Genomic DNA, 113,054 nt, shown 5'->3' with positions numbered 1-113,054 from the left:
GGCATGGCGATGCTGCGCTGCAGTTCATGAACCGGTTCCTGCCTCAGGGCTGGCAGAGCGCGGCGGGCTATATCGGCCTGATGCTGCTGGCGACCCTGATCCTGCGTTGCTCCGCCCTGGTGTTCAACGTGGTCCAGGCGCGGCTGTTCGCTGGTCTGGCCAAGGACATCGTCTACCGCATCCGCGTGCGCCTGATCGAGCGGCTCAAGCGTATTTCCCTGGGGGAATACGAAAGCCTGGGCGGCGGCACGGTCACCACCCACCTGGTCACCGACTTGGACACCGTGGACAAGTTCGTCGGGGAGACCCTGAGCCGTTTCCTGGTGGCCATGCTGACCCTGGTGGGCACGGCCGGCATCCTGATGTGGATGCACTGGAAGCTGGCGCTGCTGATACTGCTGTTCAACCCGCTGGTGATCTTTGCCACGGTGCAGTTGGGCAAGCGGGTCAAGCACCTGAAGAAGCTGGAAAACGACAGCACCTCGCGCTTCACCCAGGCTCTGACCGAGACGCTGGAGGCGATTCAGGAAATTCGAGCCGGCAACCGACAGGGCTACTTTCTCGGCCGCTTGGGGCGGCGTGCCGAAGAGGTGCGCGATTATGCCGTGGCCTCGCAGTGGAAGAGCGATGCGTCTGGCCGGGCCAGCGGTCTGCTGTTTCAGTTCGGCATCGATATCTTCCGCGCCGCAGCGATGCTCACGGTGCTGTTCTCCGACCTGTCCATCGGCCAGATGCTGGCGGTGTTCAGCTACCTGTGGTTCATGATCGGCCCGGTGGAGCAACTGCTGAACCTGCAATACGCCTATTACGCCGCCGGTGGCGCCCTGACCCGGATCAACGAGTTGTTGGCGCGGGCCGACGAGCCGCAGTACAGCGGTGGTGCGGATCCGTTCCTGGGCTGCGAAACCGTTGGCATCGAGGTCCGCGGCCTGAGCTTTGGCTACGGCGACGAACGGGTGCTGGACAACCTGAACTTGTCCATTGCGCCTGGCGAAAAGGTGGCCATTGTCGGCGCCAGTGGCGGTGGCAAGAGCACCCTGGTGCAGCTGTTGCTGGGGTTGTACACGCCGCAGACCGGAGTGATCCGTTTTGGTGGTGCGACCCAGCAGGACATCGGCCTGGAAACGGTGCGCGATAACGTTGCCGTGGTGTTGCAGCATCCTGCGCTGTTCAACGACACCATTCGCGCCAACCTGACCATGGGCCGCGAGCGCAATGACAACGCCTGCTGGCAGGCGCTGGAAATCGCCCAGTTGGACAGCACCGTCAGGGCCTTGCCGCAGGGACTGGACAGCGTGGTCGGGCGTTCCGGCGTGCGCTTGTCCGGTGGCCAGCGTCAGCGCCTGGCCATTGCGCGGATGGTCCTGGCCGAGCCCAAGGTGGTGATCCTCGACGAAGCCACCTCTGCCCTGGATGCCGCCACCGAGTACAACCTGCATCAAGCCTTGACGCGTTTTCTGCGTGGGCGGACTACGCTGATCATTGCTCATCGCCTGTCGGCGGTAAAACAGGCCGACCGGGTTTTAGTGTTCGATGGCGGGCAGATTGCCGAAGATGGCGACCATCAGCAGCTTATTGCCGATGGTGGCCTTTATGCCAAGCTTTACGGGCATCTGCAGCAGGTTCGATAGTCTTGAGTTTTATCCGGCTTTCTGTGCTTAGTGCTTGAATTTCCTGGTGGAATAACCGTTTCAGCCTGAGGCAGCGGCCGTTTCCTCCTGCTGGGCAGATCCGTTCGCCTTGCGTCGGGTCTGAGGAAATTAGCCTAATCTGTGCAGGCTGGGACGAGACTACTGGGTGTTCATTTGGCAGTGCGCGAGCAAGGACCCTCATGAAGCAAAAGCGGACTTTCGCAACGCCGCGGTTGTTGGGCATCGTCTGGCCCTTTATCGCCGTGGTGTTATTCCAAGCCTTGTTGGGCGGCCTCAGCCTCTATGTCCTGTCGGCAGTGCGTGGTTATGTGGCCGGCGAAAGCCTGTGGTCCAAAGGCCAGAAGGACGCCATCTACTACCTCAATCTGTACGCCGACAGCCGCGACGAAGGCACCTTTCTCAAATACCAGAACGCCATAGCCGTGCCTCAGGGCGGGCATGAGCTGCGGGTGGCTCTGGATCGCCAGCCGCCGGATCTCGAGGCAGCGCGGCTGGGGATTCTCAAGGGCGGCAATCACCCGGATGACGTCCCCAGTCTGATCTGGCTGTACCTCAACTTCCGCCATTTCAGTTACCTGGAAAAGGCCATCGATTTGTGGACCGTGGGCGACGGCTACCTGCTGCAGCTCGATACGGTGGCCCGCGAGATGCACCGGGGGATCGGCAGCAACAACGCCAGCGAAGCCGATGTGCAACGTTGGAAGAGTCAGATCTTTGCCATCAACGATGGGGTCACACCGGCGGCCAAGGCCTTCAGCGACGCTCTGGGAGAGGGCTCGCGGGTGATTCTGCGCCTGTTGCTGGTGACCAACCTGGCCACGGCGCTGGTCCTGATTGCCCTGGCGCTGCTGCGCACCCACATGCTGTTGGCCCAGCGCCATGCCTTTGCCGACGCCTTGCAGCTGGAGAAAGAGCGCGCGCAGATTACCTTGCAGTCCATTGGCGACGGGGTGATCACCACGGATGTCGAGGGTGCCATTGCCTATATGAACCCGGCCGCGGAAGAGTTGACCCGCTGGAAGGCTGAGCAGGCGGTGGGGTTGCCCCTGGCTGCCCTGTTCAATCTGCTGGACGAGAATGCCCAGACCGATGGGTTCACCCTGATCGAGCACATTCTCAGTGGCCAGCTCAGTGGTGGCAGCGAACATTCCAAGCTGATCCAGCGCCTGGATGGCAGCACGGTTTCGGTGACCCTGGTGGGCGCGCCAATCCGTAATGCCGGCAAGGTCAGTGGCACGGTGCTGGTGCTGCATGACATGACTCAGGAGCGGCAGTACATCGCCAATCTGTCCTGGCAGGCGACCCACGACGCGCTGACCGGGCTGGCCAATCGCCGCGAGTTCGAGTTCCGTCTGGAGCAGGCCCTGCACAACCTGATCCGCCAGCCGGCCCGGCACGCATTGATGTTCCTGGACCTGGATCAGTTCAAGCTGGTCAACGACACCTGTGGGCATGCCGCCGGAGACGAGTTGCTGCGGCATATTTGTGCGCTGTTGCAGTCGGGTCTGCGGGAAGGTGACACCCTGGCGCGGTTGGGGGGCGACGAGTTCGGGATTCTCCTGGAAAACTGCTCGCCGGAGGCCGCGGAAAAGATTGCCGAGGGGCTGCGTCAGACCGTGCAGAACCTGCACTTTGTCTGGAAGGGCCGGCCGTTCGTCACCACGGTGAGTATCGGCCTGGTGCATATCGCCCAGACCCCGACCACCCTGGAGGCGTCATTGCGGGCGGCGGACATGGCTTGCTACATGGCCAAGGAAAAAGGGCGCAACCGGGTTCAGGTCTACCACGCCGACGATTCCGAGCTTTCCCTGCGATTCGGCGAAATGGCCTGGGTCCAGCGCCTGCATATGGCTCTTGAGGAGAATCGCTTCTGTCTCTATTCCCAGGAGATCACGGCCCTGGGTCATACCGAGCGTGAAGGTGGCCATGTCGAGATTCTCCTGCGCCTGCACGACGAGGCCGGCCGGATGATCCTGCCGGACAGCTTTATCCCGGCGGCGGAGCGCTACGGCCTGATGACCTCTCTGGATCGCTGGGTGGTGCAGAACGTATTCAAGGTCATTGCCCAGTGCATCGCCGAGGGGCGTGAAGGGCCCATGGCCATGTGCGCGATCAACCTGTCGGGGATCACCATTGGCGACGACGAGTTTCTCGACTTCCTGAGGGAGCAGTTCATCGTCTATGGCGTACCGCCGCAGATGATCTGCTTTGAAATAACCGAAACCAGTGCGATTGCCAATTTGGGCAGCGCGATCCGTTTTATAAATGAACTCAAGGGCTTGGGCTGTCATTTTTCGCTGGACGACTTTTGTGCGGGAATGTCGTCGTTCGCTTATCTCAAACATTTGCCTGTAGACTTCCTCAAGATCGATGGAAGTTTCGTAAAGGATATGCTGGACGACCCGATTAACCGCGCCATGGTCGAAGTGATCAACCACATCGGTCATGTCATGGGTAAGCGCACGATTGCCGAGTTTGTCGAAACGCCGCAGATAGAGCAGGCCTTGCTTGAGATCGGCGTGGATTATGCTCAAGGCTACATTGTTGAACGCCCGCAATTGTTTACCTGTGACAGCCTGCAGTGTCGGCCCGTGCGACCACAGCCCCTGTTGTTCAAGGCGCCCGGCACCTTCCGTTGAAACCTCTTTTGGGTCCGCACATCACAATCAAAAGGAGTCCGACAGTGATCGATACATTCAACCGAACCGGCCCGCTCATGGAAGCTGCCAGCTACCCCGCCTGGACCCAGCAATTGATCCAGGACTGCAGCGAGAGTAAGCGCCGTGTGGTGGAGCATGAGCTGTACCAGCGCATGCGCGACAACAAGCTCAGCGCCAAAATCATGCGCCAGTACCTGATCGGCGGCTGGCCGGTGGTTGAGCAGTTTGCCCTGTACATGGCGCAGAACCTGACCAAGACCCGTTTTGCCCGCCACCCCGGCGAGGACATGGCGCGCCGCTGGCTGATGCGCAACATTCGTGTCGAACTCAACCATGCCGATTACTGGGTGCACTGGAGTCGGGCCCACGGGGTGACCCTGGAGGACTTGCAGGCCCAGCAAGTGCCACCTGAGCTGCACGCCCTGAGTCACTGGTGCTGGCACACCAGCTCGGCGGATTCGCTGATCGTGGCTATCGCGGCCACCAACTACGCCATCGAAGGCGCGACGGGCGAATGGTCGGCCCTGGTTTGCTCCAGCGGTGTCTATGCTGCCGCGTTCCCTGAAGAGGAGCGCAAGCGCGCCATGAAGTGGTTGAAGATGCATGCCCAGTACGATGATGCTCATCCCTGGGAAGCGTTGGAGATCATTGTCACCCTGGCGGGCCTGAATCCGAGCAAGGCTCTGCAAGCCGAGCTGCGGCAGGCAATCTGCAAGAGCTATGACTACATGTTCCTGTTTCTGGAACGTTGCATGCAGCAGGAAAAGGCCACGGTAACCCGCGAGCGTCTCGCGCTGGTTGAAGGGTAAGGCAAGGGCGCGCGGGCAGGTCGATGGTCGCAGGCGTTGGGCGCTTGTGACGATGGCGTTGCCCGCAACTGCCCGTAAGGTGTGGCCTGGCGTCTAGCCGGCCATCGCCAGGCGATTGCGACCTTCGCGCTTGGCCACGTACAGCGCGCTGTCAGCGCGACGCAACAGGCTCTCGGCGGACTCTCCCGGCAGCAGAGTCGAGCATCCCAGACTCACCGTCAGTTCGATTGAACGCTCATCGGCCCGATACTCCTGCGCTTGCGCGGCATGTCGCAGCCGTTCCCCCACCATGGCCGCGGCCTCGCGCCCGGTGTTGGAAAGCAGGATCAGGAACTCCTCCCCGCCAAAGCGAAACACCATGTCCACATTGCGCAACTGCGCCTTGATCGAGGCCGCCACGGCTTTGAGCACTTCGTCGCCGGTGCTGTGGCCGTAGCTGTCGTTGATCCGCTTGAAGTGATCGATATCCAGCATCAGTAATGACAGTGGTAGCTGGTGGCGACGAGCCATTTCGATTTCCCGTTGCAGGGTCTGGTCCATGGCGATGCGGTTGCCGGTGTCGGTCAGCGGATCGCGCAGTGCACTGCGGGTTGCGGCGCGATACAGCAGGGCGTTGCGCATGGGGTATAGCAGGGTCGAAAGCAACGACTCCAGGCTGCCCTGTTCGCTATCGCTGAAGCGCTGGTTGCGCCGGAACACCAGCTCGCCCATGGGTTCGCCTTCATGACTCAGGCTGTAGCTGATGGAGTGGTGCCCGCGCTGGCCGAACTCCAGGCGCAGATCGCTGGGGGCGTGCTCATAGCGCAGGGCGTCAAGGGGGACCAGTCGTTGCGCTTCGCGAAAGAACAGGCCGAGGATGCGTTGCGGCTCAAGGCTGGTCTGCAGTTGCAGGCTCAGTTGCTGGCGCAATTGTCCGAGGCTGATGGGGTGCTTGACCGGCGGCGTCTGTTGGCCAAAGCCCAGGCGTTGCAATTTGGCGCTATCGAAGTCAATTGCGTTGGTCTGGGTAGGTGTTTTCATCTGAGCTTGAGCCCCCTGAGCACTGTGTACGCTGTTACTGCCTGGGTGAGAGCGGCTCGGAGCTGCGCGTCATACTGTTCCTTCAGTCCCGTAGGACAATGCGCGCATTTTATGCCGCTCGCCATTGGCCATAAAGCCCTTGGCGCAAGCCGGTCGCCACAGTGTTGATGCACTGTGTGTTGAGTGTTCTTAGAGCGAAACTCGTGCCATTCGGTTCATCTGAATAAAAACCTTTTCAATTCAAATGGTTGGCGATTCGTTGAGGCGGTATGTCGCCTCAAGTGACACTTGTTTGGCTTCAGATTCCCCGAGAACCGGGAGGGGTGGAGGCATCGCGCCAGTATTCTGGCGCGACGAACGGAGGGGGTTACTGCGCGTCGAAAGCCTGGCCGTTGATCCCGGCGCTGTCCGGGCCCATCAGGTACAGGTAGACCGGCATGATCTCTTCCGGGGTCGGGTTGTTGCTCGGGTTTTCCCCAGGATAGGCCTGGGCCCGCATGCTGGTGCGGGTGGCGCCGGGGTTGATGCTGTTGGCGCGAACCGGGGCCACGGTATCCAGCTCATCGGCCAGGGTTTGCATCAGGCCCTCGGTGGCGAACTTGGACACGCCGTAAGCGCCCCAATAGGCCCGTCCCTTGCGCCCGACACTGCTGGAGGTGAAGACCACCGAGGCATCCTGGGACAGCTTGAGCAGGGGCAGCAGGGTGCTGGTCAGCATGAACATGGCGTTGACGTTGACTTGCATCACCCGCATGAAGTTTTCCCCCGACAGCTGTTCCAGCGGCGTGCGCGGGCCAATGATCGAGGCGTTGTGCAGCAGGCCGTCGAGATGGCCGAACTCGGTCTCGATCATCGCCGCCAGCTCGTCGTACTGGTGTGGCAGGGCGGTTTCCAGGTTGAACGGGATCACCGCGGGCTGAGGATGGCCAGCGGCTTCGATGGCGTCGTAGACCTCGGTCAGGTTGGCTTCGGTCTTGCCCAGCAGCAGTACCGTGGCGCCATGGGCGGAAAAGGTCTTGGCGGCGGCGGCGCCGATGCCGCGACCGGCGCCGGTGACCAGGATGACCCGGTCCTTGAGCAGTTCGGGGCGAGCGGAGTAATCAAACATAAAGGGCCTCAACAGAAAGTGGTACGTTCCCGGTCTTGGTCGGGAATGCCGCTGCTCAGCAGCTGCACAATGCGTTATCCAGAACCTGGCGCAGTTCCAGCGGGTGACTGATCACCACGTCGGCGCCCCAATGGCGGGGGTTGTCGTCCGGATGGATGTAGCCATAGGTCACCGCGGCAGTCTTGGTGCCGGCATCGCGGCCGGACTCGATGTCCCGCAGGTCATCGCCGACGAAGAGCACGGTGGACGGGTCCAGGTCGAGCATCTTGCACGCCAGGATCAGCGGCTCCGGATCGGGTTTGCTGTTCTTGACGTGATCGGGGCAGATCAGTAGCGCCGAGCGCTCGGCCAGCCCCAGTTGCTGCATGATCGGTTCGGCGAAGCGCAGCGGTTTGTTGGTGACCACGCCCCAGATCAGATTGGCTTTTTCGATATCGGCCAGCAGCTCGGCCATGCCGTCGAAGAGCTGGCTGTGCACGGCGCAATGCGCGAGGTAGCGCTCCAGGAACTCCAGGCGCAACTCTTCGAAGCCCGGGGACTCCGGATCCATGGAGAAGGTCACGGCCACCATGGCCTTGGCGCCGCCGGAGACTTCGTCGCGAATGTGCTGATCGTTGATCGGTGGCAAGCCGCGATCACGACGCATGCCCTGGCAGACCGCAATGAAGTCCGGCGCAGTATCGAGCAAGGTGCCATCCATATCGAAAAGAACGGCTCTGATAGCCATGTCTCACTCCTCTCGCAGGGTCTGGATCATGTAGTTGACGTCAACGTCCGCGGCCAGTTTGTAGTGCTTGGTCAGCGGGTTGTAGGTCAGGCCAATGATGTCCTTGACGGTCAGGCCGGCGGAGCGGCTCCAGGCGCCCAGCTCCGAGGGACGGATGAATTTCTTGAAGTCATGAGTGCCGCGAGGCAGCAGCTTCATGATGTATTCCGCGCCGATGATGGCGAACAGGTAGGCCTTGGGGTTGCGGTTGATGGTGGAGAAGAACACCTGGCCACCGGGCTTGACCATACGGAAGCAGGCACGGATTACCGATGAAGGGTCGGGAACGTGTTCAAGCATCTCCAGGCAGGTGACCACGTCGAACTGCTCGGGCATTTCCTCGGCCAGGGCTTCGGCGGTGATCTGCCGGTACTCGACGTTGACGCCGGATTCCAGCTGGTGCAGCTGCGCCACGGCAAGGGGGGCCTCGCCCATGTCGATGCCGGTCACGGTGGCGCCGCGCTGGGCCATGGCTTCGCTGAGGATGCCGCCGCCGCAGCCGACGTCGAGGACGTTCTTGCCCGCCAGGCCGACCCGTTCATCGATCCAGTTGACCCGCAGCGGGTTGATGTCGTGCAGGGGCTTGAATTCGCTTTCGCGGTCCCACCAGCGATGGGCCAGGGCTTCGAATTTGGCGATTTCAGCGTGGTCGACGTTGCTCATGGGTGGTGCTCCAAAGCTAATGAATGCTGTGTGGGGCCTCGAGCATCCGCTCAAGGCCCGGGTTATTGGGCGTGGCCGCTGATGCGCTGGCCCCAGCTGCGGGCGGTGGCTCCCAGCTGTTGTTCGTCGAGGCGGGTCAGGCGCCGGTCCTCCAGCAGTGGCTTGCCGGCGACCCACAGGTGTTTCACGCAGTCCCGGCCGGTGGCGTAGATCAGTTGCGACACCGGGTCGTAAATCGGTTGCTGGGCCAGTCCGGACAGGTCGAAGGCCACCAGGTCCGCGGCCTTGCCGATTTCCAGGGAGCCTACTTCGCCTTCCAGGCCCATGGCCCTGGCGCCGTTGAGGGTGGCCATGCGCAAGGCGCGATGGGCATCCAGGGCGGTTGCCGATCCGGCCACGGCCTTGGCCAGCAGGGCCGCCGTGCGAGTCTCCCCCAGCAGATCAAGATCGTTGTTGCTGGCCGCGCCATCGGTGCCCACGGCAACGTTGACCCCGGCCTGCCACAGGCGCTCCACCGGGCAGAAGCCGCTGGCCAGTTTCAGGTTGGACTCCGGGCAATGAATGACGCTGGTGTTGGTTTCTACCAGTAAAGCCAGGTCCTCATCGCTGATTTGGGTCATGTGAACGGCCTGGAAGCGCGGTCCCAGTAGTCCGAGGCGAGCCAGGCGTGCCAGTGGTCGTTCACCGCGCTGCTCCAGGGATTGCTGCACCTCGAATGCGGTTTCATGCACGTGCATGTGGATTGAGGCGTCGAGTTCTTCGGCAATCACCCGAATCTTTTCCAGGTTTTCGTCGCCCACGGTGTAGGGGGCGTGAGGGCCGAAGGTGATCTTGATCCGTGGGTGATGCTTGAGGTCGCCAAACAGTTCCACCCCCTGGCGAATGGCTTCGTCGGCGTCATGGGCGCCGGGGATGGGGAAGTCCAGGATCGGCATGGCGATCTGTGCGCGAATGCCACTGTTGTGTACCCGTTCGCTGGCAACCTTTGGAAAGAAATACATGTCAGAGAAACAGGTGATACCGCCTTTGATCTGCTCGGCGATGGCCAGGTCTGTGCCGTCACGGACGAAGGCTTCATCCACCCACTTGGCTTCGGCGGGCCAGATGTGCTTCTCCAGCCAGGTCATCAGTGGCAGGTCGTCGGCCAGGCCGCGAAACAGGGTCATGGCCGCGTGCCCATGGGCGTTGATCAAGCCGGGGCTGAGCAGCATGCCGGGCAGTTCGCGGACTTCGCTGGCGCGGCACTTCAAGGCTTCGCTGCGTGGTCCGATGAAGTGGATGCGGCCGTCGCGGATGCCCAGTCCGTGCTCCTTGAGGACGACCCCGGCCGGCTCCACCGGTACCAACCAGGTCGGCAACAGCAGCAGGTCGAGCGCAACGTCACGGTTTGGCATCGAATATCGGTCCAGGGCTTCATATAAAGGATGGCGAAGTATACCCGAGCGTCCTGGCGGGGTGATCGCTATAATCGGCCGCTTTTGTTCATGAGTGCGGGGTGAGGGATGCGCGATCGTCTGTTGGCTGCGGAGAAGGTCAAGGCCATTGAATGGCGAGATAGCACTCTGTATCTGCTCGATCAGCGGAAACTGCCTCGCGAGCAAGTCTGGGTTGCTTGCGACAGTGTGGCCGGGGTGGCTGAGGCGATTCGCTCGATGGTGGTGCGCGGTGCTCCGGCCATTGGCATCTGCGCGGCCTATGGCGTGGTCCTGGCAGCGGGCGCGCGCCTTGCCGCGGGCGGTGACTGGCTGGCAGCCCTGGAAGAGGATTTCAACCTGCTGGCGGACTCGCGTCCTACCGGTGGCCATCTGCTCTGGGCCTTGAATCGCATGCGCGAGCGTCTGGATCGGGTCAAGGATCAGGCCAGTCCACTGGCGGCCCTGGAAGCCGAGGTGCTGGCGATCCACGAAAGTGATCGGGAGGCCAATCTGACCATGGCCCAATTGGGCGTGGAGCTGATTCGCCGGCATCAGGGCAATCCCCAGGCCCTGTTGACTCACTGCAATACCGGCGCCTTGGCCTCCGGTGGATTCGGTACTGCGCTGGGGGTGATCCGTGCGGCCTGGCTGGAAGGCATGGTGGAACGGGTCTATGTCGACGAAACACGGCCCTGGCTGCAAGGCTCGCGCCTGACGGCCTGGGAGCTGGCCCAGGAGGGGATTGCGTGCACCGTCAATGCCGATTCAGCCGCCGCGCACATCATGAAGACCAAGGGGGTGACCTGGGTGATCATCGGTGCTGACCGGATCTGCGCCAATGGTGATGTGGTGAGCAAGATCGGCACTTATCAGCTGGCGGTCAATGCCATGCACCATGGTGTGCGCTTCATGGTGGTGGCCTCCAGTTCGAGCATTGATATGAGCCTGGTCAGTGGCGAGGATGTTGTCCTGGAGGAGCGCGAAGGTGCCGAGCTGCTGGATGTGGTCGGGCAGTCGCTGGGCGCCTTGGTGGAGGTCTTCAACCCGGTTTTCGATGTGACCCCGGCGGACCTGATCGATGCCATCGTCACCGAGAAGGGCATTGTCGAGCGCCCGGACGCCGCCAAGTTGGCGCAATTGATGTGTCGCAAGCGCTTGCATTGACCTTGCATTGATCGTGGTGCGCGGAAGTCGTCGGTGGCGACTTCCCGGGGCGGCTGTCCAGTCAGCAAAAACCGGTCAAATGTGTGCGAATTTGTCCTCTGAGGCTCTCTCGTCTCTTATCAGGCTGTCACCGGTCAACTAACTATGCTCCATGCGCGTCTGGGGGATAGGTGCGTGGCGGCGATTGTGATAACATCCGGCGGTTTCCAAGGTGGTCCGATGCGACTGCCTTCACTGCGCAAATCCATGGCATAACTTGTTGATTTGTCGTAAGTCGGTGCATGGCACTAGGCCTGCAGCGGCGAGCTTCGTTCGTCCCATATGGATGTGACGAAGTTTCACCAGAAAAAGGAATCAGGCTTCTCATGGGCGAACTGGCCAAAGAAATCCTCCCGGTCAATATCGAAGACGAGCTGAAACAGTCCTACCTCGACTACGCGATGAGCGTAATCGTCGGGCGGGCACTGCCTGATGCGCGCGATGGCTTGAAGCCCGTGCACCGGCGTGTGCTGTACGCGATGAGCGAGCTCGGTAACGACTGGAACAAGCCGTACAAGAAATCTGCCCGTGTTGTCGGTGACGTGATCGGTAAGTATCACCCGCATGGTGATACCGCGGTGTACGACACCATCGTTCGTATGGCCCAGCCATTCTCCCTGCGCTACCTGCTGGTAGACGGCCAGGGTAACTTCGGTTCGGTCGACGGCGACAACGCGGCGGCCATGCGATACACCGAAGTGCGCATGACCAAGCTGGCGCACGAGCTGCTGGCCGACCTGCACAAGGAAACCGTGGACTGGGTGCCGAACTACGACGGGACCGAGATGATCCCGGCGGTCATGCCGACCAAGATCCCCAACCTGCTGGTCAACGGTTCCAGCGGTATCGCCGTGGGCATGGCGACCAACATTCCGCCGCACAACCTCGGTGAAGTCATCGACGGTTGCCTGGCACTGATCGACAACCCCGAGCTGAGCGTTGACGACCTGATGCAATACATCCCCGGTCCGGACTTTCCGACCGCGGCGATCATCAACGGTCGTGAAGGCATCATCGAGGCTTATCGCACCGGCCGTGGCCGCATCTACATGCGTGCCCGCTCGATCATCGAAGACATCGACAAGGTCGGTGGCCGCCAGCAGATCGTCATCACCGAGCTGCCTTACCAGCTGAACAAGGCCCGTCTGATCGAGAAGATCGCCGAGCTGGTGAAAGAGAAGAAACTCGAAGGCATCACCGAACTGCGCGATGAGTCCGACAAGGACGGCATGCGCGTCGTGATCGAGCTGCGTCGCGGCGAAGTGCCGGAGGTGATCCTCAACAACCTCTACGCCCAGACCCAGCTGCAGGCGGTGTTCGGCATCAACATCGTGGCGCTGATCGACGGTCGTCCGCGGATCCTCAACCTCAAGGACCTGCTGGAAGCCTTCGTTCGTCACCGTCGCGAAGTGGTGACCCGCCGCACCGTATTCGAGCTGCGCAAGGCCCGTGAGCGTGGCCATATCCTTGAAGGCCAGGCCGTTGCCCTGTCCAACATCGATCCGGTCATTGCCCTGATCAAGGCCTCGCCAACGCCATCGGAAGCCAAGGAAGCACTGATCAGCACGCCATGGGAATCCAGCGCGGTGATGACCATGGTCGAGCGCGCCGGTGCCGATTCCTGCCGTCCGGAAAACCTCGATCCGCAGTACGGTCTGCGCGATGGCAAGTACTTCCTGTCCCCTGAACAGGCGCAAGCCATTCTGGAATTGCGTCTGCACCGCCTGACCGGCCTCGAGCACGAGAAGCTGCTGGCCGAGTATCAGGAGATCCTCAACCAGATCGGCGAGCTGATCCGCATCCTCAACAGCGCCACGCGCTTGATGGAAGTGATCCGCGAAGAGCTGGAAGTGATCCGCGCCGAATACGGCGATGCCCGCCGCACCGAGATCCTTGATGCTCGCCTCGATCTGACCCTGGGCGACATGATTCCGGAAGAAGAGCGCGTGGTGACCATTTCCCACGGCGGCTATGCCAAGACCCAGCCGCTGGCTGCGTACCAGGCTCAGCGTCGTGGCGGTAAAGGCAAATCGGCTACCGGCGTCAAGGATGAGGACTACATCGCTCACCTGTTGGTAGCCAACAGCCACACCACGCTGCTGCTGTTCTCCAGCAAGGGCAAGGTGTACTGGCTCAAGACTTACGAGATTCCCGAAGCATCCCGCGCCGCGCGCGGCCGTCCGCTGGTGAACCTGCTGCCGCTGGACGATGGCGAATACATCACCACCATGCTGCCGGTAGAGGAATACACCGAAGGTCACTACATCTTCATGGCCACCGCCAACGGCACCGTGAAGAAGACCCCGCTGGAATCCTTCAGTCGTCAGCGCAGCGTTGGTCTGATCGCCCTGGAGCTGGACGAGGGTGATGTGCTGATCAGCGCCGCGATCACTGATGGCGAGCGCGAAGTCATGCTGTTCTCCGACGGTGGCAAGGTGACTCGCTTCAAGGAGTCCGACGTACGCGCCATGGGCCGTACCGCCCGCGGCGTGCGCGGCATGCGTCTGGCCGAAGGCCAGAAGCTGATCTCCATGCTGATCCCGGAAGAAGGCAGCCAGATTCTCACCGCCTCCGAGCGTGGTTTTGGCAAGCGCACGGCCATCAGCGAGTTCCCTGAGTACAAGCGTGGCGGTCAGGGCGTTATCGCCATGGTCAGCAACGAGCGTAACGGTCGTCTGGTAGGGGCGGTGCAGGTGCTGGACGGTGAGGAAATCATGCTGATTTCCGATCAGGGCACCCTGGTTCGTACCCGTGTCGACGAAGTGTCGAGCCTGGGCCGTAACACTCAGGGCGTGACCCTGATCAAGCTGGCCAACGATGAAACCCTGGTGGGCCTGGAGCGTGTGCAGGAGCCATCGGAGATCGAGGGCGAAGAGTACGAAGGTGAAGAGGGCGCTGAAATCGAGGGCACCGTGCTGGATGCGGTAGCCGAACCGGATGATGCAACCGATAGCCAACAGGCAGACGCCGCAGGCGAAGAAGAGTCGCAAGACTAAATAAATCGTAGCAGGGCAGAGTGTTTGCTCTGTCCGCTACCGTGAATGCATAGCGAGAGTGGATGTGAGCAAACGAGCCTATAACTTCTGCGCAGGTCCCGCTGCGCTACCTGAAGCTGTCCTGTTGCGTGCCCAGGCCGAATTGCTGGATTGGCATGGCAAGGGTCTGTCGGTCATGGAGATGAGTCATCGCAGCGATGAGTTCGTCTCCATTGCCACCAAGGCCGAGCAGGATCTGCGTGATCTGCTGAATATCCCCTCGAACTATAAAGTGCTGTTTCTGCAAGGCGGCGCCAGCCAGCAATTTGCCCAGATTCCACTGAACCTGTTGCCTGAAGGTGGCAAGGCCGACTACATCGATACCGGTATCTGGTCGCAGAAAGCCATCGAAGAGGCTTCCCGCTACGGTCAGGTCAATGTTGCGGCCACCGCCAAGCCTTACGACTACTTTGCGATTCCCGGCCAGAACGAATGGCAGCTGTCGAAAGACGCCGCCTACGTGCACTACGCGCCGAACGAAACCATCGGTGGCCTGGAGTTCAACTGGATTCCGCAAACCGGTGATGTCCCCCTGGTGGCCGACATGTCGTCCGACATTCTCTCGCGCCCTGTGGATATCTCCCGTTTCGGCATGATCTACGCCGGTGCGCAGAAGAACATCGGCCCTAGCGGCATCCTGGTGAACATCATTCGCGAGGATCTGCTGGGGCGTGCCCGTTCCCTGTGCCCGACCATGCTCGACTACAAGGTCGCCGCGGATAACGGCTCGATGTACAACACGCCGCCGACCCTGGCCTGGTACCTGTCCGGCCTGGTGTTCGAATGGCTCAAGGAGCAGGGTGGGGTGGAAGCCATCGCCAAGCTCAACGAAGTCAAGCAGCGCACCCTGTATGACTTCATCGATGCCAGCGGCCTGTACAGCAACCCGATCAACAAGTCCGACCGCTCGTGGATGAACGTGCCGTTCCGTCTGGCCGACGACCGCCTGGACAAGCCGTTCCTGGCTGGCGCCGAGGCTCGCGGCCTGCTCAACCTCAAGGGGCACCGCTCGGTGGGCGGCATGCGCGCCTCCATCTACAACGCCGTGGACATCAACGCCGTTAATGCGCTGGTGGCTTACATGGCAGAGTTCGAGAAGGAACACGGCTGATGTCTGAGCAAGAACTCAAGGCCCTGCGCCTGCGCATTGATGCTCTGGACGAGAAGGTCCTGGAGTTGATCAGTGAGCGTGCGCGGTGCGCCCAGGAAGTTGCCCGGGTGAAGATGGCTTCCCTGGCTGAAGGCGAAGTGCCGGTGTTCTACCGTCCCGAGCGTGAAGCTCAGGTGCTCAAGCGGGTGATGGAGCGCAACCAGGGGCCGCTGGGCAATGAAGAGATGGCGCGTTTGTTCCGCGAAATCATGTCTTCGTGTCTGGCGCTGGAGCAGCCGCTGAAGGTGGCTTATCTCGGTCCGGAAGGCACCTTCACCCAGGCTGCGGCCATGAAGCACTTCGGTCATGCGGTGATCAGCAAGCCGATGGCGGCGATCGACGAAGTGTTCCGCGAAGTGGCGGCCGGTGCGGTCAATTTCGGCGTAGTGCCGGTGGAAAACTCCACCGAGGGCGCGGTCAACCATACCCTCGACAGCTTCCTCGAACACGACATGGTGATCTGCGGCGAAGTCGAGCTGCGTATCCACCACCATCTGCTGGTGGGCGAGAACACCAAGACCGACAGCATCAGCCGTATCTATTCCCATGCCCAGTCCCTGGCCCAGTGCCGCAAGTGGCTGGACGCCCATTATCCGAATGTCGAGCGCGTGGCGGTGTCCAGCAACGCCGAGGCCGCCAAGCGGGTCAAGGGCGAATGGAACTCGGCGGCCATTGCCGGTGATATGGCTGCGGGCCTGTATGGTCTGACGCGCCTGGCCGAGAAGATCGAGGATCGTCCGGACAATTCCACGCGCTTCTTGATGATCGGCAACCAGGAAGTGCCGCCGACCGGCGACGACAAGACCTCGATCATTGTCTCCATGAGCAACAAGCCCGGTGCCTTGCACGAGCTGCTGGTGCCGTTCCATGACAATGGCATCGACCTGACGCGTATCGAGACTCGACCCTCGCGCAGCGGCAAGTGGACCTATGTGTTCTTCATCGACTTCGTTGGCCACCACCGTGATCCGTTGATCAAGGATGTGCTGGAGAAAATCAGTCAGGAAGCAGTGGCACTCAAGGTGCTGGGTTCCTACCCGAAAGCGGTTCTCTGAGGCTTTAACAATGAGTGGCGACTTCCTCGCACTGGCACAACCAGGCGTGCAACAACTTTCGCCTTACGTTCCGGGCAAGCCCGTGGACGAACTGGCCCGTGAGCTGGACATCGATCCGGCCACCATCGTCAAGCTGGCGAGTAACGAAAACCCGCTGGGCGCCAGCCCCAAGGCGCTGGCGGCGATTCGTGACGAACTGGCGCAACTGACCCGTTATCCCGATGGCAACGGTTTTGCCCTCAAATCCCTGCTGGCCGAACGCTGCGGCGTGGACATCCAGCAGGTCACTCTGGGCAACGGCTCCAACGACATCCTCGAGCTGGTGGCGCGTGCCTATCTGGCGCCTGGGCTGAATGCGGTGTTCAGTGAGCACGCCTTTGCCGTCTATCCCATCGTCACCCAGGCGGTGGGAGCTGCGGCTCGTGTGGTTCCGGCCAGGCATTGGGGGCATGACTTGCCGGCCATGCTCAAGGCCATCGATGAGCAGACCCGTGTGGTGTTCATTGCCAACCCGAACAACCCGACCGGTACCTGGTTCAGTGCCGAGGAGTTGGACGAGTTTCTTCAGGACGTCCCGGCCCATGTGCTGGTGGTGCTGGACGAAGCCTACATCGAGTACGCCGAAGGCAGCGACCTGCCGGACGGCCTGGACTTCCTGGCGGCCTATCCGAACCTGCTGGTATCGCGGACCTTCTCCAAGGCCTACGGCCTGGCGGCCCTGCGGGTCGGCTATGGGCTCTCGACCCCGGTGGTGGCGGATGTGCTGAACCGGGTTCGCCAGCCATTCAATGTCAACAGCCTGGCCCTGGCGGCGGCTTGTGCCGCGCTGCAGGATACGGACTACCTGGCTGAGAGCCGCCGTTTGAATGAGGCGGGCATGCAGCAGCTGGAGGCGGGTTTGCGTGATCTGGGCTTGAGCTGGATTGCGTCCAAGGGCAACTTCATTGCTGTGGATGTGGGGCGCGAGGCTGCACCCGTGTTTCAGGGCTTGTTGCGCGAAGGGGTGATTGTGCGTCCGGTGGCTAACTACGGGATGCCTAACCATTTGCGCGTCACCATCGGCTTGCCGGCGGAAAACACGCGTTTCCTTGAGGCTTTGGCCAAGGTCCTGGCTCGTGGTTGATGTCATTCCAACGCAATCTGCCGTGCCTATGATCGGTCGCCTGGTGGTGATCGGTCTGGGATTGATTGGTGGCTCCTTCGCTAAGGGGTTGCGCGAAAGCGGCGTGTGCCGCGAAGTGGTCGGTGTTGATCTGGATCCGCAGTCCCGCCAGTTGGCGGTCGAGCTGGGGGTTGTGGATCGCTGCGAGGAGGATCTGGCCCTGGCTTGCCAGGGGGCCGACGTGATTCAACTGGCCGTGCCGATCCTGGCCATGGAAAAGCTTCTGGCGTTGCTGGCCAGGATGGATCTGGGACAGGCGGTGCTGACCGATGTCGGCAGTGCCAAGGGGAATGTGGTGCGCGCGGCACAAGAGGCGTTTGCCGGCATGCCAGCGCGCTTCGTCCCCGGGCATCCGATTGCCGGCTCCGAACAGAGCGGTGTCGAAGCCTCCAATGCCCAGCTGTTCCGTCGCCACAAAGTGATCCTGACGCCTCTGGAGCAAACCGATCCGGATGCACTGGATCTGATCGACAGGCTTTGGCGTGAACTGGGGGCGGATGTTGAGCACATGCAGGTCGAGCGCCATGACGAGGTCCTGGCGGCCACCAGTCACTTGCCGCACTTGCTGGCATTCGGTCTGGTCGATTCGCTGGCCAAGCGCAGTGAAAATCTCGACATCTTCCGTTACGCTGCGGGCGGGTTCCGCGATTTCACGAGAATCGCCGGCAGCGACCCGGTCATGTGGCACGACATCTTCCTCGCCAATCGCGAAGCGGTTCTGCGCACACTCGATACATTTCGCAACGACCTCGACGCCCTGCGCGATGCGGTCGATGCAGGGGACGGGCATCAGTTGTTGGGCGTATTCACTCGCGCCCGGGTTGCCCGCGAGCATTTCGGTAAAATCCTGGCCCGCCGGGCCTATGTGGACGCTATGAACTCCAACGATCTGATTTTTCTGGCAAATCCTGGTGGCCGCCTGTCTGGGCGGATTCGTGTACCGGGCGACAAGTCGATTTCCCACCGCTCGATCATGCTCGGCTCCCTGGCTGAAGGCACCACTGAAGTCGAGGGTTTCCTCGAGGGTGAAGATGCCTTGGCCACGCTGCAGGCATTTCGCGACATGGGAGTGGTCATCGAGGGGCCGCACCATGGGCGTGTGACCATCCACGGTGTAGGTCTGCACGGCTTGAAGCCGGCGCCGGGCCCGATCTACCTGGGCAACTCCGGTACGTCGATGCGCCTGCTCTCCGGTTTGCTGGCCGCACAGAGCTTCGACAGCACTCTGACGGGGGATCCCTCGCTGTCCAAGCGCCCAATGAACCGCGTGGCCAATCCGCTGCGGGAAATGGGCGCGGTCATCGAGACGGCGGCCGAAGGGCGTCCGCCGATGGTGATTCGCGGCGGTCACAAGCTCAAGGGCTTGACCTATACCTTGCCGATGGCCAGTGCCCAGGTTAAGTCGTGCCTGCTGTTGGCCGGTTTGTACGCCGATGGGAAGACCACCGTCACCGAGCCTGCGCCGACTCGCGATCATACCGAGCGCATGCTGCGCGGCTTCGGCTACTCGGTGAATGTCGACGGTGCCACCGCTTCGGTTGAATCCGGCGGTAAGCTCAAGGCGACCCATATTGAAGTGCCGGCAGATATCTCCTCCGCGGCGTTCTTCTTGGTTGCCGCGTCGATCGCCGAAGGTTCGGAACTGGTGCTTGAACACGTAGGGATCAACCCGACCCGTACGGGTGTAATCGATATCCTGCGGTTGATGGGGGCTGATATTCGTCTGGAGAACCAGCGCGAAGTTGGCGGTGAGCCCGTTGCAGATCTGCATGTGCGCGCTGCCAAACTCAAGGGGATCGAGATTCCCGAGGAGTTGGTGCCGCTGGCAATCGATGAATTCCCTGTGTTGTTCGTGGCTGCGGCCTGCGCTGAAGGGCGCACTGTGCTGCGTGGCGCGGAAGAGCTGCGGGTCAAAGAGTCGGACCGTATCCAGGTCATGGCTGACGGCTTGTTGACCTTGGGGGTCAAGTGCGAACCGACTCCGGACGGCATCATCATTGATGGTGGACAGATCGGGGGGGGTGAAGTGCATGGTCACGGCGATCACCGTATTGCCATGGCATTCAGTGTGGCCTCGTTGCGGGCCAATGCGCCGATTCGTATTCATGACTGCGCGAACGTCGCGACTTCGTTCCCGAATTTTCTTGCGCTTTGCGCGCAGGTGGGGATTCGGGTTGCACAAGAGGCTCAGTCGTGAATATCAAGGCCCCTGTGATCACCATCGATGGGCCCAGTGGTTCTGGTAAAGGCACCATTGCTGGCAAGTTGGCCAAGCATCTTGGCTGGTGCCTGCTGGATTCCGGGGCTCTCTACCGGCTGCTGGCGTTTGCTGCGCGCAATCATGGTGTCGATCTGACCAATGAGGAGTCGCTGAAGTTGTTGGCGGCGCATTTGGATGTGCAGTTCCTGGGCGCCACTGAAAATCATCCTCAGCGGATCATTCTCGAAGGCGATGATGTGACCGACGACTTGCGCAATGAGCAGGTTGGCGCCTGGGCTTCTCAGGTTGCGGCACTGCCTGCGGTGCGTGATGCCTTGTTGCAGCGCCAGCGCGCATTCCAGGAGCCGCCGGGGCTGGTTGCCGATGGTCGCGACATGGGCACCGTGGTGTTTCCCGATGCGCCGTTGAAAATTTTCCTCACGGCCAGCGCCGAGGAACGTGCTCGTCGACGTTACTTGCAGTTGAAGGGAAAAGTCGATGGTGTTAGTCTGTCGAGTCTGCTAGATGAGATACGTGCGCGCGACGAGCGCGATACCCAGCGAGCGGTGGCCCCACTCAAGCCGGCGGCCGACGCTATACAGCTGGATTCTACAGAGTTGTCCATCGATCAGGTGTTGCAACGCATTCTGAGCGAGATCGCCATTCGCGATATTGCCGGGTGAACAAGGAAGATCGCGGGGGACCAGTCATAGTCCTGCGATCTTACTTTTATATGAACGTAACCCACATTGTCTGGGATGTGGCAGATGGGCGTATTCTTCGCCCTTATCAACAGGAATTAAAATGAGCGAAAGCTTTGCGGAACTCTTTGAAGAAAGCCTAAAAACCCTGAACCTTCAGGCAGGCTCCATCATCACCGGTGTTATCGTCGACATCGACTACCAAGCGCGTTGGGTAACCGTTCACGCTGGTCTGAAGTCTGAAGCACTGATCCCGCTTGAGCAGTTCTACAACGATGCTGGCGAACTGTCCATCAATGTTGGTGATGAAGTTCACGTTGCTCTGGATTCGGTTGAAGACGGTTTCGGTGAAACCAAGCTCTCCCGTGAAAAAGCCAAGCGCGCTGAATGCTGGATCGTTCTGGAAGCAGCCTTCGCAGCCGAAGAAGTGGTCAAGGGCGTTATCAACGGTAAGGTTAAAGGCGGCTTCACTGTCGACGTTAACGGCATCCGTGCGTTCCTGCCAGGTTCTCTGGTTGACGTCCGTCCAGTGCGCGATACCACGCACCTGGAAGGCAAAGAGCTCGAGTTTAAAGTCATCAAACTCGATCAGAAGCGCAACAACGTTGTCGTTTCCCGTCGTAGCGTCCTCGAAGCCGAGAACTCCGCTGAGCGTGAAGCTCTGCTGGAATCCCTGCAGGAAGGCCAGCAAGTCAAAGGTATCGTCAAGAACCTCACTGACTACGGCGCATTCGTTGATCTGGGCGGCGTCGATGGCCTGCTGCACATCACCGACATGGCTTGGAAGCGCATCAAGCATCCTTCCGAAATCGTCAATGTTGGCGACGAGATCGATGTAAAGGTTCTGAAATACGATCGCGAGCGCAATCGTGTTTCCCTGGGTCTGAAGCAACTGGGTGAAGATCCATGGGTTGCTATCAAGGCTCGTTACCCAGAAAGCACCCGCGTTACCGCTCGTGTAACCAACCTGACCGACTACGGCTGCTTTGCTGAGCTGGAAGAAGGCGTTGAAGGTCTGGTACACGTTTCGGAAATGGACTGGACCAACAAGAACATCCACCCTTCGAAAGTCGTACAAGTCGGCGACGAAGTGGAAGTTATGGTTCTGGACATCGACGAAGAGCGTCGTCGTATCTCCCTCGGCATCAAACAGTGCAAGTCCAACCCATGGGAAGACTTCTCTGGCCAGTTCAACAAGGGCGATAAGATCTCCGGCACCATCAAGTCGATCACCGATTTCGGTATCTTCATTGGTCTGGACGGCGGCATCGACGGTCTGGTTCACCTGTCCGACATCTCCTGGAACGAAGTGGGCGAAGAAGCCGTACGCCGCTTCAAGAAGGGCGACGAGCTGGACACCGTTATACTGTCTGTTGACCCAGAGCGTGAGCGTATCTCCCTGGGTATCAAGCAACTGGAAAGCGATCCGTTCTCCGAGTACGTACAAGAGAACGACAAAGGCGCAATCGTTAAGGGTGTTGTAAAAGAAGTTGACGCCAAAGGCGCCATCATCACCCTGGCCAACGATATCGAAGCTACTCTGAAAGCCTCCGAAATCAGCCGTGACCGCATCGAAGATGCACGTAACGTTCTGAAAGAAGGCGAAGAAGTTGAAGCCAAGATCATCAGCGTTGACCGTAAGAGCCGTGTAATCCAGCTCTCGATCAAGTCGAAAGACGTTGAAGATGAGAAAGAAGCTATCCAGAGCCTGCGCGACAAGCCAGCTGCTTCCGATATCGCTGCTGGTCCTACCACTCTGGGCGACCTGCTGCGTGCACAGATGGAAAAACAGAACTAAGTTCTGTTTGACCATAAAAAGGGCGACTTCGGTCGCCCTTTTTTGTGGGTGAAGTTTGAGGTGAAAAGAGCGGGGAAACCAATGTTGGCAATTGGGTGTCTCTTTCTTAGTGTCTGACTCCTTTAGGTTTAAGGCTTTTAGTCTATTGGTGTGTTGTCCGGGTAGCACTGGCTGCCCTAAGGAAGAGCATGATCAGGCTAAGTATTGTTGTTTTGTTTCTTCTCCTGGCTGGGTGTGTGACTAATGTAAAGACCCATGCAGTTCGTGGGGGCAGCGGTATAGAGATTGACTGTTCAGGATTGGGGGTGGGCTGGGACAAGTGTTACGAGCGTGCTGAGCTTGAGTGTAGGGCTGGTGGATACCAGGTCATCACCAAGTCCAGCGACGCCAGGGATGAGGAGGGGGATTACCCCTTTGGTTGGAATCCGGCGGGTTATCTGACTCGAACGATGTTGGTCGTGTGTCGATAGGGAGAGTTGGTATTTTGGTTGCTACTTCTTTTGCAGGGGCCTGAGTTTGTATCTGCGTTGCCCATGGGCTGTTCAAAACCTTCAGGGCGTGCTAAAACCTTTTGAGCACTGACCTAGCTGCTTGAAAAAGAAGGGAAAAATATGACGAAGTCGGAGTTGATCGAACGAATTGTCACCCATCAAGGGCTGCTGTCATCCAAGGATGTCGAGTTGGCCATCAAGACGATGCTTGAGCAAATGTCGCAGTGTTTGGCTACAGGTGATCGGATTGAAATTAGAGGGTTTGGTAGTTTTTCGCTTCACTATCGGGCTCCTCGGGTAGGTCGGAATCCAAAAACGGGTCAATCAGTTAGCTTGGATGGAAAATTTGTTCCACATTTCAAGCCTGGTAAAGAGCTTCGAGATCGTGTGAATGAAGAGGATGAGGGGTGATTCGGCAGGTATTTAATTTGCATTTACGATTTTTTCTTATTTGAATTTTTAATGAGTTTTATGTTTTATTGTTCTTTGCATTTTATTAAGTACCTATTTTATGCGAATGTGCAATGAATCTCTCGAGGATGTATTATTCCTAAGTGTTAGATCAAGTAGGCTGCTCTTGATAGTCAATAGAATTTTTTTGCTGGAGTAACTGATTTTTCAGGAAATACCGTTACCAAAGCTTAGCTGGCGTCTAGGCTAATTAATTAAGTGTTGCTGTATGTGAGCCGCTCTTGTGTAGGACGGTGCAGCTAAGATCTATTAGATAGATTGTGCTGCGGATTGTATTTTGGTTCGGCCTGATCATGATGTTGTTATGCATGAATTGTTTTAATTTTTGTGAATGCAGAGAGTTCTATGTTGATTGTATTGCTGGATTTTTAAGTGGTATGGGCGAAAGATGAAAGCTGCATAGCAAGTATGGTTTTCAGATTTTTATGCTTAATTATATATTGTTTTTTCTTAAAGTTCCGAATTAAGTATTCTGGTTGGTGATGGGTTTTAACCATTAATGAGTATATTGGTGGTAAGTTTTTAGCGAGTATGTTTTTTTTGTTGCGTTGGTAGAGGTAGCGGTTTTTCTTATTTTGAGTTTTTCAAAAAAATTATTTATAGAGTTTTTTTGGTTTTGGGTTTGCGGCTTTGTCCTGATGCTGAATGGCGTTATTGGAAGTTGGTCGAGTTTTATGTCTGTATAACGTGTCGGTTATATGATCTTGCTCAAAGGGGGGCGGTTTTACCAAATGTTAAGTTCTCATTCGGTTTTGGGGTTTAAATATAAATGGTAATTTGGTGGTCGATGCCGGCGGTACTTGGTATTTCGCTTTTTTTGACATGGGGTTTGCGGCGCTATGCATTAACTCGCAGCTTGATGGATATTCCCAATCATCGTAGTTCCCATTCTGTTCCTACTCCAAGAGGAGGAGGTGTAGCAATTGTCTTGAGTTTTCTTGTGGCAGCCCCTTTCCTGTCATTTTTTGCTGAGTTGTCTTGGTCATTTATCTGGACTCTATGGGGCGCAGGTGGACTCATAGCTGTGGCCGGTTTTCTGGATGATCATGGGCATATAGCTGCACGTTGGCGGCTAGTTGCGCATTTCTCTGCCGCTATTTGGGCAATGTTCTGGATGCGTGGTTTGCCACCTGTTCAGTTATTGGGAGTCGATTTCGATCTGTCTTGGTTTGGTCATCTTTTAGCTGTTTTCTATCTGGTCTGGATGCTTAATTTATATAATTTCATGGATGGTATTGATGGAATAGCCAGTGTTCAGGCAGTAACTGCATGCCTTGGCGCATGTCTTATCTATTGGCTGGTCGGCGATACATCTTTGATCTGGTCACCGCTATTATTGGCTATGGCCGTTTTGGGATTTTTGTATTGGAATTTTCCTCCTGCGCGTATCTTCATGGGGGATGCGGGTAGTGGTTTTCTTGGTCTAGTTCTAGGTATTTTGTCAATACAGGCTGCTTGGGTTTCGTCGCGCTTCCTCTGGGTGTGGGTGATTCTTCTCGGCGTATTCATCGTTGATGCGACCTTTACACTGATGCGTAGATTATTACGTGGAGATAAAGTTTATGAAGCGCATCGTAGTCATGCTTATCAGTTCGCGTCGCGTCAGTTTGGTAGGCATTTACCTGTGACCTTAGCGGTCATGGCAATCAATATTTTTTGGTTGTTGCCGATAGCGATTTGCGTGGGGCTCCTCGATCTGGATGGTTTTATGGGTACGGTGTTGGCTTACGCGCCGTTGGTTTTCCTTGCTGCTAGGTTTAATGCTGGCGGACTAGAAAGATCCGCCTGACAGTGGTCAATATAATGGGCTGCCAAAGAGAGCTCCCCATTAGTGCTAAAACTTATATCGAGGAAAGGGGCTGGGGCTCGAAGAAGCGATTATGGATAAAATACGAACACGTCTCTTGAGGCTCCCGCGCCGACAAAAACGAGTCCTGCAAGTGATCACCGATATCTTTTTGGTATGGGCGGCATTGTGGATGGCGTTCGTCGTGAGGCTGGGTTTTGATGATCTCAGTAACCCCTTTCTTGTGCATTTCTGGCTTTTTGCCAGCGCACCTGTCGTTGCTATTCCTTTTTTCATAAAGTTTGGAATGTACCGTGCGGTCATGCGTTACTTCGGGAACGATGCCCTCATTGCAATAGTCAAGGCGGTAACCTTGTCTGCCTTGGTTCTTGCTCTGGTTGTTTATCTGTACAGCAATCATCAAACCGTAGTGCCACGCTCAATCGTATTCAACTATTGGTGGTTGAGTATGGTTATGATTGGTGGCCTCAGACTGGTTATGCGTCAGTACTTTCTCGGAGATTGGTTCACGGCTGCTCAGCACGTACCGTTCACCAATCGTGATGATGGTTTGCCCAAAGTGGCTATCTATGGCGCAGGCGCTGCAGGTAATCAGTTAGTTGCAGCGTTACGATTAGGGCGTCTAATGCGCCCAGTCGCGTTTATCGATGATGACAGCAGTATTGCTGACAGAATGATTGCTGGGTTGCAGGTATATAAACCCAAGCATTTACAGCAAATGATCGACGATACCGGAGCAGAAGAGATACTTCTGGCCATTCCTTCATCAACCCGTAGTCGTCGTAGAGAAATCCTTGGTTTCCTTGAGGGCTTCCCTCTTCATGTCCGTAGTGTTCCTGGTTTCATGGATCTTGCCAGTGGTCGAGTGAAGGTAGATGACATTCAAGAAGTAGACATTGCCGACTTGCTCGGTCGAGACTCTGTTCCCGCTCAAAGGGATTTGCTAGCGCATTGCATCCAGGGACAAGCCGTCCTTGTGACAGGTGCCGGCGGATCTATTGGTTCTGAGTTGTGTCGCCAGATTCTGAGTCTGAACCCTACTACCTTAATATTGTTCGAACATAGCGAGTTCAATCTTTACAGTATCTTGTCCGAGCTTGAACAGAGGCGAACGCGTGAGGCGCTGACTGTAAAGTTGCTTCCGATTTTAGGCTCGGTGCGTAACTTTGATAAGTTGTTGTCGGTTATGAAGACCTGGAGTGTCGCTACGGTCTATCATGCAGCGGCTTATAAACACGTGCCTATGGTTGAGCATAATATCGCGGAGGGTGTGCTCAACAATGTGATAGGTACGCTCAATACCGCACAAGCCGCCTTGCAGTCTGGTGTTGCTAACTTTGTACTGATTTCAACCGACAAGGCTGTTCGCCCAACCAATGTAATGGGTAGCACCAAACGTTTGGCAGAACTCACTCTGCAGGCGTTAAGCAAGGAACTGGCTCCAGTCTTATTCAACGACCCATCGAATATTTCAAGGGTCAATAAAACTCGTTTCACCATGGTGCGTTTCGGTAACGTATTGGGCTCCTCGGGATCGGTCATTCCGCTATTCCACAAGCAAATCAAAGCTGGCGGCCCATTGACGGTCACCCATCCGAAAATTACTCGTTACTTTATGACCATTCCGGAAGCGGCGCAGTTGGTTATTCAGGCGGGGTCGATGGGGCAGGGGGGGGATGTTTTTGTGTTGGACATGGGCGAGCCGGTCAAAATTGTCGAGCTGGCAGAAAAGATGATTCATCTCTCCGGGCTGAGCATACGCTCGGAAAAAAATCCCCACGGCGATATCGCGATTGAGTTTACCGGTCTACGTCCTGGTGAAAAGCTTTACGAAGAGTTGCTGATTGGTGACAACGTAGTGGCTACGCAGCATCCGATGATCATGAGCGCCAATGAAGACCATCTGCCTTGGGATTCACTGAAGGCCAAGCTCAGTGAGCTCCTTGCTGCGTTGGACGCAGATGATTATGCAAGGGTTCGCCAACTGCTCCGTGAGACGGTGAGTGGCTATACACCGGATGGCGAAATTGTCGACTGGGTTTATCAGCAGCAACGCCTCAAGCCCTGAATCTACATACGCCGTAACTTTCCCGCCTTTGACTTGCTCCACGCATCACCTAGGTTTGGAAGGCAGCTTCGGAAAAGCTGCTTTCCTTACTCGATGTCATGGAGCGTCATTATGCAAAACTCGTATTTCCTCTCTCTGATCTTTGCCTTCCTGGCCAGTCTTTCGCTTACCACTCAAGCGGCTCCTCTGGTCAAAGCGCCGGTCAGCTCTGCGGAAACCGTGGAGCTGGCAACCGCGCAGAGTGGCAAGATCAACATCAATACCGCTGACCAGGCCGCACTGCAGCGCGAGCTCTTCGGTATTGGCGAGGCCAAGGCCAAGGCGATTGTTGCCTATCGTGAAGAGAACGGTCCCTTTGCTTCAGTGGATGAGTTGTTGGAGGTCAAGGGGATTGGCAAGACTATCCTGGAGCGCAATCGGGACAAGCTCGAGGTTAATTGATCTGATTTTGTAATCACCAGAGGCCGGACTTCGACCGGTCTCTGGCATGTCAGGGAGCTTCTGCTCTGGAAGTGGGTCAGCGGCGAAATCACGGATGTTTCAGCGCCTCAGGGATTTCAGGCGGCAAGCGTTCATAATCTTCGTGCATTGCCTGGAGTTCGGCTACGACGTTGGATCGCCCTCCGATTTCTTGAAAAACCGTGTCGCGGCTTGCTACGGGCAATGGCCAACCCGGAGCGCGCGGTGTTACTTGTGCTCCTGCTCCTTCAGTCCATTAGCCACAACATCCAGTATCCGCTCGCCCAATTCAGCGTTTTCCACGCTGCGCGAGAGCATCAGCGCACCCACCAGGGTCGACATGATCATCAGGCTGCGCTGCGCTTTGTTATCGCCTTCCAGGGTGCCTTCCAGTTGCGCGAGCCTGGCATTAAGCACGGTATCGGTGATGGGGCTGGGTTGGCCACGTTGGCCGAGCTCCGCGCTCATGGTCGGTAGCGGGCAGCCCAGATGGGGGGACGTCCGGTGCCATTCGGACAGGTAGTTGTCGATAAACGCCTCTAGCGGCTGCGTTTGTGCGAACAAGGTGGCGCAATGGGCATCCAGGTCTTGGGCCGCTGAGCTGAGTGCTTCTTCTACCAGCTCATCCTTGGATGTGAAGTGGGAGTAGAAACCGCCATGGGTCAAGCCCAGGGCCTTCATCAGGGGTTGTAACCCCGTTGCGCCTATTCCATCACGGCGAAAGCGTTCCGAAGCTTCTTTGATAATGCGTTGGTGAGTCTGGGCTTTATGGTCTGCTGAATAACGCATTTGAGAAACCTCCACATCTAGAGCGCCATTTTAACCAAGGATGGTCAGATCACGCCGCTCCTTCTTCTAGGCTTTCTTGGTAGGTACAGGGTTCTGACAGGTTTTGGTGCTCGGAATTTCAGGGAGGTTTGGCACGATATTTGTTGGCTGATTGATCAAAAGTTGTTGAACAATCCAGAGGCGCCTCCATGAGCAACGGTTTATCCCTGGCGGACCAGATCACCGTGGAACTGCGGGCGGACATCATCGGTGGTCGCTTGCTGCCTGGCATGCCGCTGGTGGAAAGCGAGCTGGTCAACAGTTACAACGCCTCTCGCAACACGATCCGTGAAGCACTGCACCGTTTGGGTCAGGAGGGCCTGGCCCTTTATGTCCGGCATAAGGGCGTGGTGGTCCGCCGTCTTGGTCATGACGATGTTCGGGACCTGTTCCGGGTCCGACGCACGCTCGAGTTGCAGGCGATCGCCAACGCCCGCCCCCTGCGTGAGCAGCAGTCCGATCTCATGCTCGATGCCATCGAAGCGGCTGAACTGGCCCGGGAACGTGAAGACTGGCGCGCCGTCGGTACCCATGGTTTGCGCTTCCATCAGCATGTGGTGGGGCTGCTGGATTCACCGCTGTTCGATGAGTTCTTCACCAATGTGGTCGCACAGTTGCGCCTGGTGTTTTGCAACGCGCCGGACGAAGCGCAGTTTCAGGCGCCCTGGCTGATGCGTGACCGGAGCATTTACCAGTGCTTGGCCGAGGGGGACAGAGCCTCCGCCGGCGAGGCCATGGAGACGTATCTGGACGACTCCGAGCGTTTGTTGTTGAGCATGTTCAGCCAATCCTTACGTCACTGAGCGAGGGCGATACCCATGTACAAAGACTATCCAGCGGCTTACCAGGTCAGTAAAGGTTCGGCGCTGCAGGTGGACACGGCATTCTATGAACGCATTCGCGACAGTCGTGAGCAGCGCACGCTGGTCGAGCAGTTTGAGGTGCCGATTCGCACCGGGCGTGCCTGGAAGGTTCCCGCCGGGCATGTGTTTCGCGTCACCACGCCGGCAGGTCCGCAGGTGGGTGATTTCAACGTCTGGAATGCCAACGACCCGCGGGAAAGGTTATGGGCGGCGCGGACCCGGCAATTGCAAGGGGCTCACGTCAGTACCCACGATCGACTCTGGTCGAACCTGCCTTTTCTTCGGCCCCTGGTCACCATTACCGATGACAGCCTGGCGAATTACGGCATCGATGAACACGGCGGTCGCCTTCACGACTTGTTGGGCACTCGTTGTGATCCCTATGTGAACCGCATGCTCACCGGCGAGGACTTTCACCACCACTGCCATTCCAACCTGACCCGGGCGGTTCTGCCCCACGGGCTGACCGAGTTTGATGTGCACGATGTCTTGAACATCTTTCAGTGCACCGGCCTGAATCATGACGACATGTACTTCATGAAGGCCTGTCCGGCACAGAAGGGCGATTATCTGGAGTTCTTTGCCGAGATCGACTTGCTGTGTGCGTTATCGACCTGCCCGGGCGGTGACCTGTCGCTACCGATGTGGGGCCCGGATGCCCAGGATCCCTTGAGCGTATGCCGGCCACTGGGCGTCGAGATATATCGCCTCGACGAGAGCTTGCTCGAAGGCTGGAGTCAGCCGCAGCGCGCGGCCTACAAAGGATTGCACGGCTTGCATATCGCCAAGGCCGAATGGGAACAGTAGGGCGCCAAAAAGCCCCTTCATTCTTGGGTGAAGGGGCTCGGGCTTAACGATCTCGCGCTTCCTTGGCATCCATTTCCGCGTTGCGTTCCGCCACGCGTTTACGCTGCTCATCGGTCAACTCCACCTTGTTGGCGGTGTCGCGCAGCATCATCAAGCCGCCGACGATCGAACCGATAGCAACCACCAGAATCAACCAGGCATACCAGGGCATAGGGCTCTCCTTGAACGGCAGTTCCCGAGGACGAAGGTTCGTCCCCGGCACAGCCTGTAGTGCTTTGAGTCAAAGCACTTCGCACGGGTTCCATTGTATGCCCGATTGTTCCGGTCAGTGGCGGCCGATGCTTAGCGCCCGGTGAGCATGGCGTCCGCGGGGGCATCGGCCCGCAGTTGCGCGGTGAGTTGGAAGTAGATGAAGCCCAGCACCATGAACGCAAGGAAGATCAGGCCGATCAGGGCGTTGAACCAGGCCATGGCGACCAGGCACACCAGGGCCAGGACCAGGGCGATGCCGGGCACCAGCGGATAGCCTGGCGCACGGAAGCTGCGTGGCAGGTTCGGTTCGGCCCGGCGCAGTTTGAACAGGCTGAGCATGCTCATGATGTACATCACGATGGCGCCGAACACGGCCATGGTGATCATCGCCGCCGTGAGGGTCATGCCGCCCAGGTTGATCAGGCCGTCGCTGTAGATCGCGGCGATACCGATCAGGCCACCGGCGATGATCGCTCGGTGCGGCGTTTGAAAACGCGACAGCCTGGCCAGGGAGGCTGGCAGGTAACCGGCCCGGGCCAGGGCGAAGAACTGCCGCGAATAGCCGAGGATGATCCCGTGAAAACTGGCAACCAGGCCGAACAGACCGATCCACACCAGCATGTGCAGCCAGCCGGAACTGTCGCCGACCACCGCCTTCATTGCCTGGGGCAAAGGATCGTTGATGTTCGACAGGGTGCGCCAGTCGCCCACGCCGCCGGCGAAGAACATGACGCCCATGGCCAGCAGCACCAGGGTCAGAATGCCGCTGATGTAGGCCTTGGGAATGGTGCGCTTGGGATCCTTGGCTTCCTCGGCGGCCATGGCGGCGCCCTCGATGGCCAGGAAGAACCAGATGGCGAAGGGAATCGCGGCGAACATCCCGGCGATCGCCGGAGCTCCAAAGGTGTCGGCGCCGGCCCAGCCATTGAGGGCGAAGTTGCTGAAGCTGAAGGCCGGGGCCACCACCCCCATGAAGACCAGGAGTTCCGCCACCGCCAGCACACAGACCACCAGTTCGAAAGTGGCCGCCAGTTTCACCCCGAGAATGTTCAGGCCCATGAAGACGATGTAGGCACCCACTGCGGCATGCTTGGGGTCCAGCGCCGGAAACTGCACATTCAGATAGGCACCAATCGCCAGGGCAATGGCCGGTGGGGCGAAGACGAATTCGATCAGGGTGGCCAGCCCGGCAATCAAGCCGCCTTTCTCGCCGAAGGCGCGACGGCTGTAGGCAAACGGGCCTCCTGCATGGGGAATGGCGGTGGTCAGCTCGGTGAAACTGAATATAAAGCAGGTATACATGGTCGCGACCAGCAATGAGGTCAGCAAAAAGCCCAGGGTCCCGGCTACGCCCCAGCCATAGCTCCAGCCGAAATACTCCCCGGAAATCACCAGTCCAACCGCGATTCCCCATAGATGCAGCGTGCCCAAGGTGGGTTTGAGTTGTGTGTTCATCGGTGGCTCCCTGAACGGTTGAAAGTGCTCGGCACAGGCCGCTGCAGCCGTCATGCCAGTCCAGCAACCCGCGTCGTAAACCCGGGAAAGCCGTCGTATCGAGGATATTTCCCGATTTTTCGCCGCTGATTTCCTTCCCTCCGCGCTGTCCTTGCGCTTCTTTTTGGGGCGCGGCCGCTGTTCGCCTCTCAGGCCTGTCCTGCCAGCGTGCGCGCCCACCCAGTCTTTACGCTTTCTTTATGGGCTGCCCACCCCGTCGCTCTCGTTCCTTTACAGGGACCCTGCGGACAATGACGGCATTCGCGGCAATCGCCGTACCTCGGAGACATTCCATGAACATTCTGGACGCGGTATCGCTGCTGCTGGCAGTGGGCCTGTTCGTTTATCTACTGGTTGCGCTGTTGCGCGCGGACCGGAACTAGGAGCTGCGGTTATGCACAGTTATGACTATTGGCTGATCCTGGCCTTTTTCGCCCTGGTGCTGTTGCCAGCGCCCTGGCTGGGACGTTTCTACTACCGGGTGATGGAAGGCCAGCGTACCTGGCTGACGCCGCTTCTGGGGCCGGTGGAGCGTGTCTGTTACCGGGTTTCCGGGGTCGATCCGCAGGTCGAGCAGAGCTGGCAGAAATACGCCCTGGCCCTGCTGGCGTTCAACTTTGCCGGCTTTGTCCTGCTGTTCGCCATCCTGCTGTTCCAGGATCACTTGCCGCTCAACCCGCAGAATCTTCCGGGGCAGGAGTGGACCCTGGCGTTCAATACGGCGGTCAGTTTCATGACCAACACCAACTGGCAGTCCTACAGCGGTGAGGCCTCCCTGAGCTACCTCAGTCAGATGGTGGGCCTGACCGTGCAGAACTTCGTCAGCGCGGCCACCGGGCTGGCGGTGCTGGTTGCCCTGTGCCGCGGCATCGGCCGGCGTTCGGTTCGCACCCTGGGCAATTTCTGGGTCGACATGACCCGCGCGACCCTCTATGGCCTGCTGCCCTTGTGCCTGCTGCTGGCCCTGTTCCTGGTCTGGCAGGGCGTGCCTCAGACCTTTGCCCATTACGTGGACGCCCTGACCCTGCAAGGCAACGATCAGGTGATCCCCCTGGGCCCGGCAGCCAGTCAGATCGCCATCAAGCAACTGGGCACCAACGGCGGCGGTTTCTTCGGCGTCAATTCGGCGCATCCGTTCGAGAACCCCAGCGCCTGGAGCAACCTGCTGGAGCTGGTGTCGATCATCCTGATTCCGGTGGCCCTGGTGTTTACCTTCGGCCATTACGTCAAGGACCTGCGCCAGAGCCGGGCCATCATCGCCTGCATGCTCGCCCTGTTCCTGATCGGCGGCGCCACCTCGCTGTGGGCCGAGTACCAGCCCAACCCGGCGCTGCAGAACGCTGCGGTCGAACAGACGGCCCCTCTGGAAGGCAAGGAAGCACGCTTCGGCACCACCGCCACGGTGCTGTGGTCGGTGACCACCACTGCCGCCTCCAATGGCTCGGTGAACGGCATGCATGACAGCCTCAACCCGCTCAGTGGCATGGTGGCGCTGATCAACATGATGGTCGGCGAAGTGATCTTCGGCGGCGTCGGTGCCGGTCTCTACGGCATGCTGCTGAACGTGCTGATCGCGGTGTTCCTGGCCGGATTGATGATCGGTCGCACCCCGGAATACCTGGGCAAGAAGCTCCAGGCCAAGGAAGTGCAACTGCTGGTGGTGACCCTGATGGTGATGCCGATTGGCGTGCTGGTCCTGGGCGCCCTGGCTGCCAGCCTGCCGGGCCCGGCCGCTGCCATCAGCAACCCGGGGCCCCACGGCTTCAGCCAGTTGCTGTACGCCTACACCTCGGCCAGCGCCAACAACGGTTCGGCCTTTGGCGGCTTCAGCGCCAACACCCCGTTCCACAACCTGATGCTGGGCTTGGGCATGCTGATCGGGCGTTTCGGCTACATCCTGCCGGTGCTGGCCCTGGCCGGCAGCCTGGGCCTGAAGAAAACCGCGCCCATCGGCCTGAACAGTTTCCCCACCCATGGCCCGTTGTTCGTGGCCTTGCTGACCGTGACCATTTTGCTGGTGGGGGGCCTGACCTTCCTGCCGACCCTGGCGCTGGGCCCTATCGCCGAACACCTGAGCCTGGGCTTCTGAGGACCTGATGATGAATATGCATGTTCCTGCCTCGAACAAGGCTGCCGATACGCTCGCCAAGAGCAAGCCGGCCAAGGCCGAAGCGTCGAGTACCGCGATCTCGGCGCTGTGGCGTCCGGCGCTGATCCAGGCCTTCGTCAAGCTCGATCCGCGCCAGTTGCAGCGCTCGCCGGTGATGCTGGTGGTAGAGCTGACGGCGATCTTGACCACCGTGCTGTGTTTCGTGCCGGACACGGCGGTGCCGACCTTCGTCGCCGCCCAGATCGCCCTCTGGCTGTGGTTCACGGTGCTGTTTGCCAACTTCGCCGAAGCCCTGGCCGAAGGTCGGGGCAAGGCTCGCGCCGACAGCCTCAAGGCCGGCAGCGAGGGCTTGAGCGCCCGTCGCCGCAGCGCCGATGGCGGCTATCAGCTGGTGCCGGCGACCCAGTTGCGCAAAGGCGATGTGGTTCGCGTCGAAGCCGGGGAAATGATCCCGGGGGACGGTGAAGTGATCGAGGGCATCGCCGCGGTCAACGAGGCGGCGATTACCGGTGAGTCGGCGCCGGTGATCCGCGAATCCGGCGGTGATCGTTCGGCGGTGACCGGCAATACCCGGTTGGTCTCCGACTGGCTGCTGGTGCGCATCACCAGCAACCCCGGCGAGTCGACCCTGGATCGCATGATCGCCCTGGTGGAAGGCGCCAAGCGGCAGAAGACGCCGAATGAAGTGGCCCTGGACATTCTGCTGATCGGCCTGACCCTGATCTTCCTATTGGTAGTGGTGACCCTGCAGCCCTTTGCCCACTTCGCCAATGGCAGCCTGCCGCTGGTGTTCCTGGTGGCGTTGTTGGTGACCCTGATTCCCACCACCATTGGCGGCCTGCTGTCGGCGATCGGGATCGCCGGGATGGACCGTCTGGTGCGCCTGAACGTGATCGCCAAATCCGGTCGCGCGGTGGAAGCGGCAGGGGACGTGCACGTGCTGTTGCTGGACAAGACCGGCACCATCACTTTCGGCAACCGTCGTTGCAGCGCCATCCATCCGGCGCCCGGGGTCAACGCCCGGGAACTGGCGGAGGCGGCCTTGCTGGCGTCCCTGGCGGACGACACCGCCGAAGGCAAATCCATCGTCGAGTACCTGCGTGAACTTTATCCACAGCCCGAGCCGGCCAGCGATGTGTTGACCGCCGTACCCTTCAGTGCGGAAACCCGCCTCTCCGGGGTCGACTACCAGGGGCGGATCTATCGCAAGGGCGCGGTGGATTCGGTACTGAGCTTCGTCGGCCTGGAGCGCCGCGACCTGGCCCCGGCGCTGTCCCGGGAGATCGACAAGATCGCCCAGAGCGGTGGCACGCCGCTGCTGGTCTGTGGCGAAGGGCGGATGCTCGGCGCCATTCACCTCAAGGATGTGGTCAAGCCCGGCATCCGCGAGCGTTTCGCCGAGTTGCGCAAGCTGGGAATCCGCACCGTCATGGTCACTGGCGACAACCCGCTGACCGCCGCCGCCATCGCGGCGGAGGCCGGGGTCGATGATGTGCTGGCCGAGGCCACGCCGGAAAAGAAACTGGCGCGCATCCGTCATGAGCAGAACGACGGGCGTCTGGTGGCGATGTGCGGCGACGGCGCCAACGATGCCCCGGCACTGGCCCAGGCCGATGTCGGCATGGCGATGAACGACGGCACCCAGGCGGCCCGCGAGGCGGCCAACATGGTCGACCTGGACAGCGATCCGACCAAGCTGCTGGACGTGGTGCAGATCGGCAAGGAGTTGCTGGTGACCCGTGGCGCCCTGACCACCTTCTCCATCGCCAATGACGTGGCCAAGTACTTCGCCATCCTGCCGGCGCTGTTCGCGGCGATTTATCCACAGCTGGGCGTGCTCAACATCATGCAACTGACCAGCCCGCAGAGCGCGATCCTCTCGGCGATCGTGTTCAACGCCCTGATCATCGTGGTGTTGATCCCCCTGGCGCTGCGTGGCGTGCGGGTCCAGGCGGCCAGCGCCGCCCACCTGCTGCGGCGCAACCTGCTGATCTACGGCGTGGGCGGGATCGTGGTGCCCTTTGTCGGGATCAAGCTGATCGACATGCTGCTGACCGCGCTGCACTTGGTGTAGCCCGTCGCTGGCCGGCGCAGGACGCAGCAAGGTTTGCGGCCTGATCGCCGGCCAGCCGGCTCCTACATGCGACCGAATGAATCGAGGAATGAGAAATGACTAGCGTATTGCGTCCGGCCTTGAGCCTGATGGTGTTGATGACTCTGATCACCGGTGTGGCTTATCCGCTGGTGGTCACTGGAGTGGCCCAGGTGGCCTTCCCGGACCAGGCCAACGGCAGCCTGGTGCGTGATGCCGAGGGCAAGGTGCGGGGCTCGGCCCTGATCGCCCAGGATTTTGTCGGCGATGCCTGGTTCCATCCGCGCCCTTCGGCGGGGGCCTTTGCCACGGTATCCAGCTCTGCCAGCAACCTGGCGCCGAGCAACCCGGCCCTGGCCACCCGGGTGATCGACGATGCCCACAAGCTCCAGGTTCCGGGTCAGGGTCCAGTGCCTCTGGCCCTGCTCACCACCTCGGGCAGCGGCCTTGATCCGCACTTGCCACCCGAGGCAATTGACTATCAACTGGCGCGGGTCGCGGCGGCGCGCAATCTGCCGGCGGACAAGCTGCGGGCCCTGGTGGCGGCACATACCCAGCGGCCCCTGGTGGGGCCGCCGGTGGTCAACGTGCTGACCCTGAATCAAGCCCTGGACCAGTTGTAAGCGCGGCCCCCGTGGCAGCGGCTAGAGTGCCTGGTGAATTGAATGTTTCGTTGCAGAGAGATACCCCATGAGTGATTCCGGTCGCGCCGATGCGTTGCTCGCTGAACTGCCCCGGGACGGCCGTGGCCGGCTCAAGGTCTTTCTCGGCGCCGCTCCCGGCGTCGGCAAGACCTACGCCATGCTCCAGGCCGCCCACGCGCAACTGCGCCAAGGGGTCAAGGTGCTCGCCGGGGTGGTGGAAACCCACGGTCGCGCCGAAACCGAGGCGCTGCTGGCCGGCTTGCCGCAGCAGCCTCTGGTGCGTTCGGAATACCGCGGGGTGATGCTCGAGGAAATGGACCTGGACGGCCTGCTCAAGGCCAAGCCCAAGCTGGTGCTGGTGGATGAGCTGGCCCACAGCAATGCCCCGGGCAGCCGCCACGCCAAGCGCTGGCAGGATATTCAGGAGCTGCTGGCGGCCGGCATCGATGTGTTCACCACGGTCAATGTCCAGCACCTGGAAAGCCTGAATGATCAGGTCCGCGGCATCACCGGGGTCCAGGTGCGCGAGACCCTGCCCGACTGGGTGCTGCAGGAAGCCTACGAACTGCTGCTGGTGGACCTGCCGCCGCGGGAACTGCTGGAGCGCCTGCGCGACGGCAAGGTCTATGTGCCGGAACAGGCGCGGGCGGCCATCGATGCGTTTTTTACCCAGACCAATCTCACCGCCCTGCGCGAGTTGGCGATGCAGACAGCCGCGGCCCAGGTGGATAACGACCTGGCCCTGGGCTATCGCCAGCTCGGCCAGGCGGCGCCGGCGGTGCGCGGGCGCTTGCTGGTGGGCATTGATGGCGACGCCCAGGCCGAGCGCCTGGTGCGCCATGCCAGTCGCGTGGCCCAGCGCCGGCACCTGCCCTGGAGCCTGGTGCATGTGGACAATGGCCGGCTGCAGGACGAGCAATCGCGGCTGCGGTTGCAGGCGGCGCAGCAACTGGCTGAGCGCCTGGGCGGGGAGGTGGTCCTGCTGCGGGCCGGCGAGGTGGCCAAGACTCTGATCCAGCACGCCGCCGAACGGCGTGCCAGCCTGCTGCTGGTGGGGCAGTCCAGCCGTCGCTGGCGTCGGCGCTGGTTTGGCGGCGGTCTGGCGGCGCGCCTGTTGCGCAACGCCGAGGGCCTGGAGATCAATGTGCTGGACACCGATCCCCTGCCGCATCAGCCGGGATTGCGAAGCCAGCATTCCCTGCAGTGGTTCGACTACGGCCTGGCGCTGTTGGCCACCGTGCTGGCCAGCGCCATGGCCTGGGGCGTGGCCAGTATCCTGCCGCTGCCGAACATCTCGCTGGTGTTTCTCGCCGCGGTCTTGCTGGTGGCGGTGCGCAGCAGCCTGGGGCCGGCCCTGGCCTGCGCCGCGCTGTCGTTTTTGGCTTATGACTTCCTGTTTATCCCGCCCAGTTTCTCGTTTGCCATCCAGCGTGAAGAGGATGTGCTGACCCTGTTGTTCTTCCTGCTGATGGCCGCGCTCACCGGCAATCTGGCGGCGCGCCAGCGGCGGCAGTTGCAGGCGCTGCGCGAAACCCAGGAAGAAACCGGCGAATTGCTCGACCTGTCGCGCAAGCTCACGGCCGCTACCGATCGGCAGGCGGTGATCAGCGCCGCTGCCCAGCACCTGCACGGTCGCGATGAACTGCGCATCTGCCTGCTCAATCGCGACGGACAGGGCGGCTGGAAAGTCGAGACCGGCGGTTCGCTGCAGTTTTCCGAGGCGGAGCGGGCCGCGGCGGACTGGGCCTGGCAGCATGATCAACCGGCGGGCCTGGGCACCGGGACCCTGCCATTCGGGCGTTGGTGGTGGTGGCCGCTTTCGGTGGACGACGGCCCCCTGGGGCTGCTGGGAGTCTGCCCCAGGGAGGGCGAGGAATTCAGTGGACAGCGCCGGCGCCTGCTCACGGCCCTCAGCCAGCCGCTGGCCCAGGCCCTGGCCCGGGCGCGCCTGGCGGAGGATCTGGAGGCGGCGCGCCTGCACGGTGAAACCGAACAGTTGCGCAGTGCCTTGCTGGCCTCGGTGTCCCACGACCTGCGCACGCCGCTGACGTCGATGCGCGGCAGTATCGACAGCCTGCTGGCGCTGGGGGAGGCGATTCCCCTGGAAGACCGGCGTGAATTGCTCGAAGGCACGCGCGATGAAGCCGAGCGCCTGGATCGCTACATCCAGAACCTGCTGGACATGACCCGGCTTGGACATGGTGCGTTGAAGCTGGCCCGGGACTGGGTGGCGCCGGGGGACATTGTCGGCAGTGCCCTGAACCGCCTGCGGGTGGTGCTGGCGCCGTTGCGGGTGAGCACCGAGTTGCCACCGGACCTGCCGCTGCTCTATGTCCATGCGGCCCTGATCGAGCAGGCGCTGGTCAACGTCCTGGAAAACTCCGCGCGCTTTTCGCCGCCCCAGGGGCGTTTGCAACTGCGGGTCAGTGCCAGTGAGGGTGAGTTGAGCTTTGCCGTCAGCGACGAAGGGCCGGGGATTCCCGAGGAGGAGCGGGCGAAGATCTTCGACATGTTCTACACCGCCGCCCGCGGCGACCGCGGCGGACAGGGCACGGGCCTGGGACTGGCGATCTGCCAGGGCATGGTTGGTGCCCATGGCGGGCATATCAGCGTCGCCGAAGGCATCGACGGCCAGGGTACTTGCATCACCTTGCACCTGCCGTTGCAGACCCAGCCCGAGCTGGAGAACGATGTGTGACACGCTGTGGTCCGCAATGCTGCCAGCGTGCACGAATGCCATTTGGATGTGGCAGGGCGTGCGCTACTCTTTTGCCTCTTATTTGTCTTGAATCGAACCCATGAGCCAGACCGCGACCATCCTGGTCATCGACGACGAGCCGCAGATCCGCAAGTTCTTGCGCATCAGCCTGGCGTCACAAGGATACAAAGTGATTGAAGCCGGAACCGGTGCCGAAGGCCTGGCCCAGGCGGCGCTGAACAAACCGGACCTGCTGGTGCTCGATCTGGGGCTGCCGGACATCGATGGCCAGCAGGTCCTGCGTGAATTTCGCGAGTGGTCGACGGTGCCGGTGCTGGTGCTTTCGGTACGCGCCAGCGAAGTGCAGAAGGTTGAAGCCCTGGACGGTGGCGCCAATGACTACGTGACCAAACCCTTCGGCATCCAGGAGTTCCTGGCGCGCATCCGTGCCCTGTTGCGTCAGGCGCCCGCCGGCGAGGTGCAGGAAGCGGCCTTGCAGGTGGGGCCGCTGACGGTGGACCTGGCCTATCGCCGGGTGCTTCTGGACGGTCTTGAAGTGGCCTTGACCCGCAAGGAATACGCCGTGCTGGCGCAGCTGGCACGGCATCCCGGGCGGGTGATCACCCAGCAGCAGTTGCTCAAGGACATCTGGGGGCCGACCCACACCGACGACAGCCACTACCTGCGGATCGTGGTCGGCCATCTGCGGCAGAAACTGGCGGACGACCCGACCCGGCCACGCTTCATCGTGACCGAGGCGGGAGTGGGCTACCGGCTCTTGGGCGGTGATTCCTGAGCCGTCAGGCTCAGGTCTTGCAGGTTCAGTGCTGTTCCTGTTCGTAGCGGTCCAGGGTGTCGCTGGCGATTTGTCGACCCAGGGCGATCAGTTCCGGCGCCTTGTAGAACTCGAAGAAGCGGCACACGCGCTTGGGCACGTTGATCAGGATGTCCGGCGGGTAGCCGGCAATCTTGTATTGCGCCAGGGAGGTCTGCATCACCTCGAAGCTCTGGTTCACCAGGTCCAGCAGCGACGCCGGGCCGACGTTGTCGATGATGAACGAACCACTGGCGGACTTGGGGGCGCCTTCGGTTTCCGGGGCGGCGGCCGGTTGCTGGGCCTCCGGCTCGGCGCCTTCGACCCAGGGATTGATGTCGGCCGCTTCGCTCTTGAAGGCTTCCTGTTCGAGCAGCAACAGTTGCTCGGCCTGCTTGCGGCGAAATGGCAGGTGCGAGCCCAGGGAGTTGATCAGGCTGTCGAAGCGGCTCTTGAACGCCGGCGGGCGCTGGATCACCGGCAACTGATAGTGGCGCTGGTTGGTGGAGTTGAGGTTGACCGCGATGATCAGGTCGCAGTGACTGGACACCACCGGTACGATCGGCAGCGGGTTGAGCAGGCCGCCGTCCACCAGCATGCGGTTGCCCTGCATCACTGGGGTGAACAGGCTGGGAATGGCCGCCGAGGCGCGCATGGCCTGATGCAGGCAGCCCTCCTGGAACCAGATCTCCTGCTGGTTGGTGAGGTCGGTGGCCACGGCGGTGTAGGGAATGCGCAGTTCTTCGATGTTGATGTCACCGACGATCTTGCGGATCTGGCCGAAGACCTTTTCGCCGCGAATCGCCCCCAGGCGGAAGCTCACGTCCACCAGGCGCAGCACATCGAGGTAGTCCAGGCTTTCGATCCATTCCCGGTACTCGGCGAGTTTGCCCGCCGCGTAGATGCCGCCCACTACGGCGCCCATCGAGCAGCCGGCGATGCAGGCTATGTCATACCCGCGTCTTTCGATCTCCTCGATGACCCCGATATGGGCATACCCGCGCGCGCCTCCTGAGCCGAGGACCAATGCCACACGTTTGTTCATGATTCGTCCCTTCGCCAAACAGGCTGCAACAATGCACCCATAGCGCCCCAGGGTTCAATTACTGATGCGCCGGCAGGTTGCATCAGTGTTTTTTCCTAGGGGCCGGCAGGCGCTGACGCTATGCTCCTGCGGCTATATTTTCCAAAGGTCGAGTCAGGCACTTTTTGCCGCTGCCATCGTCTTAACCTGTACGACTGTTTCTTATTCCTGAGGTGTCATTGATGAAAGCCTGGATCTGTTTGCCCCTGATTGCATTGGTTCTGACCGGCTGCGCGGGCAAGACCGCCTACCGCGACAGTTGCGGCACTCAGCTGGACGCCGCTTGGCATGAGCTGGACCTGGCCAAGGCCGAAGGGTTCGCGGGCACCGTGAGCTATTCCAAGGCCCTGTCCCTGCTGACCGGCGCCAAGACCCAGCAGCAATTCGAAGCCTTTGAAGGCTGCACCAAGAAAGCCGAGAAGGCGCGCTTCTACATTCGTGAGTCGCGTGCCGGGCGCTGATCTGCACCAGGCGCTACGCTGAAGCTGCAACCTCATCGTGGGCCCATGACCGGGCGCAATGCCGGTCACGGGCCCACGTTTCATTCTTGAGCTGGATAAGCCGAATTCAGGCTTGCACGTCGTATTGGGGAACCCGTGATGTCTGCCTTGGTTGATCGATTGGTGGCTCAGATCCTGAGCCTGGAAGTGAGCTTGCTGGCTTGTCAGGCGCGCATGGCGGCTGCCACCGATGCCGAGGCGCTGCACGACTTGCGCATCACCGTGCGGCGCTTGCGCAGCCTGTTGCGTCCGCTGCGCGGCTTGCCCGGTGTCGAGCAGTTGGAGGCCGCGGCCAGCGCGGTCGGGCAACTGACAACGCCGATGCGTGATCGTGAAGTGCTGGCGGCTCATCTGCACCAGCATGGCCATCACCTTGCCGCCGAGCGGCGCACCGCCCAGGTGCGCAGGGAGTATTCGGCAGTGGCGGGCGGGCCGCAGTTGGCCCAGCTGTTCCTGGTACTGGATGCGTTTCCGCGATTTCTGCGGGCTTGCCAGCGCCAGGGCTTGCTCCGGGGGTTGCGGGTGCGGATTGAAAAGCGCCTGGCCAAGCAGTGGAAAGCCCTGGGCGAGGCGCTGCAGGACCCCGCTCACGATCGCCATCGTTTGCGGCTGTTGATCAAGCGTGTGCGCTACGCGGCCGATGCCTATCCGCAGCTTGATCGCCTGCCGGCGCTGGCGATCAAGCGTCTCAAGGCGGCCCAGGGCGCCTTGGGGGATTGGCATGACTGCTGGCAATGGCTGGCTCAGGCCGAGCAGCAACCGGACCTGCTGCCCTGTGTCGCCGGCTGGCGTCGCACCATGCTCAAGGCCGAAACCACGGCTGATCGGGTGCTGGAGCAGTTGTACGGCGATTGCTTTGGTAACTGATCATCGTGGTGCGGCTTATCTGTCCGCTGCTTTGGCCGGAATAGTGGCTGTACGGCTCTACGACGCTGGTTAAGATCGCCGAGTATTTTTATTGCCCCGAGGTTTTCATGCGTTTCTATGATTTGCTCGAAGCCGTTCGCGGCCAGCCCCAGGCGCTGACCATTCCGGCAGAGTGGGCTCAAGGTCGCGCCAGTTTCGGTGGCCTGGTGGTCGCCCTGCAGTACGAAGCGATGCGCGCCAAGGTTCCGGCGGAGCGCCCGGTGCGTTCGTTGGCGGTGACTTTTGTCGGGCCCATGGCGCCGGACGTACCGGTCAGTTTTGAAGTGGATGTCCTGCGTGAAGGCAAGGCGGTCAGCCAGGTATTGGGGCGGGTGATGCAGGAAGGCCAGGTGGTGACCCTGGTGCAGGGCAGCTTTGGCGCTTCACGCGAGTCCTCGGTGACGGTTGACGCCGCACCGGCGCCCGAGATGAAGCACTGGGATGACTGTCAGGAGCTGCCCTACATCAAGGGCATGACGCCGGAGTTCATGCGCCATCTGGCGATGCGCTGGAGTATTGGCGGCCTGCCTTTTACCGGCAACCGTTCCCGGGAGATGGGGGGCTGGGTGCGTTTGCGCGGTGAGGTCAAGGAAGAACCCGTGACCGAGGCGCACATTCTGGCGCTGGTGGATGCCTGGCCGCCGGCCTTGTTGCCGCATCTGAGCAAGCCGGCCGCCGGCAGCACCCTGACCTGGACCATCGAGTTCGTGCAACCGCTGCTGTCGGTGAGCACCCTGGACTGGTGCAAGTACCGGGTGGAAACCGAACATGCCCGCGACGGTTACGGCCACGCTGCGGCGGCACTCTGGAGTGCCGAGGGGCAACTGATCGCCCTGAGCCGGCAGACGGTGACCGTCTTCGCCTGAGGCCTCAGTGCCGGTGGCGTTGCAACCAAGCCCGCCACCAGGCACCGCTCAGGACAAAGCGCGGAAAGGTCAGAAATTGCTCCACCAGCAGGCGTTGCACGGCGTCTTGTCGATCCGTGAACGGCTCGACGGTTTGTGCTTCCAGGCTATGCCCATGGCGTTGCAGGCCCAGGGCGGCCAGTACGCCGACCACGCCGATGGCCAGGCTCAGAAAGCTCAGGGAAAACACCCCCGAGACGATCAGCAGAAAACCGACGATGAACAGCGGTACGGCAATCAGGTGCAACACCAGATTGGTCGGGTGCTGATGGCTCTGTGGGTAGACGCGCCATTGCCAGGCCGGAAGGTTGGGGTGACGTTTGCCCATGGTGATCATCCTCGGTTCTTGAAAACTCGTGAGCCAAGAATAGGGGCGAGGTCGGGGGAGGGCGAATCAAGGCTGGCTATCGCTCCGATAGCCAGCAGGCAATGGGCAGGGGATCAGAGCTTCAGTTGGCCGATGGCCTTGCTCAGCTCGCCGGCCAGGGTTGCCAGTTCGCTGCTGGTGGTGGCCGACGCCACGGTCTGTTGCACGGTGTTTTCGGTGACATCGCGGATGCTCACCACTGCCCGGTTCATTTCTTCGGCCACCTGGCTCTGTTGTTCCGCAGCCACGGCGATCTGTGTGTTGCTTTCCCGCATTTGCGCCACGGCGCCGGTGATCTCCGCCAGAGCCGCCCCCGCTTCCTGGGCCTGCTGCACGCAGTCGTCGGCCTTGAACGAGCTTTCCTGCATGAAGTCCACGGCATCCCGGGTGCCTGCCTGCAAGGCGGCGACCATGCCGGTGATTTCGTCGGTGGAAGACTGCACCCGTTTGGCCAGATTGCGCACCTCGTCGGCCACCACGGCAAAGCCGCGACCCATTTCCCCGGCTCTGGCCGCTTCGATGGCGGCGTTGAGTGCCAGCAGGTTGGTCTGTTCGGCGATGCTGTGGATCACGTTGACCACGCCGTTGATCTTCTGGCTGTCCTCCGCGAGCTTTTGAATCATCTCGGCGGTTTGCTGCACGCCGTTGGAGAGTCCGGCAATTGATTTCTGCACCCGGCCGACCACCTCATGGCCGGTGCCGGCCAGGGTGTCGGCGGTCTGCGACAGGTCCCGGGTGGCGCCGGCGTGCTGGGCGATGTGGAAGACGGTCGCGGACATTTCATTGATGGCAGTGGCGGCCTGATCGGTTTCGCTTTGCTGACCGAGCATGCCGTGACGTACATCGTTCATGCTCGAGGCCAGGCGCGCGGCACCCTGATCCAGCTGGCGAGCGGTGTTGGCCACGGTGTTCACCACCCGTTGGTAACCGGCCTGCATGGCATTGAAGGCGCTGGCCATCTGGCCGACCTCGTCCTTGCAGGACAGCGGCACCCGGGCCGAGAGGTCGCCGGTTTTCTCCACATGCAGCATCACATCCTTGAGGGTGTTGAGCTGGCTGAGGAGAAAACGGATCAGCAACTGCGAGGCGCAAAGCATGGCGAACATCAGGATGAAGACGGCGACGGCGTAGTTGGTGAAGCGATCGCTGAACACCTGAGCCAGGCTCGGGGCGTGGGCCAGCACGGCAACCTGCTGGCCGTTGGCGCGGCTGATGACCTCGGCGCCCAGCAGCGGGTTGTCGCCGAAGAGCGGCAGGTGATTGATTTCGACCCAGCCATTGGCGCCGTTCAGTTCAGGCAAGGCCTGCCCGTTGAGGCTGGGAGTCTGGCCCTGGGAGAAGGACAGCAGGTGCTCGTCAGTGGGCAAGGGCTGTCCGGCAGGCCAGGCATTGAGCAGATGGGCCTGGCTGCGGGCTGCGGCCTGGGCGGCCTGACTGCGGGCCTGCTGCTCCAGTTGCACCGCGTACAGCACCAATAACAGGGTGGTGACGAAGGCGACCGCATTGACCGCCCAGAATTTGTATTTCAGCGAGATATTGCTAAGCCAGGCACCCATAGAAGGTCTTCTCTGATTGAGCGAAACAGTATTGGCAAGGTGCCAGTATTGTGCCGCCATGATCTCGGAAAAATCTTGATATGGGTCAAGCAATTTCTGGCAGGTTGAAAAAGGCTCTGGAGCAGGCCGTGCTGTGGCTGGCCAGGTCTTGCGGCGTTTCGTCCCGGTGCAGGGCCACTTCCCGCAGGACTTCGGTCAGGTAGGCGGGTTCGTTACGGCCATTTTTCGGCTTCGGCCGCAGGCTGCGCGGCAGCAGGTAAGGGGCGTCGCTTTCCAGCATCAGGCGTCCCCGGGGGATATTGCGCACCAGCGGATGCAGATGGGTGCCCCGGCGTTCGTCGCAGATCCAGCCGGTGATGCCGATATGCAGGTCCAGGTCGAGGTAGCTGAACAGCGCGCGTTGCTCGCCAGTAAAGCAATGCACCACGGCCGCGGGCAAACGGTCACGAAAGTCTCGCAGAATGTCCAGCAGCCGCTGGTTGGCGTCGCGCTCGTGGAGGAAGACCGGCAGTTGCAGTTCGACCGCCAGGGCCAGGTGTTCTTCCAGGACCTTTTCCTGCTGCGGGCGAGGGGAGAAGTCGCGATTGAAGTCCAGTCCGCATTCGCCCACCGCTCGGATCCGTGGCTCGCTGAGCAGGGCGCGCAAGCGCCGCGGACTGTCGGCATTCCAGTCGCTGGCGCAGTGGGGGTGCAGGCCCGCGGTGGCGAACAGTCTGTGCCCGTCGGCATCCAATTGCTGGCACAGTTCCAGGGCCTGTTCACTGCCCTCGACGCTGGTGCCGGTGAGGATCAATTGGCAGACCCCGGCCTCATAGGCGCGATTGAGAACGGCTTGGTGTTTTTCGGCAAAACAGGGATTGGTCAGGTTGACGCCGATATCGATGAGTTGCATGGTGCTATCTCCGCCTGCGGCCGGAAAGCATATCAGAGCTGTAGATTTATAAGAAAAGCCAAGAACTACAACGAGTTAATGCTGTCTTTTGCTGCCAGAAGCAGGTCGCGGCCAGGCCTTTTGCCGCCGTTCCGCTGCTTTTTCGCACCTTGCCAGCGCTCAAGGCGCTCTGTTTTTGTCGATCAAGCCTTCAAGAAGCGACGAAGGGTTGAACAGCATTCCCTGCGGAGAACGGATGACCCGACCCTCGATCTTGCTCGCGCTGTGCCTGTCGTTGCTGCTGCCCTTGCCGGCCCTGGCGCGCCTGGCCGGACCGCCGGAAGCCCTGGCATCCGGCAAGGTCCGGGATCTGGCGGAGATCCGCAGCAGTCGCGTGCTGCGGGTGCTGGTCAATCAGAGCCGCAACAGTTCCGGTGAGGTCCAAGGGCAGGCGATTGGCGTCGAATACCACCGCCTGCGCGCGTTCGAGCAATACCTCAATGGTCATGCCCGTGATGGTCAGGAGATCAGCCTCAAGATCATTCCCAAGGCCAAGGATCAACTGCTGGGTGCTTTGCAACGTGGCGAGGGCGATCTGGTGGCGCCCGGGGAGTTGCTGGAAGCTCTGCCGGGCCATGCGGTCAGCTCCAGCGATCCCATCGTCAGCAATGTTCCGCTGCTGTTGGTAGGCATCAAGGGCAAGCGTCGTTACACGCGGATCGAACAGCTGTCCGGCAAGACGCTGGCCCTGACCACCGGCAGTGCCGCCGGCGAGGCGGTGAATCAGATCAATCAGCGCCTGGCGTTGCACAAGCTGGCGCCGATCAAGGTCGAGTGGGTGGACCCGAGTCTGGCGGTGGAGGACGTGCTGGAAATGGTTCAGGGGGGCATCTTTCACCTGACTATCGTCGAGCAGCCGATTGCCGAGCGCTGGAGCAAGATCCTGCCCAAGCTGCGTTTCGACCGGCAGTTGAAGATCAGCGAGCCGGGGGAGGAGCACTGGTTTGTGCGGCGCGATGCATCGATGCTGCGGGCCAGCATCGATCGTTTTCTCAAGAGCTATAAGACCCCGGCGGATCAGGATGTGGCGTTCCTGCGCATCTATCGGCGGCAGTATCAGGTGCATTACCCCCTGGCCCAAGCCGATCGCCAGCGCCTGGAAAAACTGCGTCCGGTGTTGCAGAAGCATGCTGGGGAACAAGGCATGGACTGGCTGAATCTGGCGGCTCTGGCTTTCAAGGAGTCGGCGCTGCAACCCAGCGCCAGGAGCGGTAGCGGCCCGACCGGCCTGATGCAGATCACGCCTTCGGCGGCGCAACGGGTCGGGGTCAACAATATCCAGTCCCTTGATAGCAATGTGCAGGCCGGGGCCAAGTACCTGGCGATGATTCGCCGCAAGTTCTTTGCCAGTCCCAAGCTCAACGAACGTGAGCGAATGGCGTTTGTCCTGGCCGCCTACAACATGGGGCCGGAACGGGTGCAGGGCATGCGCAGCGAAGCCCAGCGTCGTGGGCTCAATCCCAATCAGTGGTTTTTCCAGGTCGAGCGGATCGCCATGGAGCAGGTGGGTATGGGAGCGGTCAGCTATGTTAATAGCGTCAACAAATACTATCTGGCCTTTGACCGTGAACGGGACTCTCTGGAGCCTCGGGAGCGAAAAGTTGCGTCTCGCAAATAATCGAAAATACTGATTGTTATCTTGGAATTATTCCGCTTTTAACATGATAAAAACTGATTAGTATGGCGACCAACTTCCCCGTCTTACACAGGACTACAGAGCATGAGCACACTGATCAAAAACGTACTGAGCACTCGCGCCGGTTATGGCTTGACCGTTTTGCGGATTTTCGTCGGCATCATCTTTGCGGCCCACGGCTCGCAGAAGCTCTTTGGCTGGTTCGGTGGTGGTGGCCTGGCGGGAACGGCTCAGTGGATGGAGAGCATCGGCCTGGCGCCGGGGTATCTGATGGCGTTGCTGGCCGGTGGTACCGAGTTCTTCGCCGGTCTGGCGTTGATCATCGGCCTGTTGGCGCGTCCTGCTGCCTTGGGCCTGTCGTTCACCTTGCTGGTGGCAATCTTCTCGGTGCATATCAGCAACGGTTTGTTCATGGCCAACAACGGTTATGAATTCGCCCTGGCGCTGTTGGGCGGTACCCTTGCGGTGCTGTTTGAAGGTGCCGGCAAACTGTCGCTGGATGCAACGATCGCCAAGTGATCCGAGGGCTTTATCCATCCGTCGCTGGTGGCGTTTGGACGCTCTGGATCAACCCTTAGGAAAGTTTCCAAGGCCTGCCGATGCAGGCCTTTTTCGTTGCTGCAAAATCTTGACACTGACCGGCCAGCTTCTCTAGGATGCTGCTCATGCGCCGATTTAAACAGCTACTTGCGGGGCGCCAGGTGAGTCGCAAGACCGCCGATAGAAGCTGCAGGCAGGCTTCGAAATACCGCTAAAGCGCTGGTTCGGTGTTGCCTCTCACCTGCCCGGCAGAAACCAGAGGCAGAGACACAATACGATGAATGCACCACGCCCCCTTGTACGTCTTGCGCCGCTCACGGCGAGCCTTTCCCAGCGCAACCCGAAAATCCTGCTTGGCGGCAAGCACCAACCCACCCTGTTGCGTTATCTCGATGGCTGGCCACGGCGTTCCGTGGGCCCGGCGGCCTTTCTGATTCAGTTTGTCGAAGAGGGCGAGTCCCTGGCTCGTTTTGCCAGTGACAGCTTTGATCTGGCGGTCATTCCGGCGCCCAGTGCCGAGCATGCCGCTGAAGTCATCAAGCAATTGACCCGCGTCGCTCGCCAAGGGCTGATCATTCGTCGCTAGTGGCGGCTCCGACGGCGCTGTGCAGCTTGCTGCTGAACTGCGCCGTATTCAGATGATGATTGCATCGAGCAGAGAATGGCTGGCGTATTTCCAGCTGCGGGGTTGCCCCTTGCTCATGAAGTGATCGGGGCTCGCAATTCAAACAACCGCATTGCGTTTTGCCAGTTCAGCCAGGGCCACCAGGTTGGAAATGTTGAAGCGCTTGAGCAAACGCACTTTGTAGGTACTGACGGTCTTGTGGCTGATCAGCAGGGCGTCGGCAATCTGCTGATTGTTCAGGCCGGTGGCCAGCAGTTTCAGGACGGTGATCTCGCGATCGGTCAGGCGGGAGATCAGTACGCTTTCCTGGCTGGCAGCATTGGTGTTCTGCTGCAGGATATTGATGGTGTCCTCCGGGAAGTAGCTGTACCCGGACAGAATCGCTTTCACTGCATTGGCCAGTTCGTGAAGATTCTCGGTCTTGCACAGAAAGCCCGCGGCTCCGGCCTGCAGGCAGCGCAACGCGAAGTTCTTCGAATCGCTGGAAGTCAAAACCAGGGTCTTCACATGCAGGTCTGCGGACTTGATATGGGCGATGACCGAGAACCCGTCCAGGTTGGGAATCCCCAGGTCGAGGATCAACAGGTCCGGCATGTGTTTACGCACCAGTTGCACGGCGTCCGCACCGTTGTCGGCCTCAGCGACGATGGTGTGGTGATGGGGTTCCAGCACCGACCTGATGGCCAGTCGGATCAGTGGGTGGTCATCGACGATAATGATGTTGCCCATTTAGTGCATTCCCTTTGTCTTTTTAGAGGTTTGGTCGCTGGTGGCGGGTTCTTTGCGGAGGTTGGTTGCAAGTGGTCAGGCGTGCCGAGTACAAACGCTGTTGCTTAAAATGTGTCTGAGGCCGCAAGCCTCGGCGGTTTGGCTCTATGATTGGCCGACCTCTCTGAAATCTAAATCGGACAAATCTGATAGTGCTGCGTCAATGATTCGCGGGGAGGGCAGCCGCCCGAGATCGGCCGGGTTCATCGGTCAATTCGAATAACAGAACAGCCGCTACAAGGCTGGAAGGTGACAAGCCAATTGAGTACCAAGCTCATCACGCAGGATGGTTACGACGCACTGAAGCAGGAGCTGGATTACCTGTGGAGAGAGAAACGTCCGGATATCACCCAGAAAGTTACCTGGGCCGCGTCCCTGGGCGATCGCAGCGAGAATGCTGACTATCAGTACAACAAGAAGCTGCTGCGGGAGATTGATCGTCGGGTGCGCTACATCCGCAAGCGCCTGGAGGACATGAAAGTGGTGTCCTATGCCCCGGAGCAGGAAGGCCGGGTATTTTTCGGTGCCTGGGTCGAGGTGGAAAACGAAGCTGGCGAGATCAAGCGCTTTCGTATCGTCGGTTATGACGAAATCTATCTGCGCAAGGACTACATCTCCATCGACTCGCCGATGGCCAGGGCCCTGCTGAAGAAGGAAGTGGGCGACGAAGCCATTGTTCATACCCCGGCAGGCGAGACCTGCTGGTGGATCAACCAGATCGAGTATGTGAAGTAGGCTCGGCAGCCGGCGCTGGCGAGCCATGAGTCTTCAGCCTTCGCGCAAGACACTCAAGGGGCTGGCGTTCAACGCCCGGCGAGTGCCGAAAATGCCGGCCCCGCCAACCAGCAGCGCGCCAACCAGCGGCAGCAGCAAGAGCCAGGGGTGGGGATGCCAGGGCAAGTCGAAGGCAAACCGGTAGAGCACCAGGCTGATCAGTTCGCTGCCCAGGGCCGCCAGCAAGCCGCTGACCGCACCAAGCAGGCCGAATTCGATTCGCCGGGCCTTGACCAGCAACCTGCGTTCGGCACCGAGGGCGCGTAGCAGCGCACCTTGGCGAATACGTTCGTCCAAGGTGGCTTGCAGGCCGGAAAACAGCACGGCCATTCCCGCCGCCAGGACAAACAGCAGCACATATTCCACCGCCAGAGTGACCTGGGCCAGGATGCTGCGCAGTTGCTCCAGTAGGGCCTCCACTTGAAGGATGGTGACCGCCGGAAAAGCCCTGGACAGTTCGACAATCTGCTGGTCGTGCCCCGGACTCAGGTAAAAGCTGGTGAGGTAGGTGGCGGGCAGGTCCTTCAAGGTGCCTGGCTGGAAGATCATGAAGAAGTTCGGTTGGAAGTTGTCCCAGTTGATGCTGCGCAGGCTGGTGACCTGGGCCTCCCGATCGACTCCCGCGACGCTGAAGATCAGGCGGTCACCCAGCTTCAACTTCAGGCTTTGTGCCACCTTGGCCTCCACGGACACGCCAGGCACCGGGTCATTGGTCGGGGGCGACCACCATTGGCCTGCGGTGATGCTGTTGCCGGCAGGCAGATCAGCGGCCCAGGTCAGGCTCAGATCACGCTGAACGGCCCGGTCACCACTGGAGTCCTTGCTGACAATCTCCCTCACAGGTTCGCCATTGATGCTCACCAGGCGTCCGGGAACCACTGGATACAGTGGCGCCGAGGGCGCCGAGAGTTGTACCAGGCGGTCACTGAAGGCCTGCTTTTCGGCCGGCAGGATATTCAGGGCAAAGTAGTTCGGGGCATTTTTGGGCAACTGGTTCTGCCAGGTGTCCAGCAATTCGCCCCGCAGCAGGGCGATCAAGGCCATGGACAGCAGAATCAGGCCGAAGGCCAGGGATTGTCCGGCCGCTGCCAGCGGGTGACGCAGCAACTGGCCCAGGCCCAGGCGCCAGGGCAGGGAGGACCGGGCCAGCAGGCGGCGCAGGCTTTGCAGCAGCAACAGCAGCAATCCGCCCAGGAGCAATGCGGCTATCAAGCCGCCGCCGAGCAGGGCGAAGGTCAGCAGTAGATCCAGACTCAAGCGCCACATGATCAAGCCCAGGGCAAATAGCGCGGCGCCGTAGATCATCCAGGTGCTGGAGGGAATCGGTAGCAGGTCGCGCCGCAGGACCCGCAAAGGCGGGACCCGGCCCAGCGCGGCCAGGGGCGGCAAGGCGAATCCCGCCAGGGCGACCAGCCCGGTGCCAATCCCGGCGATGGCTGGCAGCAGTCCTCCAGGCGGCACGTCGTTGGGCAAAAGATCATGCAGCAGATAGAACAGGCCAAGCTGGGCCAGCCAGCCCAGCAAGGCGCCGCTGAGGCTGGCCAGCAGTCCCAGCACTGCCAATTGTACGCTGAACAGCAGCATGGTTTCCCGGCGTGACAATCCCAGGCAGCGCAGCAGGGCGCTGGCATCGAAGCGGCGGGCGGCAAAGCGATTGGCCGACAAGGCCACGGCGACACCCGAGAGCAGCACTGCCACCAGGCTGGCCATGTTCAGGTAGCGTTCGGCCTTGCCCAGGGCGCCACCAATCTGCTGGTTGCCATCTCGGGCATCCTGCAGTCGCTGGTTGGCCGCCAGTCCCGGTTTGATCAATTGGCGGTAGTGTTCGAGGGCCACGGCAGGGCCGCGCCAGAGCTCCTTGTAGCTGACCCGGCTGCCAGGCTGGACGACACCGGTGGCTTGCAGGTCGTCCAGGCTGATCAGCACCCGGGGCGTCAGGCTGTAGAAGTTGCCGGCTCGGTCGGGCTCATAGGTCAGGACCCGCGCCAGGCGCAGGGGCTGCAGGCCGACATCGATGCTGTCTCCGATCTTCAGGTTCAGGGCGGTCAACAGTCGCGACTCGACCCAGGCCTCGCCCGCCTTCGGCCCCCCACCCGATTCCTCTGTGGCGTAGGGAGCTGCCGCGCTCTTGAGCTGGCCGCGAAGCGGGTAGGCGGAGTCCACGGCCTTGATGCTCGACAGCTGGATGCCGTTGTCCGTGGCGATGACGCTGGAGAACTCGACAATGCGCGCATGCTGAAGCCCAAGTTCGCGCCCGCTGTCGATTTGTTCCGGGCGGGCCGGCGAGCTGCCTTCCAACAGCAGGTCAGCGCCGAGAAACTCGGTGGCCCGCAGCAACATGGCGCCATTGAGACGGGCGCCGAAGTAGCCGATGGCGGTACTTGCCGCTACGGCGACCAGCAATGCAAAGAACAATACGCGCAACTCGCCGGCGCGGGCGTCGCGCAGCAATTGGCGGAGGGCGAGGCTGAACAGGCGCAACAGCGGCATGCGTGCCATCAAGGCTCCAGAGGGGCGACCAGCAAGCCCGCTTCAAGACGGATCAGGCGCCGGCAGCGATGGGCCAGGCGTTCATCGTGGGTCACCAGCACCAGGGTGGTGCCGCTTTCCTTGTTGAGTTCGAACAACAGGTCACTGATGCGTTCGCCGGTGTGACTGTCGAGGTTGCCGGTGGGTTCATCGGCAAACAGCACGTCGGGTTCGGCGGCAAAGGCCCGGGCGATGGCTACTCGTTGCTGCTCGCCGCCGGACAGCTGGCGCGGCGAGTGGCTCAGGCGCTGGCCGAGGCCGACTCGCTGCAGCAACTCGGTGGCCCGTTCTCGAGCGTCACGGCGGCCATCCAGTTCCAGGGGCAGCATGACGTTTTCCAGAGCGTTGAGGCTGTCGAGCAGTTGAAAGGATTGGAAGACGAATCCCACATGTTCGGCCCTGATCCGCGCCCGCTGGTCCTCATCCAGGCGGCTCAGGGCCTGACCGGCGAGGGTCACTTCACCGCTGCTGGGCAGGTCGAGTCCGGCAAGCAGGCCAAGCAGGGTGGATTTACCGGAGCCGGAGGCGCCGACGATGGCCAGGCTGTCGCCCTGATTCAGCTCCAGGTCGAGTTCGTGCAGGATGGTCAGTTCACCTTCCGCGCTGGGAACCACTTTGCTAAGGTTCCGCGCAGTGAGAATGCTTGCGCCCATGGAGAATCCGATGCGTGTATGGTTTTTGAGTGCCGGCCTGGCCTTGATGTGCATGGCCCAGAACGCAGCGGCGGGTACGGTCCTGATCGTGGGCGATAGTATCAGTGCGGCTTTCGGCCTGGATACCCGCGAAGGTTGGGTGGCCCTGCTGGAGAAGCGGCTCAAGGACCAGGGTTTTAGCGACAAGGTGGTCAACGCCTCGGTCAGCGGCGACACCAGCGCAGGGGGGCAGGCGCGGCTGCCGGCGCTGCTTGCAGCGCATAAGCCGCAGGTGGTGATCCTTGAATTGGGTGGCAACGACGGCTTGCGCGGCCAGCCGCCGCAGCAATTGCAACAAAATCTTGCCTCGATGATCGACAGTGCCCAGGCCGATGGGGCCAAGGTCCTGCTGTTGGGCATGCAGTTGCCGCCCAATTACGGTGTGCGCTATACCCAGGCGTTCGCCCAGGTCTATAGCCAGCTGGCCAGCGACAAGAAGGTGGCCCTGGTGCCGTTTTTTCTCGAAGGGGTCGGCGGTCATCCCGAGCTGATGCAGGCGGACGGTTTGCACCCTGCAGCAGCGGCCCAGGGCAAGTTGCTGGAAAATGTCTGGCCGACGCTAAAACCGCTGCTTTGACGCTTTTCTAGCGGCAGTGTTTCGGCTAATGTGGCGCCCCCGATTTGGAGCCCCCGATGCCGCGTCCCGCCTGGTCCCTGTTTGCCTATCAACTGATCGAGCCTGATGAGCAGCTTGACCTGTTCGCCTGTCAGGAAGTTCGGGTGCATCTGGTGACTCGGCAGTTGGAATTGGGTGGTTCGGCCGACCGGACCCTGTGCGGCACGTTGCTGCCTGCGCAGCCGCGCTGGTCGGGCGTGGATCGGACGATTTTCCAGGACCAGCGACTCTGCCCTCTGTGCCGGGCGATTCTGGAGTCACAAAAGCGCGGGACGCCACCGATCTGGCCTGAGCTGCGCTTCGAGCTGTAGGCGGTCGATCGCCGACCGTTGCGACAGGGATTTCATGTGTCTGTGCTTGTCTCCCCGCTCGGCTCTCGTAGCCTGGGGGTGGGGGTGTACAATCGCGTTTCTATCACTCGTTGTTCATGCGAAGGATTATCCGGATGTTGCCGCGCCTCCCTGCCGTCACCCGCTGCCTGACACTTGCCGCATTGTGTGTGGCAGGTCCCGTTGCAGCATTGGAATTGCCTCTACCGCCGCCCGGTGAAGATATCGTCGGCCAGGTGCAGGTGATCAAGGCCAAGTACGAAGACACCTTTGCCGATCTGGGTACCGCTTACGACCTGGGCTACCTGGAAATGGTGGCGGCCAACCCGGGGGTCGATCCCTGGTTGCCGGGAGCCGGCACCGAGGTGGTCCTGCCGACTCGCTTTGTCCTGCCTCCCGGGCCGCGTGAAGGCATCGTGATCAATCTGGCGGAATATCGCCTGTACTACTTTCCCAAGGGCCGGAGTGTGGTTTACACCTTCCCGCTGGGCATTGGGCGTGAGGGCTGGGGGTCGCCGATCGCCCATACCAGCATCACCGCGAAGACTCCGAATCCGACCTGGACGCCACCGGCGTCGATTCGCGCAGAGCACGCTGCCGATGGTGATCCGTTGCCAAGCGTCGTACCTGCTGGGCCGGACAACCCCTTGGGGCCATTCAAGTTCACCTTGGGCACCCCCGGTTACCTGATCCACGGTTCCAACAAGAAATTCGGTATTGGCATGCGCACCAGCCATGGCTGTTTCCGCATGCTCAACAACAACGTGCTGGAGATGGCTGGCATGGTTCCGGTCGGAACTTCGGTGCGGATCATCAACGAGCCGTACAAGTTCGGTATCAGTGGCGGAAAAGTCTATCTGGAAGCGCACACGCCATTGGATGACAAAGGCAATCCTTCGGTGGTCGACAAACATACTGCCGTGATCAATGCCTTGCTCAAGCGCGAAGATCTGGCCAATAACCTGCGCATGAACTGGGATGTGGTGCGTGATGTCGTCGCCGCCGAAGAAGGTTTGCCGGTGGAGATCGCGGTGCCGACGACCGCCGCGCCTGCGGCATCGATGTCCAACCTGACCTACGATCTGCAGCAGTAAGCGCTGTAACAGGCAACCCGCCGATGCCGACTGGCAGCGGCGGGTTTTTTATTGCCGGTGGAAAACTGCGGGCAATAAAAAAGCCGATCCAAAAAATGGATCGGCTTGATAACAATCCCGAGGGACTATTACTTGCGGCTAGCTTTTTCCAGCATACGCAGAGCGCGCTCGTTAGCTTCGTCAGCAGTCTGTTGTGCTTTTTGAGCAGCAGCCAGAGCTTCATCAGCTTTACGGTAGGCTTCGTCTGCACGAGCCTGTGCACGAGCGGCTGCATCTTCAGTAGCAGTCAGACGAGCTTCGGTTTCTTTGGATACGCTGCTGCAACCGGTAGCCAGAACTGCGGCCAGAGCCAGAGCAGAGAATTTCAGAACGTTGTTCATCGTGTTCCCCTTCAAGGACTTTCTATTAGTAGCTATCCCCCCAGAGTGGGGAAATAACCGGCGTACATACTACCCATTACTTGTAGTAAGTAAACTGACGTAGCGCAAGAAGCAAAAAAAATTCTAGGCGGTGATTCTTTTTCGAGCAACTTTTTGGGCGGTTGTATAAAAAACATTCAATCGCAAGGCTCTGCCAGAGGGTGCTGCACGTTTGCCAGCATTGCTCTCGGACTTTTCCGATCGCTGTTTCGGAGTCTAGGCTAAAGTCGTTCTATATTGAGTCACCGACACTTTTCTTCAGATTCCGCGCAGCCTTGGCCTATCTTTATCCATCACGCCGGTGACTTTAAGAAGCGCTGTTCGTCTTAAGTTCCAGCATCCGGCGATGTATAGCCTCAACCCACTTCATGCGCTGAACCGGGCTGTGGTTCCCGCAAGGTCCGATTGGGGTATTTGCGCTGATCTGTGACGAGTGTGGCTTGAGCATTTGCGCCAAGGGCGCCTACTATTTTGTAACGTGCTCGCGATGCAAGAGCGGCAGTTTCTACTCGGCGTCCGACTGGCACGAGGTGGCGTAAGTTGTTCCTTCGCCGGAAAAACATCGGTAAGGTAGGGGTCAGCATTCCAGACCCGCAAGGAGTAGTGATGAGCGAGGCGTTGTCCATCCACCATGACCAGGCTGGTCATCAGTTCGAGACCAATGTGGACGGTCATCGTGCCTACCTGACCTATATGGACCTGGGTAAGCAAACCCTGGATATCTACCGCACCTTCGTGCCCAATGCGTTGCGTGGACGCGGTATTGCCGCGGCGCTGACCGAGCAGGCACTGGAGTACGCCGAACGTATGGGCTACACAGTGATTCCTTCCTGCTCCTATGTCGAACGCTACATGGAACGCCATCAGCGTCACGCCGCGAAGCTCTGATCGGGGCAACCATGAAAAACGCCGGGCTTGGCCCGGCGTTTTTGTGTCTGGCGAATGGGATCAGCTGCGATCGCGTTTCGGCAGTACATCCTTGAGCTTGGCGTGCATGCTGCGCAGGGTTTTCTCGGTGCTTTCCCAATCGATGCAGGCATCGGTAATCGATACCCCGTACTGCAGGTCCGACAAGTCCTTCGGAATGGCCTGACAACCCCAGTTCAGATGGCTCTCCACCATCAGACCGATGATCGACTGATTGCCTTCGAGGATCTGGTTGGCAACGTTCTCCATGACCAACGGTTGCAGCGCCGGATCCTTGTTGGAGTTGGCGTGGCTGCAATCGATCATGATGTTCGGCTTGATCTTGGCCTTGCTCAGGGCCTGTTCGCAGACCGCGACGCTGACCGAGTCATAATTGGGCTTGCCATTGCCGCCGCGCAGTACCACGTGGCCGTAGGCGTTGCCTTTGGTGGTGACGATCGACACGCCGCCCTGTGGGTTGATCCCCAGGAAGCGGTGGGGACTGGAAACCGATTGCAGGGCGTTGATCGCTACAGTCAGGCCGCCGTCGGTGCCGTTCTTGAAGCCCACGGCAGAGGACAGGCCGGAAGCCATCTCGCGGTGGGTCTGGGATTCCGTGGTACGGGCGCCGATGGCCGACCAACTGATCAGGTCCTGCAAGTATTGCGGGGAGATGGGGTCCAGCGCTTCAGTGGCGGTAGGCAGACCCATTTCCGCGAGGTCCAGCAGCAACTGGCGTCCAATATGCAGGCCATCCTGAATCTTGAACGAGTCGTCCAAGTACGGGTCGTTGATCAGGCCTTTCCAGCCAACGGTGGTCCGCGGTTTCTCGAAGTAAACGCGCATCACCAGATACAGGGTGTCGGAAACTTCCGCCGCCAGGGCCTTGAGTCGCTCGGCGTACTCGTGGGCTGCCTTGATGTCGTGGATCGAGCAGGGCCCGATGACGATGAACAACCGATGGTCAGTGCCGTCGAGGATGTTGCGGATCACTTCGCGACCCTTGGTCACGGTGCGCAAGGCGGTGTCGCTCAGCGGGATGTCTCGTTTGAGTTGATCAGGGGTGATCAGGGTCTCGTTGGAGGCGACGTTTAGGTCGTTGATCGGTAAATCAGCCATCGTGTTACTCGTCAGGTCACGGGTGCCGGCCGCCAGCGATCCCCGCGCGGCGGAGCACAGCGGATTTGAGCGCGTCGGGGAGCGGAACCTTAGCGCGTTAGCCGGTGACTCTACAATGGGCAAGAGGCGGTTTTATTGGGTTACGGCTGCACGAAAGCCTGGTGTACGCAGTCTTCGGAATAGTCTTTTGCGTGCCGTTCGACCCAGTCCAGAGCCAGGGCTTCGATGCATCGCTGTTCGCTTAGAGGTTCATGCAGGCGGCAGTAGCGGGCGATCTGGCACACCTGCTCACCCATGCGAGCGCTGAACAGGGTTTGTTCATCGACGAAGGCGATACCCACCAGGTAGCCGCGCTTGCGTTTCAGGCACCAGGCAACATAGCCGTTGTACCGTGCATTCTCCCCCAGTGAGGGCATGTGCACTTCCAGCGCAGTGCCGTGGCGCCAGGCACGGTGGTAATTGCACGCCATGCCACCGAGGCTGATAGTGTGCAACCGCTGGCGCGAAATGCAGGCGTACTTGCGCAGGGTCAGTTCAACCGGAACATCATCAGGATGAGGCAGAAAACGTCCCATGACCGCAGACTCCGAGTGTCGTCCATTTGACATTATTTCCCCCAGTATAGTGATCGAATTGGAACTGACCGATTTCGACATCGACCAGCAATTACTGAGCCTGGATGGTGTTTCCCTGGTGGTTTTCACTTCTCCCGGTTGCTCCGGTTGTCGCTGGGCACGAACCCAGTTGCCCGGGTTGGGACTGCCGGTCGCGCGCCTGTGCTGGGTCGATGCGGGCTACAACGGTGGAGCAGTGGAGCGCTATCAGGTGTTTCACCTGCCGGCGCTGTTTGTGGTGCGTGACGGTGAGTTTTATGGATCCTTGCAATCGCGGCTGACGCCCCATGCGCTCAATGAGAGCCTGCGTCAGGCGCTCAATCGAATACCAGAGGAGTTGCCTTGATGGGTGCAGACCGTAAACCGCGTGTAGGCATTATCGGAACCGGAGCGATCGGAGGTTTTTACGGGGTGATGCTGGCGCGGGCCGGTTTCGACGTGCACTTTCTGTTGCGCAGCGAGTTCTCCGCAGTGGTGGAACAGGGGCTGCAGGTCAATAGCGCCCAGCATGGGGTGTTGAGCCTGAAGCCGGTGCAGGCATACGCCAGTGCCGAAGAAATGCCACCTTGTGACTGGCTGCTGGTGGGCGCCAAGACCACTCACAATGTCCAGCTGGCGCCGGCGATCATCCAGGCGGCGGCGCCCGGCGCCAAGGTCCTGTTGCTGCAAAACGGGCTGGATGTGGAGGACGCCTTGCGTGCCGAGCTCCCCGACACGCTGCATCTATTAGGCGGCTTGTGCTTTATCTGCGTGCATCGCGCGGGCCCCGGACAGATCGAACACCAGGCTCTGGGGGCGATCAACCTGGGTTACCACAGTGGTCCAGCCAGTGCCGATCCGGCCCTGAGCCAGGCGCTGGTCGAGGAAGGGGCGGGATTGTTTCGTGCCGCCGGGCTCGATTCCCAGGCCATGAACAATCTGCATCAGGCACGCTGGCAGAAGCTGGTGTGGAATGTGCCGTATAACGGTCTGTCGGTGCTGCTCAAGGCCAGCACCACGCCGCTCATGGCCGACCCGGCCAGTCGCGAGCTGATTCAGGACCTGATGCAGGAAGTGCTGCAGGGGGCTGCGGCCTGCGGTCATGTGATCCCTGAGGCTTATGCGCAGCAGCTGTTCAGGTCCACCGAACACATGCCGGATTACTGGCCAAGCATGTACCACGATTTTCTGCATCAGCGCCCTCTGGAATTGGCGGCTATTTATGCTGCGCCTTTGGCCGCGGCCCGGGCCGCTGGTTGCGAGTTGCCGAAAATCCGCGCGTTGTACCAGAGCCTGTGTTTTATCGATCGGCACCACATTTGAGCGAACGACCTGAAGGGGGCGCGGTATGGCAAAGGGACTGGATGGCAAGCTGGTGGTGGCAATCTCTTCACGCGCGCTGTTCGACCTGAGTGAAAGCCATAAGGTCTATCTGGCCCAGGGCGTCAAAGCCTATCGGCAATATCAGATCGAGCACGAGGACGAGATCCTCGAGCCGGGCGATGCGTTTCCATTGGTGAAGAAGCTCCTGAGCCTGAATGCCAGCCTGGGGCGGGCGCGGGTCGAGGTGGTGCTGGTGTCGCGCAACAGTGCCGACACCGGCCTGCGGGTGTTCAACTCGATTGAACATTACGCCCTGGGTATCTCCCGTGCGGCATTTGTGGGGGGACGCAGTCCCTATCCCTACCTGGCGGCCTTCGGCAGCGATCTGTTTCTTTCCACCCACGCCGACGATGTCCGCAGTGCGCTGGAGGCCGGATTCGCTGCAGCGACCATCCTCTCCGGCGGTGCCCGACGCGCGGCCAATGGCGAACTACGCATCGCCTTCGACGGTGATGCGGTGCTGTTTTCCGACGACTCGGAACGGGTCTACCAGGCCGGCGGCCTGGAAGCGTTTCAAGCCAGTGAGCGGCAGTCGGCCCGGGAGCCTCTGCCCGGCGGACCTTTCAAGGGATTTCTCGCGGCGCTGAATCTGCTGCAGGGCGAGTTTCCCGACGATGCCTGCCCGGTCCGCACGGCCCTAGTCACCGCCCGCTCGGCGCCGGCCCATGAGCGGGTCATCCGCACCTTGCGCGAGTGGAATATCCGTCTCGACGAGTCCCTGTTCCTGGGCGGCCTGGAGAAGGCGGCCTTTCTCGAAGCTTTCGCCGCCGATGTTTTTTTCGACGACCAGGCCGGCCATTGCGAGTCCGCTCGCGAGGTGGTCGCCACCGGTCATGTGCCTCATGGCATCAGCAACGAAGCCAGGAACTAAGTCCGAAACGGGGTGGTTTTGCCTCCAGCCTCCCACAGTTCCCGGCACTGCTAAGCTGAATCCATCTCCGCCATCTTGGCAGTTGAGGAGGTCATATGATTCGTTCGATGCTGTATGCCACCGACCTAGGTCTGTACGCTCCCTTTGTCATGCAGCATGCCCTGGAGCTGGCTCGAACGTTCAATGCCGACTTACATGTAGTGCACGCTGTGGAGCCTATGGGGTTGTTCGCCGAATCGGTGTTGCAGAGCTATCTGGATGAGCAGTCGCTGAACGAGTTTCATCGCCAGGGCCTGAGCACCGTGATGGCCAATATCGAGCAGCGGGTGCTGGACAGTTTTCGCGAGGAACTGGGCGAGGGCCTGCACGACCTGAGCTTGATCCAGTCGGTGCGGGTGCTTCAGGGCGACCCGTCCCAGGTGATTCTGGAGCAGGCGGCGAAACTCTCGGTGGATTTGCTGATCGTAGGAAGTCACAGCCACGGAGTTGGTGCGCAAACCCCTCTGGGGCGCACGGCATCACGGGTTTTGCAGCTGTCCAAAGTCCCGGTTTACCTGGTGCCTCTGGTCCAGCGTCGACGGCAGGGGGATGCCTGAGGGCGGAATGGAAAATTCTGAATAAAAGTTCTAGATTTATTCTCCTGACCATTAATATAGTTATATACCGTCGCTGATACCCGTGGCGCCTACCTGCTTTGAGGGATTGATATGAAGCTTCAACAATTGCGCTACATCTGGGAAGTGGCGCACCACGACCTCAACGTCTCAGCTACCGCGCAAAGCCTTTACACCTCGCAACCGGGTATCAGCAAGCAGATCCGTCTGCTCGAGGACGAGCTCGGGGTCGAGGTTTTCGCCCGCAGCGGCAAGCATCTGACCCGGGTGACCCCAGCCGGTGAGCGGATCATCACGACTGCCGGCGAGATCTTGCGCAAGGTCGAAAGCATCAAGCAGATCGCCCAGGAGTTCTCCAACGAGAAGAAAGGCACCTTGTCGATTGCCACCACTCACACCCAGGCGCGTTACGCCCTGCCTCCGGTGATCAGCAGCTTTATCAAGCAATACCCGGATGTGGCCCTGCACATGCACCAGGGCTCGCCGATGCAAATCGCCGAAATGGCCGCTGACGGCACCGTGGATTTCGCCATCGCCACCGAGGCCCTGGAGTTGTTTGGCGATCTGGTGATGATGCCGTGCTACCGCTGGAACCGTTGCGTGGTGGTGCCACAGGGCCACCCGCTGACCAAACTGCCGAAGCTGACCCTGGAAACCCTGGCCGAGTACCCGATCGTCACCTACGTATTCGGTTTCACCGGCCGCTCCAAGCTCGACGAGGCCTTCAGCCATCGCGGCCTGACGCCAAAGGTGGTGTTCACCGCCGCCGACGCCGACGTGATCAAGACCTATGTACGCCTGGGGCTGGGCGTGGGCATCGTGGCCAAGATGGCCGTCGACACCAAGCTCGACAGCGACCTGGTGGTTCTGGATGCCAGTGAACTGTTCGAGTCGAGCATCACCAAGATCGGTTTCCGTCGCGGCACCTTCCTGCGCGGCTTCATGTGCGATTTCATCGAAAAGTTCGCCCCGCACCTGACCCGCGAAGTCATGGCCAAGGCCATTGCCTGCCACAACAAGCAGGAACTGGAAGAGCTGTTCGACGGCGTCGAACTGCCGGTTCACTGATCCTAGCGGACCTCGGTGACAGTGAACTGTTGCCGAGTACCTGCCACCACGATTTCCACCTCATCCTCCTCGAACTTGCCCAACAGGCTTTGGCCCAGCGGGGAGCGTGGGGTGATGACGGTCACCAACTGGCCCACCACATGAACCTTCAGGCCCGCGCCATCCGGGCCGAGAAACAGCCATTGTTCGTGGCCATTTTCATCCTCGAGTCCCAACAGCGCACCGACCTGGATCCCTGACCGCGCGTCATAGGGACGCAGGCCAAGGTTTTGCCAGAGGCTCAATGCCTGACGGATCTCCTCGACCCGGCGAGCCTGCCCGGCTGCCAGGTAGGACGCTTCAAGTCCCAGTGTGTCGTACTTGTTCTCGGCGATGTTCTCTTCGTGGGTGGCGGTTTCGTAGGCGGTTTGTGCGGCCCGTACCGCGACCTCCAGGTCGTCCCGGAGCTGTTGCAGAATCAGTTGGCAGACAGACTGTTTATTCATGATCAATTGCAGAATTGCAGGACATTGGCCCGGCTCTTTTCACTGGGCGCGGTCTGGTCCTGTTGCAACCAGAACTGGCATTTGGGGTTGGACAGGTTGCGCGGGTTGCTGCGAGCGTTATCCAGGGCTTGCAGTTCTTCGTTCTTGCGCAGGTTTTCCTGATATTGCTCGAACATCCGATTGGGCGGCTCCGGCGCAACCACCGGCGGCTTCGCCAATTGCTGCACGGCTTGCGCCACAGGAGCCAGTTGCTGACTGAAGAGAAAGTGCGAGCCTAGCCAGCAAGTCAGGACAATCGCCAGAAACCCCAGCCACAGGCCCAGGGCAATGCTGCCGCTGAGCGCCAGGGCATTGAAGCTGATGCGCAAGGGGCGACGGGCGGGCGGGCGATAAGACATGGTTGCCTCCTGGCGGGTGGTAGTGGGCGAGGGCTGATTGTCGCACGAAGATTAATCGAGGTTGGCTCTTCTGCGCAGGAGCATTTATGCGGACAATCGGCGCCTTTGCCAATCGAGGACTGGAATGAAAGCCTCCTGGGACATTTTTTGCAGCGTCGTCGACAACTACGGCGACATCGGCGTGACCTGGCGTCTGGCCCGGCAGTTGGTGGCCGAGCATCCGTGCGCGGTGCGTTTGTGGGTCGATGATCTGCGGGCCTTCGAAAAGATTTGCCCGCAGATTGATACCCAGCGGCAGAGCCAGGATCAGGACGGGGTCGAGGTGCGCCACTGGCCGGCCCAATGGCCGGCTGAAGCGCCAGCGGATGTGGTGATTGCCGCATTCGCCTGCCAGTTGCCCCATGCCTATATGGAGGCCATGGCCGACCGCGAACGGGCGCCGCTGTGGCTGAACCTGGACTATCTGAGTGCGGAAGACTGGGTCAGTGGCTGCCACGGCCTGCCGTCAGTGAAGTTTCGCGGCGTACAGAAGTACTTTTTCTTCCCAGGATTCCAGGCTGGCACGGGCGGCTTGCTGCGCGAAGCCGGATTGCTCGAACGCCGTCGGCATTTTCAGGCCGATCGCCAGGCCCAGCGGGATTTTCTGCAGGGCCTGGGCGTGACGCCCGCCGCCGATAGCCGCTTGATGTCGTTGTTCGCCTATGAAAACGCCGGTCTTGGCGGTTGGCTGGAGGCCTTGGCCACCGATGCACAACCGACTCATTTGCTGGTGCCCGAAGGCCGCATTCTCGGTGACGTGCAGCGCTGGCTGGGGGTGGAGTCACTGACGGTCGGCAGCCTGCAGGTGCGTCAGTCGCTGACGGTTCAGGTCTTGCCCTTTGTTCGCCAGGAAGATTACGACCGGTTGCTGTGGTGCTGTGCATTCAATGCGGTGCGCGGGGAAGATTCCTTCGTGCGCGCGCAATGGGCCGGGCGGCCGATGCTCTGGCATATCTATCGCCAGGACGAAGATATCCACCTGGACAAGCTCGAGGCTTTTCTTGCCTTGTACACCCGGGCACTTTCCCCGGGCGCCAAGGCGGCGGTACTGGCCCTGTGGCAGGCCTGGAATACCGAGGCGGCTATGGCCGAACCCTGGAAAAACCTGCTGCAACACTGGCCGGAAGTCACCGCGCATGCCGAACAATGGTGTCTGGAACAAGGCTTGCAGGCCGATCTTGCTGCGGCGCTGGTGCAGTTTTACCTAAATTGGAATCAGCACTGAGGGAGCCCCACAAACACTGGGCGGAACCCTCTATGTGCACCAAGAGAGAGACAACACTGTTACAAACCATCCTCGCCTGTCCTTATCTGTATAGGAGGGAGGGGGTCTACTACCTGCGTATGCGGCCTGTAGGGGCTACCACGGGACTCTTTACGGTATCCTTGCGCACCACCGAACGACCACGAGCCACAGAGTTGACCAAAGACATCCTTGCCGCCCTCGCGGTGTTTCACCTTGATAACCCAGAGGCACCATGGGCGGACATCAAGGAGCGCTTAGCCTTCGTGGCTCTTAACGCTCTCTCCCAGGCTCACACAGACGCCTCCCTATCGGCCTATGAGTCGATCTACGGGGACCTTCAGGTAAACATCGGCTTAGCCACGGCCAGCATGGGCATGTCCCTGAATCAACACAGGGGAGCCGCTGGGGCCCAAAGGATTCTTGAAGCGTCCCTTAAGCGTCTCCGGGGCGACTCAAAGGACCTTGTGGATATCGTGGACAACCTCGAAGGCATCGTAGGGGATGGCCCTGCGCAGTCACTGAGGGCAGCACAAGAGGCGCTCCATTGGGATGACCTATACCCGGTTTACCTGAAGGAGAAGGAGGGGGACGTTAAGCAGTCCACCCTGGATGGCTACGAGAGCAACTACAAGCAGATTAGCGAGGCGTTGGAGGTAACCGGGACCACAGACCTGCGGAAGCATACGCGGGCTGACTTGGTGGCTATGCGTGACGAGCTGTTAGAGAGTCGGAAGGCTTCGACAGTGAACAACCTAATAACCCAGTTCACAACGGTCATGACTTGGGCTGTGGATAATGACTATCTCACCAAGGCTTACACTTCAAAGCTCAAGCTCAACAAGGACGCTGAAAGCTCGCGTATCCCGTTCGAGCGCTCCCAGGTGGAAACCCTACTGAGGCACGCCGAGACCCTTCCTGCGGACAGTTGGGAGCGTTGGGGGCTGTCTCTGTTGGCTGTCACCGGGGCTCGGGCTCGGGAGATCACACAGCTAACCACCAAGGACATCCCTGAGATTGACGGCCACACATGCGTCAACATCCGTGAGGAGGCCGAGGGGCAATCGGTTAAGAACAAATACAGCGTTCGTGTAGTGCCTCTGGTGGACGGGGTCCTGGGGTTTGACCTCGAAGGGTTCAAGGAGGCTCTACAGGGGCCTAAGCCAGCCCTACCTGTGTACCACGGGGTTAACAATGTCCAGGCACGGAAGCGGCTCGGTGTGATGATCCGCGAGATTCTCCCCAACAAGTCCGAACACCAGACTTTGCACTCCTTACGGCACCATATGGCTTCATCCTTCAAGACTACAGGTGTTCCTGTTGCCTTCGCTCAAGCGCTCCTTGGGCACTCTACGGGGACCTTGGCTTACGATACTTACGGCGGTTCTTCGATCCCTGTAGGCACCCTGGCCGAGGTCTTAGAGGGTGTCTTTAAGGCGTCCTGACGGTATTATCCGGGGCTTCTCAAATAAGGAGCTTCTAATGCGCGGAGCGGTTGTTTACCTGGCTCTACTGTCTGGCCTAATCACGGGCTGTAGTAGCCACTCTTCAAATCTTCAAGTGGGCAATGAGCAGTCTTACGCCAGCATCAAGGACCAACGTGAAGCAGTACGCACGGTCAAGGTGTACGACTCAATCCCTAAGGGTGCCGAAGTGGTAAGCAAGGTGTCAGCCGGTCGGTGTCACAGGAGTTTCGTAGAGCAGGCCCCGGAAGAAGCGACAGTATTAATTGACCTGAAGGTTGCAGCCTACGCACAGGGCGCCGATGGTATTACGGACGTAGCCATATCGAAGGATTCAGGCTTGAACCGTAACTGCTGGTACGTCCTGGGTGGTACAGCAACAGCCTTTACGGTTCCCAAGGATTGACCCATGGAAAAGGCGCTAACAGTTGCCGCGTGGGTCCTAAGTATCGCCGTGCTCTACGGAATCATTAAGCTTGTCCAGGCGTTCCCGAGAGTGGCAGCTCTATTAGGATTTTGAAGGCATGCAATCGCCCAAACTGATTACCTCTACCTATGAGATCCACCAAATGGTGCCGGTAAGCTCGCGGCCCAGGTCTCACGCTGATCTAATCAGAACGTTTCACGCGGCCTTAGCTGAGCTTGCCGAGGCCGGTGTGATTACAGAGAGGAACGTAACGGGATCATGGTTTGCTGGTGATGCATTAGTCGCCACAAATGGGGTCTACATGGACGCCTATGGGAGGCCGCAGGTCTGCATTTATTTCGGATCGTGGCTTTGCCTTGCTATGTCCCTCAAGGTTTCCCACGCGGCAACCCGTAAAGCGTTGATGGCTACCCTTAAGCAGCACCCGATTTACTAATCATTGTCTGCACACTGGAACCCGGTTGAGTCCCTGAAGGATTCGCCGGGTTTTTCGTTTCTGGAGATCTACGCACAAAATGCGTTGACATATACGCTTTTGGTGCGTACATTGCGAACCACAGGGCAGAAGTGCCCAGAACCACGATTAGATCTACGCATAAAAAGCGTAGGTTGCCGGAGATTACAGACATGCAAACCCTTCGCAGCTTCACCGTAGCGGACCTCAAAGCAGCCCCTGAGGGAATTACTGCCAGTCATGGAGAACACGCTTTCAAGTTCACCCTCAGCACCAACGGCTTGACGAGCTACACCATGGAAGCACCGGACGGCGAGGTGTACAGCGATGACAGCCTGAGTTGGCTAAAGGCAGTCGCCAGGACCTGGGCCGAAGCCTACGGAGAAGAAGAAGCGACTTACAAGCGCGGGAGTGAGTTCAAGGTGGGCGACATGATCCACGTAGGCATCGGAAAGCACCGCACAGGCCGCATTACGAGCTTTAAGGAACACCCACAGTTTGCGGAGCTGAATCCAGGCTGGACAGCGCGGGTAGCTATCACCGACAGGGGCTCAATCACGGTTATCGACCAGCAACCTACGTTGGTCCCGTAAAATGCATAAGCGCATGATTAATATGCATTAATGCATAGACAGGGCGAATCTTACGTCCTATCCTTCGCGCCGCTTAAAAACCCTCACTGATAGAGAGACACCAAATGACCACCACAACGGAGCAACAGGCGATGACTGTAATGCAATTCGAGAAGCGCAATTTCATGGGCGTAGAGCTGGACGTACTGACCGGGCACCCTGCACACGAACTGCTTTTTGTGGCTACTCAGGTGGCCCGTGCGGCTGGCTTGAAAGCTCCGGCAGACTCCATCAAACAGGAGCGCAAGCTACATGGCTCAGGTTTCAAGCTGGGCGCACTGATGGATAACTTATCCGTCAGTCTCCCGTTGGATGGTCTGGGAAGGAAGCTGCGCGTTACCTCTGTGATTTTCAGTGAGCCGCAGGTCTACCAGATGCTCCTACGGGGCCACGCTCCGGCCTCTGAGCCATTCCGTAAGTGGGTCACAGAGGAAGTCTTGCCGACCATCCGCAAGACCGGGAAGTACAACGCCGAGGAGTCCACTAACCCAATCGCTCAGAGCCTCATGGACGAACTGAAGACCCTTAGAGGCGACGTTGCGGAACTCAAAGCCCTCCTTGTAGGAATGAACCTTACAGCTCCCTTACATTCCATTGCGCCGCCAAGTCCGTACATTGGGACCGAGGCCACAACGGTTTCTTTCCATTATCAGAAGGCCCTCGGACGGGAGCTAATGGACCTCGCTGGGTTGAACACTCCAGCAGCCGACAAGGCTACTCCTCGGGTCGTCGTGGCCCTGGAAGAGATCGTTAAGAAGCTTTGGGACGAAGAGGACGGGCGTCACCTTGAAAGCGAACTGAGCCAGACCAAGCGCAAATGGTGGAAGTTTCCGCGTAACTGGCTGCTTAAGAACATGAACCGGACAACTTACCAAGCGGCAATCGCTAAGGTCCTGAACGAAGCTTTCAACGGGAAATAAGCAATTCTTAAACTCTGGCTATTCCTCTTAACGGTGGCCTTGTGGGCTGCCAGCTCTTACTACTTCGATATTAGACGGTAATAAACAAATGAAAAACAAACTTAACGTAACTGCGTTTACGTCGGATTCGCTCGCCCTGAAGATCCTTAAAGCAATGGAAGACTCACTAACTTTCGGGGTCTCCCAGTATGTAGAAAACCGGAAAGGTTCTCGTTGGCTGCAAGTGGATGTCAAACAGGACCCGCAAGATGGGGAAGTTGTCGGATCGAATAACTTTCAGTTCACCGCAGCGAACGGCCAGGAGGTTGGCGAGCTGGTAGCACGGGCCGCGTGGTTCCACTGGAGGCGCCCCCTGGAAATCCGGTTCTCGGCCTTGCTGCGCAGGGTTTACGAGCTGGTAATGCATCCGCTGGTAGCGCGCCGAGAGGAGCAAAAACAGCAAGCGGAACAGCGCGCTAATCGTGTGGAAGTTGCAGAGCGCCGGGTTAGGTTGCATGCACGGGCTAAGCAAATGGGCGCAACTCATATTATCCGCACAGAGGCCGGTAGATATTACTTTGCAAGTTTCAAAAAGGGTCTGTTTGGGTTTGGTAAGACCGTAATTACGGTTTACCCAAAAGACAGCGAGCGGGTAACTAAGAGCTACGGCGGGGGTTATCTGAAAATGGTCAAGGCGCATCCTTACCAGCTCTCTACCGAAGCGGCTCAATGTGTAACCATCATAGGAGTATTGAAGTAATGACACACGTTCTCTCGAAAGCACTAACTGCACTCCCAAGCGTGGATAAATACGCTGATTTTATACGCGGGTCTCTCTTCATTCTAAAGGAGATGGGGGAATTTTCTGAGGAAGTAGGACCAATCACAGCAGAAGACTATGCATATAACTCTGACTGGGCGGATGCACTTAGCCAAGTCACACAGCACGCTCCAGGCGTCTATTCGTTTCCGTACCTGTCCGCCAAGTTCTGCAAGGATCTCATGCTTGAGCTTGATTGCATGGATTACTCAGTTAACGAAGATGAAAACGAAGCAGCTCAAATTCCTGAGCTGATCTTTTCGCATCACTGCCCGAGTCTGCATGAATGCCTTCGCGCTCTTTGGCATAACGCGGCTATCCCACTCGCTAAGGTTCTTTTCGGCCAAGACCCGGACCAACTTCGCGTTATTCAGGCCGCTAAGTACACAGTAGATAACACTCCTCGCGGCCATTGGCATACCGATAGCGACTCGGACGTAACTATGGTTGTTGCCTTAACTAATGAACATGAGGGCGGCGGGACTGTTGTCCATGTTGGGCCATTTGCTGAACCCGTAATAGTCCCTCAGTTGCCAGTTGGTCACGCAATGTTCTTTAACGGTAAGGCTATGCGTCATTACGGATTGCCCGTAACAGCAGGGGAAAGAAACCTCCTTGTTCACTGGAGTGAAGTTAAATGAATAGTAGCACAATGCCTAAGTTTGACAAGTCTGTAAGTCGTATTCGTTTCTTCGCGGATATCCCAAGATTCGTTGAGGGAACTTGCGAGAGCCCTGGCAAGGTAACGGTTACTCCAGAACGCTGTGAGTATGTACTTGGCTTGGGGCCGTGTGGGCGAGTGGTTACTGAACTCCGCTACTCGCTTGATAGTAGTTACCTGACCGTCACCCAAACGAGTTACCCACAGGATGCCCCGGAGGATGTTGAAGTTGAGCTTCTTACACTTATCAAAAGGCTTCACGACGTTACAGGCGGCTATCGAAGTGTTGACCCTGGGGCCAGTGGGGACCAGTGGGTGTCGGTACAACAGGACCGCATCGACGGTTTGAAAGCAATCCGAAGGGCTCGCGAAAAACTCAAGGAAATCAAGCAGTTTACCTACAAGGTACAGGAGATTACAGGTCGTATCGAAACCACTCACATCTGAACCAGATAGCTCCGATTTAAAAACCCTCACTGTTAGTAGAACACTCTCAGACCTCCCTTAGAGATCAACTTTAAGAACTCTCTTAAAGATATCTCAAAGACCTCTTTGCGCGTTCGATTCACAAACAAATAAACAAATTAGTTAGAGGCCCTTAAAGCTTCTAAGGGATAGTCATGTCCGTAAAAAGCCAAATTGAACCAACTAAGCACGACTTTAGCGATATAAAAAGCGAATCTACCTGGGCCTTTGAGACTCTCTCAGGTATGTACGGTGATGAACTTGCCGCTACTCAGCTTAGTCTTGAGCATGAAGCGTACACCCTTGGCGAGGAGCGTTTCCGTAAGCAACTTGAGCGTCAAATTGAACGTGGGGAGTTCGCAGAGAACGCCACGGCTAAGCCTGTACTTTCCCACTTGGTCCCTAAGTTGATTGCTGCTTATGAAGCCTGGGTTGACCATCAAGTTCATAAGGTCCGCCGTAAGCACGTGGGGCTTTCGTACTTCCAACAAATGGACGCTGAGGCGGTCGCAGCGATCACTATCAAGATTGTGTTGGGAGACATGGCGAAACCCTCGCCTGTAACTATCCAATCTCTTGCTATTCGCATCGGCCAGTCCTTGGAAGAGGAAGCGCGCTTTGGCCGTATTCGAGTTCAAGAGGCTGCACACTTTCAGAAGCACGTTAAGGCCGCACTCAATAAACGCAACGGACATACTTATAAGGTCAAGTTCTTGGAGCGCGTAGAGAGTCACATGCTCGAAGCTGACCAATTGGCGTCTAAGTGGGTCAAGTGGGACACGCTCGATAATGACGTGACTTATCACATGGGGATTCGACTACTCGAACTTCTCATTGAGTCCACACAGTTAGTCGAAGTTAAACGCGAGTTTGCGGGCATCAAGTCCCACGATGGCGAATACGTTTCGCTGCACCCTGAGTGGGCCAAGAAGCTTTGCGACCGTGCGTTTAACCTCGCGGGCATCTCACCGCAGCACCAGCCGATGATTGTGCCGCCTCGTGAGTGGTCAACGATGGTCGGTGGCGGGTATTGGGCGAAAGGCCGTAAGCCTATCCCGTTCATCCGGGTCCGCTCCAAGAAGGCGCTCAACCGTTACCGCGACGTGTACATGCCTGAGGTCTACAAGGCCGTCAACTTGGCCCAACAGACCGCATGGAGTGTTAACCAGCGGGTCTTGGCCGTGGCTAATGCACTGATGCAGTGGAAGCACGTCCCTATCGACGGATTCCCACTTACTGAACGTGAGGAGCTTCCGCCACGTCCTGAGGGAATGGACGAAGACCCCGAGCTGTTGAAGTCATGGAAGCGCGAAGCGTCCGCCATCTATCGCAGGGATAAGGCGCGCATCTCCCGCCGCCTGGGCTATGAGTTCGCCCTGGAGCAGGCCAATAAGTTTGCCGAGTACGAGGCTATTTACTTCCCGTACAACCTCGACTGGCGAGGCCGGGTCTACGCGATTCCCGCATTCAACCCCCAAGGTAACGACATGACCAAGGGGCTCTTGCAGGCAGCCATAGCGGAGCCTGTGGGGGAAGAGGGGGTTGAGTGGTTAATGATCCACGGGGCGAACTGTGCCGGGGTCGATAAGGTTTCTTTTGATCAACGTAAGCAATGGGTCAGGGATAACGAAGAGATGATTCTTGCCTGTGCTCGGGACCCTCTGGGGTGCACTGACTGGGCCCAGATGGATAGTCCTTTTTGCTTCCTGGCGTTCTGCTTTGAGTGGGAGGGGGTCAAGCGTGACGGGCCGCTTCATGAGTCTGCATTGCCGATTGCATTCGATGGTAGCTGTTCGGGGATTCAACACTTCTCCGCGATGCTTCGAGACGAGCGGGGCGGCCGGGCTGTCAACTTGGTTCCTTCCGAATCCGTGCAGGATATCTACAAGCTCGTAGCGGATCGGGTCAATGAAGCCCTTGCGCGGGACCTTGAGGACGGTACTGAGGACTCCACGGAAACCGTAACGAACAAGAAGACCGGGGAGATTGTAGAAAAGCGCATCCTCGGGACTAAGGGGATGGCCCGTGGCTGGCTGGGCTATGGAGTCACCCGCTCGGTAACGAAGCGGTCCGTAATGACCCTGGCCTATGGCTCGAAGGCTTTCGGATTCTCTGAGCAACTGATTGGCGACATCATCAACCCAGCGATAGACAGGGGGACCGGGCAAGAGTTCTTCGCGAGCGTTCCGCAGTGTGCCCGGTACATGGCAAACCTCATTTGGGACGCCGTAGGGGTCACCGTAGTGAAGGCCGTTGAGGCCATGAAGTGGTTGCAGGTAGCAGCCAAACACTTAGCCAAGGAGGTCATTTGCAAGGAGACCGGCACACAGCTCAAACCATGCATGCCCGTCTTCTGGGTCACCCCGGACGGTTTCCCAGTGTGGCAAGAGTACATGAAGCAGGAACAGCGCCGGATTGACCTGACGTTCCTGGGCTCTATGCGTCTTCAAACGACGATCAACGTCCGTGACAGCAACGTCATTGACGGCCTTAAGCAGCAATCGGGCATCTCCCCGAACTTCGTACACAGCCAGGACGGGAGCCACCTACGGAAGACCGTAGTGAAGGCCCACGAAGCCTACGGGGTCAGTTTCTTTAGCCTCATTCATGACAGCTTTGGGACGATCCCAGCGAAGGCCGGGGCGATGTTTCGGGCAGTGCGCGAGACCATGGTGGAGACCTACGCGACAACAAACGTTCTCGCTGACTTCAGGGACCAATTCCTTGACCAGCTCCACGAAACCCAGCTTGAGGATATGCCTGAGGTCCCCGCTCAGGGCTCCTTGGATATCACCCAGATCCTGAAGTCTGACTTCGCTTTTGCATAGCCATCGCAACACCTACCAAGAGGGCGCCTACGGGCGCCTTTTTGCTGCCTGAAATTTAAAAACCCTCACTTTTAGAAATACCCAACGAATCCATTCAGGAGAACCGATTTGAATACCGCAATGACCTTCGAAAAGAACGCTCGTAAGACCCGTCGTGATGCTGAAGAGATGGAAGCAATCCGGGCGAAGAAAGGTAAACGCAACAAGACCCAGCGCGGCAACCGTCCGCTGTGGGAGTCCGCTGAATGAGCAAGGTCGAAGCTGTAATTCTGCCAACTAAACCGCACCGTCCAGTGGACTACAACGAAGCGCAACTTCAGGCAGTGCTCGACGAGAGCTATCTGATTGCCGACAAGAAAGAAGACGGGGTTCGTTTGAATCTGGTGGTCAGCGGCTGCCTTAGCGCACAAGTTGAGTGGCTGTCCCGAGAGGGTAAGCGCTTTCCTCGCTTTGACTGCCTTGCGCCACTGGACAGGGATGAACGCTGGGACGACTTTTTTAATCCGGTGGGGGATGACGCCCTATTCCCTGAGGGGTTCATGCTGGACGCTGAACTACTGATTGACGACCTTCCTTGTAAGGGCATCGCAGGAGAGCTGCGCAAAGACCCAGGCCGTCACGGGGTGCTGAGCCTTTCACGCCTGAAAATTGCTGTGTTCGGAATCCTCCCGCTTGAGGCTGTGCGCTCTGGCAAGACCTACGAGGTCCCTCACAGCGTCATGAAGTACCACGTTGAGTACCAAGTGGCTCTGCTGCAAAAGCGCTTCCCCGAGATTCAATGGGAGGTCGTGGAGTCCATCGACGTGTTCAGCCTGGAGGAACTCCACCAGTTCAACGACAAGATCCGCGCCGAAGGTGGCGAAGGGGTTGTAGCCAAGGACCCTAACGGTTTCTACAAGCGGTCGAAGCAAGTCGGCATGTGGAAGGTTGTCCCGAAGGACAACGAAGACGGCAAGGTTGTTGGCCTGGTTTGGGGCACTAAGGGCAAGGCAAACGAGGGCTTTGTGATTGGCTTCGAGGTCCTCCTTGAGTCGGGCCATATAGTCAATGCTTGCAAGATCAGTCAGGCGCAAATGAGCGAGTTCACAGGTGCGGTTCTTAGTGCCGCTCGCGATGCCGGCCTCTACTGGCCTGAGCCTGAAGAGCTGCAAGCCTCTGGCCTAAACCCTTACCTCGGCTGGACCTGCAAGGTCACCTTTATGGAACGCTACGAAAACGGCTCGCTCCGTCACCCAAGTTTCGACTCTTTCCGGGGCATCTCGGACCCACTGATTAAGGAGTAAGCAGAGTGCATTCCGTATGTGTGTACGGGCTGCATCTAATCATCCCGGTAGTGTTCGCATTTTTGGTGTTTGAGGCTTCTCGGCCATCTGACGGGCACCAATAGAAAATTAAAACCCTCACTGTTAGCAACTAATAGACCCATTCACCTAACCAAAGGAGGCCCACTCGTGCCCGAAACTTTCTTGCATCACAACAAAGGCGTTAAGGCCCTGCGTTATTCCGTGCGTGTTAATCGCGAGATTCGCAAGGTTTACCCGGCCCCAGTCAACAAGGTGTTGGTTAACGACGCTTCCAAGGAAACCTTCCTGCTGACCAAGGGAGTCTTTTCGGAAGCCCAGAAGTTGGGCCGATTGAAACTGGTCCCTTACCTGGGCAACTGGCCGCGCTGTGCGCTGATCTTTAAGCGCCTGAAGGAAATCGTTAATGACTGAGTATACAGGCGGGTCAGTCAGCTACTACACGGTAGCAATTAACAATCCAACCACGGAAACCAATCCCGCCTATATCGCTGAATGTAACGACATTATTGAGGCGCTCGGAATGAACTACGCCGAGGGCAACGCCTTTAAAGCGATTTGGCGCCGTGCCGCTCAACGAACCCTCGGGAAAGTTAAAGCAGGTGCAAAACCGGACGGTCTTTATGACGCTGAAAAGGTCGAGTTCTTCGGCACTCGGCTCGTTCAACAGTCCGCACTTCTCAAAGAACAAGGAGTTTCTAAATAATGGAACACGCAACTAAAGCCTTTAAGGCAACCGTACAGATTGACGACCACGTCGATGAAGTAACCGTCTACGCGGTGAGTCTCGACGCGGCATGGGCTCAGACCGAAACCATGTTCACTCAGGCAAAGGTGACCCGCATTCGTCCGGTGGTCGCCCCGAATACTGACCGCTTCATGGTGACTCAATGAGGCGCGCCCACGGTAATGGCCGTGCAAAGCCTGACGGCTTTCTTCACCTGAACAACTACAGCCACGTAAATGCATCGGGGCTTGCTGGTGTTCTTTACGACCGCGTTATGACCGACAAACAGCGCGAGCTTGTAGAACTGACTCTGCTGGAACTTTCCCAAGGGTCGGACGTTGCGCACTTCAAACACGATGTTTGGCGCTTCAGCAAGAAGTTTCTACACGAACACTTTAAGTCGGTCGTGTACTCGGTCTATCGCTCTATTCGTAAGAGCCCGGCCCAAGAGGTCTCTATGGCTATCAGCCGGGAGCAACTTCAAGAAGGGTCTGTAAGTGTTGCGCGTCCTGGGTTCAACTAATGGACCCGATGCTAATTCCCCTCGCCCTGGTGATTGCCGTTCTCTGGCTTGACTTCAGGCAGCGTTAAAACCCCTCACTGTTAGCAATACAACCCGAAAGGAAACTTATCACCTATCTAAAGGAGGATTACTCTTGGCAATTAAGAAAGAATTCATGTTTACCCCACGCGGCACCGCTGAGCCTTACTGCGCAATCCAAAAGCCAGACTATGGCAACCCTGAAAAGGGCTTTGGTAATCCGCGAGGCGTCTACAAGGTAGACCTCACTGTCCCAAGTAAGGACGCTCAAGCGCTGATCAACAAGATCAACAAACTTCACGAGGCGAACTACGCCGAAATCTGCGAGAAGTTCGAAGCGGAGCGTCCAGAGCTGCTTAAGAAACTGGCTCGCGGTAAGAAACTGTTGGAACCCTACGAGGGCAACATGCCGTACTTCATCAATGACGACGGTACGGTGACCTTCAAGTTCAGCTCTTACGGTGCTTACGTGGACAAAAGCGGCGACCTGAAACCGTTGGTCCTGAAGGTCGTGGACTCCAAGGGCAAGCGCATCAACAACGTTCCGGCAATCTCTGGTGGCTCTGAGCTGAAGGCTCGTTTCTCCATGTTCGCCTATGGCTTCTCGGCGGTCGCTGGTGCGTCCGTCAAGCTTCAGTTGGACTCCGTGATGCTGTTGAAGCTGGTCGAGTTCGGCGGTGGTGATGATGAATGGGGCGACGAAGCCGAAGAGGGCTATGTGGCCGACGAGAATCGCCAGGAACAAGGCTGGTCTGACGATGATCAGCGCGGCGACGACGATGCGGCAGATGCTGACGACGATAAATACGGCGGCGACTTCTAAGGGTGGCCTTCGGTCGCTACACGGGGCCTCGGAGAACCTCAGCGGTTTTTCGATCCGGCCTCGAAGAGAAGAACAGCGAGCATCTCGACAAGAACAAGGCGGAATACACGTTCGAAGAACACTGGATCAAATACACGATCCCAGAGCGAACCGCGAAGTATCTGCCTGACTTCATCCTGGCAAACGGGATCATCATCGAATGTAAAGGCATCTGGGAGGTTGAGGACAGGGCTAAGCACCTGCTACTTCGAGCGCAGTACCCGGACCTTGATATCCGGTTGGTCTTCTCGTCCTCCAAGTCGAAGCTCTACAAGGGGTCGCCTACGTCCTATGGGGCTTGGTGCGACAAACACGGAATCCAATACGCTGACAAGCTGGTGCCCCTGGCATGGCTTAAGGAGAAAAGGAAAGAGATCCCTGCGGGGGTCTTGATAGAAAAGGGGACCAAGTAATCATGGCAAAAGTCCAATTCAACAAGAGGATCAAGACCGACCTGATTGTTATTCACTGCGCAGCAACCAAACCAACTATGGACATTGGCCTTCGGGAAATCCGGCAATGGCACGTTCAGCAAGGTTGGTTGGATGTCGGCTACCACTTCATCATCCGCCGCGATGGCCTTGTAGAAGTGGGCCGTCCTCATGATGTCGTAGGGTCCCACGTAAAGGGCCACAACTCCGAATCTCTCGGTATCTGCCTTGTTGGTGGAATCGACGCTTCAGGGAAGCCTGAAGACAACTTCACGGAAGCCCAGTGGCAAGCCCTTGATGGCCTTGTCTGGGAAGCCTCCACGGTCTGGTATCCAGGCGCCCGAATCTGCGGGCACCGAGACCTCGACAGCGGCAAAGCCTGCCCGTCCTTTGACGTGGCCGCATGGCTTAAGTCCCGCATCAAGCAATAACCCCCCCCATTCCAGGCGGGCCCGTCAGGGCTCGCTTTGTTCGCAATCTTATTAACTTAGGAGGACCCACTATGGCCGTAACTCGGGCAACCATGCAGGGCGCTTTCGATATCGTGGAGCTATTCCAGAAGGAAGGCGTCCCCGCAATCATCGCAGGCGGTGCCGCTCGTGACATTTTCTTTGGTGTCCGCCCCAAGGACATCGACGTAATCATTGCCGGGGTCTCTATGGCGACTACTGCCGAGATCCTCGTTAAAGCCGGTTTGGACGCTGTTGGTTTTCACGTCTACAACGGCGCAAAAGCTGACCGTCTGGTTGGCGGCTTCAAGCTGGTAGGTACGGATATCGACATCTGTGTCTATGAATGTGACGACGTTATGGAAGCGGTCGATTCTTTCGACTTCAACCTGAATCAGTTCGTTATCTCTGGGATTCACCACGGCATCGACGCGGCTCATGTTCGATTCGTTGGGGCCCGTCACTGGTCCACGTTGGTCCCTGTTCGCCGGGATTACACCAAGGATCGCCACGACAAGATGCAAGTGAAGTGGCTCGACCTGTCCTGGCGCCGAGCGACTGGCGAACCCCTGGAGGTCCCTGTAGGCGGTCCTGATGGATCGTTCTGACGAGTACCCCGAAAGTGAGCTGTTACATAAGGGGCCTTGTGATCAAGACGACTGTGGTTCTTCGGATGGATGTGCGACTTATTCAGACGGTCATACCCATTGCTTCGTCTGTGATCACCACACCGGGGCCACTGGTTCTATATCTGGTGAGCACTCTAAGACCCTAAGGGCAGACGGGACGCTATCACTTGCTGACCACCAAGGCCGTTATGCCGACCTCCCCAAGCGCTTCCTGCAAGCTGCCATCTGCAAGCAGTACGGCTACTGGGTCGGAAAGCGGGGTGGTAAATGGGTCCAGGTGGCCGACTACCGGGACGAACACGGGAACCTTGTAGGCCAGAAGATCCGCGACGAGGACAAGAACTTTTCGTCCACCGGAAAGCATGGCGTTGATTGCCTCTTTGGCAAACATCTCTGGTCAGGCGGTCGCAAGATCGTGGTAACCGAAGGTGAGATTGATTGCCTCTCGGTGGCCCAGTTGCAGGGCGGCAAGTACCCGGTGGTTTCCATTCCGACCGGAGCCGCTGCGGCCCGTAAGTCGTGCGCCCGTAACTACGAGTACTTCGATACGTTCGATGAAATCGTGCTGATGTTCGATATGGACGAGCCAGGGCGGAAGGCTGCTATGGAGGCCGCTGAGGTCCTCCCTGCGGGCAAGGTGAAGATTGCCGTGTTGCCCCTCAAGGATGCCAACGAGTGTATCCAGCAGGGCCAAGCCAAGGCGGTTATTGACGCTATCTGGAACGCTGCCCCTTTCGTACCTGACGGAGTGGTCTCCGCAAAGGCCCTCAAAGATCGCATCAAGAACAAGCAGGAAATCCCGCAGATTCCCCTGATGGGGCCTGCTGAGCTGCGCCGTAAGACCAAGAACGCCCGAGCGGGTGAATTGCTCATGGTCACGTCAGGCTCAGGCATGGGCAAGTCCACCTTCGTCCGACAGAACGTTTACAACTGGTTCCATAACTCCGGTCTTGAGACTGGTGTCGCGATGCTCGAAGAGTCCGTAGAGGAAACCGTAGAGGACCTCGTGGGCCTCCACATGCGCAGACGCTACAGACAGAACCCAGACGGGACGACTGAAGCAGAGTTTGACGCGGCCTTTGACACGATCTTTGAGAACGACAAGCTGTTTCTTTATGACTCCTTCGCGGAGTCGGTAGAGGACCGCCTGTTATCAAAGCTGCATTACATGGTGAAGGGGCAGGGCTGCAAGGTCATTGTCCTTGACCATATTTCGATTGTTGTGTCTGGCATGGACGACAACAGCGACGAGCGGAAGACCATCGACCGCTTAATGACCAAGCTGAAAACCTTCGCGAAAACCAACGACATCCTAATGGTCGTTATCTGCCACCTGAAGAACCCCGAGAAGGGGAAGGCCCACGAAGAAGGCCGACAGGTATCTATTACGGACCTGCGTGGCTCCGGCTCCTTACGCCAACTCTCCGACACCATCATTGCCTTGGAAAGGAACCAGCAAGGGGATAACCCGAACGTGGTGACTATCCGAGTCCTGAAGTGCCGGTTCACTGGGGAGACCGGAGTGGCCGGTTACCTGATCTACAACCGCGAAACCGGCTGGCTCGACGAGACCCCGGATGGTTGGACCCCTGAGGGTCTTACCGACACTGACACAGCATGGGAAGGCCAAGCCGAGTCCCATTCCGACTACTGAAAAGGAGACCCCCTATGACCCTCGTGAAACTGTACAAGCTGGCCTTGAAGAAACTGCATACCGCCCTCGTCAAGGCGTCCGGCAAGAAGGCGCACAGCGCTGAGAAATACACCACCTACGCGAAAGCCGCTACTCAAAAAGCCGCCAATGAGCGGGCAGAGGCCCAGGACCTGAAGGCCCAGGCCGAGAAGCTCAAAGCACTGCTGTAAGCGTTATCCAAGGGGCTCCGAAAGGGGCCCTTTCAGTAACCCTTAAGGCAACCCAACAGGAGAACCTAATGAACTCTTCCGAAATCCGTAAACACCTCAAGAAAGGGGAGCTTGCTGTGGCCCTGCTGGAGTCGCTCGGATACGTCTACGAGGATTCCGCCCCCTCTAAGCCCCCTCGCTGGTCAGGCGAAGACACCGTAAAGGGTCGCTACGACGACTTGCTGTCTGAAATCGCGAAGCACCTACCAAAGCCAGAGCCTGTAAAGGTCGAGGTCCCTGTAGATCCTGACATCTGCGTTGGGGACAGTTTTGTAGTCAACACGCTCCCTAAACGCCACTACCTGCAAGGGGTCCGTTGGGCACGGCGCGGGCCTTACACCGTGGATAACGTTCAGTGGATTGCCCCCCTCACACCTGCATCTCAGAAGCTTGATGGTTTCCATGGCTTCGCTGTGAATTTCCGTTACTTCGACGGCTTCAAGCAGGTTGGTCTGTGGCTCCCGTTGAGCTGTATCCAAATCACTGACAAGACAACTCGAAAGGAGGGCCCGCCGACGAATGCTGACTTCTGACATCGAAACGGACGGCCTTCTTGAGGACGTCTCCAAGTTTCACTGTGGTGTTACACAAGATTATTTTACGGGTGAAGTTTTCGAGTACGGACCCGACCGCTTCAAAGAGTACATACAGCAACTCGAAGCTGAAGCAGCAAAGTCTGACGGTCTAATCGTCTTCCACAACGGTATCAAGTACGACATCCCCGCCCTGGACAAGCTGAAGCGCAAATACTTCGGCAAGCGCTTAAACATCCCCCGTAAGCGCGTCATGGACACCCTTGTCCTCTCCCGATTGATCTACGCAAACATCCGAGACACCGACGCGGGCTTACTGCGAACAGGCCGCCTCCCCGGTAGTCGTTTCGGCTCTCACGCTCTTGAAGCCTGGGGTTACCGCCTTGGCGAGATGAAGGGCGAATACAAGAACGACTTCATAGCTCAGTGCAACGCTGACGGAACCACCTATGTGAAAGGCATGGAGTGGGCCGAGTGGTCTCCAGCCATGCAGGCCTATTGCGTTCAGGACGTTGTGGTTACCTCCAAGCTCGTCACAAAGCTGATGTCTGACCCGTACTACTTCCCCGGTGGCCTCGCTCCTAACGGCGAACACTGGATGAACTCAATCCGGGCCGTACACCTTGAGCATGAAGTGGCCTGGACGTTGGCCCAGATGGAGCGCAACGGTTTTCCCTTCGACCAAGAAGGAGCCGAGCGACTCTATGCGGATCTTGCGGGCCAGCGTTCCGACCTCCTTGTGAAGCTCATAAAGACCTTCGGGAGTTGGTACGAACCCAAGGGAGGCACTGAGCAATTCCGGCATCCAGTGACACAGAAGCCCATTGAGTTCTGGTCGGATGGCCGTGTGATGCCTCGGGTGAAATATCCCAAGGTCGGAGGGATCTACACCAAGGACGGGAAGCGCAAGGACAAGCGCGAAACCTTCGAGGGGGCTCCCTATACCCCTGTCGAGTTCGTCACCTTCAACCCAGCGTCAGGCAAGCACCTGATTAGGGTCCTGAAGATCGCCGGTTGGGAGCCCACAGAGTTCACTGAAAAGGGCGCCCCGAAGGTTGATGATGAAACCCTTGAGGGGGTTCGAGTTGCTGACCCAGATGCCCAGGCATGCATTGCCCTGGTGCGTGACTATCTGATGATTCAGAAGCGCATCGGGATGCTTGCCGAAGGGGATAACGCTTGGTTGCGCCTCGTGGGTTCTGATGGGTTCATGCACGGCTCTATCAACCCTAACGGGGCGGTGACCGGGCGAGCAACCCACAGCTATCCCAACATGGGCCAAGTGCCGTCCGCAAGCTCCCCTTATGGCCCTGAGTGTCGTTCGCTCTTCGGGGCAATCTTGGCGAGGCACCTACCGGGCTGGGAGAACTGCGTACAGGTTGGGGTTGATGCTTCCGGCCTTGAGCTTCGTTGTCTTGGGCACTTTGGGGCCCGCTTCGACGATGGGGCTTATGCCGATACGGTCCTGAATGGTGACGTTCACTGGGCTAACGGTTTGGCCGCGGGGATCATTCCTGCGGGGACCCTTCGTGATAAGCACAACGAGCAACACGAAGCATGGCGAGGGAACGCTAAGACTTTCATCTATGCGTTCCTGTATGGAGCTGGTGACGCCAAGATCGGCTCTATTGTCGGTGGTGGTGCGAAGCGCGGTAAGGAGCTGAAGAAAGCCTTCCTTGAAGGCACCCCAGTTATTGCTGACCTTCGTTCTGCTCTCGAAGACTCGCTTATTGCGGATCAGAAGTGGAACCCTGCGCTCCGTAAGTTCGATATCAAATGGCGGCGCCGCTGGATCAAAGGCCTTGACGGTCGAAAGATCCACGTTCGATCCCCGCACAGCGCTCTAAACACACTCCTTCAGTCAGCCGGTGCGCTGGTCTGCAAGGCTTGGGTGGTGGAGGTTGAGCGCATCCTGATGGAAGAACACGGCCTGACCCATGGCTGGGACGGTGACTTCTGTTTCATGGCATGGGTCCACGACGAACTTCAAATTGCAGCACGTACCCCAGAGATCGCTCAGATCATCCTCGGGGTGTCCAAACAGGCAATCAAAAACGTAGGCGAAGCGTTCGAGTTCCGGTGTCCCCTCGATACAGACGGGAAGATCGGACCGACTTGGCGCGAGTGCCACTAACAACCCAACAAGGGCCCTTCGGGGCCTTTCTTGTTTCTATGGAGGAACCTATGGCCGTAACTTTGAACTTTCAACACACCTTCAGTACCCGTGTGGTCTATTCGAGCGCGGAAATTAAAGAGATGCGGCTCCTGCTGGCGCTCGCTATCGAAGCCGCTCACCTTCAGGAAAACAGCAACGATCCTAAGAAAGCTGCACATGCCCGTGCCGGTATTGCCTTCATGACCCGAGTCGTTGAGATGAGTGACGAGGATCTTGTCAGCGCGCTTATCCGTGAGTCCTTTAAGCAGGGCGTTGCGGAAGAATTGCGGAAGGACCTCAAGGACCTCAACGTAACCCGCATGGGCCCCATTCAGACCGTTAAGGTCAGCAAGTAATGGGCGATTACATTCTGATGCTGTACGCCATCAAGAAGGAGGCCCGAACCTTCCAGTCAGACTTTTACAGACGACATGCCGCACTGGTCTCTGAGGCTGCCAGCCGGGGTCATATTTCATGCATCTCCACCAGCGGCAAGAACATGGGCTACTGGTCTCTGACGACTGCCGGTCAGATGTTCCTGGCGGACTTCGGGGGTGCTGTATGAGCAGCACTGTAGCGCGTATCGGCGTAGCCCTGGACATGGACTTTCTGATTTTCTCAGCGATGTCCGCAAGTGAGCATGAAGTGGACTGGGGGGATGATGTTTGGTCCCTTGAGTGCGACCACAAGAAGGCCCGTAGCATCCTTGCAGGGACCGTAAAGGGCATCCTTGCAGACGTAGAGCGGGAGCTGAGGAAGGGCAACAAGAAACCCTTCGAGCTGGTTCCGTTGTGCATCGTTTCTGGTGACAACAACTGGCGCAAGGAGGTACTTGAGACCTACAAGGCGAACCGTAAAGGGAAGCGCAAGCCAGTAGGCTACCCGGCGTTTGTCGAGGCCTGTATGCAGTATTACGGCCCTGAGCGGTCCTTTAAGTGGGACGGTGTGGAAGGGGACGATGTTTGCGGAATCCTCTCGACTAAACCCGAGCTTGCTAACTGCACTCGTGTCGTCACGGTCAGTACCGACAAGGACTTCAAGACGGTGCCCGGTATGTTCCTGCACCTGACCACCGGCAAGTTTCACCGCATCTCTGAGGCCGAGGCCGACGATTGGCACATGTACCAGACCCTAATGGGCGACACCACGGACGGGTACAACGGAATCCCAGGCATGGGCCCCGAAAGTGCCCGAGCGTTTCTTGATGACCCGCAGTTCTTCTATCCGGCAACAAAGGTGATGAAGAGCGGCCCACGCAAGGGGAAGGAGGTCGAGTATTGGGCGAGCCAATCAGCAACAGAAGCGGAAGACCAGAGCGGCACCCGGCCCACTCTTTGGGAGTGCATGGTCTCCCTGGCGAAATCCAAAGGTATGACAGAGGACGAGTTGCTGGTACAGGCCCAGGTCGCACGAATCCTGCGCGCTTCTGACTGGGACTTTGAGAGTCAGCGACCGATTCTGTGGACCCCTTAAAACCCCTCACTATTACGAACAGGGGTCCTCCCTGATCTATCTCTAAGGAGGCTACTTGCTCCAGATAATCCAAGAAGTTCTGAATGATCCCGAGAACATCCCAGACATTCCGAACGCATCCGCAAACTATCTCATGGTGCGGTGTAACTACTCCTATCTCCAGCGCTCGGGGGCCATAGACGACCTTCGCCGTGCAGGGTACTCGGAGCAGTACATTTTAGGCTTCGTGGACGGCCTTGGCGCTGTACCGGAGCTGTGCGAACTGATGATGAATCAGCGCAACGCACCCAACGAGGAGGACAACGACTAAGGAGGTTCAATGTGTTTTAAATCCAAGGTCAAGACCCCCAAGCAGGACCCTAACGCCATCGTAGCCCCAGCCCCTGTGGCCCTTGAGGAACCTAAAGGAGTCGAGTTCGGCTCAGAGGTCAGCAAGGACGATGGTGGCGAGGCTGATGGCCGGGACCGCTTGAAGGTCGAGAAAGAGGCTACGGACTCCGGCGACGGTTCCACTACGGCGGTCGTAAAGGCCCCAGCTTCGACCAATAAGAAAACGGGTAACGCTGCGGTTAAGCGAGCCCTCCAATCACGCAAATCTTAAGGAGGTCCGTTATGGGTTTAGGCAAAAGCCTTAAGAAGGCATTTAAGAAACTGTCCAAGATCGCCAGCAATCCGCTTGGTGGTGGTGACGACGAAAAGAAAGCGGCAGAAGTGGCAGCCCCTGAGGCAGCACCGGCACCCGCTGCGGTTGTGGAGGCTCCAAAGGCTGACGATCAACCCACTGATGACGCGGACACTGAAGCCGCAAAACGAGCCGCTAAGGCGAAAGGTAAACGAGGGCTGTCCGTAGCCCGCAGCTCGGGGACCGGTCTGAACATCTAAGGAGGTCTTTATGGCCTCTACGGCTCGAACTGGTCTCGGGGAGGAAAGCGCAAAGTCAGCCTACAACAGGCTCAAAAACGATAGACAACCCTACGAGACACGCGCAGAGAACTGCGCAAAAGTAACAATCCCCTCGCTCTACCCAAAGTCCTCTGACAACTCTTCGACGAACTACACAACGCCTTGGCAGGCAGTGGGGGCCCGTGGCCTTAACAACCTGTCAGCAAAGGTGATGCTCGCTCTGTTCCCGCTGCAAAGCTGGATGAAGCTGAAGGTGTCTGAGTGGCAAGCAAAACAACTGGTCACAGACCCACAACAACTGGCTGTCGTTGAGCAGGGGCTGGGGATGGTTGAGCGGATCATGCTTAGCTATATGGAATCCAACAGCTACCGGGTGACGCTCTTTGAGTTGATCCGACAGCTTGCCTTGGCTGGCAACGGCTGCCTGTACCTTCCGCCTCCCGATGCTTCCGATACGGGTTATAACCCCATGAAGCTCTACCCGTTAGCAGCCTATGTGGTCCAGCGGGACGCCTTCGGCAACGTGCTGCAAATCATCACCTTGGATAAGGTCGCCTATGCGGCTTTGCCCGAGGATGTCCGCAACAGTCTCTCAGCGAAAGGCGAGACGAAGCCCGAAGAAGAGATTGAGGTTTACACCCATATTTACCTCGACGAAGAGTCGGGGGACTACCTCAGCTATCAGGAAGTGGACGGTGAGGAAGTGGACGGCACCGATGGGCAGTATCCCCGCGAGGCGTGCCCCTGGATTCCTGTCCGGTGGACCAAGCGGGACGGGGAGCATTACGGGCGTTCCCACTGTGAAGAGTATTTAGGCGACCTCACGTCCTTAGAGAACCTTCACGAAGCCATGATTAAGTTCTCTATGATCGCCTCGAAGGTGGTCGGCCTGGTTAACCCTAACGGGATGACTCAGGTCCGCCGCCTGACCAAGGCGCAGACAGGGGACTTCGTGGCAGGCCGTAAAGCTGACATTGAGTTCTTGCAGCTTGAAAAGACGGCTGACTTCTCCGTGGCTAAGTCCGTAGCGGACGCCATTGAGGGCCGCTTAGCTTATGTCTTCATGCTCAACTCAGCGGTCCAGCGCTCCGGCGAACGAGTGACAGCTGAGGAGATTCGCTACGTTGCAAGCGAACTTGAGGACACCTTAGGGGGCGTCTATTCGATCCTCTCCCAGGAACTTCAGCTTCCAATCGTCCGCATCCTCCTGAATCAACTTCAGGCAACCGCTCAGATTCCAGACATGCCCAAGGAGGCCGTTGAGCCAACTGTAAGCACCGGCTTGGAAGCCCTGGGCCGTGGTCAGGATCTCGACAAGCTGACTCAGTTCTTCAATGGCCTGCAAGCAATTGCACCGCTGATGCAAGACCCTGACATCAACATGAGCAACCTTAAGATCCGTTTGGCAAATGCCATTGGTATGGATACAGCGGGGCTCCTGCTTACGGACGCCGATAAGGCTAAACGTCAAGCTGAAGCCATGGTTGCCCAGGGCGGACAACAAGCCGCCGCAGGTATGGGCGCAGGTCTTGCCGCTCAAGCTACAGCGTCCCCTGAGAACTTAGAGAACGCTATGGACGCAACAGGGGTCGAGATGGCCCCGGTAGCTGCTTAGTTTAAAACCCTCACTATTGCGAATAGATAACTTCAGGCTCGGCTAATTGCTGATGTCTGCGGTTCTATTCGCATTCTTAAAATTAATACAAGGAGAATTATATGCGTCTTAACATGCTGTCGGCTGCCATCGGTCACCATGTGCTTCAGTCGGCTGATGTTTATGCAAGCTTCGGTGTGAATAACGCTGTAATTAGCTCTCACGATATTTCGGAGCATGAGCAGAACATGCTGGGCTTGGATGTTTCAGCCCGAGACGGGGACGACTCCCTTGATATCGCAAAGCCAGACAACTCTGAAAGCCTCGAAGAGGAACAAGAGGAAGAGCAGGAAGAAGAACAAGAAGAGTCCGAAGAGGAGCAAGAAGGGGAAGAAGGCAACGACCCTTCGGAACCGGACTTTGTGCCCCTTGGTGAACCCTCAGAGGAGCTGAACAAGGCTTCGGAGCAACTCGACGAATACGCCGCAGGCTTCGACCAGATGCGTGCACAGGCCGTTAAGGCTGGCCTCCCTGAGGCTGTGGCCGACCGCATCGAATCCGAATACGAGGAGAACGGGAAGCTATCCGAAGATTCGTATGAACAGCTTGAAAAGGCCGGTTATTCCCGTGGCTTCGTCAACAGCTTCATGCAGGGTCAAGAGGCCCTGGCCGAGGCTTTCGTAGGCAAGATCATGGACTACGCCGGTGGCCGTGAACAATTCAACCGGGTGTGTAAGCACCTCCAGGCCAACAGCCCTGATGCCCACAAGATGCTTGCCGCAGCAATTGAGCGCCAGGACCTCGAAGCTATCCGCACCACGATCAACCTGGGGATGGCGAGTCAGACTAAGAAGTTCGGCAAGACTCCAGCGCGGACTATCAATCGGCGCGCCGCAGCACCAACTAACCGAACCCCAGAGGGCCAAGAGGGTTACACCTCGCAGGCCGAGATGATCAAGGATATGAGTTCCCCTCAATATCGCGAAGATCCAGTGTTCCGAGCGAAAGTTGAAGCCCGTGTAGCGGCTGCAAGTTGGTAATTTAAAACCCCTCACTATTAGCAACAGGACTTACTAATTGGCTTCTTCCGAGGCCGGTCCTGTTGTGCCTTAACGAATTCCAAAAGAGGAAACAAAACGAACTAATAGAAGGAGAAATTAATGGCTAATGCAAAAGGTGGTCAACAAATCGGCGCTAACCAAGGTAAGGGCCAATCGCCAGCGGATAAGTTGGCGCTGTTCCTGAAAGTGTTTGGCGGTGAAGTTCTGACCGCATTTATGCGCCGCGCTGTGACCATGGATAAGCACATGGTGCGAACCATTCAAAACGGCAAGTCGGCTTCGTTCCCGGTAATGGGCCGCACTGGCGGTTACTACTTGGCCCCTGGTGAGAGCCTGGACGACAAACGCGGAGATATCAAACACTCCGAAAAGGTTATCCAGATTGACGGCCTGCTGGCTTCCGATGTCCTGATCTACGACATCGAGGACGCTATGAACCATTACGACGTCCGAGCGGAATACTCGGCGCAACTTGGTGAGGCCCTGGCAATTGCCGCTGACGGTGCGGTACTGGCCGAGATGGCAACTCTGTGCAACATGCCAGACGCTGCTAACGAGAACATCTCCGGTCTGGGCTCGGCCTCTGTGTTGTATGTCGGTAAGGCCGCTGACCTGTCGGACCCTGCAAAGCTCGGCCTCGCTATCCTGGCTCAACTGACCATTGCACGGGCGAAGCTGACCAAGAACTACGTCCCAGCGGCTGACCGCAAGTTCTACACCACCCCGGAAAACTACTCGGCCATCCTCGCCGCTCTGTTGCCAAACGCTGCGAACTTCGCCGCGCTGACTGATCCTGAGACCGGCAACATCCGCAACGTGATGGGCTTCGAGGTTATCGAGGTGCCACACCTGACCGCTGGTGGTGCTGGCGATGACGCTGCGGGCACCAACCGCAAGCATGCCTTCCCAGAGACCGCAACCGGTGACGTGAAAGTGGCCCTGGATAACGTTGTGGGTCTGTTCAACCACCGTTCGGCTGTTGGCACCGTGAAGCTGCGTGACATGGCACTTGAGCGCGCTCGTCGCTCCGAATACCAGGCAGACCAGATCATCGGTCGTTATGCCATGGGTCACGGTGGCCTGCGTCCAGAAGCTGCCGGTGCGCTGGTCTTCGGCACTGCACCAGTGGTTAAGAAAACCGCGTAACACCCAAGAACACACAACCCTCAGGGTCCTTAACGGGGCGCTGAGGGTTTTTTTTATCTCGAATTTAGGAGGACTCAATGGCGCGCTCTATCGAAGCAACGCTTGAATCTGACGAGGAGTTAGGGGCAGTCAATGACATGCTTGCAGCAATCGGGGAGAGCCCTGTTAGCTCCCTCGAAGGTGACCCAAACGCGGACGTGGCGAACTGCCGTCGCATCCTGGCAAAGATCAACCGAGAGGTCCAGGCAAAGGGCTGGACGTTCAACATTGAGGAGGGCGCAATGCTTCTCCCTGATCAGTTCTCGGGCCTTATCACGTACCTATCCGACTACCTGAAGATAACCACGTCTGGGGGCTCTCTGTACGTGAACCGGGGAGGGTTCCTTTATGACCGGCAAGCTCGAACAGACGTATTCAGAGCCCCGGTAACCGTCGATCTCATTCGCCTACGCGACTACAACGAGATGCCCGAGTGCTTCCGCTCCTACATCGTTGCGAAGGCTGCCCGCAAGTTCAACATGAGCTTCTTCGGGGCCGGGGAAATCGAAGGGTCACTTGCAGAAGAGGAGGCCACGCACTGGGCCAGCGTTCAGGAGTACGAACTGGACTACGGCAATTTCAGCATGCTTGACGGTGACGCCTTCGTGGGCGGTCAGATCGGTCGAGGCTAATAGGGAGGGCTCTATGGGTCTCGTTTCGCAAAGCATTAAGAACCTCAAAGGAGGTATTTCACAACAGCCCGACATTCTGCGCTTCAGTAATCAGGGCGAGTACCAAGAGAACGGATGGTCTTCGGAGACTGAGGGGCTCCAGAAGCGTCCCCCGACCACCTTTATAAAGCGCCTTGGGAACATCGGCCTTTACGGAGCGAAGCCTTTGATCCACTTGGTGAACCGAGATAAGGCCGAGCAGTACTACATGGTTTTCACAGGGACCGAAGTCAAGGTCGTGGACCTCCAGGGCCGGACGTATCAGGTTCGCAACTACAACGGCTATGCCAACTGCAACAACCCCCGCGACGACCTCAGGTTGATAACGGTCGCTGACTATACGTTTGTTGCGAACCGCACCCGTAAGGTCGAGATGAATTCAACCGTCACCCAAGCGGGCTACCCGGCGCTGTCCTCGCGGGCAATCGTTAACGTCCGGGGTGGTCAGTACGGACGGACCCTGACGGTTACTGTTAACACTGAGGTGGTCGCTACGGTTCAGATGCCTACGGGGTCCAATGTGGCGGACGTAACCCAGACGGACGCTCAGGTAATCGCTAACAACATCGCCTCACAGATCAACGCCAAGCCGAACTGGAAGGCAGAGGCGGGGCCCGGTTGGGTCCTGATCGAACCAAAGGTTCCCACAGTAGCTATTGAAAAGATCGTGACGGCGGACGGGTACGCTAATCAGCTTCTCTCCGCGTTCATCTATCAGGTCCAGACCTTCAACAAGCTGCCTCTACAGTGCAAGGATGGTTACCTTGTGGAGATCACCGGGGAGGCCACTCGCTCGGGTGACAACTACTGGGTCCGCTACGATGCCAAGGGGCAGGTTTGGAAGGAGACAGTTAAGCCTGGGATCATTGAGGGCTTCAAAGCGGAGACCATGCCTCACGGCCTTGTGCGGGCCGCTGATGGGCAATTCGACTGGCAGCCGCTCCCATGGGTCGGGAGAACCTCAGGGGACGATACGACTAACCCCATGAGTTCCTTTGTAGACAGCACAATCAATGACGTTTTCTTTTTCCGTAACCGGCTTGGGTTCTTGTCCGGTGAAAACGTGATCATGTCGAGGACTTCAAAATACTTCCACTTCTTCCCGGCCTCGGTGAGCGTCCTTAGTGATGACGACCCGATTGACGTAGCGGTATCCCACAACCGCATCTCTATTCTGAAGTACGCCGTCCCCTTCTCTGAACAGCTCCTGCTGTGGTCGGATCAAGCTCAGTTCGTACTGACTTCGCAAGGGATCATGTCGTCCAAGACGATCCAGTTGGACCTCACAACGGAATTCGATGTTAGCGATGGGGCCCGTCCCTGGGGCATCGGGCGCGGTGTCTACTTTGCGTCTCCCCGAGCGTCCTTCACGTCCATTAAGCGGTACTACGCGGTTCAAGATGTCAGCTCAGTGAAGTCCGCTGAGGACGTGTCGGCGCATATCCCAAGCTACGTACCGAACACGGTCTTCAATATCCACGGATCAGGTACGGAGAACTTTATTTCCGTCCTGTCTGACTCGGATGAACGCAAGGTCTTTCTGTACAAGTTCCTGTATCTGCGCGAAGAGCTGGTTCAACAGGCTTGGTCCTTCTGGACCTTCGGGGAGGACGTTCGGGTCCTGGCTTCTGCGTCTATCGGGTCCTACATGTACCTAATCCTTGAGAGGGCCTTAGGGGTGACCCTGGAGCGCGTCGAGTTCACGAGTAACACCGTGGACTTCGTACAGGAGCCTTACCGGGGCTACATGGACATGAAGAAGGTCGCAAAGGTCGTTGAGTACAACGAGGACCTTAACGAGTCCTATCTGAACCTTCAGGACCTCTATGGGGGCTTTCCGCACCTGACAACCGCGTTCTATACCCTGGACCAGAAAGGAGTATTGGAGCGCCACGAACCTAAGGGGGCCTGGAGTGTTGACCCTCGGCTAATCCTTGTTGGAGACCGCAGGGGCCAGACCTTCATCGTCGGCCAGGAGTACGCCTTTCAGTACGAGTTCAGTAAGTTCCTCATCAAGCAAACTGCTGACGATGGCACAAGCGCAACAGAGGACATTGGGCGGTTACAGCTCCGGCGTGCCTGGGTCAACTACGAGTCTTCTGGTTTCTTCCAGGTCAACGTCAATAACGGGTCTTCTGAGTACATTTACCAGATGGCGGGGGGACGGTTGGGCACAGAAATCGCGCTCGGCTCGCTTGTACTCGGCACAGGTCAATTCAAGTTTCCGGTGACAGGAAACGCCAGGATGCAGCGGGTCATTCTCTACAGTGCAGCCCCGGTGCCTCTAAACATCATTGGCGCAGGCTGGGAGGGTAACTATACCCGCCGTTCCGCAGGCGTGTAGGGACTTAAAAGCCCTCACTATTACTGACAATAGGGAGGCCCAACGCATGTACAAAGTAAAGGCAACAGAAAGTGACCTATGGGCGGCGGCTAATGACCTCTCCCGTGGTGACCTCATGGAATTCCACTCGCTCCAATCAGGCCGAAACCCCCTCGACGTGATCCCTAAATACCTCGACGAAACGACTCACGCGATTAAGTGCGGGTCTCTCGTCCTGGCGGTTGGTGGTCACGCTGACGGAGTTATCTGGTTTGTGACTACGAACGTTGTAGAGATGCTCTCGAAAGGGGAGCGATTCCGGTTCTATCGGATTCTCAAGGACCACCTACGAGGCATCAAAGAGGCCGCTCCAGAGGTAGAACTCGGCAATATCGTGTCGGCTGATAACCACGCCCATATCCGCCTCTTAAATGCGCTCGGTGCGACTTTTGCGCGGGGCGTCGTTATGAGTCCCGCAGGGTTTCAATTCCGCCAATTCTGGATATAGGGAGGTAATCAATGTGTGAACCCGTTTCTATCGGTTTGGCGGTCGTTGCAGTTGCAGGGGCCGCTATGGGGGCATCTGAGCAAGCAAAGGCCAAAGGCGCGGCAACCGATGCTCAGCGAAAGAACCAGCAAGAAATCATCAAGGCAGCAAACGCCGCAGACGCGGATTCAAAGCTTGAGACCGTGGATAAGGCCGACGAGGCCCGCCGTCAGTTGACCGAAGTGAACCTTCAAGCGCTGCGCAACAAGGGGACCATTAACGCCGCAATTGGCGAGGCGGGTTTCTCTGGGAACTCAGCAGATCGACTACGCCGCTCGGTGGATAACGAAGCTTCAGCCGAGAAAATGAACATCCTCGACAACTACGAGCGCGACTATGCGGCCCTCTTTCAGAACCGTATCGGCGCCGCTGAGAACGCTCGTTCCGCTGTCCGTGGTGGAGGTGGTCAGGGGATGAAGATCAACAACGTAGCCAACGCGCTAAACATTGCTTCGGCTGGTTTTGGTGGGTACGCCGCAGGGGAAAGCTACTCGGCTTCTAAGGCAGCTAAGGGGGCAGGTACTGCAAAAGGAGGTTAATCGATGGCACAGAATGAAATCGCCCAGGCATTAGCCCAGGCACAGCAAACGACAGCAAGGCGCAAGGGGTTTCAACCAGGGCGTGGTGGTCTTGGCTTGAAGCCAGGTGTGATTCAAAGCGACTTCCAAGGTTCCGGTTTTGGCAACGCCATGGCCGAGTTTGTGAAAAGCTCCGGGGATGCCTATGGCGCCTATGAGAAAAGCGCTCAGCTTAAGGCAGACGAGCGTTCTAACGAGATCATCCGAAAGCTGACCCCCGAGCAACGGCGGGCGGCAATTGCGGACGGGACGCTTCTTTACAAGGACGACCCCTACGCTATGGACCAGCTGAGGCTGAAGTCTGGCCGTAATGCGGCTTACGAGGTCGATAACGAGATACAGCAAGAAATCCAGAAGGGAAGCTTCCGCACTCGCCAGCAGCTCGAAGAGTACCGCGCCACTCGCATGGAGATGCGCTCTAAGAGCTATGCCGAAGATGCTGGAATTGACCCTAACGACACGCTGTATCAGAAGGGTTTTAACTCGGACATTGTTCAGCGCAACGCGGCCCTTTACGACCTACACGGTCAATGGCTCTCAAAGAATTTTGAGGCCCAGGCAATCGTTGAGACCCAGGCGGACATGGCTCCGATTCTGGACGACCCTAAGGCACTCGGTAATCCGCAGTCGGCTGACTACTTCACCGGGTACATAAACACCGGCCTTGAGTCAGGTCTGTTCCCCAGCGATGGGCATGCCGTTAGGGCGCTCCAACAGATCACTTCTACAGCGGTCAATAAAGAGGGCGGTACGACCCTGTTAGACGCTATCGGTGACAAGACGATAAACGTCTACGGTGCGCAGCATCGGGTTAAGGACCTTCTCGGCCCAGAGGTCTACGAGAACCTTAGGGTTCGGGCTATGGAGGCGTCCTACACGCGGGACTCCAAGCGGAACGAGAGTTTCCAGCTCGGCCTGCAGAACGCTATCAATCAGGTCGATCCGGCTGCTGGCTGGCAGATGCTGAACAAGCTTGAGCAGGCTAACGACTGGGTTCAAGCAGGGCCCGAGATGACGCCGCAAAGGCAGGCGCTGATAACCGCAAAGGCTCAGCTCTCCAATAAGGTCGCCTTGGCATCCCAGCAGGGTCTACAGAAGCTTCAGCAAGCCGCACAGGCGGATAACAGGCAGCTTGTAATTGACGATGCCTACACCCGTCGAATCAACAAGGAAAACGTCGCCGTAGATCCTCGCTTTCTCCCAGTTAACGAAGTTACGGGTGAGTTCAAGTCGAGCGATATGGCGGCCTATGCAGCCAAGAAGCTGAACCAGATCGACGCCCTTCAGATTCCCGACCAGATGAAAGACCAGATGAAAGCGGCCTTACTTCGGGCGGACTACGACAAGGGGCCCTTTCAGGCTGCCTTTGGGGCGCTCATTACGGACGCCTCTCGTGAATGGCAAGGGGCCTTGTTGCAGCCCGAGACGCCCCAGGAGATGCCACGCCTGAGAGAGCTTCAGCGAGCTTATCAGGAGGACCCCGCGACCATCTCTCAGTTGTTCCCAGAGCAAGCGGGGCTATTGGAGAAGTTGCGCTACGCCGCAGAGTCTGGCCTTGAGCCGTCCGTACTGATCGACGCGGAGAAGTCCAAGAAAGGCTTGAGCCCCGATGAAACCAAATACCGAAACGAGCAATGGGCAGCCATTAAGAACGACAGCGGAGCCAAGGAATTGAAGTTCCTCCCAGGTTCGTTTGAGACCCAGGCCCGTGCAGTGTTTGACGCCGTTGTTCAGCGTTCCGGTGATTCTAATGAAGCCTCCCGAGCTGTGAGCGAGTACCTCAAGAAAACCACAGTGTCCTTCGTCGAGGACAACGGTTTCACCAGCTCGGACAGCTTCCACGGGATGGTATCCAAGCGGGACCTAATGACCGACCCAAACGACGTGGCGAGCTGGGAGACCGGCAAAGCCATCATTGACGAAACCTTGCAGACACTGCGCAAGGACTCCGACTGGTCAGCAGGCGGTTTAACCGTAGAAAGCAACGGCGGAAACCTGACTATCTCGAACCTTACGGGCCGTCGCTTGAGGATCTCGAAGGAAGCCTTGCAGAACATCGCACGAGACCGCGCAGCGGTTGCCCAGCACGAGAAACTCGAAGCGGGGATTAAGTCCGCCGAGAAGACTCAAGAACTCCACGAGCGCTGGATTCTGGGAGGTGGCCGCAAACAGTAAGTAACTAAAGGAGACCTATGAACACTAAAGAAGAATATGCCCAGGTACTGGCAAACGGCACCCCTTATGATGGTCTGATCCGCCAAGAGGCAGACCGCCAAGGCGTCCCCTATGAGTACGCCCATAAGCTGATCTTCAACGAGTCCCGGTTTCAGCCCCGAGCCAAGAGTAAAACTGGCCCGCTTGGCCTCGGTCAGTTCACAGAGGCGACTGGTAAGGCTTACGGCCTTATGACCCCTGAGGACCGTATGGACCCTAATAAGGCAGTCCCTGCGGTGCTTCGGGCTATTAAGGACCTGTCCAGCGCTTACGGCGGGGACCTTCTCAAAGCTGGCCTTGCGTACAACCAAGGGAACGGTCGGTTAGGTCGCCCACAGCTCGAAGCCCTGGACCGTGGGGACTTCTCCAAGATCTCCCCCGAGGGTCAGAACTACATGCGCAACTTGCTGGACGTGTCCGGCGATAGCCCTTCGCGCAAATACTTCGATGCCTTGGAGGTGACCGACCCAGGTATTCACCCAAAGGCTAAGGCTGTGTCCTTTGAGGAGGCCACCAGAGGAACCACAGCCACCAATCCGATACACGTAGGGGAGGGCTTGCCGGACCTCGGCGCAATGGGCCTCAAGGGTGGCGAAGCTCCCCAGACTCAACAGGACTTCATTACCCTCTCTAACCGTATCGGCAAGCCCGAGCGCGGTATCTTTGATGGCACCTGGGAGGCCACCAAGGCATCCGTCGCAACCTCTCCCGTGCCCTCCATTGCTCGCTATGTGACTCAGGAAGACGTTGACCCGCTTGAGTGGGTTAAACCACAGGATACGTCCGCATGGGGTCGGGAGGACTTCGAGAACATCGCCAAGGAAGGCGTTGACCCTCAGTATTTCAGCTTCATCGTTGATTACTCCAAGGGCAAGCGCGAGAACCTCCCCCAGGCTATCGCTATGGCTCTCGAAAACATGGCATACGACCGCCGTATCTCCCAGACAGGGGCCGGTGCGCAAATCGTTGGTGGGTTGATCTCCGCAGGCGTGGACCCTATGACCTATGCGCCCATTCCTGGGACTGGTGGGGCTCGCTTGGTCTCCCGTGCAGCACAAGGAGCAATGTACGGCGCCGCTGGTGCTGTGGCCTCTGAGGGGCTCCGTGAGATGGCTACAGGAATCGACGGGCACTATTCAACGGCAATCGTTGGGGGCGCTCTGTTCGGCGCTGGGGCATCTGCATTGTTCGACCGGGCAGCAGCAAGGGCGGTGCCTCAACGGGTCGATATGGACGACGCACAGCTGGCAAAGATTCTTGAGCTTCACGGAGAGTCGGCCTTGCCTAATGAGTTGATCCCACTTCACCCGGATATGATGCCGGACGGGAACGACTACTTCCCCACAGCTACCCGCCTGGAGGCCCGCGAGACGGCCAGACAGACAGGCCAAGAAGACCCGAGCCGTTTCCCTTGGCAACCTGGGGAGGAGCCTCAAGAAGCCTTTGGGGTCCCCTACGTTGATCATCCGAACGAGCCGGGAGCTGTACGCCTTCAAGACGGTTCGATCCTTTCAGCCAACAACCCGTTAAACCCCAGGACTCTTCAAGAGGCCGCTCAGTACATGCCCAGCGAGCGAGCCGCTAAGGGGGTCTCTATGGGTGGGTTTACTGAGATCGGCTACACGCTGTTGCGCTCTGAGAATGAAGCTGTTCGGGATATCGGTGGTCAGTTGTTCCGATCTCCCACAGGGACCCAATCAGGTTCTAACGGGAGGTTCGGGGCCACCGCTTCGGACATCATTGAGCGCATCCAGGGCGGAGACCATCTGACCTACAACAAGATGTCGGAACAGCTCTTAGAGACCATCAAAGACCCTCAGTACGCTATGGGGTCAGGTGGTCGGCAGGCAGCTATGGACTTGGTACAACGCCGGGTAGCTGAAGCCATTGAAGACCAGACGGGCCGCAAATGGGCGCAGTTGAGCCGCAAGGAGCAAGCTTACGGGGAAACAGTACGCGGTCACTACGATAGGAAGGCGGACATGTTGGAATTCCCGAGCCAGTTCGGCAACCACCGAGCGACCGCGATTCTCCCAGAGACCCGACACGCGGGCTCATATATCCCTAACGTCTACTCGACCGCCTCTAAGGCCCTGCATATTCAGCGCTTCGGTGATGAAGAGGGGCTTCAGACTGCAATCAAGGATAGCTGGCTGGCTTCCTACCAAAGCCGCCCTCATGTGAAGACCCGAGTGGACCGGTTCCTTACGGAGCAAGCCGCCAGGGAAGGGCGCACCTTGGACGCCGCACAGTTGGAAGCAGCCGTTCACAAGTACGCAACTGACAAAGCCTACGGCATCGCGAAGACTGACGACTTAATGAGTCCGAACCTCTACGATAACGCGGACGGCCTGACAGGTGCGGAGAACAACAACTTCCTTGAAGGGCGCCACCTGTTCGATTCTGACCTGTCTATTACGATGGCTGACGGTGCAGACTTTGCGGTCAATGACCTGCGGGAGTTTGATCTTTCCAGACTGACCCCAAGCTATGACCGGCGAGTTAACGGTGACATCGGAATCATGGGGGCAACAGGGCAGACCACCGAGGCACTCAAGGAGCAAATCCGAGCGATCAACACCAAGAGCCCCTTGGAGCGCAAAGCTCTGGAAGACTCCCTAAACATTCTCACAGGTCGGGCCCGGAGAGATCCCGAGGGGGCCTTGGCGACAGCTTCACGGGCTCTCACGGACATGAGCTTCTTCGCAAAGAATGCCTACATGGGCGTGCAGTCGATCACAGAGGTTGCTGGTATGGTTACTAAGGGGCATACCCGAATGCTTCTCAATGGCGTGCCGCTCCTCCGTGACATCGTGAATTATGGGTCGGCCATTAAGCCTAAGGATCTCGCTGAGCTGCATTCGCTGGTGTTTGGCCGTGAACTGGACAACTCCATACGACCACGGCGGACTGACATCGTGGACCGCTTGAGGGATCAGGCACAGGTATCACCATTGACGGCCCAGGTGGTCGGGTCCTTGAAGTACGCCACAGGTGAGCTGTCGGCGTGGTCCCCCTTCACCAAGTTCCTAACGGAGTCCTCGAACTACATCATGGATGCGGGCCGTTCGGGCGTCTTATCGGACCTTGTGAATCATGTACTGACCGGGAAGCCTTCGCGGCTCTTTGAGGTTGAGCGGCTGCGCTCTATGTCGATCACCCCGGAGCAATTCGAGGGAATCAAGGCGGTTGTCTCCCAGCACATCACGAAGAAGCGGGGAGGGGGCTACAAGATCATCGACAAGGAAGCCTTTCAGCGGGACCCTCGGGTTATGGACTTGTGGCGCATGGGGGACAAGATTGCTGATGAAGCCATTCTTCGACCACATAAGTTCTCGTCGGTTGATACGGAGTCCTACGGTGCAGGCGTCAAGCTCGCTATGCAGTTCAAGAACTTCACCATGCGTTCGGTTAACTCCAGGCTGGTCCGAGGGTTCCATGATGCGACGAAGAACGGGCGGTACATTGATCAGACGATGCAGGCCGTTTTGTCCTCAGGACTGGCTCTGTCCATGTACGCGGCGATGAAGTACACCCAGGCGGCGGGGATGCCCAAGGACCAGCGTGAGAAGTTCCTTAAGGCATCTCTTGATGAAAAGATGCTTGCCTATGCCGCGTTGTCCCGTAGCTCTCACATTGGCGCCCCGTTGGGCCTGCTGAACATCGTAGCGGCTCCTCTCGGGTTCGATCAGGGGGCTATGGTGCGCTCGTCGATCTTGCCTCGTGGGTCTAAGGAGAAGCCTCAAGATGGGGCCATGAAGTACGCCGCTACCAAGTCAGACGACTTTACGGGGTTCCTTGGCCGTGTTGCTGAACAGGTGCCCGCAATGGGCGTCTTAGCGAGCGGCTATCAGGTTGGATACAACGCTTTCGGGGCTGCTGGTACAGATTCCCGTAGGGCTGACCAAGAGTACATGACCGGGGTCTTTAACGGGCTTCGGGGTCTTGTGCCTAATGATCCGATCTCTCAGAAGCTCCTGTTGATGATCATGGAATCTCAGGGCGTAGAGATTCGCTAAAAGACAAAAACACTCACTATTAGGACCCGGCTTGCATAGCGGGTCTTTCTTTTGCCTATTGAAAAGGAGGACTTAATGGCCGCTCCGAAAACAGTCCTGACGTACCCGCTTGATGGTACGAACCGGGACTTCCCAATCCCCTTCGAGTATCTCGCTCGGAAGTTCGTTGTAGTAACCCTCGTGGGAGCTACTCGAAAAGTCCTGGCAGTTACTACGGATTACCGCTTTACCACACGATCCAACCTCACGACTTCTAAAGCCTGGGGGCCGGGTGACGGCTTCGAGACCATCGAGCTGCGCCGGGTGACTTCGGCTACTGACCGTCTGGTGGACTTCTCGGATGGTTCTATCTTGCGGGCCTACGACTTGAACACCTCACAGGTACAGTCCCTGCATATTGCCGAGGAGGCTCGGGACCTAACCGCCGACACCATCGCGGTTAACAATGACGGTGACCTCGATGCACGGGGGCGGCGTATCGTCAATCTTGCGGATGCCACTCAGTCAGACCACGCGGTTACCCTGCGGCAGGAACAGTCCTGGGCAGCTTCGACACTGGGAAACGCAAACCTTGCTGTGGAGCGAGCTGCGAACGCTAAGCTAAGCGCTGAGTATGCGTATGACCGCGCTAACGCCGCCGCTAAGTCTGAAACGAACGCAAAGGCGTCTGAGGACTCCGCTAAGGCGTCCGCTAAGGTCGCAACTGACGAGATAGCTAAGATCAACAATCAGGTTGACGTAGCGAAAGGCCACGCTGATGCAGCTCGTACCTCTGCGGAAAACTCTGAGGTTTCTTTCAGGGCATCACAACGGGCTGCTGCCGACTCCAACCAAGCAAAGGACTATTCAATTGATGCTATGAAGCGTTCCGAAGCTGCTGCACGACTGGCAGACACGGCAGGCCTCCAGTTGGGCATGTCCACCTGGGGTAACCGATGGAAGCCATTCGCGGGTTTTGGTCTGGATGACGGGCAAGAGTTGGAACGTGCACTGTTCCCAGACTTCGCGGCAGCATTGGATAGTGGGGCGTTCCCTACAGCCACGGAAGCACAGTGGCAGGCGGACCCTATGGTGCGCGGCTGTTTCGTGGCTAATTCAAGCCCCGGCAAGTTCCGCATGCGAGACTTAAACGGTGTAGCGCCTGGTTCCATAGGTCCGACTTTCCAGCGTGGTCATAACAAGCAAGATGGGCAGGCCGTGATTCACAGGGACCAGTTAGGGCCTATGCAGTACGTAAACAGTACGTTTGACGGAGTTGCTACAGGTAACGTGTCGAATGAGTCCCTGTCTGTGCTCGGCACTCCTGTGCTGTACCGCTTCAACGGAAACGCGCAGCGCGCGCCAGTTTGGGCCGCATCTGATGGGAAAAAATGGATCACTAACACCGGCCCTGAGACTGTACCTAAACATGTGACAGGGGCGTGGATGACCCGCCTTTTCGGTGTGATTGCGCCATTAGGTGCCGCAGAGGCAAGCTCATTGGCAACCTCTTATGCTGCCATCGCTGCCAGAGTCAGCGCCCTTGAGGCACGCACCCAACTCGGATCCGGCCAGAACTGGAGTGTTCAAACTCAATGGCGTGTTCCTGGGGGGACTTACCTCAATGACACCGGAAGCCCTATCCAAGTGAGCATTATGTGGGGACAGGGCTACAGCGATGCGTGCTCACTGTGGGTGGCCGCTCCGGGGTTCTCGGGTGTTGAGGTCGCTTGGGGTCAGCAGATGAATGTCGGTGGGGGAGGGACACTTTCTGCCATTGTTCCCGCTAACTATACCTACGGCATGACTTCTACCGGGAGGAATACAATACGGGCATGGCTTGAACTTAGGTAAGGAGGCCTTTGATGATCGAATTGAATTTTAATGAGGGAGTGGTGCGCGCTACTCCCGTAGTTGCAGCGGCTGGTGCTGACGTAGCAAGTCGCTTTGCCGGACTAACAATGTCCGACTGGTTCTATATGGCCGCAATTATCTACACGCTTACTCAGTGTATAGTTCTTGTGATGAAGACCGTAAAGGAGGTCAAGAAGAAGGAGAAAGAGTAATGAGTGAAAATGCACTTGAGCTGTTGCTTGAAGCAATCGACACCGAGAAAGCCCGCTACATGCTCGCGGATCTTCGCAATGAAGAGAAGCGTACCCCACAGCTTTACAACGCCATTGAGAAGCTCTTAGAGCGCCACAAGTTCACCATCCAAAGACTGAAGCCTGATGCGTCCCTTTTGGGCGACTTGGCGGAATCGCTGGATGCTGTCCGTGACCTCTCAGACGATGAACTCTACGGCACTACGCACTAACCCTTAGGAGTCCTTAATGAGCCCATTTACCAAGACACTCTTGGGGCTTGTGTGTGCCTGTCTGGTGGTCTTTGGGATTTATTCCAAGGGCTACCAAGACGCCTACTTAAAGGCATCCCACGAGAAGGCCCAGGAGCTTTTAGCCCTGAACACTAAACAGGAGGAAGAGCGTGCAGCAACCCAAAAGGCTCTCAACGAAGTCTCGAAGAACTGGCAGGCATACAGCGCTGAAAGTAAGGCGATGTCTCAACGCACTATTGATAAGTTGCGTGATGATGGTATCAGCCTGTCAGTCCAACTTGCCGACGCCACCGTCTGCAACGTCACGGGTAGTTGTAGACCCGTCCCTAATGGCCGAGCCGAATTACACCAAGACACTTCTCGATTTTTTGTCGAGCAAGCCCAACGCGCCGACGAGCAAGTAAAGGCGCTTCAACAAATTGTAAGGAGATTACAAGGGGAGAAATAGCAAGGAGGGAAATTGAATCAATCTGAAAAAGACATAGCATTAATGAAAAGGTCCTTTGTGGCCTTTCTTTTTGTCCTCTGGGCAGCCCTCAACTTACCCAAGCCGACTAAGTGTCAGATAGACATGGCTCGGGTCCTTTCCAGCGGTAAGAACAAGCGTTTCATTCTTCAAGCCTTCCGGGGTATTGGCAAAAGTTTCATCACTTGCGCATTTGTTGTGTGGAAGCTGTGGAACAACCCTGACCTTAAGTTCTTGATCGTGTCCGCATCCAAAGAGCGCGCCGACGCGAACAGCATCTTCATTAAGCGAATAATCGACCTCTTACCCTTCCTTCATCACTTGAAGCCAACCGCGAAGCAGCGGGACAGCTCACTAAGTTTTGACGTAGGACCAGCTAAGCCTGACCACTCGCCATCGGTGAAGTCGGTCGGTATTACGGGCCAGCTTACGGGCTCCCGTGCTGACATCCTTATTGCGGATGACGTGGAGGTTCCAGGGAATAGCGCAACCCAGGCAGCCCGTGAGGCCCTGGCGACTCTCGTTCAGGAGTTCGATGCGATCCTAAAGCCGCTTCCTGGGTCGCAGATTATCTACCTCGGGACTCCTCAAACCGAGATGACGCTTTATCGGTCCCTCGAAGACAAAGGCTATGTGACAACCATCTGGCCAGCGCGGTATCCCCGAGACCTTAAGGACCTGGAGAGCTACGCACACGGAGACGGTAGCCGCTTGGCCCCTATGCTCCTGGCAGAGCTGAATGCAGACGGCACACTGTTCTGGGCCCCTACGGACCCTGTTCGATTCGATGATACGGACCTTCGAGAGCGTGAGCTTTCGTATGGCAAGGGTGGTTTTGCCCTTCAGTTCATGCTCAACCCGAACCTGAGCGATGCCGAAAAGTACCCGCTTAAGCTGCGTGACTTCATCGTGGGGCTGTTCTCTATGGAGACGGCGCCTACTACGTTCCAATGGCTCCCGAACGCTAACAATGAGGTCAAAGGGGTTCCCAACGTTGGCCTTAAGGGCGACAGGTTCCACCGCTACGAATCTGCGGGAGCCTCTACGGCTGCCTACAGCGCCAAGATTCTTGTCATTGACCCGAGTGGTCGCGGTAAGGACGAAACGGGTTACTGCGTGCTGTACATGCTCAACGGCTATATCTACCTGATGGACTGGGGAGGTTTCCGTGGGGGCTACGAAGACAAGACCCTTCAGGCACTCGCTGACATCGGCAAGCGGTACAAGGTCAACGAAGTGGTCATTGAAGGCAACTTTGGTGACGGCATGTACGTCAAGCTCTTCAGTCCTGTGATGACCCGCACGCACCGTTGCGCTGTGACTGAGGTCAAGTCGAAGGGACAGAAGGAATTGAGGATTTGTGACGTATTAGAGCCAGTTTTGGGCAGTCACAAGCTTTGTGTGCATGAGTCGGTCATTGAGAAGGACTACCAGACCGCTCTGAATCCTGATGGCACCACAGACGTTAAATACTGTGGCTTCTATCAACTGACACGCATCACGAAGGAGCGGGGCTCGTTGCTGCATGACGACCGCCTTGATGCTCTGGCGATTGGCGTTCAGTTCTTCACTGAGGCAATGGAAAAGGATTCTGAGGTTGGCGCTCAGGAGATGGTTGAAGAGTTCCTTGAGGCGCACATGGAGAACCCATTACACGGCTTTGAGTCGGCCATGCAGTTGACTATAGGCGGTGACATAACGATGTCCTGGGAAGACGTGGAGGGCTCCGGCTCCTTCATAGACTGGGGCAGGTAAACCTTGAAGGGTCCTAAAGGGCCCTTTATTTCGTCTGTTGGTTACTTTCTGATCACCCTGGAGCCCTTGCAGGCCGGGGCCTCTAAAAGCCCTCACTATTAGGATAGGGGGCGTAAAGATACTCCTATAAACACTCACTAAAAGACCACTGAGAGAAGGTGATTAATGCTGATAAGCATCACCTCCCAAAGAGGCACATATATAGGAGCATCTTGGAATGAAGGTAGAAAGACTTAAGGCCGTTTGGCCAACCCTTCGGCTCCTGCTGACCCACCGTGTCACCTGTCGATTTCTTGGTTTATTGGCTGTTTCTCTCGGAGCTGTTCAGGCTGGTCCACTTGTCGGAACCTTTGGGGATGTCGTCTGTGTTCTACTTGGTGGCTGTGACGGGTGACTTATGTGGGATTCTTGCAGGAATCTTAAGGAGGCGTAGTGAAGCTAAGTAATGAAGAGCAATATTTCTTCCACTGCATGTACTTTAACGACTTCGAGGCCGCGCTTGACTCCCTAAGGCTGATAAAACGCTACCGGAGAGTAGATACTAAAGCGGCCTTGTTGCGTGATCTGACGGTAGCCTACATCCGCCCCTTCTCGAAGAACAAAGGGCGAGGTGGGTCAAAGAGCGAGTTGGACATGAAGGTGGTGCCTGCCCATCTGCGCGGCCTCCACAAGGAGCTTTATGAGCTACGCAACCAGCAATTTGCACATACAGACCTTAATTACTACAACCCCAAGTCAATCACATACGGAGACACGAGTGGGGGATTGGTCTATGCCGGTTTCAGCTATGAAGGGCTGTTGGAAAAGCTTCCAGAAATCAAAGAGCTTGTGGAAGCAGTAAAGAGAGTGGTTGATGCGCGGATACAAGAGTACGAATCAGCGGGCTTTGACCTAAAGCACACCGCAGCTATTAAGGTTGATCCAGTCAAGGCAGCGCTGTTGGGGCTTCTTTGAGAAAATGGCACAAAAATCTGAATGACCACCTCAACACTCGTGGCCGCCCAGGTCCCCCCGTGCCCCTCGCGCGCCTGAGCCTTATCGCGCACCCGCCTGAGCCTTATCGCACGCATGCGCGCCTCTGTAAGTCATGCTCCAGGGCTGCAACAAGCGCGGCCCAAGGCTGTTACAAGGGACTTTACCGGGCCCAATGATGCCGATAGGATGGCCTCCCAGCTCTTTCATTGCCCAGTTTTACCTAAATTGGATATGATACGCGGCCAAGATTTTTGTAAATCCCATCCAAATTCGGATATTCGCAATGAAAACTGGTAAAGAACTCAAACCCGGTACCGTGATCCGTATCGACAACGATCCTTGGCTGGTTCAGAAAGCTGAATTCACCAAGTCCGGTCGTAACAGCGCGATCATGAAGACCAAGCTGAAGAACCTGCTGACCGGTTACAAGACCGAAACCGTTTACGGTGCGGACGACAAACTGGACGACGTGATCCTGGATCGCAAAGAAGCGACCCTGTCGTTCATCAGCGGTGACACCTACACGTTCATGGACACCACCGACTACACCATGTACGAGCTGAACGCCGAAGACATCGAAGCGGTTCTGCCGTTCATCGAAGAAGGCATGACCGACGTTTGCGAAGCCGTGTTCTTCGAAGACCGTCTGGTTTCCGTTGACCTGCCGACCACCATCGTGCGTCAGGTTGACTACACCGAAGGTTCCGCTCGCGGCGACACTTCGGGCAAGGTGATGAAGCCTGCCAAACTGAAAAACGGTACCGAGCTGAGCGTTGCGGACTTCATCGAGATCGGCGACATGATCGAGATCGATACCCGCGAAGGCGGTTCCTACAAAGGCCGCGCCAAGGTTTAAACCTGGCCCGACCCTGTAGACCAGAAAGCCCGACCTTGAGTCGGGCTTTTTTATGCCTGGAGTTTGCCGTTTCAGACCGTCACGTGCAGGCGTACATCCACATTGCCACGGGTGGCGTTGGAGTAGGGGCAGACCTGATGCGCCGCGTCCACCAGGCTTTGCGCTTCATCCTGGGCCAGGCCGGGCAGGCTCACATGCAGATCGATATCCAGGCCGAAACCGCCAGGGATCTGACCGATGCCGACGTGAGCGGTGATCGAGGCGTCGTCCGGAATCTTGCGCTTGCTCTGGCTGGCCACGAACTTCAGGGCACCGATAAAGCAGGCCGAATAGCCGGCAGCGAACAGCTGTTCCGGGTTGGTTGCCTGCCCACCGGCGCCGCCGAGCTCCTTGGGGGTGGCCAGTTTGACATCGAGGATCTGGTCGTTGGAAACAGCACGGCCATCACGGCCACCGGTGGCGGTTGCAACGGCGGTGTAGAGAGTCTGCATGGTAGAAACCTCGTTTTAGGTGATTTTCGCGCTAATAGTTTGCACGCTAAGTAAGTGCGAAATAAATGTATCGCTCAAATATTTAGTGCGCAATATAAATTTTCGAGGAAAAACCTTCCTGAATCCTTAAATAAAGGTCAACTCGTTGATTTTAAAAAGGATATTTTTATCGATCAGCCAGTCTCCTTTGCAGGAGCTGGCTTGCCCGCGACGGGTCAAAGACTGTCTTGCAGATGCCCGCGCAGCACCTGCAAATCTTCCTGCAACTGACGCAACTGCTCCACGCTCCGGCCGCTGGCACCGAGGATGCACTGCGGAATGTCCTGGGCCTGTTCCCGAAGCTTATGGCCCTGTTCGGTCAGCTTGACGATCACCACCCGTTCATCTTCCCGGCTGCGGGTCCGAGTCAGCAGGCCCTCGGCCTCCAGGCGCTTGAGCAGCGGCGTCAGCGAGCCCGGATCGGTCAGCAGGCGCTGGCTGATCTCGCCGACGGTCAGTTCATCCCGTTCCCAGAGCACCAGCATGGCCAGGTACTGCGGGTAGGTCAGCCCGAGTCGCTGCAGCAACGGCTTGTAGACCTTGGTCAGCAGCAGCGATGTGGAGTGCAGGGCGAAACACACCTGGTTATCCAGCAGCAGCTGTTCGCAAGTGTCCGCGGTAGAGGGGTTGGTGGTCATGACGGTGGCCTTGATCATTAATGGTCCTGAATCTAGCGGGCGAGTCTTTAATGCGCCAGATAATTTTCCGCCCAGGCTCAGCCCATGGCGCTTTGCAGCGCCAGGTCCCAGGGCGGAATCGGGCTGAAGCGGCTCTTCAGGTATTCCAGGAGCAAACGGCTGCGGGCATTGGGGTGTTGTTCCATGCGCAAGGCGTAGATGCCGGCGGTTTCCGGCTTGGGCAGGCCGCCGTCGCAGAACAGCGGCACCAGCTCCCCCCGCAGCAGGTATTCGCTCACCAGCCAGGTCGGCAGATGGGCAATCCCCAGGCCGGCCAGGGCTCCGGAAAGCAGGGCTTCGGCATTGTTGGCGCTGAGGCGGATGCGTTGCGGGCGATGGCTCTGCACCTGGCCATCCCGCTCGAATCGCCAGGCAAACAGCGGCGCCAGCCCGTCCCAGTCCAGGCCGTCGTGCTGGCTGAGTTCGGCGGGATGGCGGGGGATGCCACGGCTTTTCAGGTAGGACGGGCTGGCGCAGGCGATGCGCACGATGCTCGCCAGGGAGGTGGCGACCATTCGCGTATCCACCCGCTGGCCTGCGCGCAGGACCAGATCGACCTTGCCCAGATGCGAGCCCTGCATGTCGACGAAGCTGTCGATCAGGTGCAACTGCACATCCAGCCCCGGGTAGAGCGCCAGGAAATCGGCAATGGCCGGCGCCAGGTGGCGGCGACCGAAGGCGGCCGGGGCATCGATACGGATCAGGCCTTCCGGGGCATGGCTCAAGGACACCGCTTCGGCGCGGGCCAATTGCAGTTCGGCGACGATACGCCGTGCCCGTTCAGCAAAGGCCAGCCCGGCCGCCGTGGCCACTACCGCATGGGTGGTGCGCATGAACAGCGTGGTGCCCACGGCGCTTTCCAGGTTGTCGATGCGCCGGGCCACGGCGGAAGGGGTCAGGGGATGACGGCGGGCCGCGGCGGAAAAGCTCCCGGCTTCCAGCACATCGAGAAACAGCCCCAGTTGTTCGGTGAGGATATTGGGATTCATGATCAGGTCGCTTATGCGAAAACGGCACAGCCATTGTGCGTTGCTGTGCGTTTCCGAGCCAGGGCCGACTGCGTAGCATGCAGCTCTCAGGTGAGGAGAGACGCTTTGATCGAGTTAGTGATGTATCTGCTGTTGGGCGCAGCCCTGGGCACTGTGGGCGGTTTGTTCGGCATCGGTGGCGGTTTGATCGCCATTCCGGTGCTGGGGGTCATGTTCGGCCTGGATCAGCAGATTGCCCAAGGCACCGCGCTGGTGATGGTGGTGCCCAACGTGATGCTGGCGTTGTGGCGTTATCACCAGCGCAACCGCATCGAATTGCGCCACGCCCTGCCGCTGGCGCTGATGGGCTTCTGTTTCGCCTGGCTCGGCTCGATCTGGGCGGTGGGCATCGACGCGCAGAAGATGCGTATCGGCTTTGTCGCCTTTCTCCTGGTGCTGTCGGCCTACAACCTGCTGCGCATGTTCATGAGCAGCGCGCCGGCCAGCACGCAGATGCGTTATGCCTGGCCGTGGCTGGGGGTTCTGGGCGCCGCTTCCGGGGCCATGGGCGGGTTGTTCGGCGTCGGCGGCGCGGTAGTGGCCACGCCAGTATTGACCAGTGTCTTCGGCACCACCCAGGTGGTGGCGCAAGGCCTGTCCCTGGCCCTGGCGCTGCCGAGCACCGGGGTGACCCTGGTGACCTACGGCGTGCATCAGCAGGTGGACTGGATGATCGGCCTGCCGTTGGCGGTCGGCGGTCTGTTGAGCATCAGTTGGGGGGTGAAGGTGGCCCACGCCTTGCCCGAGCGCCTGTTGCGCGGGCTGTTCTGCGGTTTCCTGGTGGTCTGTGCAGTGATGCTGGCCTTTAAAGTGTGAAGCCTTCGACGATGTGCTCTGCCAGGCACTCGGTGATCGGCGAAGGCTTGTTGAGGTTGCGCACCAGCATGATGCTGGCTTCCGGCAATTGCGGCAGCCCCTGTGCCTCGCCGAGGATGCGCATGTCCGGGGTGATCAGGCTTTCCAGTTGGGCGGTGACCGCCAGCCCGGCGCTGACCACCGCCATGATCGCCGACAGGCTGGAACTGTTGTAGGCAATGCGGTAGTCGAGGCCCGCGGCGTCAAGAGCGTTGCAGGCCCAGAGCCGGCAGAAGCAGTCACTGTTGAACATTGCCAGGGGCAAAGGGGTTTGCTCGTGGGGATTGAAGCCCTGGGCCACGGCCCAGACGAAGCGCTCTTTGCGCAGCAGTTGGCCGATCTCGCTGCCCGGCTCGCGGGTGACGATGGACAGGTCCAGGTCCTGGCGTTGCAGCAGCTGTTTGCTCGACTCGCAATGCACCTCGATCTGGATCAGCGGGTAGCTTTGGGCAAAGCGCGACAGAATCCCCGGCAGAAAGCGCATCACATAGTCATCCGGGGTGCCGATGCGCACCAGGCCCACCATATGCGGCTCGCGCAGGGTGTTGAACACCTCGCTGTGCAGTTTCAGGATGCGTCGGGCGTAGCCCAGCAGCACCTGGCCCTCGGCGGTGAGCTTGACCTGGCGCCCGTCGCGCTGGAACAGCTGGCGCTGCAGCACGTCTTCCTCCAGGCGCTTCATCTGCATGCTCACCGCAGATTGAGTGCGATTGACCCGCTCGCCGGCCCGGGTAAAACCGCCTTCATCGGCGATGGCGACGAAGGTGCGTAGAACGTCGGTGTCGATGCTGGGGAACTGGGACATTGCATCAAATCCTGAGATGGATGGCATAAGAAACATTCGTTGGATTGATCTTAAGCCCGAGCAGACACTGGCGTCATCCCCACTGGAGGGCAAGATGATGAAAGGTCAAAAGGGTTATGTGCTGGTCCACAAACTGTCATTTCAGGCGCTGTCATTGAGCGGTTTATGGCGCAGGGTCGTGCGCTGGCATGAGCTTGGACGCGAGCGCCGGATGCTCGCCGGGCTGAGCGATGCGGCGTTGAAGGACCTGGGCCTGACGCGGGCCGATGTCGAGCATGAGCGGGTCCGCCCGTTCTGGGACGACCCGATGCATAAATAAGCGCAAGCGTGCTACCCAAGCCGTTTCCCGGTGCGCTAGCGTGCGGGCAGACAAGGAGACTCCCCCATGCCCGCAGAATGCTCTTTCTCACTCAAGCAAGCTCGACGACTGGCGCTGGCCGCCCAGGGTTTTGGCGGGCGTCGGCCGCCGGCAACGATCAAGGCCGCGGGGCTCAATCGACAGATCGAGCGCCTGGGCCTGCTGCAGATCGATTCGGTCAACGCCTTGGTGCGGGCGCATTACCTGCCGCTGTTTTCCCGCCTGGGCAGTTATCCACAGGCCTTGCTCGACCAGGCCGCCTGGAGTCAGGGGCGGCAACGCACCTTGTTCGAATACTGGGGGCATGAGGCGTCGTTGCTGCCCATGTCCATGTACCCGCTGCTGCGCTGGCGGATGCAGCGGGCGCGGCAAGGGCAGGGCATCTACTCGCAGCTGGCGCGTTTTGGCCAGGAACGCCAGATCACTGTCCGTCGGGTACTGGAGGCGATCCAGGAGCAGGGCGCGCTGGGGGCCGGCAGCCTGTCCACCCGCGAGGAGCGCGCCGGGCCCTGGTGGGACTGGAGCGATGAAAAGCATGCCTTGGAATGGTTGTTCGCCGCCGGTGAAGTGACGGTGGCCGGGCGTCGTGGCTTTGAGCGCCTCTACGATCTGCCGGAGCGGGTGCTGCCGGCGGCCATTCTCCAGCAGCCTTTACTGGACGAAGCCCAGGCCCAGCGCGGTTTGCTGGTGCACGCGGCCGGGGCCCTGGGTGTGGCCACGGAGAAGGACCTGCGGGATTACTTTCGCCTCGATCCCGGCGATAGCCGTGCGCGGCTGGCCGAGTTGCTGGAGTCCGGTGAGTTGTTGAGCTGCGAAGTGCAGGGCTGGCGCCAGCCGGCCTATTGTCTGCCGCAGGTCAGGGTGCCGCGCAAGGTTGCAGCCAGTGCCTTGCTCTCACCGTTCGACTCGCTGATCTGGGAGCGCAGTCGCACCGAGCGGCTGTTCGACTTCCGCTATCGGCTGGAGATCTACACGCCAAGGCACAAGCGGGTCTATGGCTATTACGTGCTGCCGTTCCTGCACCGCGAGCGGATTGTCGCCCGGGTCGATTTGCGCGCGGAGCGGGCCATGGGCTGTCTGGCCGTGCACGCGCTGCATGAGGAGCAGCCGGGCCTGGACGAGGAGGGGATTGTGGCGTTGGCCAGGCAGCTGCGGCACATGGCCGACTGGCTGGGCTTGGAACAGATTCAGCTCCATTGCCAGCGTGATGGCGCGCGCCGTCTGCGTGAGGTCATGGCGTGAAGAGCTTCGCGGGCAAGCCCGCTCCTACGCTGCCCTTGTAGGAGCGGGCTGGCCCGCGAAAGCGCTTCTTAACGCTTGACCTGCTTGAGCGTCTCGGCGATCAGGAAGGCCAGTTCCAGCGACTGGTCGGCGTTCATCCGCGGGTCGCAATGGGTGTGATAGCGGTCCGACAGGCCGTCTTCGGTGATCGGCCGGGCGCCGCCGATGCATTCGGTGACGTTCTGCCCGGTCATCTCGATATGGATACCGCCGGCATAGCTGCCTTCGGCCTGATGCACTTGGAAGAACTCCTTGACCTCGGTGAGGATCTGCGCGAAATCCCGGGTCTTGTAGCCGCTGCTGGCCTTGATGGTGTTGCCGTGCATCGGGTCCGAGCTCCACAGCACCTGCTTGCCTTCGCGCTCCACCGCGCGAATCAGCTGCGGCAGGTGGTCGCCGACCTTGTGGGCGCCCATGCGCACGATCAGGTTCAGGCGCCCAGGATCGTTGCTCGGGTTGAGGATGTCGATCAGGCGGATCAGTTCCTCGGTGTTCATGCTCGGGCCGACCTTGACCCCGATCGGGTTGTTCACCCCGCGCAGGAACTCGACGTGGGCACCGTCGAGCTGGCGGGTGCGGTCGCCGATCCACAGCATGTGCGCCGAGCAGTCGTAGTAGTCGTTGGTCAGGCTGTCGCGACGCACGAAGGCTTCTTCGTAATTGAGCAGCAGCGCTTCGTGGGCGGTGAAGAAGCTGGTTTCGCGCAGTTGCGGCGAGCTGTCCATGCCGCAGGCGCGCATGAAGGCCAGGGTTTCATCGATGCGGTCGGCCAGTTGGCTGTATTTTTCGGCCAGGGCCGAGTTGGCGATGAAGTCCAGGTTCCACTTGTGCACCTGGTGCAGGTCGGCAAAGCCGCCCTGGGCGAAGGCCCGCAGCAGGTTCAGGGTGGCCGTGGCCTGGTGATAGGACTGCAGCAGGCGGTCCGGGTCCGGTACCCGGCTTTTTTCATCGAAGCCGATGCCGTTGACGATGTCGCCACGGTAAGCCGGCAGAGTCACACCGTTGATGGTTTCGTCGTTGGCCGAGCGCGGCTTGGCGAACTGGCCGGCCATGCGTCCGACCTTGACCACCGGGCAGCCGGCGGCAAAGGTCATGACGATGGCCATCTGCAACAGCACC

Annotated in this window: 111 protein-coding genes (2 of these 111 running past the window's edge); 86 read left to right on the top strand and 25 right to left on the bottom strand. The window is 58.6% G+C overall.

Features of this window, described 5'->3' with window-relative positions; genetic code table 11:
• The 3 genes from GWQ44_RS16600 to GWQ44_RS16590 all read left to right on the top strand — a co-directional run.
• A protein-coding gene (locus tag GWQ44_RS16600) for an ABC transporter ATP-binding protein (RefSeq protein ID WP_275927871.1) crosses the window boundary here: on the top strand, positions 1–1,631 show its 3' portion. The gene continues 154 nt to the left of window position 1, outside the view; the window shows 1,631 of its 1,785 coding nt (coding positions 155–1,785); its start codon lies off the left edge, out of view; the stop codon is at positions 1,629–1,631.
• A 200-nt stretch (positions 1,632–1,831) separates the two neighbouring features.
• Positions 1,832–4,291: an EAL domain-containing protein gene (locus GWQ44_RS16595; protein WP_275927819.1), complete on the top strand. Its 2,460-nt coding sequence runs from the start codon at positions 1,832–1,834 to the stop codon at positions 4,289–4,291.
• A 44-nt stretch (positions 4,292–4,335) separates the two neighbouring features.
• On the top strand, positions 4,336–5,121 hold the full coding sequence (locus GWQ44_RS16590; protein ID WP_016964101.1) for an iron-containing redox enzyme family protein: 786 nt from the start codon (positions 4,336–4,338) through the stop codon (positions 5,119–5,121).
• A gap of 93 nt (positions 5,122–5,214) precedes the next feature.
• On the opposite strand, the gene GWQ44_RS16585 is transcribed toward GWQ44_RS16590, so the two are convergent.
• The 5 genes from GWQ44_RS16585 to GWQ44_RS16565 all read right to left on the bottom strand — a co-directional run bounded on the left by GWQ44_RS16585 (position 5,215) and on the right by GWQ44_RS16565 (position 10,072).
• Positions 5,215–6,141 (bottom strand): GGDEF domain-containing protein, encoded by a 927-nt coding sequence (locus tag GWQ44_RS16585; RefSeq protein WP_016964100.1) that lies wholly within the window; start codon positions 6,139–6,141, stop codon positions 5,215–5,217.
• Between the two features lie 367 nt (positions 6,142–6,508).
• Positions 6,509–7,249: a YciK family oxidoreductase gene (locus GWQ44_RS16580; RefSeq protein ID WP_275927818.1), complete on the bottom strand. Its 741-nt coding sequence runs from the start codon at positions 7,247–7,249 to the stop codon at positions 6,509–6,511.
• Positions 7,250–7,304: 55 nt separating this feature from the next.
• Entirely contained in the window at positions 7,305–7,976 is a 672-nt protein-coding gene (gene mupP / locus GWQ44_RS16575; protein WP_103739916.1) for an N-acetylmuramic acid 6-phosphate phosphatase MupP, read from the bottom strand.
• 3 nt (positions 7,977–7,979) lie between these two features.
• Entirely contained in the window at positions 7,980–8,678 is a 699-nt protein-coding gene (gene ubiG, locus GWQ44_RS16570) for a bifunctional 2-polyprenyl-6-hydroxyphenol methylase/3-demethylubiquinol 3-O-methyltransferase UbiG (protein ID WP_047305560.1), read from the bottom strand.
• A gap of 62 nt (positions 8,679–8,740) precedes the next feature.
• The gene (locus GWQ44_RS16565; protein WP_016964096.1) at positions 8,741–10,072 is read right to left on the bottom strand and encodes a TRZ/ATZ family hydrolase; all 1,332 of its coding nucleotides are present in this window, start codon (positions 10,070–10,072) and stop codon (positions 8,741–8,743) included.
• 108 nt (positions 10,073–10,180) lie between these two features.
• Between GWQ44_RS16565 and mtnA the strand changes: the two genes are divergently transcribed.
• The 13 genes from mtnA to GWQ44_RS16500 all read left to right on the top strand — a co-directional run bounded on the left by mtnA (position 10,181) and on the right by GWQ44_RS16500 (position 27,675).
• Positions 10,181–11,257, top strand: coding sequence for an S-methyl-5-thioribose-1-phosphate isomerase (gene mtnA, locus GWQ44_RS16560; protein ID WP_275927817.1), 1,077 nt, complete (start codon positions 10,181–10,183; stop codon positions 11,255–11,257).
• 365 nt (positions 11,258–11,622) lie between these two features.
• The gene (gyrA, locus tag GWQ44_RS16555; RefSeq protein WP_016964094.1) at positions 11,623–14,292 is read left to right on the top strand and encodes a DNA gyrase subunit A; all 2,670 of its coding nucleotides are present in this window, start codon (positions 11,623–11,625) and stop codon (positions 14,290–14,292) included.
• Between the two features lie 64 nt (positions 14,293–14,356).
• The gene (gene serC / locus GWQ44_RS16550; protein WP_042940789.1) at positions 14,357–15,442 is read left to right on the top strand and encodes a 3-phosphoserine/phosphohydroxythreonine transaminase; all 1,086 of its coding nucleotides are present in this window, start codon (positions 14,357–14,359) and stop codon (positions 15,440–15,442) included.
• A complete protein-coding gene (gene pheA / locus GWQ44_RS16545; RefSeq protein ID WP_016964092.1) occupies positions 15,442–16,536 on the top strand; it encodes a prephenate dehydratase in 1,095 nt (364 codons plus the stop codon). The genes serC and pheA overlap by 1 nt, the downstream gene beginning before the upstream one ends.
• 10 nt (positions 16,537–16,546) lie before the next feature.
• Positions 16,547–17,659, top strand: coding sequence for a histidinol-phosphate transaminase (hisC, locus tag GWQ44_RS16540; protein WP_016964091.1), 1,113 nt, complete (start codon positions 16,547–16,549; stop codon positions 17,657–17,659).
• 28 nt (positions 17,660–17,687) lie between these two features.
• The gene (locus GWQ44_RS16535) at positions 17,688–19,895 is read left to right on the top strand and encodes a bifunctional prephenate dehydrogenase/3-phosphoshikimate 1-carboxyvinyltransferase (RefSeq protein ID WP_275927870.1); all 2,208 of its coding nucleotides are present in this window, start codon (positions 17,688–17,690) and stop codon (positions 19,893–19,895) included.
• Entirely contained in the window at positions 19,892–20,581 is a 690-nt protein-coding gene (cmk, locus tag GWQ44_RS16530) for a (d)CMP kinase (protein ID WP_011062580.1), read from the top strand. The genes GWQ44_RS16535 and cmk overlap by 4 nt, the downstream gene beginning before the upstream one ends.
• Positions 20,582–20,702: 121 nt before the next feature.
• The gene (gene rpsA, locus GWQ44_RS16525) at positions 20,703–22,397 is read left to right on the top strand and encodes a 30S ribosomal protein S1 (protein WP_007931318.1); all 1,695 of its coding nucleotides are present in this window, start codon (positions 20,703–20,705) and stop codon (positions 22,395–22,397) included.
• 188 nt (positions 22,398–22,585) lie between these two features.
• Positions 22,586–22,867: a hypothetical protein gene (locus GWQ44_RS16520; protein WP_275927816.1), complete on the top strand. Its 282-nt coding sequence runs from the start codon at positions 22,586–22,588 to the stop codon at positions 22,865–22,867.
• A gap of 141 nt (positions 22,868–23,008) precedes the next feature.
• Complete coding sequence (gene ihfB, locus GWQ44_RS16515) at positions 23,009–23,299, top strand: integration host factor subunit beta (RefSeq protein WP_016964088.1); 291 nt, start codon at positions 23,009–23,011, stop codon at positions 23,297–23,299.
• A gap of 829 nt (positions 23,300–24,128) precedes the next feature.
• Positions 24,129–25,148, top strand: a complete 1,020-nt coding sequence (locus GWQ44_RS16510; RefSeq protein ID WP_275927815.1) for a glycosyltransferase family 4 protein — start codon at positions 24,129–24,131, stop codon at positions 25,146–25,148.
• An 88-nt stretch (positions 25,149–25,236) separates the two neighbouring features.
• The gene (locus GWQ44_RS16505) at positions 25,237–27,234 is read left to right on the top strand and encodes a nucleoside-diphosphate sugar epimerase/dehydratase (protein ID WP_275927869.1); all 1,998 of its coding nucleotides are present in this window, start codon (positions 25,237–25,239) and stop codon (positions 27,232–27,234) included.
• 111 nt (positions 27,235–27,345) lie between these two features.
• A complete protein-coding gene (locus GWQ44_RS16500; protein ID WP_016964086.1) occupies positions 27,346–27,675 on the top strand; it encodes a helix-hairpin-helix domain-containing protein in 330 nt (109 codons plus the stop codon).
• A gap of 246 nt (positions 27,676–27,921) precedes the next feature.
• Here GWQ44_RS16500 and GWQ44_RS16495 read toward each other — a convergent pair whose 3' ends face one another.
• On the bottom strand, positions 27,922–28,482 hold the full coding sequence (locus GWQ44_RS16495; protein WP_275927814.1) for a TetR/AcrR family transcriptional regulator: 561 nt from the start codon (positions 28,480–28,482) through the stop codon (positions 27,922–27,924).
• Between the two features lie 188 nt (positions 28,483–28,670).
• Between GWQ44_RS16495 and GWQ44_RS16490 the strand changes: the two genes are divergently transcribed.
• Together GWQ44_RS16490 and GWQ44_RS16485 are read left to right on the top strand one after the other, a co-directional pair.
• The gene (locus tag GWQ44_RS16490) at positions 28,671–29,324 is read left to right on the top strand and encodes a GntR family transcriptional regulator (RefSeq protein WP_275927813.1); all 654 of its coding nucleotides are present in this window, start codon (positions 28,671–28,673) and stop codon (positions 29,322–29,324) included.
• A 15-nt stretch (positions 29,325–29,339) separates the two neighbouring features.
• The gene (locus GWQ44_RS16485; RefSeq protein ID WP_016964083.1) at positions 29,340–30,191 is read left to right on the top strand and encodes a DUF1989 domain-containing protein; all 852 of its coding nucleotides are present in this window, start codon (positions 29,340–29,342) and stop codon (positions 30,189–30,191) included.
• A gap of 43 nt (positions 30,192–30,234) precedes the next feature.
• On the opposite strand, the gene GWQ44_RS16480 is transcribed toward GWQ44_RS16485, so the two are convergent.
• Positions 30,235–30,402, bottom strand: a complete 168-nt coding sequence (locus tag GWQ44_RS16480; RefSeq protein WP_016964082.1) for a DUF2897 family protein — start codon at positions 30,400–30,402, stop codon at positions 30,235–30,237.
• 131 nt (positions 30,403–30,533) lie between these two features.
• Entirely contained in the window at positions 30,534–31,898 is a 1,365-nt protein-coding gene (gene eat / locus GWQ44_RS16475; protein WP_016964081.1) for an ethanolamine permease, read from the bottom strand.
• Positions 31,899–32,230: 332 nt separating this feature from the next.
• On the opposite strand from eat, the gene kdpF reads away from it, so the two are divergent.
• From kdpF to GWQ44_RS16445, 6 genes are all read left to right on the top strand, one after another.
• On the top strand, positions 32,231–32,320 hold the full coding sequence (gene kdpF, locus GWQ44_RS16470; protein ID WP_016964080.1) for a K(+)-transporting ATPase subunit F: 90 nt from the start codon (positions 32,231–32,233) through the stop codon (positions 32,318–32,320).
• Between the two features lie 11 nt (positions 32,321–32,331).
• Positions 32,332–34,026, top strand: coding sequence for a potassium-transporting ATPase subunit KdpA (gene kdpA / locus GWQ44_RS16465; protein WP_275927812.1), 1,695 nt, complete (start codon positions 32,332–32,334; stop codon positions 34,024–34,026).
• Positions 34,027–34,036: 10 nt separating this feature from the next.
• Positions 34,037–36,121, top strand: coding sequence for a potassium-transporting ATPase subunit KdpB (kdpB, locus tag GWQ44_RS16460; protein ID WP_275927811.1), 2,085 nt, complete (start codon positions 34,037–34,039; stop codon positions 36,119–36,121).
• A gap of 95 nt (positions 36,122–36,216) precedes the next feature.
• Positions 36,217–36,762 (top strand): potassium-transporting ATPase subunit KdpC, encoded by a 546-nt coding sequence (kdpC, locus tag GWQ44_RS16455; RefSeq protein WP_016964077.1) that lies wholly within the window; start codon positions 36,217–36,219, stop codon positions 36,760–36,762.
• 67 nt (positions 36,763–36,829) lie between these two features.
• Positions 36,830–39,481, top strand: a complete 2,652-nt coding sequence (locus GWQ44_RS16450; RefSeq protein ID WP_275927810.1) for a sensor histidine kinase KdpD — start codon at positions 36,830–36,832, stop codon at positions 39,479–39,481.
• A gap of 100 nt (positions 39,482–39,581) precedes the next feature.
• Positions 39,582–40,277, top strand: a complete 696-nt coding sequence (locus GWQ44_RS16445) for a response regulator (protein WP_016964075.1) — start codon at positions 39,582–39,584, stop codon at positions 40,275–40,277.
• 25 nt (positions 40,278–40,302) lie between these two features.
• Here GWQ44_RS16445 and GWQ44_RS16440 read toward each other — a convergent pair whose 3' ends face one another.
• Entirely contained in the window at positions 40,303–41,340 is a 1,038-nt protein-coding gene (locus GWQ44_RS16440; RefSeq protein ID WP_016964074.1) for a patatin-like phospholipase family protein, read from the bottom strand.
• A 221-nt stretch (positions 41,341–41,561) separates the two neighbouring features.
• Here GWQ44_RS16440 and GWQ44_RS16435 point away from each other — a divergent pair, with 221 nt between their 5' ends.
• The 3 genes from GWQ44_RS16435 (at position 41,562) to GWQ44_RS16425 (ending at position 43,651) form a co-directional block, all read left to right on the top strand.
• Positions 41,562–41,840, top strand: a complete 279-nt coding sequence (locus GWQ44_RS16435) for a hypothetical protein (protein WP_016964073.1) — start codon at positions 41,562–41,564, stop codon at positions 41,838–41,840.
• 138 nt (positions 41,841–41,978) lie between these two features.
• Positions 41,979–42,746: a CHAD domain-containing protein gene (locus tag GWQ44_RS16430; RefSeq protein WP_275927809.1), complete on the top strand. Its 768-nt coding sequence runs from the start codon at positions 41,979–41,981 to the stop codon at positions 42,744–42,746.
• A gap of 107 nt (positions 42,747–42,853) precedes the next feature.
• Positions 42,854–43,651, top strand: coding sequence for a thioesterase family protein (locus GWQ44_RS16425; protein ID WP_275927808.1), 798 nt, complete (start codon positions 42,854–42,856; stop codon positions 43,649–43,651).
• A 4-nt stretch (positions 43,652–43,655) separates the two neighbouring features.
• Here GWQ44_RS16425 and GWQ44_RS16420 read toward each other — a convergent pair whose 3' ends face one another.
• The 3 genes from GWQ44_RS16420 to GWQ44_RS16410 form a co-directional block, all read right to left on the bottom strand.
• Positions 43,656–44,018 (bottom strand): terminase, encoded by a 363-nt coding sequence (locus GWQ44_RS16420; RefSeq protein WP_275927807.1) that lies wholly within the window; start codon positions 44,016–44,018, stop codon positions 43,656–43,658.
• Positions 44,019–44,131: 113 nt separating this feature from the next.
• On the bottom strand, positions 44,132–45,613 hold the full coding sequence (locus tag GWQ44_RS16415; protein WP_103739937.1) for a methyl-accepting chemotaxis protein: 1,482 nt from the start codon (positions 45,611–45,613) through the stop codon (positions 44,132–44,134).
• 85 nt (positions 45,614–45,698) lie between these two features.
• Positions 45,699–46,505: a TatD family hydrolase gene (locus GWQ44_RS16410; RefSeq protein WP_047305545.1), complete on the bottom strand. Its 807-nt coding sequence runs from the start codon at positions 46,503–46,505 to the stop codon at positions 45,699–45,701.
• Between the two features lie 235 nt (positions 46,506–46,740).
• On the opposite strand from GWQ44_RS16410, the gene GWQ44_RS16405 reads away from it, so the two are divergent.
• From GWQ44_RS16405 to GWQ44_RS16395, 3 genes are all read left to right on the top strand, one after another.
• Positions 46,741–48,162 (top strand): transglycosylase SLT domain-containing protein, encoded by a 1,422-nt coding sequence (locus GWQ44_RS16405; protein ID WP_275927806.1) that lies wholly within the window; start codon positions 46,741–46,743, stop codon positions 48,160–48,162.
• 102 nt (positions 48,163–48,264) lie between these two features.
• Positions 48,265–48,699, top strand: coding sequence for a DoxX family protein (locus tag GWQ44_RS16400; RefSeq protein ID WP_016967437.1), 435 nt, complete (start codon positions 48,265–48,267; stop codon positions 48,697–48,699).
• A 298-nt stretch (positions 48,700–48,997) separates the two neighbouring features.
• Positions 48,998–49,306, top strand: coding sequence for a hypothetical protein (locus GWQ44_RS16395; RefSeq protein WP_016967436.1), 309 nt, complete (start codon positions 48,998–49,000; stop codon positions 49,304–49,306).
• Positions 49,307–49,444: 138 nt separating this feature from the next.
• On the opposite strand, the gene GWQ44_RS16390 is transcribed toward GWQ44_RS16395, so the two are convergent.
• Positions 49,445–50,074, bottom strand: a complete 630-nt coding sequence (locus GWQ44_RS16390) for a response regulator transcription factor (RefSeq protein ID WP_016967435.1) — start codon at positions 50,072–50,074, stop codon at positions 49,445–49,447.
• A gap of 300 nt (positions 50,075–50,374) precedes the next feature.
• On the opposite strand from GWQ44_RS16390, the gene greB reads away from it, so the two are divergent.
• Complete coding sequence (gene greB / locus GWQ44_RS16385) at positions 50,375–50,848, top strand: transcription elongation factor GreB (RefSeq protein ID WP_016967434.1); 474 nt, start codon at positions 50,375–50,377, stop codon at positions 50,846–50,848.
• Between the two features lie 33 nt (positions 50,849–50,881).
• Here the strand turns inward: greB and GWQ44_RS16380 are convergent, their stop codons facing one another.
• Positions 50,882–53,386 (bottom strand): ABC transporter permease, encoded by a 2,505-nt coding sequence (locus GWQ44_RS16380; protein ID WP_275927805.1) that lies wholly within the window; start codon positions 53,384–53,386, stop codon positions 50,882–50,884.
• Positions 53,386–54,069, bottom strand: coding sequence for an ABC transporter ATP-binding protein (locus tag GWQ44_RS16375; RefSeq protein ID WP_016967432.1), 684 nt, complete (start codon positions 54,067–54,069; stop codon positions 53,386–53,388). Before GWQ44_RS16375 ends, GWQ44_RS16380 begins: the two co-directional genes overlap by 1 nt.
• A gap of 10 nt (positions 54,070–54,079) precedes the next feature.
• On the opposite strand from GWQ44_RS16375, the gene GWQ44_RS16370 reads away from it, so the two are divergent.
• From GWQ44_RS16370 to GWQ44_RS16360, 3 genes are all read left to right on the top strand, one after another.
• Positions 54,080–54,685, top strand: coding sequence for an arylesterase (locus tag GWQ44_RS16370; RefSeq protein ID WP_275927804.1), 606 nt, complete (start codon positions 54,080–54,082; stop codon positions 54,683–54,685).
• Between the two features lie 56 nt (positions 54,686–54,741).
• A complete protein-coding gene (locus tag GWQ44_RS16365) occupies positions 54,742–55,035 on the top strand; it encodes a hypothetical protein (RefSeq protein ID WP_016967430.1) in 294 nt (97 codons plus the stop codon).
• 134 nt (positions 55,036–55,169) lie between these two features.
• Entirely contained in the window at positions 55,170–56,147 is a 978-nt protein-coding gene (locus GWQ44_RS16360) for a L,D-transpeptidase family protein (RefSeq protein ID WP_047305543.1), read from the top strand.
• Positions 56,148–56,275: 128 nt separating this feature from the next.
• Here the strand turns inward: GWQ44_RS16360 and oprI are convergent, their stop codons facing one another.
• Positions 56,276–56,527: an outer membrane lipoprotei OprI gene (oprI, locus tag GWQ44_RS16355; protein WP_003448337.1), complete on the bottom strand. Its 252-nt coding sequence runs from the start codon at positions 56,525–56,527 to the stop codon at positions 56,276–56,278.
• Positions 56,528–57,172: 645 nt separating this feature from the next.
• Between oprI and GWQ44_RS16350 the strand changes: the two genes are divergently transcribed.
• A complete protein-coding gene (locus GWQ44_RS16350; RefSeq protein WP_011062548.1) occupies positions 57,173–57,454 on the top strand; it encodes a GNAT family N-acetyltransferase in 282 nt (93 codons plus the stop codon).
• A gap of 60 nt (positions 57,455–57,514) precedes the next feature.
• Here the strand turns inward: GWQ44_RS16350 and GWQ44_RS16345 are convergent, their stop codons facing one another.
• Both GWQ44_RS16345 and GWQ44_RS16340 read right to left on the bottom strand, forming a co-directional pair.
• On the bottom strand, positions 57,515–58,591 hold the full coding sequence (locus tag GWQ44_RS16345; protein WP_016967428.1) for a 3-deoxy-7-phosphoheptulonate synthase: 1,077 nt from the start codon (positions 58,589–58,591) through the stop codon (positions 57,515–57,517).
• A gap of 140 nt (positions 58,592–58,731) precedes the next feature.
• Positions 58,732–59,166 (bottom strand): PilZ domain-containing protein, encoded by a 435-nt coding sequence (locus GWQ44_RS16340; protein ID WP_016967427.1) that lies wholly within the window; start codon positions 59,164–59,166, stop codon positions 58,732–58,734.
• On the opposite strand from GWQ44_RS16340, the gene GWQ44_RS16335 reads away from it, so the two are divergent.
• From GWQ44_RS16335 to cysB, 5 genes are all read left to right on the top strand, one after another.
• Positions 59,165–59,551 (top strand): thioredoxin family protein, encoded by a 387-nt coding sequence (locus GWQ44_RS16335; RefSeq protein ID WP_275927803.1) that lies wholly within the window; start codon positions 59,165–59,167, stop codon positions 59,549–59,551. The two genes, GWQ44_RS16340 and GWQ44_RS16335, sit on opposite strands and share 2 nt — an antisense overlap.
• On the top strand, positions 59,551–60,507 hold the full coding sequence (locus tag GWQ44_RS16330; protein WP_103739942.1) for a putative 2-dehydropantoate 2-reductase: 957 nt from the start codon (positions 59,551–59,553) through the stop codon (positions 60,505–60,507). Before GWQ44_RS16335 ends, GWQ44_RS16330 begins: the two co-directional genes overlap by 1 nt.
• A 25-nt stretch (positions 60,508–60,532) precedes the next feature.
• On the top strand, positions 60,533–61,438 hold the full coding sequence (locus GWQ44_RS16325; protein ID WP_275927802.1) for a 5'-nucleotidase: 906 nt from the start codon (positions 60,533–60,535) through the stop codon (positions 61,436–61,438).
• 95 nt (positions 61,439–61,533) lie between these two features.
• The gene (locus GWQ44_RS16320) at positions 61,534–62,034 is read left to right on the top strand and encodes a universal stress protein (RefSeq protein WP_016967424.1); all 501 of its coding nucleotides are present in this window, start codon (positions 61,534–61,536) and stop codon (positions 62,032–62,034) included.
• A 111-nt stretch (positions 62,035–62,145) separates the two neighbouring features.
• Positions 62,146–63,120, top strand: a complete 975-nt coding sequence (gene cysB / locus GWQ44_RS16315; RefSeq protein ID WP_011062541.1) for an HTH-type transcriptional regulator CysB — start codon at positions 62,146–62,148, stop codon at positions 63,118–63,120.
• Positions 63,121–63,122: 2 nt separating this feature from the next.
• On the opposite strand, the gene GWQ44_RS16310 is transcribed toward cysB, so the two are convergent.
• On the bottom strand, positions 63,123–63,605 hold the full coding sequence (locus tag GWQ44_RS16310; RefSeq protein ID WP_275927801.1) for a transcription elongation factor GreAB: 483 nt from the start codon (positions 63,603–63,605) through the stop codon (positions 63,123–63,125).
• A 2-nt stretch (positions 63,606–63,607) separates the two neighbouring features.
• Positions 63,608–64,003, bottom strand: a complete 396-nt coding sequence (locus GWQ44_RS16305; protein WP_016964068.1) for a hypothetical protein — start codon at positions 64,001–64,003, stop codon at positions 63,608–63,610.
• Positions 64,004–64,127: 124 nt separating this feature from the next.
• On the opposite strand from GWQ44_RS16305, the gene earP reads away from it, so the two are divergent.
• The 43 genes from earP to GWQ44_RS16090 all read left to right on the top strand — a co-directional run bounded on the left by earP (position 64,128) and on the right by GWQ44_RS16090 (position 106,401).
• A complete protein-coding gene (earP, locus tag GWQ44_RS16300) occupies positions 64,128–65,267 on the top strand; it encodes an elongation factor P maturation arginine rhamnosyltransferase EarP (RefSeq protein ID WP_275927800.1) in 1,140 nt (379 codons plus the stop codon).
• A 194-nt stretch (positions 65,268–65,461) separates the two neighbouring features.
• Positions 65,462–66,730, top strand: a complete 1,269-nt coding sequence (locus GWQ44_RS16295; protein WP_275927799.1) for a tyrosine-type recombinase/integrase — start codon at positions 65,462–65,464, stop codon at positions 66,728–66,730.
• Between the two features lie 1,072 nt (positions 66,731–67,802).
• Entirely contained in the window at positions 67,803–68,222 is a 420-nt protein-coding gene (locus GWQ44_RS16290) for a hypothetical protein (RefSeq protein WP_275927798.1), read from the top strand.
• A 104-nt stretch (positions 68,223–68,326) separates the two neighbouring features.
• Positions 68,327–69,181 carry a BRO family protein gene (locus GWQ44_RS16285; protein WP_275927797.1) on the top strand — a complete coding sequence of 285 codons (855 nt, stop codon included), beginning with the start codon at positions 68,327–68,329 and terminating at the stop codon, positions 69,179–69,181.
• Positions 69,182–69,269: 88 nt separating this feature from the next.
• Positions 69,270–69,920: a hypothetical protein gene (locus GWQ44_RS16280; protein ID WP_275927796.1), complete on the top strand. Its 651-nt coding sequence runs from the start codon at positions 69,270–69,272 to the stop codon at positions 69,918–69,920.
• The gene (locus tag GWQ44_RS16275; protein ID WP_275927795.1) at positions 69,920–70,621 is read left to right on the top strand and encodes a hypothetical protein; all 702 of its coding nucleotides are present in this window, start codon (positions 69,920–69,922) and stop codon (positions 70,619–70,621) included. The genes GWQ44_RS16280 and GWQ44_RS16275 overlap by 1 nt, the downstream gene beginning before the upstream one ends.
• 11 nt (positions 70,622–70,632) lie before the next feature.
• Positions 70,633–71,088, top strand: coding sequence for a hypothetical protein (locus GWQ44_RS16270; RefSeq protein ID WP_275927794.1), 456 nt, complete (start codon positions 70,633–70,635; stop codon positions 71,086–71,088).
• 173 nt (positions 71,089–71,261) lie between these two features.
• Entirely contained in the window at positions 71,262–73,934 is a 2,673-nt protein-coding gene (locus tag GWQ44_RS16265; protein WP_275927793.1) for a DNA-directed RNA polymerase, read from the top strand.
• Between the two features lie 108 nt (positions 73,935–74,042).
• Complete coding sequence (locus GWQ44_RS16260; protein ID WP_161757021.1) at positions 74,043–74,183, top strand: hypothetical protein; 141 nt, start codon at positions 74,043–74,045, stop codon at positions 74,181–74,183.
• A complete protein-coding gene (locus tag GWQ44_RS16255; RefSeq protein WP_275927792.1) occupies positions 74,180–75,217 on the top strand; it encodes a hypothetical protein in 1,038 nt (345 codons plus the stop codon). Before GWQ44_RS16260 ends, GWQ44_RS16255 begins: the two co-directional genes overlap by 4 nt.
• A 168-nt stretch (positions 75,218–75,385) precedes the next feature.
• Positions 75,386–75,649, top strand: coding sequence for a hypothetical protein (locus GWQ44_RS16250; RefSeq protein WP_275927791.1), 264 nt, complete (start codon positions 75,386–75,388; stop codon positions 75,647–75,649).
• The gene (locus GWQ44_RS16245; protein WP_275927790.1) at positions 75,642–75,941 is read left to right on the top strand and encodes a hypothetical protein; all 300 of its coding nucleotides are present in this window, start codon (positions 75,642–75,644) and stop codon (positions 75,939–75,941) included. Before GWQ44_RS16250 ends, GWQ44_RS16245 begins: the two co-directional genes overlap by 8 nt.
• Positions 75,941–76,129 carry a host cell RNA polymerase inhibitor gene (locus GWQ44_RS16240; RefSeq protein ID WP_275927789.1) on the top strand — a complete coding sequence of 63 codons (189 nt, stop codon included), beginning with the start codon at positions 75,941–75,943 and terminating at the stop codon, positions 76,127–76,129. Before GWQ44_RS16245 ends, GWQ44_RS16240 begins: the two co-directional genes overlap by 1 nt.
• A complete protein-coding gene (locus GWQ44_RS16235; protein WP_275927788.1) occupies positions 76,126–76,485 on the top strand; it encodes a hypothetical protein in 360 nt (119 codons plus the stop codon). Before GWQ44_RS16240 ends, GWQ44_RS16235 begins: the two co-directional genes overlap by 4 nt.
• A gap of 133 nt (positions 76,486–76,618) precedes the next feature.
• Positions 76,619–77,326 carry a DUF2815 family protein gene (locus tag GWQ44_RS16230; RefSeq protein WP_275927787.1) on the top strand — a complete coding sequence of 236 codons (708 nt, stop codon included), beginning with the start codon at positions 76,619–76,621 and terminating at the stop codon, positions 77,324–77,326.
• Positions 77,327–77,328: 2 nt separating this feature from the next.
• On the top strand, positions 77,329–77,778 hold the full coding sequence (locus GWQ44_RS16225) for an endonuclease I (RefSeq protein ID WP_161757013.1): 450 nt from the start codon (positions 77,329–77,331) through the stop codon (positions 77,776–77,778).
• A gap of 2 nt (positions 77,779–77,780) precedes the next feature.
• Positions 77,781–78,227, top strand: coding sequence for an N-acetylmuramoyl-L-alanine amidase (locus GWQ44_RS16220; RefSeq protein WP_275927786.1), 447 nt, complete (start codon positions 77,781–77,783; stop codon positions 78,225–78,227).
• A 71-nt stretch (positions 78,228–78,298) separates the two neighbouring features.
• Positions 78,299–78,853, top strand: coding sequence for a hypothetical protein (locus tag GWQ44_RS16215; RefSeq protein ID WP_161757011.1), 555 nt, complete (start codon positions 78,299–78,301; stop codon positions 78,851–78,853).
• Positions 78,840–80,528 (top strand): DnaB-like helicase C-terminal domain-containing protein, encoded by a 1,689-nt coding sequence (locus GWQ44_RS16210; RefSeq protein WP_275927785.1) that lies wholly within the window; start codon positions 78,840–78,842, stop codon positions 80,526–80,528. Before GWQ44_RS16215 ends, GWQ44_RS16210 begins: the two co-directional genes overlap by 14 nt.
• Before the next feature lie 14 nt (positions 80,529–80,542).
• Complete coding sequence (locus GWQ44_RS16205) at positions 80,543–80,737, top strand: hypothetical protein (RefSeq protein ID WP_275927784.1); 195 nt, start codon at positions 80,543–80,545, stop codon at positions 80,735–80,737.
• Positions 80,738–80,805: 68 nt separating this feature from the next.
• Positions 80,806–81,309 (top strand): hypothetical protein, encoded by a 504-nt coding sequence (locus GWQ44_RS16200; protein ID WP_275927783.1) that lies wholly within the window; start codon positions 80,806–80,808, stop codon positions 81,307–81,309.
• Positions 81,296–83,443 (top strand): DNA polymerase, encoded by a 2,148-nt coding sequence (locus GWQ44_RS16195; RefSeq protein WP_275927782.1) that lies wholly within the window; start codon positions 81,296–81,298, stop codon positions 83,441–83,443. The genes GWQ44_RS16200 and GWQ44_RS16195 overlap by 14 nt, the downstream gene beginning before the upstream one ends.
• Before the next feature lie 50 nt (positions 83,444–83,493).
• Complete coding sequence (locus tag GWQ44_RS16190) at positions 83,494–83,820, top strand: hypothetical protein (protein WP_275927781.1); 327 nt, start codon at positions 83,494–83,496, stop codon at positions 83,818–83,820.
• Positions 83,820–84,029, top strand: coding sequence for a hypothetical protein (locus tag GWQ44_RS16185; protein ID WP_161757005.1), 210 nt, complete (start codon positions 83,820–83,822; stop codon positions 84,027–84,029). The genes GWQ44_RS16190 and GWQ44_RS16185 overlap by 1 nt, the downstream gene beginning before the upstream one ends.
• Positions 84,026–84,937, top strand: coding sequence for a hypothetical protein (locus GWQ44_RS16180; RefSeq protein WP_275927780.1), 912 nt, complete (start codon positions 84,026–84,028; stop codon positions 84,935–84,937). Before GWQ44_RS16185 ends, GWQ44_RS16180 begins: the two co-directional genes overlap by 4 nt.
• A gap of 55 nt (positions 84,938–84,992) precedes the next feature.
• On the top strand, positions 84,993–85,247 hold the full coding sequence (locus GWQ44_RS16175; RefSeq protein WP_161757002.1) for a phage protein: 255 nt from the start codon (positions 84,993–84,995) through the stop codon (positions 85,245–85,247).
• Between the two features lie 302 nt (positions 85,248–85,549).
• The gene (locus tag GWQ44_RS16170) at positions 85,550–85,819 is read left to right on the top strand and encodes a hypothetical protein (protein WP_275927779.1); all 270 of its coding nucleotides are present in this window, start codon (positions 85,550–85,552) and stop codon (positions 85,817–85,819) included.
• 10 nt (positions 85,820–85,829) lie between these two features.
• A complete protein-coding gene (locus GWQ44_RS16165; RefSeq protein ID WP_275927778.1) occupies positions 85,830–87,455 on the top strand; it encodes a portal protein in 1,626 nt (541 codons plus the stop codon).
• Positions 87,456–87,556: 101 nt separating this feature from the next.
• The gene (locus GWQ44_RS16160) at positions 87,557–88,474 is read left to right on the top strand and encodes a hypothetical protein (RefSeq protein WP_275927777.1); all 918 of its coding nucleotides are present in this window, start codon (positions 87,557–87,559) and stop codon (positions 88,472–88,474) included.
• Positions 88,475–88,594: 120 nt separating this feature from the next.
• Complete coding sequence (locus tag GWQ44_RS16155; RefSeq protein WP_161756998.1) at positions 88,595–89,641, top strand: phage capsid protein; 1,047 nt, start codon at positions 88,595–88,597, stop codon at positions 89,639–89,641.
• Positions 89,642–89,718: 77 nt separating this feature from the next.
• The gene (locus GWQ44_RS16150; RefSeq protein WP_275927776.1) at positions 89,719–90,312 is read left to right on the top strand and encodes a hypothetical protein; all 594 of its coding nucleotides are present in this window, start codon (positions 89,719–89,721) and stop codon (positions 90,310–90,312) included.
• Between the two features lie 13 nt (positions 90,313–90,325).
• Positions 90,326–92,695: a hypothetical protein gene (locus GWQ44_RS16145; RefSeq protein ID WP_275927775.1), complete on the top strand. Its 2,370-nt coding sequence runs from the start codon at positions 90,326–90,328 to the stop codon at positions 92,693–92,695.
• A gap of 46 nt (positions 92,696–92,741) precedes the next feature.
• Positions 92,742–93,182 carry a phage protein Gp13 family protein gene (locus GWQ44_RS16140; protein WP_275927774.1) on the top strand — a complete coding sequence of 147 codons (441 nt, stop codon included), beginning with the start codon at positions 92,742–92,744 and terminating at the stop codon, positions 93,180–93,182.
• An 11-nt stretch (positions 93,183–93,193) separates the two neighbouring features.
• Positions 93,194–93,760 (top strand): hypothetical protein, encoded by a 567-nt coding sequence (locus tag GWQ44_RS16135; RefSeq protein WP_161756994.1) that lies wholly within the window; start codon positions 93,194–93,196, stop codon positions 93,758–93,760.
• 3 nt (positions 93,761–93,763) lie between these two features.
• On the top strand, positions 93,764–95,974 hold the full coding sequence (locus GWQ44_RS16130) for a hypothetical protein (RefSeq protein WP_275927773.1): 2,211 nt from the start codon (positions 93,764–93,766) through the stop codon (positions 95,972–95,974).
• 17 nt (positions 95,975–95,991) lie between these two features.
• Positions 95,992–100,032: a transglycosylase SLT domain-containing protein gene (locus GWQ44_RS16125; RefSeq protein WP_275927772.1), complete on the top strand. Its 4,041-nt coding sequence runs from the start codon at positions 95,992–95,994 to the stop codon at positions 100,030–100,032.
• 75 nt (positions 100,033–100,107) lie between these two features.
• Entirely contained in the window at positions 100,108–101,865 is a 1,758-nt protein-coding gene (locus GWQ44_RS16120; protein WP_275927771.1) for a phage tail fiber protein, read from the top strand.
• Between the two features lie 11 nt (positions 101,866–101,876).
• A complete protein-coding gene (locus GWQ44_RS16115; protein ID WP_275927770.1) occupies positions 101,877–102,077 on the top strand; it encodes a type II holin in 201 nt (66 codons plus the stop codon).
• Positions 102,077–102,328 (top strand): hypothetical protein, encoded by a 252-nt coding sequence (locus GWQ44_RS16110; protein WP_275927769.1) that lies wholly within the window; start codon positions 102,077–102,079, stop codon positions 102,326–102,328. Before GWQ44_RS16115 ends, GWQ44_RS16110 begins: the two co-directional genes overlap by 1 nt.
• A 16-nt stretch (positions 102,329–102,344) precedes the next feature.
• A complete protein-coding gene (locus GWQ44_RS16105; RefSeq protein WP_275927768.1) occupies positions 102,345–102,797 on the top strand; it encodes a hypothetical protein in 453 nt (150 codons plus the stop codon).
• 12 nt (positions 102,798–102,809) lie between these two features.
• On the top strand, positions 102,810–104,570 hold the full coding sequence (terL, locus tag GWQ44_RS16100) for a phage terminase large subunit (protein WP_275927767.1): 1,761 nt from the start codon (positions 102,810–102,812) through the stop codon (positions 104,568–104,570).
• A gap of 432 nt (positions 104,571–105,002) precedes the next feature.
• Complete coding sequence (locus GWQ44_RS16095; RefSeq protein ID WP_275927766.1) at positions 105,003–105,524, top strand: hypothetical protein; 522 nt, start codon at positions 105,003–105,005, stop codon at positions 105,522–105,524.
• A 304-nt stretch (positions 105,525–105,828) separates the two neighbouring features.
• The gene (locus GWQ44_RS16090; RefSeq protein WP_007931398.1) at positions 105,829–106,401 is read left to right on the top strand and encodes an elongation factor P; all 573 of its coding nucleotides are present in this window, start codon (positions 105,829–105,831) and stop codon (positions 106,399–106,401) included.
• A 71-nt stretch (positions 106,402–106,472) separates the two neighbouring features.
• Here the strand turns inward: GWQ44_RS16090 and GWQ44_RS16085 are convergent, their stop codons facing one another.
• From GWQ44_RS16085 to GWQ44_RS16075, 3 genes are all read right to left on the bottom strand, one after another.
• On the bottom strand, positions 106,473–106,892 hold the full coding sequence (locus GWQ44_RS16085; protein WP_011062537.1) for an organic hydroperoxide resistance protein: 420 nt from the start codon (positions 106,890–106,892) through the stop codon (positions 106,473–106,475).
• A gap of 215 nt (positions 106,893–107,107) precedes the next feature.
• On the bottom strand, positions 107,108–107,569 hold the full coding sequence (locus tag GWQ44_RS16080; protein WP_275927868.1) for a MarR family transcriptional regulator: 462 nt from the start codon (positions 107,567–107,569) through the stop codon (positions 107,108–107,110).
• Positions 107,570–107,646: 77 nt separating this feature from the next.
• Positions 107,647–108,597, bottom strand: coding sequence for a LysR family transcriptional regulator (locus GWQ44_RS16075; protein WP_275927765.1), 951 nt, complete (start codon positions 108,595–108,597; stop codon positions 107,647–107,649).
• Between the two features lie 105 nt (positions 108,598–108,702).
• Between GWQ44_RS16075 and GWQ44_RS16070 the strand changes: the two genes are divergently transcribed.
• Positions 108,703–109,452: a sulfite exporter TauE/SafE family protein gene (locus GWQ44_RS16070; protein ID WP_016968518.1), complete on the top strand. Its 750-nt coding sequence runs from the start codon at positions 108,703–108,705 to the stop codon at positions 109,450–109,452.
• On the opposite strand, the gene GWQ44_RS16065 is transcribed toward GWQ44_RS16070, so the two are convergent.
• Positions 109,442–110,296 (bottom strand): LysR substrate-binding domain-containing protein, encoded by an 855-nt coding sequence (locus tag GWQ44_RS16065; RefSeq protein WP_016968519.1) that lies wholly within the window; start codon positions 110,294–110,296, stop codon positions 109,442–109,444. The two genes, GWQ44_RS16070 and GWQ44_RS16065, sit on opposite strands and share 11 nt — an antisense overlap.
• Positions 110,297–110,393: 97 nt before the next feature.
• Here GWQ44_RS16065 and GWQ44_RS16060 point away from each other — a divergent pair, with 97 nt between their 5' ends.
• Together GWQ44_RS16060 and GWQ44_RS16055 are read left to right on the top strand one after the other, a co-directional pair.
• Positions 110,394–110,615 (top strand): DUF1127 domain-containing protein, encoded by a 222-nt coding sequence (locus tag GWQ44_RS16060; RefSeq protein WP_345894546.1) that lies wholly within the window; start codon positions 110,394–110,396, stop codon positions 110,613–110,615.
• 66 nt (positions 110,616–110,681) lie between these two features.
• Positions 110,682–111,896, top strand: coding sequence for a winged helix-turn-helix domain-containing protein (locus GWQ44_RS16055; protein ID WP_275927763.1), 1,215 nt, complete (start codon positions 110,682–110,684; stop codon positions 111,894–111,896).
• 68 nt (positions 111,897–111,964) lie between these two features.
• Here the strand turns inward: GWQ44_RS16055 and GWQ44_RS16050 are convergent, their stop codons facing one another.
• Positions 111,965–113,054 carry the 3' portion of a 3-deoxy-7-phosphoheptulonate synthase class II gene (locus GWQ44_RS16050; protein WP_275927762.1) on the bottom strand. It continues 257 nt past the right edge of the window, so the window shows 1,090 of its 1,347 coding nt (coding positions 258–1,347); its start codon lies off the right edge, out of view — the gene reads right to left on this strand; it ends in the stop codon at positions 111,965–111,967.

The sequence above is a fragment of the Pseudomonas sp. 3MA1 genome (genome assembly GCF_029237275.1).
Lineage (GTDB): Bacteria > Pseudomonadota > Gammaproteobacteria > Pseudomonadales > Pseudomonadaceae > Aquipseudomonas > Aquipseudomonas fluorescens_AP.
Note: the sequence above shows the minus strand (reverse complement) of the source record. Positions and strands in the feature narration are given on the sequence as shown.

Coding starts and splice junctions, on each gene's coding strand:
- GWQ44_RS16265 (WP_275927793.1), top strand. CDS start 71,262: ATGTCCGTAAAAAGCCAAATTGAACCAACTAAGCACGACTTTAGCGAT.
- GWQ44_RS16290 (WP_275927798.1), top strand. CDS start 67,803: ATGCAAACCCTTCGCAGCTTCACCGTAGCGGACCTCAAAGCAGCCCCT.
- GWQ44_RS16490 (WP_275927813.1), top strand. CDS start 28,671: ATGAGCAACGGTTTATCCCTGGCGGACCAGATCACCGTGGAACTGCGG.
- GWQ44_RS16145 (WP_275927775.1), top strand. CDS start 90,326: ATGGGTCTCGTTTCGCAAAGCATTAAGAACCTCAAAGGAGGTATTTCA.
- GWQ44_RS16080 (WP_275927868.1), bottom strand. CDS start 107,569: ATGACCACCAACCCCTCTACCGCGGACACTTGCGAACAGCTGCTGCTG.
- mupP (WP_103739916.1), bottom strand. CDS start 7,976: ATGGCTATCAGAGCCGTTCTTTTCGATATGGATGGCACCTTGCTCGAT.
- GWQ44_RS16535 (WP_275927870.1), top strand. CDS start 17,688: ATGATCGGTCGCCTGGTGGTGATCGGTCTGGGATTGATTGGTGGCTCC.
- rpsA (WP_007931318.1), top strand. CDS start 20,703: ATGAGCGAAAGCTTTGCGGAACTCTTTGAAGAAAGCCTAAAAACCCTG.
- GWQ44_RS16450 (WP_275927810.1), top strand. CDS start 36,830: ATGAGTGATTCCGGTCGCGCCGATGCGTTGCTCGCTGAACTGCCCCGG.
- GWQ44_RS16125 (WP_275927772.1), top strand. CDS start 95,992: ATGAACACTAAAGAAGAATATGCCCAGGTACTGGCAAACGGCACCCCT.
- oprI (WP_003448337.1), bottom strand. CDS start 56,527: ATGAACAACGTTCTGAAATTCTCTGCTCTGGCTCTGGCCGCAGTTCTG.
- GWQ44_RS16150 (WP_275927776.1), top strand. CDS start 89,719: ATGGCGCGCTCTATCGAAGCAACGCTTGAATCTGACGAGGAGTTAGGG.
- GWQ44_RS16585 (WP_016964100.1), bottom strand. CDS start 6,141: ATGAAAACACCTACCCAGACCAACGCAATTGACTTCGATAGCGCCAAA.
- GWQ44_RS16500 (WP_016964086.1), top strand. CDS start 27,346: ATGCAAAACTCGTATTTCCTCTCTCTGATCTTTGCCTTCCTGGCCAGT.
- GWQ44_RS16445 (WP_016964075.1), top strand. CDS start 39,582: ATGAGCCAGACCGCGACCATCCTGGTCATCGACGACGAGCCGCAGATC.
- GWQ44_RS16380 (WP_275927805.1), bottom strand. CDS start 53,386: ATGGCACGCATGCCGCTGTTGCGCCTGTTCAGCCTCGCCCTCCGCCAA.
- GWQ44_RS16340 (WP_016967427.1), bottom strand. CDS start 59,166: ATGGGACGTTTTCTGCCTCATCCTGATGATGTTCCGGTTGAACTGACC.
- GWQ44_RS16390 (WP_016967435.1), bottom strand. CDS start 50,074: ATGGGCAACATCATTATCGTCGATGACCACCCACTGATCCGACTGGCC.
- ihfB (WP_016964088.1), top strand. CDS start 23,009: ATGACGAAGTCGGAGTTGATCGAACGAATTGTCACCCATCAAGGGCTG.
- GWQ44_RS16595 (WP_275927819.1), top strand. CDS start 1,832: ATGAAGCAAAAGCGGACTTTCGCAACGCCGCGGTTGTTGGGCATCGTC.
- GWQ44_RS16580 (WP_275927818.1), bottom strand. CDS start 7,249: ATGTTTGATTACTCCGCTCGCCCCGAACTGCTCAAGGACCGGGTCATC.
- GWQ44_RS16415 (WP_103739937.1), bottom strand. CDS start 45,613: ATGGGTGCCTGGCTTAGCAATATCTCGCTGAAATACAAATTCTGGGCG.
- GWQ44_RS16360 (WP_047305543.1), top strand. CDS start 55,170: ATGTTGCCGCGCCTCCCTGCCGTCACCCGCTGCCTGACACTTGCCGCA.
- GWQ44_RS16085 (WP_011062537.1), bottom strand. CDS start 106,892: ATGCAGACTCTCTACACCGCCGTTGCAACCGCCACCGGTGGCCGTGAT.
- GWQ44_RS16055 (WP_275927763.1), top strand. CDS start 110,682: ATGCCCGCAGAATGCTCTTTCTCACTCAAGCAAGCTCGACGACTGGCG.
- cysB (WP_011062541.1), top strand. CDS start 62,146: ATGAAGCTTCAACAATTGCGCTACATCTGGGAAGTGGCGCACCACGAC.
- GWQ44_RS16255 (WP_275927792.1), top strand. CDS start 74,180: ATGAGCAAGGTCGAAGCTGTAATTCTGCCAACTAAACCGCACCGTCCA.
- GWQ44_RS16275 (WP_275927795.1), top strand. CDS start 69,920: ATGACACACGTTCTCTCGAAAGCACTAACTGCACTCCCAAGCGTGGAT.
- earP (WP_275927800.1), top strand. CDS start 64,128: ATGAAAGCCTCCTGGGACATTTTTTGCAGCGTCGTCGACAACTACGGC.
- GWQ44_RS16485 (WP_016964083.1), top strand. CDS start 29,340: ATGTACAAAGACTATCCAGCGGCTTACCAGGTCAGTAAAGGTTCGGCG.
- kdpF (WP_016964080.1), top strand. CDS start 32,231: ATGAACATTCTGGACGCGGTATCGCTGCTGCTGGCAGTGGGCCTGTTC.
- GWQ44_RS16170 (WP_275927779.1), top strand. CDS start 85,550: ATGGGTTTAGGCAAAAGCCTTAAGAAGGCATTTAAGAAACTGTCCAAG.
- GWQ44_RS16165 (WP_275927778.1), top strand. CDS start 85,830: ATGGCCTCTACGGCTCGAACTGGTCTCGGGGAGGAAAGCGCAAAGTCA.
- GWQ44_RS16140 (WP_275927774.1), top strand. CDS start 92,742: ATGTACAAAGTAAAGGCAACAGAAAGTGACCTATGGGCGGCGGCTAAT.
- GWQ44_RS16185 (WP_161757005.1), top strand. CDS start 83,820: ATGGGCGATTACATTCTGATGCTGTACGCCATCAAGAAGGAGGCCCGA.
- GWQ44_RS16200 (WP_275927783.1), top strand. CDS start 80,806: ATGAACTCTTCCGAAATCCGTAAACACCTCAAGAAAGGGGAGCTTGCT.
- GWQ44_RS16320 (WP_016967424.1), top strand. CDS start 61,534: ATGATTCGTTCGATGCTGTATGCCACCGACCTAGGTCTGTACGCTCCC.
- GWQ44_RS16210 (WP_275927785.1), top strand. CDS start 78,840: ATGGATCGTTCTGACGAGTACCCCGAAAGTGAGCTGTTACATAAGGGG.
- GWQ44_RS16180 (WP_275927780.1), top strand. CDS start 84,026: ATGAGCAGCACTGTAGCGCGTATCGGCGTAGCCCTGGACATGGACTTT.
- GWQ44_RS16205 (WP_275927784.1), top strand. CDS start 80,543: ATGACCCTCGTGAAACTGTACAAGCTGGCCTTGAAGAAACTGCATACC.
- GWQ44_RS16190 (WP_275927781.1), top strand. CDS start 83,494: ATGGCCGTAACTTTGAACTTTCAACACACCTTCAGTACCCGTGTGGTC.
- GWQ44_RS16370 (WP_275927804.1), top strand. CDS start 54,080: ATGCGTGTATGGTTTTTGAGTGCCGGCCTGGCCTTGATGTGCATGGCC.
- GWQ44_RS16400 (WP_016967437.1), top strand. CDS start 48,265: ATGAGCACACTGATCAAAAACGTACTGAGCACTCGCGCCGGTTATGGC.
- GWQ44_RS16430 (WP_275927809.1), top strand. CDS start 41,979: ATGTCTGCCTTGGTTGATCGATTGGTGGCTCAGATCCTGAGCCTGGAA.
- kdpC (WP_016964077.1), top strand. CDS start 36,217: ATGACTAGCGTATTGCGTCCGGCCTTGAGCCTGATGGTGTTGATGACT.
- GWQ44_RS16285 (WP_275927797.1), top strand. CDS start 68,327: ATGACCACCACAACGGAGCAACAGGCGATGACTGTAATGCAATTCGAG.
- kdpA (WP_275927812.1), top strand. CDS start 32,332: ATGCACAGTTATGACTATTGGCTGATCCTGGCCTTTTTCGCCCTGGTG.
- GWQ44_RS16365 (WP_016967430.1), top strand. CDS start 54,742: ATGCCGCGTCCCGCCTGGTCCCTGTTTGCCTATCAACTGATCGAGCCT.
- GWQ44_RS16120 (WP_275927771.1), top strand. CDS start 100,108: ATGGCCGCTCCGAAAACAGTCCTGACGTACCCGCTTGATGGTACGAAC.
- GWQ44_RS16420 (WP_275927807.1), bottom strand. CDS start 44,018: ATGGGCAAACGTCACCCCAACCTTCCGGCCTGGCAATGGCGCGTCTAC.
- GWQ44_RS16060 (WP_345894546.1), top strand. CDS start 110,394: ATGAAAGGTCAAAAGGGTTATGTGCTGGTCCACAAACTGTCATTTCAG.
- GWQ44_RS16345 (WP_016967428.1), bottom strand. CDS start 58,591: ATGGCTGATTTACCGATCAACGACCTAAACGTCGCCTCCAACGAGACC.
- kdpB (WP_275927811.1), top strand. CDS start 34,037: ATGAATATGCATGTTCCTGCCTCGAACAAGGCTGCCGATACGCTCGCC.
- GWQ44_RS16520 (WP_275927816.1), top strand. CDS start 22,586: ATGATCAGGCTAAGTATTGTTGTTTTGTTTCTTCTCCTGGCTGGGTGT.
- eat (WP_016964081.1), bottom strand. CDS start 31,898: ATGAACACACAACTCAAACCCACCTTGGGCACGCTGCATCTATGGGGA.
- GWQ44_RS16105 (WP_275927768.1), top strand. CDS start 102,345: ATGAGCCCATTTACCAAGACACTCTTGGGGCTTGTGTGTGCCTGTCTG.
- GWQ44_RS16270 (WP_275927794.1), top strand. CDS start 70,633: ATGCCTAAGTTTGACAAGTCTGTAAGTCGTATTCGTTTCTTCGCGGAT.
- GWQ44_RS16215 (WP_161757011.1), top strand. CDS start 78,299: ATGGCCGTAACTCGGGCAACCATGCAGGGCGCTTTCGATATCGTGGAG.
- GWQ44_RS16350 (WP_011062548.1), top strand. CDS start 57,173: ATGAGCGAGGCGTTGTCCATCCACCATGACCAGGCTGGTCATCAGTTC.
- GWQ44_RS16440 (WP_016964074.1), bottom strand. CDS start 41,340: ATGAACAAACGTGTGGCATTGGTCCTCGGCTCAGGAGGCGCGCGCGGG.
- GWQ44_RS16235 (WP_275927788.1), top strand. CDS start 76,126: ATGAGGCGCGCCCACGGTAATGGCCGTGCAAAGCCTGACGGCTTTCTT.
- GWQ44_RS16160 (WP_275927777.1), top strand. CDS start 87,557: ATGCGTCTTAACATGCTGTCGGCTGCCATCGGTCACCATGTGCTTCAG.
- GWQ44_RS16405 (WP_275927806.1), top strand. CDS start 46,741: ATGACCCGACCCTCGATCTTGCTCGCGCTGTGCCTGTCGTTGCTGCTG.
- GWQ44_RS16495 (WP_275927814.1), bottom strand. CDS start 28,482: ATGCGTTATTCAGCAGACCATAAAGCCCAGACTCACCAACGCATTATC.
- mtnA (WP_275927817.1), top strand. CDS start 10,181: ATGCGCGATCGTCTGTTGGCTGCGGAGAAGGTCAAGGCCATTGAATGG.
- GWQ44_RS16135 (WP_161756994.1), top strand. CDS start 93,194: ATGTGTGAACCCGTTTCTATCGGTTTGGCGGTCGTTGCAGTTGCAGGG.
- GWQ44_RS16325 (WP_275927802.1), top strand. CDS start 60,533: ATGGCAAAGGGACTGGATGGCAAGCTGGTGGTGGCAATCTCTTCACGC.
- GWQ44_RS16480 (WP_016964082.1), bottom strand. CDS start 30,402: ATGCCCTGGTATGCCTGGTTGATTCTGGTGGTTGCTATCGGTTCGATC.
- GWQ44_RS16195 (WP_275927782.1), top strand. CDS start 81,296: ATGCTGACTTCTGACATCGAAACGGACGGCCTTCTTGAGGACGTCTCC.
- ubiG (WP_047305560.1), bottom strand. CDS start 8,678: ATGAGCAACGTCGACCACGCTGAAATCGCCAAATTCGAAGCCCTGGCC.
- GWQ44_RS16510 (WP_275927815.1), top strand. CDS start 24,129: ATGGTAATTTGGTGGTCGATGCCGGCGGTACTTGGTATTTCGCTTTTT.
- GWQ44_RS16065 (WP_016968519.1), bottom strand. CDS start 110,296: ATGTCCCAGTTCCCCAGCATCGACACCGACGTTCTACGCACCTTCGTC.
- GWQ44_RS16335 (WP_275927803.1), top strand. CDS start 59,165: ATGACCGCAGACTCCGAGTGTCGTCCATTTGACATTATTTCCCCCAGT.
- GWQ44_RS16565 (WP_016964096.1), bottom strand. CDS start 10,072: ATGCCAAACCGTGACGTTGCGCTCGACCTGCTGCTGTTGCCGACCTGG.
- GWQ44_RS16130 (WP_275927773.1), top strand. CDS start 93,764: ATGGCACAGAATGAAATCGCCCAGGCATTAGCCCAGGCACAGCAAACG.
- GWQ44_RS16305 (WP_016964068.1), bottom strand. CDS start 64,003: ATGTCTTATCGCCCGCCCGCCCGTCGCCCCTTGCGCATCAGCTTCAAT.
- GWQ44_RS16245 (WP_275927790.1), top strand. CDS start 75,642: ATGACTGAGTATACAGGCGGGTCAGTCAGCTACTACACGGTAGCAATT.
- GWQ44_RS16395 (WP_016967436.1), top strand. CDS start 48,998: ATGAATGCACCACGCCCCCTTGTACGTCTTGCGCCGCTCACGGCGAGC.
- GWQ44_RS16280 (WP_275927796.1), top strand. CDS start 69,270: ATGAAAAACAAACTTAACGTAACTGCGTTTACGTCGGATTCGCTCGCC.
- GWQ44_RS16155 (WP_161756998.1), top strand. CDS start 88,595: ATGGCTAATGCAAAAGGTGGTCAACAAATCGGCGCTAACCAAGGTAAG.
- GWQ44_RS16410 (WP_047305545.1), bottom strand. CDS start 46,505: ATGCAACTCATCGATATCGGCGTCAACCTGACCAATCCCTGTTTTGCC.
- pheA (WP_016964092.1), top strand. CDS start 15,442: ATGTCTGAGCAAGAACTCAAGGCCCTGCGCCTGCGCATTGATGCTCTG.
- GWQ44_RS16330 (WP_103739942.1), top strand. CDS start 59,551: ATGGGTGCAGACCGTAAACCGCGTGTAGGCATTATCGGAACCGGAGCG.
- GWQ44_RS16240 (WP_275927789.1), top strand. CDS start 75,941: ATGGAACACGCAACTAAAGCCTTTAAGGCAACCGTACAGATTGACGAC.
- gyrA (WP_016964094.1), top strand. CDS start 11,623: ATGGGCGAACTGGCCAAAGAAATCCTCCCGGTCAATATCGAAGACGAG.
- GWQ44_RS16220 (WP_275927786.1), top strand. CDS start 77,781: ATGGCAAAAGTCCAATTCAACAAGAGGATCAAGACCGACCTGATTGTT.
- GWQ44_RS16425 (WP_275927808.1), top strand. CDS start 42,854: ATGCGTTTCTATGATTTGCTCGAAGCCGTTCGCGGCCAGCCCCAGGCG.
- GWQ44_RS16375 (WP_016967432.1), bottom strand. CDS start 54,069: ATGGGCGCAAGCATTCTCACTGCGCGGAACCTTAGCAAAGTGGTTCCC.
- GWQ44_RS16115 (WP_275927770.1), top strand. CDS start 101,877: ATGATCGAATTGAATTTTAATGAGGGAGTGGTGCGCGCTACTCCCGTA.
- GWQ44_RS16075 (WP_275927765.1), bottom strand. CDS start 108,597: ATGAATCCCAATATCCTCACCGAACAACTGGGGCTGTTTCTCGATGTG.
- hisC (WP_016964091.1), top strand. CDS start 16,547: ATGAGTGGCGACTTCCTCGCACTGGCACAACCAGGCGTGCAACAACTT.
- GWQ44_RS16090 (WP_007931398.1), top strand. CDS start 105,829: ATGAAAACTGGTAAAGAACTCAAACCCGGTACCGTGATCCGTATCGAC.
- GWQ44_RS16110 (WP_275927769.1), top strand. CDS start 102,077: ATGAGTGAAAATGCACTTGAGCTGTTGCTTGAAGCAATCGACACCGAG.
- GWQ44_RS16310 (WP_275927801.1), bottom strand. CDS start 63,605: ATGAATAAACAGTCTGTCTGCCAACTGATTCTGCAACAGCTCCGGGAC.
- GWQ44_RS16435 (WP_016964073.1), top strand. CDS start 41,562: ATGAAAGCCTGGATCTGTTTGCCCCTGATTGCATTGGTTCTGACCGGC.